This is a genomic window from Gelidimonas diazotrophica (assembly GCF_055694025.1).
Window position 1 is genome coordinate 1,668,999 of record NZ_CM146349.1, and the last position, 113,986, is coordinate 1,782,984.

At 53.0% G+C, this 113,986-nt stretch carries 116 protein-coding genes, 2 tRNA genes and 1 pseudogene (2 of these 119 only partly in view); 78 read left to right on the top strand and 41 right to left on the bottom strand.

Going from position 1 to position 113,986, the window contains the following annotated elements; genetic code table 11:
- On the top strand, positions 1-350 hold the 3' end of the coding sequence (locus KGFNPO_RS07675; RefSeq protein WP_472634131.1) for a thiamine pyrophosphate-binding protein. It extends 1,354 nt beyond the left edge of the window; the window shows 350 of its 1,704 coding nt (coding positions 1,355-1,704); its start codon lies beyond the left edge, outside the window; it ends in the stop codon at positions 348-350.
- 165 nt (positions 351-515) lie between these two features.
- Here the strand turns inward: KGFNPO_RS07675 and KGFNPO_RS07680 are convergent, their stop codons facing one another.
- The gene (locus tag KGFNPO_RS07680; RefSeq protein WP_472634133.1) at positions 516-1,736 is read right to left on the bottom strand and encodes an AI-2E family transporter; all 1,221 of its coding nucleotides are present in this window, start codon (positions 1,734-1,736) and stop codon (positions 516-518) included.
- Between the two features lie 231 nt (positions 1,737-1,967).
- Complete coding sequence (locus KGFNPO_RS07685; protein WP_472634135.1) at positions 1,968-2,279, bottom strand: BON domain-containing protein; 312 nt, start codon at positions 2,277-2,279, stop codon at positions 1,968-1,970.
- Positions 2,280-2,665: 386 nt separating this feature from the next.
- Between KGFNPO_RS07685 and KGFNPO_RS07690 the strand changes: the two genes are divergently transcribed.
- The 3 genes from KGFNPO_RS07690 to KGFNPO_RS07700 all read left to right on the top strand — a co-directional run bounded on the left by KGFNPO_RS07690 (position 2,666) and on the right by KGFNPO_RS07700 (position 5,056).
- Positions 2,666-2,926, top strand: a complete 261-nt coding sequence (locus KGFNPO_RS07690) for a CCGSCS motif protein (RefSeq protein ID WP_472634137.1) — start codon at positions 2,666-2,668, stop codon at positions 2,924-2,926.
- Between the two features lie 335 nt (positions 2,927-3,261).
- A complete protein-coding gene (locus tag KGFNPO_RS07695; protein ID WP_472634139.1) occupies positions 3,262-4,389 on the top strand; it encodes a methyl-accepting chemotaxis protein in 1,128 nt (375 codons plus the stop codon).
- A gap of 58 nt (positions 4,390-4,447) precedes the next feature.
- The gene (locus tag KGFNPO_RS07700) at positions 4,448-5,056 is read left to right on the top strand and encodes an FmdE family protein (protein ID WP_472634141.1); all 609 of its coding nucleotides are present in this window, start codon (positions 4,448-4,450) and stop codon (positions 5,054-5,056) included.
- A gap of 212 nt (positions 5,057-5,268) precedes the next feature.
- On the opposite strand, the gene KGFNPO_RS07705 is transcribed toward KGFNPO_RS07700, so the two are convergent.
- From KGFNPO_RS07705 to KGFNPO_RS07740, 8 genes are all read right to left on the bottom strand, one after another.
- Positions 5,269-5,589, bottom strand: coding sequence for a non-heme iron oxygenase ferredoxin subunit (locus KGFNPO_RS07705; RefSeq protein ID WP_472634143.1), 321 nt, complete (start codon positions 5,587-5,589; stop codon positions 5,269-5,271).
- Positions 5,590-5,701: 112 nt separating this feature from the next.
- Positions 5,702-6,058 (bottom strand): SUF system Fe-S cluster assembly protein, encoded by a 357-nt coding sequence (locus KGFNPO_RS07710; protein ID WP_472634145.1) that lies wholly within the window; start codon positions 6,056-6,058, stop codon positions 5,702-5,704.
- Positions 6,059-6,062: 4 nt separating this feature from the next.
- The gene (gene sufU / locus KGFNPO_RS07715) at positions 6,063-6,512 is read right to left on the bottom strand and encodes a Fe-S cluster assembly sulfur transfer protein SufU (RefSeq protein ID WP_472634147.1); all 450 of its coding nucleotides are present in this window, start codon (positions 6,510-6,512) and stop codon (positions 6,063-6,065) included.
- Positions 6,509-7,777 (bottom strand): SufS family cysteine desulfurase, encoded by a 1,269-nt coding sequence (locus KGFNPO_RS07720; protein ID WP_472634417.1) that lies wholly within the window; start codon positions 7,775-7,777, stop codon positions 6,509-6,511. The genes sufU and KGFNPO_RS07720 overlap by 4 nt, the downstream gene beginning before the upstream one ends.
- 2 nt (positions 7,778-7,779) lie before the next feature.
- Positions 7,780-9,129 (bottom strand): Fe-S cluster assembly protein SufD, encoded by a 1,350-nt coding sequence (sufD, locus tag KGFNPO_RS07725; RefSeq protein WP_472634148.1) that lies wholly within the window; start codon positions 9,127-9,129, stop codon positions 7,780-7,782.
- A gap of 1 nt (position 9,130) precedes the next feature.
- On the bottom strand, positions 9,131-9,922 hold the full coding sequence (gene sufC / locus KGFNPO_RS07730; protein WP_472634149.1) for a Fe-S cluster assembly ATPase SufC: 792 nt from the start codon (positions 9,920-9,922) through the stop codon (positions 9,131-9,133).
- A gap of 90 nt (positions 9,923-10,012) precedes the next feature.
- Positions 10,013-11,479 carry a Fe-S cluster assembly protein SufB gene (gene sufB, locus KGFNPO_RS07735; RefSeq protein WP_472634151.1) on the bottom strand — a complete coding sequence of 489 codons (1,467 nt, stop codon included), beginning with the start codon at positions 11,477-11,479 and terminating at the stop codon, positions 10,013-10,015.
- Complete coding sequence (locus tag KGFNPO_RS07740; RefSeq protein WP_472634153.1) at positions 11,476-11,988, bottom strand: SUF system Fe-S cluster assembly regulator; 513 nt, start codon at positions 11,986-11,988, stop codon at positions 11,476-11,478. The genes sufB and KGFNPO_RS07740 overlap by 4 nt, the downstream gene beginning before the upstream one ends.
- Positions 11,989-12,333: 345 nt before the next feature.
- Between KGFNPO_RS07740 and KGFNPO_RS07745 the strand changes: the two genes are divergently transcribed.
- The 10 genes from KGFNPO_RS07745 (at position 12,334) to KGFNPO_RS07790 (ending at position 20,163) form a co-directional block, all read left to right on the top strand.
- Positions 12,334-13,365 carry an IS5 family transposase gene (locus KGFNPO_RS07745; RefSeq protein WP_472634155.1) on the top strand — a complete coding sequence of 344 codons (1,032 nt, stop codon included), beginning with the start codon at positions 12,334-12,336 and terminating at the stop codon, positions 13,363-13,365.
- 191 nt (positions 13,366-13,556) lie between these two features.
- Positions 13,557-15,170 (top strand): nif-specific transcriptional activator NifA, encoded by a 1,614-nt coding sequence (nifA, locus tag KGFNPO_RS07750; RefSeq protein ID WP_472634157.1) that lies wholly within the window; start codon positions 13,557-13,559, stop codon positions 15,168-15,170.
- 810 nt (positions 15,171-15,980) lie between these two features.
- Positions 15,981-17,540 carry a nitrogenase cofactor biosynthesis protein NifB gene (gene nifB, locus KGFNPO_RS07755; protein ID WP_472634159.1) on the top strand — a complete coding sequence of 520 codons (1,560 nt, stop codon included), beginning with the start codon at positions 15,981-15,983 and terminating at the stop codon, positions 17,538-17,540.
- A gap of 32 nt (positions 17,541-17,572) precedes the next feature.
- Positions 17,573-17,794 carry a 4Fe-4S dicluster domain-containing protein gene (locus tag KGFNPO_RS07760; RefSeq protein ID WP_472634161.1) on the top strand — a complete coding sequence of 74 codons (222 nt, stop codon included), beginning with the start codon at positions 17,573-17,575 and terminating at the stop codon, positions 17,792-17,794.
- Positions 17,795-18,172: a HesB/IscA family protein gene (locus KGFNPO_RS07765; RefSeq protein WP_472634163.1), complete on the top strand. Its 378-nt coding sequence runs from the start codon at positions 17,795-17,797 to the stop codon at positions 18,170-18,172.
- Between the two features lie 13 nt (positions 18,173-18,185).
- The gene (locus tag KGFNPO_RS07770; RefSeq protein ID WP_472634165.1) at positions 18,186-18,491 is read left to right on the top strand and encodes a nitrogen fixation protein NifZ; all 306 of its coding nucleotides are present in this window, start codon (positions 18,186-18,188) and stop codon (positions 18,489-18,491) included.
- Positions 18,488-18,739 (top strand): nitrogen fixation protein NifZ, encoded by a 252-nt coding sequence (locus KGFNPO_RS07775; protein ID WP_472634167.1) that lies wholly within the window; start codon positions 18,488-18,490, stop codon positions 18,737-18,739. The genes KGFNPO_RS07770 and KGFNPO_RS07775 overlap by 4 nt, the downstream gene beginning before the upstream one ends.
- Positions 18,740-18,750: 11 nt before the next feature.
- Positions 18,751-19,071, top strand: a complete 321-nt coding sequence (locus tag KGFNPO_RS07780) for a DUF3024 domain-containing protein (protein WP_472634169.1) — start codon at positions 18,751-18,753, stop codon at positions 19,069-19,071.
- Positions 19,072-19,118: 47 nt separating this feature from the next.
- Positions 19,119-19,328, top strand: a complete 210-nt coding sequence (gene nifT, locus KGFNPO_RS07785; RefSeq protein WP_472634171.1) for a putative nitrogen fixation protein NifT — start codon at positions 19,119-19,121, stop codon at positions 19,326-19,328.
- Position 19,329: 1 nt separating this feature from the next.
- Positions 19,330-20,163, top strand: a complete 834-nt coding sequence (locus KGFNPO_RS07790) for an SIR2 family NAD-dependent protein deacylase (protein ID WP_472634173.1) — start codon at positions 19,330-19,332, stop codon at positions 20,161-20,163.
- Between the two features lie 276 nt (positions 20,164-20,439).
- On the opposite strand, the gene KGFNPO_RS07795 is transcribed toward KGFNPO_RS07790, so the two are convergent.
- Positions 20,440-21,027 (bottom strand): hypothetical protein, encoded by a 588-nt coding sequence (locus KGFNPO_RS07795; protein ID WP_472634175.1) that lies wholly within the window; start codon positions 21,025-21,027, stop codon positions 20,440-20,442.
- A gap of 433 nt (positions 21,028-21,460) precedes the next feature.
- On the opposite strand from KGFNPO_RS07795, the gene nifH reads away from it, so the two are divergent.
- From nifH to modA, 11 genes are all read left to right on the top strand, one after another.
- Positions 21,461-22,342 carry a nitrogenase iron protein gene (nifH, locus tag KGFNPO_RS07800; protein ID WP_472634177.1) on the top strand — a complete coding sequence of 294 codons (882 nt, stop codon included), beginning with the start codon at positions 21,461-21,463 and terminating at the stop codon, positions 22,340-22,342.
- Between the two features lie 129 nt (positions 22,343-22,471).
- Positions 22,472-23,926 carry a nitrogenase molybdenum-iron protein alpha chain gene (nifD, locus tag KGFNPO_RS07805; RefSeq protein ID WP_472634179.1) on the top strand — a complete coding sequence of 485 codons (1,455 nt, stop codon included), beginning with the start codon at positions 22,472-22,474 and terminating at the stop codon, positions 23,924-23,926.
- Between the two features lie 150 nt (positions 23,927-24,076).
- Positions 24,077-25,636 carry a nitrogenase molybdenum-iron protein subunit beta gene (nifK, locus tag KGFNPO_RS07810; protein ID WP_472634181.1) on the top strand — a complete coding sequence of 520 codons (1,560 nt, stop codon included), beginning with the start codon at positions 24,077-24,079 and terminating at the stop codon, positions 25,634-25,636.
- A 157-nt stretch (positions 25,637-25,793) separates the two neighbouring features.
- On the top strand, positions 25,794-27,179 hold the full coding sequence (gene nifE, locus KGFNPO_RS07815) for a nitrogenase iron-molybdenum cofactor biosynthesis protein NifE (protein WP_472634183.1): 1,386 nt from the start codon (positions 25,794-25,796) through the stop codon (positions 27,177-27,179).
- Between the two features lies 1 nt (position 27,180).
- Positions 27,181-28,548, top strand: coding sequence for a nitrogenase iron-molybdenum cofactor biosynthesis protein NifN (gene nifN, locus KGFNPO_RS07820; RefSeq protein WP_472634185.1), 1,368 nt, complete (start codon positions 27,181-27,183; stop codon positions 28,546-28,548).
- A gap of 11 nt (positions 28,549-28,559) precedes the next feature.
- Positions 28,560-28,970, top strand: coding sequence for a nitrogen fixation protein NifX (gene nifX, locus KGFNPO_RS07825; RefSeq protein WP_472634187.1), 411 nt, complete (start codon positions 28,560-28,562; stop codon positions 28,968-28,970).
- Positions 28,963-29,442, top strand: a complete 480-nt coding sequence (locus KGFNPO_RS07830) for a NifX-associated nitrogen fixation protein (protein WP_472634189.1) — start codon at positions 28,963-28,965, stop codon at positions 29,440-29,442. The genes nifX and KGFNPO_RS07830 overlap by 8 nt, the downstream gene beginning before the upstream one ends.
- A gap of 12 nt (positions 29,443-29,454) precedes the next feature.
- Positions 29,455-29,670: a CCE_0567 family metalloprotein gene (locus tag KGFNPO_RS07835; protein WP_472634191.1), complete on the top strand. Its 216-nt coding sequence runs from the start codon at positions 29,455-29,457 to the stop codon at positions 29,668-29,670.
- Positions 29,671-29,687: 17 nt separating this feature from the next.
- Positions 29,688-30,002 carry a ferredoxin III, nif-specific gene (fdxB, locus tag KGFNPO_RS07840; RefSeq protein ID WP_472634193.1) on the top strand — a complete coding sequence of 105 codons (315 nt, stop codon included), beginning with the start codon at positions 29,688-29,690 and terminating at the stop codon, positions 30,000-30,002.
- 11 nt (positions 30,003-30,013) lie between these two features.
- Complete coding sequence (locus tag KGFNPO_RS07845; protein WP_472634195.1) at positions 30,014-30,619, top strand: nitrogen fixation protein NifQ; 606 nt, start codon at positions 30,014-30,016, stop codon at positions 30,617-30,619.
- A gap of 151 nt (positions 30,620-30,770) precedes the next feature.
- Positions 30,771-31,526 (top strand): molybdate ABC transporter substrate-binding protein, encoded by a 756-nt coding sequence (modA, locus tag KGFNPO_RS07850; RefSeq protein WP_472634197.1) that lies wholly within the window; start codon positions 30,771-30,773, stop codon positions 31,524-31,526.
- Positions 31,527-31,539: 13 nt separating this feature from the next.
- On the opposite strand, the gene KGFNPO_RS07855 is transcribed toward modA, so the two are convergent.
- On the bottom strand, positions 31,540-32,595 hold the full coding sequence (locus KGFNPO_RS07855) for an RNA-guided endonuclease InsQ/TnpB family protein (RefSeq protein WP_472634199.1): 1,056 nt from the start codon (positions 32,593-32,595) through the stop codon (positions 31,540-31,542).
- A 174-nt stretch (positions 32,596-32,769) separates the two neighbouring features.
- Between KGFNPO_RS07855 and modB the strand changes: the two genes are divergently transcribed.
- The 8 genes from modB (at position 32,770) to KGFNPO_RS07895 (ending at position 39,616) form a co-directional block, all read left to right on the top strand.
- Complete coding sequence (modB, locus tag KGFNPO_RS07860) at positions 32,770-33,447, top strand: molybdate ABC transporter permease subunit (RefSeq protein WP_472634201.1); 678 nt, start codon at positions 32,770-32,772, stop codon at positions 33,445-33,447.
- On the top strand, positions 33,444-34,523 hold the full coding sequence (gene modC, locus KGFNPO_RS07865) for a molybdenum ABC transporter ATP-binding protein (protein ID WP_472634203.1): 1,080 nt from the start codon (positions 33,444-33,446) through the stop codon (positions 34,521-34,523). Before modB ends, modC begins: the two co-directional genes overlap by 4 nt.
- Before the next feature lie 475 nt (positions 34,524-34,998).
- Positions 34,999-35,376: a hypothetical protein gene (locus KGFNPO_RS07870; RefSeq protein ID WP_472634205.1), complete on the top strand. Its 378-nt coding sequence runs from the start codon at positions 34,999-35,001 to the stop codon at positions 35,374-35,376.
- 222 nt (positions 35,377-35,598) lie between these two features.
- On the top strand, positions 35,599-35,757 hold the full coding sequence (locus tag KGFNPO_RS07875; RefSeq protein WP_472634207.1) for a hypothetical protein: 159 nt from the start codon (positions 35,599-35,601) through the stop codon (positions 35,755-35,757).
- 111 nt (positions 35,758-35,868) lie between these two features.
- Complete coding sequence (locus KGFNPO_RS07880) at positions 35,869-35,994, top strand: hypothetical protein (protein WP_472634208.1); 126 nt, start codon at positions 35,869-35,871, stop codon at positions 35,992-35,994.
- A gap of 213 nt (positions 35,995-36,207) precedes the next feature.
- Positions 36,208-37,380, top strand: coding sequence for a dsDNA nuclease domain-containing protein (locus tag KGFNPO_RS07885; RefSeq protein ID WP_472634209.1), 1,173 nt, complete (start codon positions 36,208-36,210; stop codon positions 37,378-37,380).
- On the top strand, positions 37,377-37,856 hold the full coding sequence (locus KGFNPO_RS07890; RefSeq protein ID WP_472634210.1) for a hypothetical protein: 480 nt from the start codon (positions 37,377-37,379) through the stop codon (positions 37,854-37,856). The genes KGFNPO_RS07885 and KGFNPO_RS07890 overlap by 4 nt, the downstream gene beginning before the upstream one ends.
- The gene (locus tag KGFNPO_RS07895; RefSeq protein ID WP_472634211.1) at positions 37,853-39,616 is read left to right on the top strand and encodes a hypothetical protein; all 1,764 of its coding nucleotides are present in this window, start codon (positions 37,853-37,855) and stop codon (positions 39,614-39,616) included. Before KGFNPO_RS07890 ends, KGFNPO_RS07895 begins: the two co-directional genes overlap by 4 nt.
- A 6-nt stretch (positions 39,617-39,622) precedes the next feature.
- Here the strand turns inward: KGFNPO_RS07895 and KGFNPO_RS07900 are convergent, their stop codons facing one another.
- Positions 39,623-39,925: a DCL family protein gene (locus KGFNPO_RS07900; RefSeq protein ID WP_472634212.1), complete on the bottom strand. Its 303-nt coding sequence runs from the start codon at positions 39,923-39,925 to the stop codon at positions 39,623-39,625.
- Between the two features lie 299 nt (positions 39,926-40,224).
- Between KGFNPO_RS07900 and KGFNPO_RS07905 the strand changes: the two are divergent.
- Positions 40,225-40,726 (top strand): annotated as a pseudogene (locus tag KGFNPO_RS07905) (DUF1016 N-terminal domain-containing protein); the annotation flags it as partial.
- Between the two features lie 273 nt (positions 40,727-40,999).
- Here KGFNPO_RS07905 and KGFNPO_RS07910 read toward each other — a convergent pair.
- The 13 genes from KGFNPO_RS07910 to KGFNPO_RS07970 all read right to left on the bottom strand — a co-directional run bounded on the left by KGFNPO_RS07910 (position 41,000) and on the right by KGFNPO_RS07970 (position 52,407).
- Positions 41,000-41,293 carry a ferredoxin family protein gene (locus KGFNPO_RS07910; protein ID WP_472634213.1) on the bottom strand — a complete coding sequence of 98 codons (294 nt, stop codon included), beginning with the start codon at positions 41,291-41,293 and terminating at the stop codon, positions 41,000-41,002.
- Complete coding sequence (locus KGFNPO_RS07915; RefSeq protein ID WP_472634214.1) at positions 41,290-42,588, bottom strand: FAD-dependent oxidoreductase; 1,299 nt, start codon at positions 42,586-42,588, stop codon at positions 41,290-41,292. Before KGFNPO_RS07915 ends, KGFNPO_RS07910 begins: the two co-directional genes overlap by 4 nt.
- Before the next feature lie 22 nt (positions 42,589-42,610).
- Positions 42,611-43,702: an electron transfer flavoprotein subunit alpha/FixB family protein gene (locus tag KGFNPO_RS07920; protein ID WP_472634215.1), complete on the bottom strand. Its 1,092-nt coding sequence runs from the start codon at positions 43,700-43,702 to the stop codon at positions 42,611-42,613.
- 56 nt (positions 43,703-43,758) lie between these two features.
- On the bottom strand, positions 43,759-44,604 hold the full coding sequence (locus KGFNPO_RS07925) for an electron transfer flavoprotein subunit beta/FixA family protein (protein WP_472634216.1): 846 nt from the start codon (positions 44,602-44,604) through the stop codon (positions 43,759-43,761).
- A gap of 125 nt (positions 44,605-44,729) precedes the next feature.
- Positions 44,730-45,059 (bottom strand): nitrogenase stabilizing/protective protein NifW, encoded by a 330-nt coding sequence (gene nifW / locus KGFNPO_RS07930; protein ID WP_472634217.1) that lies wholly within the window; start codon positions 45,057-45,059, stop codon positions 44,730-44,732.
- A 40-nt stretch (positions 45,060-45,099) separates the two neighbouring features.
- The gene (gene nifV, locus KGFNPO_RS07935; protein ID WP_472634218.1) at positions 45,100-46,230 is read right to left on the bottom strand and encodes a homocitrate synthase; all 1,131 of its coding nucleotides are present in this window, start codon (positions 46,228-46,230) and stop codon (positions 45,100-45,102) included.
- 421 nt (positions 46,231-46,651) lie between these two features.
- A complete protein-coding gene (gene fdx / locus KGFNPO_RS07940) occupies positions 46,652-46,990 on the bottom strand; it encodes an ISC system 2Fe-2S type ferredoxin (RefSeq protein WP_472634219.1) in 339 nt (112 codons plus the stop codon).
- A gap of 6 nt (positions 46,991-46,996) precedes the next feature.
- Positions 46,997-48,922, bottom strand: a complete 1,926-nt coding sequence (gene hscA, locus KGFNPO_RS07945) for a Fe-S protein assembly chaperone HscA (protein WP_472634418.1) — start codon at positions 48,920-48,922, stop codon at positions 46,997-46,999.
- 257 nt (positions 48,923-49,179) lie between these two features.
- On the bottom strand, positions 49,180-49,500 hold the full coding sequence (gene iscA, locus KGFNPO_RS07950; protein WP_472634220.1) for an iron-sulfur cluster assembly protein IscA: 321 nt from the start codon (positions 49,498-49,500) through the stop codon (positions 49,180-49,182).
- A gap of 22 nt (positions 49,501-49,522) precedes the next feature.
- Positions 49,523-49,879 (bottom strand): iron-sulfur cluster insertion protein ErpA, encoded by a 357-nt coding sequence (gene erpA, locus KGFNPO_RS07955; RefSeq protein ID WP_472634221.1) that lies wholly within the window; start codon positions 49,877-49,879, stop codon positions 49,523-49,525.
- Positions 49,880-50,311: a Fe-S cluster assembly scaffold IscU gene (gene iscU / locus KGFNPO_RS07960; RefSeq protein WP_472634222.1), complete on the bottom strand. Its 432-nt coding sequence runs from the start codon at positions 50,309-50,311 to the stop codon at positions 49,880-49,882.
- A gap of 49 nt (positions 50,312-50,360) precedes the next feature.
- Complete coding sequence (locus KGFNPO_RS07965; RefSeq protein WP_472634419.1) at positions 50,361-51,572, bottom strand: IscS subfamily cysteine desulfurase; 1,212 nt, start codon at positions 51,570-51,572, stop codon at positions 50,361-50,363.
- A 400-nt stretch (positions 51,573-51,972) separates the two neighbouring features.
- Entirely contained in the window at positions 51,973-52,407 is a 435-nt protein-coding gene (locus KGFNPO_RS07970) for a MarR family winged helix-turn-helix transcriptional regulator (RefSeq protein ID WP_472634223.1), read from the bottom strand.
- A 446-nt stretch (positions 52,408-52,853) separates the two neighbouring features.
- Here KGFNPO_RS07970 and KGFNPO_RS07975 point away from each other — a divergent pair, with 446 nt between their 5' ends.
- From KGFNPO_RS07975 to KGFNPO_RS08005, 7 genes are all read left to right on the top strand, one after another.
- Complete coding sequence (locus KGFNPO_RS07975) at positions 52,854-53,474, top strand: Yip1 family protein (RefSeq protein ID WP_472634224.1); 621 nt, start codon at positions 52,854-52,856, stop codon at positions 53,472-53,474.
- Positions 53,475-53,703: 229 nt separating this feature from the next.
- Positions 53,704-55,374: a cbb3-type cytochrome c oxidase subunit I gene (locus KGFNPO_RS07980; RefSeq protein WP_472634225.1), complete on the top strand. Its 1,671-nt coding sequence runs from the start codon at positions 53,704-53,706 to the stop codon at positions 55,372-55,374.
- Between the two features lie 2 nt (positions 55,375-55,376).
- On the top strand, positions 55,377-55,970 hold the full coding sequence (locus KGFNPO_RS07985) for a cbb3-type cytochrome c oxidase subunit II (protein ID WP_472634226.1): 594 nt from the start codon (positions 55,377-55,379) through the stop codon (positions 55,968-55,970).
- 70 nt (positions 55,971-56,040) lie between these two features.
- Complete coding sequence (locus KGFNPO_RS07990) at positions 56,041-56,637, top strand: c-type cytochrome (RefSeq protein ID WP_472634227.1); 597 nt, start codon at positions 56,041-56,043, stop codon at positions 56,635-56,637.
- Between the two features lie 17 nt (positions 56,638-56,654).
- Complete coding sequence (locus KGFNPO_RS07995; protein ID WP_472634420.1) at positions 56,655-57,302, top strand: SCO family protein; 648 nt, start codon at positions 56,655-56,657, stop codon at positions 57,300-57,302.
- Positions 57,299-57,931: a hypothetical protein gene (locus KGFNPO_RS08000; protein WP_472634228.1), complete on the top strand. Its 633-nt coding sequence runs from the start codon at positions 57,299-57,301 to the stop codon at positions 57,929-57,931. Before KGFNPO_RS07995 ends, KGFNPO_RS08000 begins: the two co-directional genes overlap by 4 nt.
- A 105-nt stretch (positions 57,932-58,036) precedes the next feature.
- Positions 58,037-58,798, top strand: coding sequence for a metallophosphoesterase family protein (locus tag KGFNPO_RS08005; RefSeq protein ID WP_472634229.1), 762 nt, complete (start codon positions 58,037-58,039; stop codon positions 58,796-58,798).
- A 173-nt stretch (positions 58,799-58,971) separates the two neighbouring features.
- On the opposite strand, the gene KGFNPO_RS08010 is transcribed toward KGFNPO_RS08005, so the two are convergent.
- The 9 genes from KGFNPO_RS08010 to KGFNPO_RS08050 form a co-directional block, all read right to left on the bottom strand.
- Positions 58,972-59,178, bottom strand: a complete 207-nt coding sequence (locus KGFNPO_RS08010) for a YgaP family membrane protein (RefSeq protein ID WP_472634230.1) — start codon at positions 59,176-59,178, stop codon at positions 58,972-58,974.
- A 26-nt stretch (positions 59,179-59,204) separates the two neighbouring features.
- The gene (locus tag KGFNPO_RS08015; RefSeq protein ID WP_472634231.1) at positions 59,205-62,426 is read right to left on the bottom strand and encodes an efflux RND transporter permease subunit; all 3,222 of its coding nucleotides are present in this window, start codon (positions 62,424-62,426) and stop codon (positions 59,205-59,207) included.
- Positions 62,416-63,522, bottom strand: coding sequence for an efflux RND transporter periplasmic adaptor subunit (locus tag KGFNPO_RS08020; RefSeq protein ID WP_472634232.1), 1,107 nt, complete (start codon positions 63,520-63,522; stop codon positions 62,416-62,418). Before KGFNPO_RS08020 ends, KGFNPO_RS08015 begins: the two co-directional genes overlap by 11 nt.
- On the bottom strand, positions 63,522-63,722 hold the full coding sequence (locus tag KGFNPO_RS08025) for a YgaP family membrane protein (RefSeq protein WP_472634233.1): 201 nt from the start codon (positions 63,720-63,722) through the stop codon (positions 63,522-63,524). Before KGFNPO_RS08025 ends, KGFNPO_RS08020 begins: the two co-directional genes overlap by 1 nt.
- Before the next feature lie 182 nt (positions 63,723-63,904).
- Positions 63,905-64,219 carry a metalloregulator ArsR/SmtB family transcription factor gene (locus tag KGFNPO_RS08030; RefSeq protein WP_472634234.1) on the bottom strand — a complete coding sequence of 105 codons (315 nt, stop codon included), beginning with the start codon at positions 64,217-64,219 and terminating at the stop codon, positions 63,905-63,907.
- A gap of 223 nt (positions 64,220-64,442) precedes the next feature.
- Positions 64,443-65,165, bottom strand: coding sequence for an ABC transporter ATP-binding protein (locus KGFNPO_RS08035; protein ID WP_472634235.1), 723 nt, complete (start codon positions 65,163-65,165; stop codon positions 64,443-64,445).
- A 2-nt stretch (positions 65,166-65,167) separates the two neighbouring features.
- The gene (locus KGFNPO_RS08040) at positions 65,168-66,370 is read right to left on the bottom strand and encodes an ABC transporter permease (protein WP_472634236.1); all 1,203 of its coding nucleotides are present in this window, start codon (positions 66,368-66,370) and stop codon (positions 65,168-65,170) included.
- The gene (locus KGFNPO_RS08045) at positions 66,367-67,554 is read right to left on the bottom strand and encodes an efflux RND transporter periplasmic adaptor subunit (RefSeq protein WP_472634237.1); all 1,188 of its coding nucleotides are present in this window, start codon (positions 67,552-67,554) and stop codon (positions 66,367-66,369) included. Before KGFNPO_RS08045 ends, KGFNPO_RS08040 begins: the two co-directional genes overlap by 4 nt.
- On the bottom strand, positions 67,551-68,198 hold the full coding sequence (locus KGFNPO_RS08050; RefSeq protein WP_472634238.1) for a TetR/AcrR family transcriptional regulator: 648 nt from the start codon (positions 68,196-68,198) through the stop codon (positions 67,551-67,553). Before KGFNPO_RS08050 ends, KGFNPO_RS08045 begins: the two co-directional genes overlap by 4 nt.
- Positions 68,199-68,305: 107 nt before the next feature.
- Between KGFNPO_RS08050 and KGFNPO_RS08055 the strand changes: the two genes are divergently transcribed.
- From KGFNPO_RS08055 to KGFNPO_RS08180, 26 genes are all read left to right on the top strand, one after another.
- Entirely contained in the window at positions 68,306-68,749 is a 444-nt protein-coding gene (locus tag KGFNPO_RS08055; RefSeq protein ID WP_472634239.1) for an OsmC family protein, read from the top strand.
- Positions 68,750-69,105: 356 nt separating this feature from the next.
- Positions 69,106-71,037, top strand: coding sequence for a TAT-dependent nitrous-oxide reductase (nosZ, locus tag KGFNPO_RS08060; RefSeq protein ID WP_472634240.1), 1,932 nt, complete (start codon positions 69,106-69,108; stop codon positions 71,035-71,037).
- Positions 71,038-71,518: 481 nt separating this feature from the next.
- Positions 71,519-73,738 carry a 4Fe-4S binding protein gene (locus tag KGFNPO_RS08065; RefSeq protein WP_472634421.1) on the top strand — a complete coding sequence of 740 codons (2,220 nt, stop codon included), beginning with the start codon at positions 71,519-71,521 and terminating at the stop codon, positions 73,736-73,738.
- A 47-nt stretch (positions 73,739-73,785) separates the two neighbouring features.
- A complete protein-coding gene (locus KGFNPO_RS08070; RefSeq protein ID WP_472631360.1) occupies positions 73,786-75,039 on the top strand; it encodes a nitrous oxide reductase family maturation protein NosD in 1,254 nt (417 codons plus the stop codon).
- Entirely contained in the window at positions 75,011-75,949 is a 939-nt protein-coding gene (locus tag KGFNPO_RS08075) for an ABC transporter ATP-binding protein (protein WP_472631359.1), read from the top strand. Before KGFNPO_RS08070 ends, KGFNPO_RS08075 begins: the two co-directional genes overlap by 29 nt.
- The gene (locus KGFNPO_RS08080) at positions 75,933-76,757 is read left to right on the top strand and encodes an ABC transporter permease (RefSeq protein ID WP_472631358.1); all 825 of its coding nucleotides are present in this window, start codon (positions 75,933-75,935) and stop codon (positions 76,755-76,757) included. The genes KGFNPO_RS08075 and KGFNPO_RS08080 overlap by 17 nt, the downstream gene beginning before the upstream one ends.
- Complete coding sequence (locus tag KGFNPO_RS08085; RefSeq protein ID WP_472631357.1) at positions 76,754-77,296, top strand: nitrous oxide reductase accessory protein NosL; 543 nt, start codon at positions 76,754-76,756, stop codon at positions 77,294-77,296. The genes KGFNPO_RS08080 and KGFNPO_RS08085 overlap by 4 nt, the downstream gene beginning before the upstream one ends.
- Positions 77,297-77,322: 26 nt before the next feature.
- The gene (locus KGFNPO_RS08090; protein WP_472634241.1) at positions 77,323-77,973 is read left to right on the top strand and encodes a hypothetical protein; all 651 of its coding nucleotides are present in this window, start codon (positions 77,323-77,325) and stop codon (positions 77,971-77,973) included.
- Between the two features lie 98 nt (positions 77,974-78,071).
- Positions 78,072-78,527, top strand: a complete 456-nt coding sequence (locus KGFNPO_RS08095; RefSeq protein ID WP_472634242.1) for a c-type cytochrome — start codon at positions 78,072-78,074, stop codon at positions 78,525-78,527.
- A gap of 235 nt (positions 78,528-78,762) precedes the next feature.
- Positions 78,763-79,662 carry an FAD:protein FMN transferase gene (locus KGFNPO_RS08100; protein ID WP_472634243.1) on the top strand — a complete coding sequence of 300 codons (900 nt, stop codon included), beginning with the start codon at positions 78,763-78,765 and terminating at the stop codon, positions 79,660-79,662.
- 438 nt (positions 79,663-80,100) lie between these two features.
- A complete protein-coding gene (gene ndk / locus KGFNPO_RS08105) occupies positions 80,101-80,526 on the top strand; it encodes a nucleoside-diphosphate kinase (RefSeq protein WP_472615546.1) in 426 nt (141 codons plus the stop codon).
- Between the two features lie 60 nt (positions 80,527-80,586).
- Positions 80,587-81,756 (top strand): dual-specificity RNA methyltransferase RlmN, encoded by a 1,170-nt coding sequence (rlmN, locus tag KGFNPO_RS08110; RefSeq protein WP_472634244.1) that lies wholly within the window; start codon positions 80,587-80,589, stop codon positions 81,754-81,756.
- A gap of 47 nt (positions 81,757-81,803) precedes the next feature.
- The gene (gene pilW, locus KGFNPO_RS08115) at positions 81,804-82,553 is read left to right on the top strand and encodes a type IV pilus biogenesis/stability protein PilW (RefSeq protein WP_472634422.1); all 750 of its coding nucleotides are present in this window, start codon (positions 81,804-81,806) and stop codon (positions 82,551-82,553) included.
- A complete protein-coding gene (locus KGFNPO_RS08120; protein ID WP_472634245.1) occupies positions 82,546-83,472 on the top strand; it encodes a helix-turn-helix domain-containing protein in 927 nt (308 codons plus the stop codon). Before pilW ends, KGFNPO_RS08120 begins: the two co-directional genes overlap by 8 nt.
- Before the next feature lie 6 nt (positions 83,473-83,478).
- Positions 83,479-84,747, top strand: a complete 1,269-nt coding sequence (ispG, locus tag KGFNPO_RS08125) for a flavodoxin-dependent (E)-4-hydroxy-3-methylbut-2-enyl-diphosphate synthase (RefSeq protein ID WP_472634246.1) — start codon at positions 83,479-83,481, stop codon at positions 84,745-84,747.
- A gap of 48 nt (positions 84,748-84,795) precedes the next feature.
- Positions 84,796-86,142: a histidine--tRNA ligase gene (hisS, locus tag KGFNPO_RS08130; RefSeq protein WP_472634247.1), complete on the top strand. Its 1,347-nt coding sequence runs from the start codon at positions 84,796-84,798 to the stop codon at positions 86,140-86,142.
- 20 nt (positions 86,143-86,162) lie between these two features.
- Positions 86,163-86,813, top strand: a complete 651-nt coding sequence (locus KGFNPO_RS08135) for a tetratricopeptide repeat protein (RefSeq protein WP_472634248.1) — start codon at positions 86,163-86,165, stop codon at positions 86,811-86,813.
- Positions 86,814-86,830: 17 nt separating this feature from the next.
- Entirely contained in the window at positions 86,831-87,979 is a 1,149-nt protein-coding gene (gene bamB / locus KGFNPO_RS08140; RefSeq protein WP_472634249.1) for an outer membrane protein assembly factor BamB, read from the top strand.
- A 7-nt stretch (positions 87,980-87,986) separates the two neighbouring features.
- Complete coding sequence (der, locus tag KGFNPO_RS08145; RefSeq protein WP_472634250.1) at positions 87,987-89,324, top strand: ribosome biogenesis GTPase Der; 1,338 nt, start codon at positions 87,987-87,989, stop codon at positions 89,322-89,324.
- 124 nt (positions 89,325-89,448) lie between these two features.
- Positions 89,449-89,685, top strand: coding sequence for an RNA chaperone Hfq (gene hfq, locus KGFNPO_RS08150; protein WP_025916438.1), 237 nt, complete (start codon positions 89,449-89,451; stop codon positions 89,683-89,685).
- A gap of 38 nt (positions 89,686-89,723) precedes the next feature.
- On the top strand, positions 89,724-90,848 hold the full coding sequence (gene hflX / locus KGFNPO_RS08155) for a GTPase HflX (RefSeq protein ID WP_472634251.1): 1,125 nt from the start codon (positions 89,724-89,726) through the stop codon (positions 90,846-90,848).
- 47 nt (positions 90,849-90,895) lie between these two features.
- On the top strand, positions 90,896-92,191 hold the full coding sequence (hflK, locus tag KGFNPO_RS08160) for an FtsH protease activity modulator HflK (RefSeq protein WP_472634252.1): 1,296 nt from the start codon (positions 90,896-90,898) through the stop codon (positions 92,189-92,191).
- The gene (gene hflC, locus KGFNPO_RS08165) at positions 92,191-93,081 is read left to right on the top strand and encodes a protease modulator HflC (RefSeq protein ID WP_472615556.1); all 891 of its coding nucleotides are present in this window, start codon (positions 92,191-92,193) and stop codon (positions 93,079-93,081) included. The genes hflK and hflC overlap by 1 nt, the downstream gene beginning before the upstream one ends.
- A 145-nt stretch (positions 93,082-93,226) precedes the next feature.
- Positions 93,227-94,378 carry an ATP phosphoribosyltransferase regulatory subunit gene (locus KGFNPO_RS08170; protein ID WP_472634253.1) on the top strand — a complete coding sequence of 384 codons (1,152 nt, stop codon included), beginning with the start codon at positions 93,227-93,229 and terminating at the stop codon, positions 94,376-94,378.
- 3 nt (positions 94,379-94,381) lie between these two features.
- On the top strand, positions 94,382-95,698 hold the full coding sequence (locus KGFNPO_RS08175; protein WP_472634254.1) for an adenylosuccinate synthase: 1,317 nt from the start codon (positions 94,382-94,384) through the stop codon (positions 95,696-95,698).
- A 16-nt stretch (positions 95,699-95,714) separates the two neighbouring features.
- Positions 95,715-96,251: a phosphoribosyltransferase gene (locus KGFNPO_RS08180; protein ID WP_472634255.1), complete on the top strand. Its 537-nt coding sequence runs from the start codon at positions 95,715-95,717 to the stop codon at positions 96,249-96,251.
- Positions 96,252-96,505: 254 nt separating this feature from the next.
- Here KGFNPO_RS08180 and KGFNPO_RS08185 read toward each other — a convergent pair.
- Positions 96,506-96,590, bottom strand: a tRNA-Leu gene (locus KGFNPO_RS08185).
- Between the two features lie 287 nt (positions 96,591-96,877).
- On the opposite strand from KGFNPO_RS08185, the gene rnr reads away from it, so the two are divergent.
- The 4 genes from rnr to KGFNPO_RS08205 all read left to right on the top strand — a co-directional run bounded on the left by rnr (position 96,878) and on the right by KGFNPO_RS08205 (position 101,672).
- A complete protein-coding gene (gene rnr, locus KGFNPO_RS08190) occupies positions 96,878-99,310 on the top strand; it encodes a ribonuclease R (protein WP_472634256.1) in 2,433 nt (810 codons plus the stop codon).
- A 2-nt stretch (positions 99,311-99,312) separates the two neighbouring features.
- Positions 99,313-100,053, top strand: a complete 741-nt coding sequence (gene rlmB / locus KGFNPO_RS08195) for a 23S rRNA (guanosine(2251)-2'-O)-methyltransferase RlmB (RefSeq protein ID WP_472634257.1) — start codon at positions 99,313-99,315, stop codon at positions 100,051-100,053.
- Positions 100,054-100,198: 145 nt separating this feature from the next.
- Positions 100,199-100,948, top strand: a complete 750-nt coding sequence (cysE, locus tag KGFNPO_RS08200) for a serine O-acetyltransferase (RefSeq protein ID WP_472634258.1) — start codon at positions 100,199-100,201, stop codon at positions 100,946-100,948.
- 10 nt (positions 100,949-100,958) lie between these two features.
- Positions 100,959-101,672, top strand: coding sequence for a YceH family protein (locus tag KGFNPO_RS08205; protein ID WP_472634259.1), 714 nt, complete (start codon positions 100,959-100,961; stop codon positions 101,670-101,672).
- Between the two features lie 141 nt (positions 101,673-101,813).
- Here KGFNPO_RS08205 and KGFNPO_RS08210 read toward each other — a convergent pair whose 3' ends face one another.
- The 3 genes from KGFNPO_RS08210 to KGFNPO_RS08220 are packed head-to-tail and all read right to left on the bottom strand — an operon-like array spanning position 101,814 to position 103,764.
- The gene (locus KGFNPO_RS08210) at positions 101,814-102,602 is read right to left on the bottom strand and encodes a UDP-2,3-diacylglucosamine diphosphatase (RefSeq protein ID WP_472634260.1); all 789 of its coding nucleotides are present in this window, start codon (positions 102,600-102,602) and stop codon (positions 101,814-101,816) included.
- 39 nt (positions 102,603-102,641) lie between these two features.
- Positions 102,642-103,133 (bottom strand): peptidylprolyl isomerase, encoded by a 492-nt coding sequence (locus tag KGFNPO_RS08215; protein ID WP_472634261.1) that lies wholly within the window; start codon positions 103,131-103,133, stop codon positions 102,642-102,644.
- A 52-nt stretch (positions 103,134-103,185) separates the two neighbouring features.
- On the bottom strand, positions 103,186-103,764 hold the full coding sequence (locus KGFNPO_RS08220) for a peptidylprolyl isomerase (protein WP_472634262.1): 579 nt from the start codon (positions 103,762-103,764) through the stop codon (positions 103,186-103,188).
- A 481-nt stretch (positions 103,765-104,245) separates the two neighbouring features.
- Between KGFNPO_RS08220 and cysS the strand changes: the two genes are divergently transcribed.
- From cysS to KGFNPO_RS08250, 6 genes are all read left to right on the top strand, one after another.
- Positions 104,246-105,661, top strand: a complete 1,416-nt coding sequence (cysS, locus tag KGFNPO_RS08225; protein ID WP_472634263.1) for a cysteine--tRNA ligase — start codon at positions 104,246-104,248, stop codon at positions 105,659-105,661.
- Positions 105,658-106,305, top strand: coding sequence for a DNA-3-methyladenine glycosylase family protein (locus tag KGFNPO_RS08230; protein WP_472634264.1), 648 nt, complete (start codon positions 105,658-105,660; stop codon positions 106,303-106,305). The genes cysS and KGFNPO_RS08230 overlap by 4 nt, the downstream gene beginning before the upstream one ends.
- Before the next feature lie 31 nt (positions 106,306-106,336).
- Positions 106,337-107,311: an acetyl-CoA carboxylase carboxyltransferase subunit alpha gene (locus KGFNPO_RS08235; protein ID WP_472615568.1), complete on the top strand. Its 975-nt coding sequence runs from the start codon at positions 106,337-106,339 to the stop codon at positions 107,309-107,311.
- Positions 107,312-107,315: 4 nt separating this feature from the next.
- Positions 107,316-108,779, top strand: a complete 1,464-nt coding sequence (gene tilS / locus KGFNPO_RS08240) for a tRNA lysidine(34) synthetase TilS (protein ID WP_472634265.1) — start codon at positions 107,316-107,318, stop codon at positions 108,777-108,779.
- Positions 108,780-108,913: 134 nt separating this feature from the next.
- The gene (locus tag KGFNPO_RS08245) at positions 108,914-110,164 is read left to right on the top strand and encodes an aspartate kinase (protein WP_472615570.1); all 1,251 of its coding nucleotides are present in this window, start codon (positions 108,914-108,916) and stop codon (positions 110,162-110,164) included.
- A 107-nt stretch (positions 110,165-110,271) separates the two neighbouring features.
- Positions 110,272-110,365 (top strand) — tRNA-Ser (locus tag KGFNPO_RS08250).
- A gap of 456 nt (positions 110,366-110,821) precedes the next feature.
- On the opposite strand, the gene KGFNPO_RS08255 is transcribed toward KGFNPO_RS08250, so the two are convergent.
- Positions 110,822-111,799, bottom strand: coding sequence for a bile acid:sodium symporter family protein (locus KGFNPO_RS08255; RefSeq protein WP_472634266.1), 978 nt, complete (start codon positions 111,797-111,799; stop codon positions 110,822-110,824).
- A 626-nt stretch (positions 111,800-112,425) separates the two neighbouring features.
- On the opposite strand from KGFNPO_RS08255, the gene KGFNPO_RS08260 reads away from it, so the two are divergent.
- Positions 112,426-112,983 (top strand): DUF1415 domain-containing protein, encoded by a 558-nt coding sequence (locus KGFNPO_RS08260; RefSeq protein WP_472634267.1) that lies wholly within the window; start codon positions 112,426-112,428, stop codon positions 112,981-112,983.
- A gap of 17 nt (positions 112,984-113,000) precedes the next feature.
- Here the strand turns inward: KGFNPO_RS08260 and KGFNPO_RS08265 are convergent, their stop codons facing one another.
- On the bottom strand, positions 113,001-113,986 hold the 3' portion of the coding sequence (locus tag KGFNPO_RS08265) for an MFS transporter (RefSeq protein WP_472634268.1). 211 nt of this gene lie beyond the right edge of the window; 986 of the gene's 1,197 nt are visible here — the last part of the coding sequence; the start codon falls outside the window, past its right edge; the stop codon is at positions 113,001-113,003.

Here is a 113,986-nt window from a genome sequence, read left to right on the forward strand (position 1 = left end):
TGATGAGCAGTTCAGAACTGGCCACCGCGATGCAATACCAGTTGCCGGTGATTTTCATCGTCGTCAATAACGGCATCTACGGCACCATCCGGATGCATCAGGAGCGTGAATATCCGGCCCGCGTGCATGGCACCACCCTGACCAATCCGGATTTCGCTGCTTTCGCCCGCTCTTTCGGGGCCTTTGGTGCGGTGGTTGAAAAAACTGCCGACTTCATGCCCGCATTCGAACAGGCGCAGACCAGCGGCTTGCCGGCAGTGATAGAAATTCGCCTGTCGCCGGAAGTGATTACCCCGACGCTGACGCTGTCCACCATTCGGGCGCAGGCACAGAAGGCAGGTCATGAATAAGGGTTGGAAATCATCGGGAAGCTGATGTTGCTGTTCACGAAAGACACAAAAAGCACGAAAATCATGAAAAGGATTCACAACATGATTTTTAGTTGTTTTTTCGTGTCTTTCGTGCTTTTCGTGGACCGATTTTTCTTGTGAAAACAGCAAATTTAAACAGAAAATTCACTCTCCCAGCAATTCTGCAACCGGCTGCAATCCTTCAATATGCTCGGAGATGACTTTTACTATAACGATGATCGGGATGCCGAGCAGCATGCCCCAAATACCCCACAGCCAACCCCAGAACAGCAGTCCGATAAAGACTGCGGCGGTATTCATTTTCGCGATTCTCCCAGTCATCCAGGTCGTCACGAAAGTGCCGACAACGGTGGCAATTGCCAGCGATGTGCCCGAGACCAGCAGCACCATCGAGAACGATGCAAATTGCATGAATGCGCTCACTCCGGTCGCGACCGTAATCAGCAATGGGCCAAAATACGGGATGATGTGCAGAAAACCTGCAGCAACTGCCCATGCACCCGCATTTTCAAGGCCGATCCAGCGCAATGCAATCCACGTAACTACTCCCAATAGCACATTGGTTACCAACAGCATCGACATGTAGTTTTGAACCGAGGTATTGATGTTGTCCAGTATGTGTACCGCGATCTTTTTCCGGGCCATCGATGGCCCGGATAACTTGACCAGCTTGCGTTTAAAAGTGTCGCCGGACAATAGAAGAAAAAATACCAGAAAAATGACGATTGCGGCCTGACCGACGAACTCGGCAGCACTCAGCGAACCCGCCCAGAGCCAGTCGCTTACCTTGAATGCCGGTTGCTCGGGGCCAGCCATTTTTTTGGCAGCGGATCGCGTGTCGGTTGCCTGACCGGTGGCCTTTTGAAACTCGATTGCCGCTGCCTGCATTTGTTGCATCGTGCTGGGCCGGCTGCCTTGTATTTTTTTCAGTGCCCGCGATATTTTTTGCGTTGACGCTGGCAATTCATTCAATATCGATTGGAATTCTTCTTGCAATGTATTGGTCGCTATGGCAGCTCCGCTCAGTATCGTGAGCATTACGATGCAGGTGCCAAAGAAGCGGGGAATTTTCAGCCGGGATAACCAGCTGACAAATGGATTGAGTGTGTACGCAATAAAGATGCCGAACAGCAAAGGAATAAAAAATTTCTGTGCCCACTGCAGGGTAAACACAAACGCCAACGTTGCTAGAATAACAATGGAAAGTCCACGCGCATCTAGATGATTGGATAGGCGAGGGTAATCGGAAGGGGCTTCTATTGCTTTTTTTGCTGCATCTTCGGGGATGGGGCTTTCAGTTATTGTCAGATCAGCGGGATCATTAAGATCAACGGGTACTGCCAATTTAGTATCTATTGGATTCATTGCATAACGGTTTCATCTGGATAGGGTGTAAATCTGAAAAATTACATGAGGCAAAAAAACGCGAGAAGAGTTCCAATTTATATATTCGAGTGTTTTAAAACTGAAAACAGTTAATGGTAATTAAACCAAAATCGATAATTAAACCAAAATCGGGTACTCAAACCAAAACCGGGCCGGCATTGATTTTGTACTACAAAGCAATGCCGGCCCGGTTAATCGGCTATCAGATTGTTACTTAATACGCATATCATTTTTAACCGATCTGACACCTTTCACACCCCGTGTAATTTGGGCCGCTTTGTTGATGTCTGCCTGCGAAGTAACAAAGCCGCCCAACTGAACTACGCCCTTGAAAGTCTCGACATTGATTTCTGCCGATTTCAAGGTGGGCTCGTTGAAAATCGCCGCTTTTACTTTAGTCGTGATGACGGTGTCATCCACATATTCGCCAGTTCCTTCCTGTTTTGCCGTTGATGCGCAGCCTGCCAGGGCAACCAGTGTAAAAGCAAGCAGGTAAGTTGGGATGCGTTGGGATATTTTCATGATCAAGTTTCCTTTCGAGAATAAATAATAGATGCTTTTTAATCGACATCGAGATTTATTGCTACTTCCATGCTCTACCACTTCGGCCTGCTTAACTGCATTCACTGTGTGACGATTTTCATAAGCCTTGAACTATTTCACGGCCATTTATTTACTACACTGTTGAGCAACATTACTATCGGAAAAAAATATAGTTTTGCGCGCTAGCAAACATAGATTAGCTTATTTGCCATGCGCTTGTAAATTAACAGAATTCGTAATCGAATTTTTGCAGCATGGTGCAATTTAAAGATGTATTTAATATGATTGTTATGTCACAATAACGCTGAAGAAATTAGAGAATATGTTTTTCTCATTGTTCTATCACACCTATAAAAGGAAATATGATGCGATCCGAAACCCTGAAACTTGCCGGAACGACAACCCAAGATTGCGCTGACAGCGTGATCCGTAAACTGCAGAGCGTCAAAGGCGTAAGCGGCGTAGTAGTGGTACTCGAAAACAGCGAAGTCAACGTTCAATTTGACGAAGAAGTCACTTCTTCGCAAGAGTTGCAAAATGTATTGACACAAGCTGGTTATGCACTCAGCACCAAAAAATCAGCGCACGGCGAAAACGGCAGTTGCTGCGGCAGTTGCGGCGGTTAAGCCTGGTGCAGCGGTTGCCTGCCGGAATTGACTGGCAAAGCAGCATGACTGGATAAACTGGCCAAATCCATTCTGACGACCAAAAAGAGCGAGTCGCCGCGGCACTCGCTCTTTTGGTTTTTAGCGCAATTTTCCATCGTCGCCTGCGCCGCCTATCTGTTATTACTTTTCGTTTTCGCGTTGAACACCATTGTCTATTAATGTATCCAGGCAATACACAATGTTGTCTGGCGACATAATTTTAATAATTAGCACCATATCAGTTCCATATAAAAACCACTGGCAGGTAATTATCCTGTAAGCAGTTACTTGCGGAAGAAAAAAGGCTCACCACCATGTTTGACGGAAAGATAAAACGCGCATTGTCTGATGCGCTGTTGCAAAACAAAACGTTGATTGCGCAGAACCAACTGTTGCAGACGCAGCTGGAACAAGCCAAAGCCCGGCAGAACGTGGCAGAGGGCGTATTTTCCAGCTTGTCGAATTTTGGCGTATCGCTACAGGGGATTCGTCAATCGTTCCAGGGCTTGGCACTGACCTTGAACGAAGAAAAACAATCGGCCTTGCAAGCGGCATCGGAGTCGGATTCGAATCGCCAGGCATTGCAAAAAATTTCCGGAAATCTATCCCAAATGTTTGATCGTATCAACGATGCATCGGTCAATGTGGATGGCTTGAATTTGCGCGCCGGGCAAATCAGCGGGATTGTTCAGACCATCCGCGAAATCGCAGCTCAGACCAATTTACTGGCAATCAATGCCGCGATTGAAGCGGTGCGGGCAGGCGAGCATGGTAGGGGTTTTGCGGTGGTGGCCGACGAAGTGCGCAAACTGGCGGGGCGCACCACAATAGCCACCGCGGAAATTTCCACGCTGGTGGGCACCATTCAGGATGAATCCAGCGCGGCGAAAACCGTGATGGAAGCCGGTGCCCAAGACGCCAGCCGCTTTAGCAGCGAAAGCGAGGCCGCCATGCATGGCATGCAGCGCCTGCTGGAACTGTCGCACAAGATGGAAATCGCGATTGAATCCTCGGCCGTACTCAGCAATATCGAACTGGCCAACATAGAAGAACTGACCATCAAGCTGGAAGTCTATAAGGTCTTCATGGGCTTGTCGCAAGTCGCGCCGGAAGATTTGCCGGGTCACACCGAGTGCCGCCTCGGTACCTGGTACGCAGGAGAAGGTAAATCGCAATTTTCCAAAAATGCCGGCTATCGCCAAATCGAGGCACCACACAAGGCAGTCCATGAACAGGCACGGCGCGCGGTGACCTGCTATTACGCCGGCGATTTCGCGCAAGCGCTGGATGCTCTTGCTGCGATGGAAACCGCTAATTTGGCAGTGATGTCGGGTTTGCAACAGATCGTTCAGCACAGTCCGGCGCATCCTGCTCAGTTGCCTCAGTTGCCTCAGTTGCATATGCCAACTCGGCCGCTGGCGCGCTTGCAGCGTGTTGCGTGACAAGTGCCAATCATTAATATTTCAAGATGCATAAAAATTGTATATTCAGGAGCACTCCATGCACTATCCAGCCTTTTTTGATGAAGCCAGAAAAATCACCGTATACGATCCGCTTTCCGAATTGCTCGGGGCGGCCGAAGACGGCGTGATCGAATATTCCTACGCCGATGCGGTCAAGCTGGCCGGCCATTCCTGTCCTACGGTGGCGGGTGCCTATTTGATGACGTTAAAGGCACTTGCCCATTTGTATGACGATAAGCTGCCGCAACGGGGCGGCATCAGGGTCGATTTCCGCAATGCGCTTCAGAGCGGCGTGACGGGCGTAATGGCGAATGTGGTTGGCCTGATTACCGGAGCCACCAGCGATAGCGGTTTCAAGGGTATTGCAGGACGATTCGACCGCCGCGATCTGCTCTTTTTCGATGTTGCACTGGACGGCGAAATACGATTCCAGAGAACCGATACCGGCGCCAGCGTCACGGTCAGTTATCACCCCGAAATCGTGGCATCAAAGCCTGCGGTGATGCGGCTGATGCAAAAGGTGCTGGGCGGCGCAGCCGAAGAGCAGGAACAGCGCGAATTTGCAAACCTGTGGCAAGAGCGGGTGCGGCACATCCTGGAAATGATCGACGATCCTCGGCTGGTGACGTTTAGCGCTGCCGTTTAATGGCAGTGCAACTGTTCAGCCGGCATACCAATCAAGAGCGAAGTGGTCCGCTCCTACAGGAACTACTTCGTTTTTACGTTTTTTGTAGGGGTATGCATTAAAACAATGCAATTGCCGCATATATACATTGCGGTATACAAAAATACATAACCATGTATATTAAATAGACAGAAACTTGTTGCCAACGCGGTTTCCGCCCGAAAATAACCGCATCAATCCCAACGTATATCCCGCACTTGCACCATGCCGGACTCTACTTGCACGGGAAATCGGCTGACATCTTCATACGCCGGTGGCGACAAAACCTTGCCGGTTTTGATCGAAAAGCGAGCGCCGTGGCGCGGGCAGACAATTTCCTCGCCTTCCACAGTGCCGCCGGTCAGGATGCCGCCGTCGTGGGTGCAGACATCTTCGATCGCGTAATACTCGCCATTAAGGTTGAATACGGCAACCTGGGTACCATCGAGATCAATTGAACGCCAGTCTCCCGCCGGGAATTCGCTTGCGGGTGCGACATCAAACCAGTTCGACATGACAGTTCCTTTGAGTGAAAAGGCGTTATCCACGAAAAACACGAAAGACACGAAAAAAGATCAAGTGCATTTTCGTGCTTTTCGTGACTTTCGTGGACAGTGGATTTTTAACTTAAAACAAACCTAATTCCAGCTTCACTTCGTCGCTCATCGAATCCATGTTCCAGGCCGGTTCCCACACCAGTTCTACGTGCACGCCGTTTACGCCCGGCACTTCGGACAGGCGCTCCTCGACGGTGGCAGGGAAAGTGCCGGCTACCGGGCAGGCCGGCGCGGTGAGCGTCATTTCGATTTCAACTTCACCATCGGGCGCGATTTCGATGTTGTAAATCAGCCCCAGATCGTAAATATTGACGGGGATTTCAGGGTCGTAAATGGTGCGCAGCATGGTGATCAGATTTTCTCTTAGCGCATCGCTGGCAAGGTTGGGGTCGTTGTCAGCTGCCAGGAATGATGTGTCGGGATTCATTTTCTTACTCCGTTTTAGCTGGTGTTGCCTGATTTTTCAACGCGGCTTGCAGCGTGTGCCAGGCCAGCGTTGCGCATTTCACGCGGGCTGGAAATTCATGCACGCCAGCCAGCGCTTCGAGCTTGCCCAGATCAGGGCGTGGTACCGATTCGTCAGACGCCGTGACCATCTGGTGAAAATCGTTGAACAGGTGCTCGACTTCGGCGATTTTCTTGCCCTTCAACGCTTCCGTCATCAAGGACGCGGAAGCGGTAGAAATCGCGCAGCCGGTGCCTTTGAAGCTGAGCTCTTCAATCACGCCGTTTTCCACTTTCAGATAGACCGTTACCTGATCGCCGCACAGCGGGTTATAGCCGTCAGCCTGGTGACTGGCGCAGTCCAAGACGCCGCAGTTGCGCGGCTTGCGGTAGTGATCGAAGATCACTTCCTGGTACAACTCTCGCAGGTCGTTCATGGTTGAAACATCTCCTGTACCTTGTGCAGCGATGCCACTAACGCATCGACTTCCTGGCGCGTGTTGTAGAACGCAAACGAAGCGCGTGCGGTGCCGGCAAGGCCGAAACGCTGCATGACCGGCATCGCGCAATGGTGACCGGCGCGAATCGCAACACCGTCGTGATCCAGAATGGTGCCGATGTCGTGCGGATGTATGCCTTCCATCGTGAAGGACAGAATGCTGGCTTTTTGCTGCGCGGTGCCGATGATGCGCAGGCCCGGTATTTTGGACACCAGGCCGGTTGCGTATTCGAGCAAATCGTGTTCGTGCTGCGCGATGGCGTCGATGCCGATGGCCGATACATAATCGAGCGCCGCACCAAGTCCGATGGCGCCGGCGATATTCGGTGTGCCGGCTTCGAATTTGTAAGGCAGGTCGTTGTACTCAGTCTTGCCGAATGTGACCGAACGGATCATGTCGCCGCCGCCCTGGTATGGCGGCATCGCTTCCAGCAGCGCTTCTTTGCCGTACAGCGCACCGATGCCGGTTGGCCCGAAAATCTTATGTCCGGAAAAAGCATAAAAATCGCAATCCAGCGCCGCCACATCGACTCCGATATGCGACACCGCTTGCGCGCCGTCCAGCAACACCGGCACGCCATGCGAATGTGCAAGATCGATGATCCGCTTGACTGGCGGTATGCTGCCCAGCGCGTTCGACAGATGGGTGATGGCGACTAGCTTGGTGCCGGGTCCGATCAGCTTGGCAAAGACATCGAATTCGAATTCGCCGGCATCGTTGACCGGCACCACTCTGAGTTCCGCGCCGGTCTGGGCGCACACCATTTGCCACGGCACGATGTTGGAGTGGTGTTCCATCGCGCTGATGATGATGTTGTCGTCTTTGGTCAAAAGCGGCCGGGCGTAACTCTGCGCCACCAGATTGATGGCTTCGGTGGTGCCGCGTACGTAGACGATTTCCTTGCTGCTGGCGGCGTTGATGAAATGCCGCACCTTGTCGCGCCCCGCTTCATAGTCGTCGGTGGCACGCTGACTGAGGGTATGCACGCCGCGATGCACATTGGCGTTGCTGCGGCTGTAAAAAGCGACTTCGGCATCGATTACCGATTGCGGCTTTTGGGTGGTGGCGGCATTGTCCAGATAGACCAGCGGCTTGCCGGCTAGGGTGCTTTGCAGGATGGGGAAATCCTGGCGCCAGTCAGCCACGCTGCGCTGTGCTATGGCTGGATGCGATGTTGGTTGCGAGAGCACTTCAGTGTCCATTTTCATGTCAGTTCCTTGATGCGATCACCCTGCGGCAATCGGGTGAGCAGGATTTGTTCGATCCGGGTGCGCAGCGATGCGACCCGGATGCGTTCGATCACGTCATGGGCGAACGCGTGGATCAGCAAGCCTCTTGCCATCGCTTCTTCCACCCCGCGCGAACGCAAATAAAAGAGCTGCGTTTCGTCAATCTGGCCAATGGTTGCGCCGTGCGTACATTGGACGTCGTCGGCATAGATTTCCAGCTGCGGTTTGGTATCGATTTCCGCATCTCTGGACAGCAACAGATTGTGGTTGGTCTGGTGCGCGTTGGTCTTTTGCGCTCCGGGATGGACGATTACCTTGCCATTGAACACCGCACGCGCACGACCATCCAGCACGCCGCGATAATATTCATGGCTTGTGCAACCCGGTTCGAGATGATCGATGCGGGTGTGGTTATCCACATGCTGCTTGCCGCCGACCAGATACAGGCCGTTGAGCGTAGCTTCGCTGCCCGGCGCATTGAATGCCGTCGTAATGTCGTTGCGTGCCAGTGCCGCGCCGAGCGTGATCGAGTGCGACGCCAGCCGGCTGTTGCGCTGTTGCGCTGCGTGAATGCCGGCGACATGGAACGCTTGCGCAGCTTCCTGTTGCAGTTTGTAGTGCTCGATTGCGGCATTTTCTGCAGTAAAAATTTGCGTCACGGCATTGGTGAAATACACCACGCCATCCGGCCCGGCATAGTGTTCGATCACCGTCGCTTGCGCGCCTGCTTCGGCCACGATCAGGTTGCGCGGATGGATTGAAAACGGCACTGCAGTGCCCGATTCGGTTGTGATGAAAAGTAGATGCACCGGCTGTTCGAGTACCACGCCGCGCGCCAGATGCAGATAAGCGCCATCGGCCATAAAGGCGGTATTGAGCGCGCCAAATACGGTTTGACGCTCGTTATTGCTCAGATACGGTTCAAGTGCGTCCGGCGTTTTTTCAAGTGCATCGGCCAGACTGCCCAGTGTTACGCCCGCAGGCAGTTGGCCCGGTGCCGACAGGGCAGGTGCATGGCGGCCATTATGAAAAACCAACAAGTGGCCGGTGCCGCTGTCCAGTACCAAGCTTTCGACTAATGCGGCTGTCGCGTTATTGGGTTTGCCGCCGTCCGGCAAGGCTAGGAAAGCATGTTTTTCGATGGCAGCGACACTGGTGTATTTCCATTCTTCGTCGTGGAGGGTGGGAAAGCCGTTTTGCGCAAAACGCTCCAATGCTGCGCTGCGTATCTTCGTCAACCACGGCGCTTGTGCGCCCGGTAGAACGGCTGCGATACGTTTGAAATCGGCGAGAGTGTGTTCTCTGGCTGGGCTATTGCTATTCATATCATGCCACCGCGCTATTCTCGGATGCTGCGGCAGTTACCGCAGCTGTTGCCGCTTCTTCCAGCCATCCATAACCGCGCTGCTCCAGTTCGAGCGCCAGTTCCTTGCCGCCGGTCTTGACGATGATTCCTTGCGACAAAACATGCACAAAGTCGGGCACCACGTAATCCAGCAGACGCTGGTAATGGGTCACCATGATCATCGCGCGTTCAGGGCTGCGCAAGGCATTGATGCCACGTGCCACGATTTGCAGCGCATCGATGTCGAGCCCGGAATCGGTCTCGTCAAGAATCGCCAGTTTCGGTTCCAGCAATGCCATTTGCAGGATTTCGTTGCGTTTTTTCTCACCGCCGGAAAAGCCTTCATTGACTGAGCGATACAGTAATTCCTTGCTCATATCCATCTGCGCCATTTTCTCCTTGATCAAGACAAGGAATTCCATGGCGTCGAGTTCAGGCAAGTCGCGATGCTTGCGGATATTGTTGAGCGCAGCTTTCAGCAGATAGACATTGCTCACGCCGGGAATTTCCACCGGATACTGGAACGCCAGGAAGACGCCTTCCCGCGCCCGCTCTTCGGGTGCCAGCGCCAGCAAATCGTGGCCTTGATAGAGCACTTCGCCACCGGTGACCTTATAGTTGTCGTGTCCCGCCAGCACTTGCGCCAGCGTACTTTTGCCGGAACCATTCGGCCCCATGATGGCATGCACTTCGCCGGCTTTCACGGTCAGATTGAGGCCGCGCAGGATCGGTTTGTTGTCAACGCTTGCTTGTAGATTTCTAATTTCCAACATGGTGTTTTCCTTTTTAAAGTCGCATAGCGGCTCATTTTCCTCCCCTCTCCCGCAAGCGGGAGAGGGGCCGGGGGAGAGGGAGGGCCGTTATTAACCGACACAGCCTTCAAGGCTTACGCTCATCAATTTTTGTGCTTCCACTGCGAATTCCATCGGCAGCTCCTTGAACACTTCCTTGCAAAAACCGTTGACGATCATCGACACCGCGTCTTCGGCCGAAATGCCGCGTTGCTTGCAATAAAACAACTGGTCTTCTCCGATGCGCGAGGTGGACGCTTCGTGTTCGACGCGTGCAGTCGGGTTTTTAACCTCGATGTACGGGAAGGTGTGCGCACCGCATTTGTCGCCCAGCAACAGCGAGTCGCACTGGGTATAGTTGCGCGCGCCTTCGGCCGATTTCAGAATTTTCACCAGCCCGCGATACGCGTTTTGTCCGCGTCCGGCGGAAATTCCTTTGGAAATGATCGTGCTGTGCGTATTGCGGCCGATATGGATCATCTTGGAACCGGTATCGGCTTGCTGATAATTGTTGGTCAACGCCACCGAATAAAATTCGCCAATCGAATTGTCGCCGCGCAGGATGCAGCTCGGATATTTCCAGGTGATGGCTGAACCGGTTTCGACCTGGGTCCACGAAATATGCGAATTGGCGCCGCGGCAGTCGCCGCGCTTGGTCACGAAGTTATAGATGCCGCCCTTGCCGTTTTTGTCGCCTGGATACCAGTTTTGTACCGTCGAGTATTTGATGCGTGCGTCATCCATCGCCACCAGTTCCACTACTGCAGCATGCAACTGATTTTCGTCGCGCATCGGCGCGGTGCAGCCCTCCAGATAACTGACGTAAGCGCCTGCATCGGCAATGATCAGCGTGCGTTCGAACTGACCGGTATCTTTGGCATTGATGCGAAAGTACGTCGACAATTCCATCGGACAGCGCACGCCGGGTGGGATGTAACAGAACGAGCCGTCGGAAAACACTGCTGCATTGAGCGCCGCAAAATAATTGTCGGTGTACGGCACTACCGAGCCCAGGTATTGCTGCACTAAATCAGGATGTTCGCGCACCGCATCCGAGAAAGAGCCGAAGACGATGCCGAGTTCACCCAGTTTGTCCTTGAAAGTGGTGCCGACCGATATGCTGTCAAACACCGCATCGACTGCGACTCCGGCCAGCATTTCGCGCTCCTTCAGCGGCACGCCCAGCTTTTCGTACGTCTTGAGCAATTCCGGATCGACGTCGGCCAGACTCTGCGGCCGGTCCAGCATGGATTTCGGAGCCGAATAGTAGATGATGTCCTGATAATCGATGGCCGGATAGCGCGCGGTAGACCAGTTCGGTTCAGTCATAGTCAGCCAGTGCCTAAATGCTTTCAGACGCCATTCCAGCATGAACTCCGGCTCATTCTTGCGCGCCGAGATCAGACGAATCGTATCTTCGGTCAAGCCGCGCGGTACGGTGTCGGTTTCCAGGTCAGTCACGAAACCGTGCTGGTATTCGCTGCTGATTAATGCTTCCAAACTGGTTTCCAGACTGCTTGTCGCTGTTGCTTCGGTCATACTTGCTCTCCATTCATTCTGTGATTTTTGGCTGGCGCTGATTTTGGCGCCGGCACCGGCAAGATCCTTCTCAGCGCACTGATATCGACCCTCTCGACCGTTTCAGTCACCGGCTGAATCATCTGATCCAGCGTGATCTGATCCAGCGCATTGAGCACGACCCGATTGACCCGTTGCCAGTTCAGGCGTACCGGACAACCTGACTCCTGAGCGCACAGGCCCGGCGTGATGCTGCATTCGGTCAGGCCGATCGGGCCGTCCATCGCATTAATGATGTGAGAAAGGGTGATTTGCGTTGGCGCTCGGGAAAGCAGGTAACCACCCTTGGCCCCACGCAGCGATACCACCAAGCCTTCGCGGGTCAGTATCTTGAGAATCTTGCTGACAGTCGGCACCGGCACCCGAATCATGGCCGCTATGCCTGCCGCGCTTTGTATGCGTTCCGGTCCAGTCACCATGGTGGTCAGGATCAGGGTGCCGTAATCCGCCATTTTGCTCATTCGTAGCATTTTATATCCCTGAAATTCAATGAGTACTAATATAGTCCTGTTTGTGTGCAAGCGCAACTCTCCGTTGAGAGTATTGCGGGCAATCATCACCATCCTGAAAGCCATTGCGGTGTGTTGAGTGCTTCTCAAACTCTTGTTGCTCTCGGCATGGACTTTGCTTGAATGCACTGGTAAAGCATTACTTACTCGACATCTGGATTGCCGGGAAACGGGATAAGCGATGCAGCTTAACAGCCGATTTAAAAATACCGCATTCCACTTAAGGGCATCTCTAATAACCGCCCCCAAATTCTGAGCGATTGCGTAAAATTTCAGTATTCCCAAGATACAGCGCGAGTTTTCTCAATGATGCTACCCAAATCCAGTTTGTTTGCCGAAGAGGAACGCGGGAACCGTCGTGAGAAACTGGGTGATCCCCTAGTTGGCCTTGCCAAACATGTGGACTTCACTGCGCTGGCCGCTGGCATCGATACTGCGTTGCCACGTCCGTCGCGCGCCAAGGGTGGTCGGCCACCGTATCCGACTACGCTGATGATCAAGATTCTGGTGCTGCAGCAACTCTACAACCTGGCCGACGACGCGCTCGAATATCAGTTGCTTGACCGCCGCAGCTTCCTGTCGTATCTGGGCCTGACCGACAGCAGTGCAATTCCCGACGCAAAGACGATATGGCTGTTTCGAGACCGCCTGGCGCAGGCAGGCTTGGGCGCCCAGTTGTTTGGGCAGGTGCAGCAGCAGCTTCTCGCTCATGGTTATCTGGCACGTTGCGGCCAGATAATCGACGCCTCCTTGGTGCAAGCGCCGGTGCAGCGCAACAAGCGCGAAGAGGCGGAAATCGTCAAACAAAGCATCATGCCGACCACATGGAAAGCACACAAGCGCGCGCAAAAAGATGTCGATGCCAAGTGGACCAAGAAGCATGGCAAGAACCATTTCGGCTACAAGCTGCATGCGAGCGTAGACAAGCGCTACAAAGTGATTCGCAAGATTATCATCACGAACGCCGCTGTCGCCGATACCACCGTCTTTGAAGACCTGCTGGATGCCAATAACACCAGCCGGGACGTGTATGCCGATCGCGGTTACCCCAGCGCGCAGCGCGAAGCCGGATTGAACAAAGCTGGCTGGCGCGTCCATATCCAGAGAAAAGGCACTGCCACGAAAGCCATCTCGGGGACGCAAAAGAAGCGCAACCGCCGCATCGCCACACCCCGCGCCAGAGTTGAACATGTGTTTGGCGCGCTGGCGCAGATGGGCGGCAAACTGGTGCGTTGCATGGGGATCGTACGCACGACATTCGCGCTGAACCTCAAGGCGGCTAGTTACAACCTGAAGCGGATGGTGTTCTTGAAAGAAAAAGGTCTTGCGGCATTCTAAAACGGCAAAACTGCCGACTGAAAGCAGATAAAAATCGGTAGCCTCACCCGAAATTCAACGAAAACTTCGAATCAACTCGCTGCTTTCAACAGGTTTCAGAAAAAATTTGCACTTGGCTCCTCGGATGAAGTCGTCTTCTCTATCAAGTGATCAAAAACGCGGTTATTCGAGGTGCCCTTAAGGAGAGTTCAATGGCTAATATGGCTGAGCGAAATGAGGTGGTAGAGCTTATTACGATGTATGAAATCAGCAAGATACTGGGCTCGTCTCTGGACCTGTCGAAGACCCTGCGCGAGGTCATGAATATCCTCGGAATTCAAATGGATACCCGGCGCGGCATGATCAGTTTGATGCACGAATCCGGTGAGCTGCACCTGGTTGGTGCAAGCGGGATGTCGAGCGAGGAATTCCGCCGCGGCCGCTTCCGTGTCGGCGAAGGCATCACCGGGCGGATTTACCAGACCGGCATGCCCAGCGTGATAGCCGATATCTCGAAAGAACCGCTGTTCCTCAATCGCACCGCCGCAGCGGAACTGATACCGGGCAAGGCGATAGCCTTCATCGGCGTGCCGATCAAGGCCGCCCACGAAATCCTCGGCGTGTTGTCGATCGACCGGGTTCTGGATTATCAGGATCACCGCCAGCACAGTTTCGATCGCGATGTGCGCTTCCTGACCATGATCGCCAATCTGGTCGGACAGACAGTGCGGCTGCACCGCGCGGTTACCGCTGAGCGCACCCAGCTGATCGAGGAAAAGCGCCGCCTGAAAAAGGAACTGCAGGGCAAGTACAGCCTCGACAACGTGATCGGAATTTCCAAGGCGATGCAGGAAGTGTTCGCTGAAGTGCATCAGTCCGCGCCGTCGCGCTCGACCATGCTGCTGCGCGGCGAGAGCGGTACCGGCAAGGAAGTGATCGCGCACGCAATCCATTATTTGAGCCCGCGCAAGGACGGGCCGTTCATCAAGGTCAATTGCGCGGCGCTGTCGGAAACGCTGCTGGAGTCGGAATTGTTCGGCCACGAAAAAGGCGCATTCACCGGCGCCCAGACCGAACGCAAGGGACGCTTTGAACTGGCCAACGGCGGCACGCTGTTTCTCGACGAGATCGGCGACATCTCGCCGGCATTCCAAGCCAAGCTGCTGCGCGTGCTGCAGGAGCGCGAGTTCGAGCGGGTCGGCGGTTCGCGTTCGATCAAGGTCGATGTGCGGCTGATCACCGCCACCAACCGCGACCTGGAACAGGCGGTAGCGAACGGCGACTTTCGCGCCGATCTGTATTACCGGATCAACGTGGTGTCGATCTTCATCCCGCCGTTGCGCGAGCGGCGCGAGGACATTCCGTACCTGGTCGAATTTTTCATCGACAAATTCAGACGCGAAAACCAGCGCGAAGTGGTTCTGACGCCGGAAGCGATCAACTCGATGATGAATTGCTATTGGCCGGGCAACGTGCGCCAGCTGGAGAACTGCGTCGAACGCACTGCGACCATGGCGCGTGGGAATCTGATCAGCGAGTTGAATCTGTCCTGTACGCAGAACAAATGTCTGACGCAATTGCTACATGAACCGGACACTGGCGCGCATGTGCCGGGTGGCGCGGAAAAGAGGGTGACGATTCCGATCCGGGATGGCACTGCAGCAGTGCATTCGGAACAGCCGCCGACGTCGGAGCGCGAACGGCTGCTGTGGGCGCTGGAACAATGCGGCTGGGTGCAGGCGAAAGCGGCGCGGCTGCTGAATATTTCGGCGCGGCAAATGGGGTATGCATTGCAGAAGCACGGCATCGAAGTGAAGAAGTTCTGACCCATCTGCCACGTAACTATTCAGCCCGCTATGAATACCCCCTCGCCCGCTTGCGGGAGAGGGCTGGGGAGAGGGCGACTGTAAAGTTGACGACTTAATTAATCGCTTTGCCCTTCGTGGATGCTTTGTCGGGGGTAGCCCGACGGCTACTTACTTTTCTTTGCTTCGCCAAAGAAAAGTAAGCAAAAGAAAGGCGACCGCAGACTTGCCCTTCGGGTACCCGTTTGTGTGCTGCAAAAAATGGGAAATGAAGGAACTCGCTTCGCTCAAACAGCCTTCATTTCTGATCCATTTTCTGCAGCACACAAACGGCTGCGTCCCAAGCGGCCTAACATCAAAAACAGCGTCAATAAACCGTCAACAACATAAAGCTGTCACTTGGATATCAACCTCATAGTGGGCTGAACAGTTACTCTGCCACACGCTATGATCTGAGTATATTTGTATGTCGCAATGAATATAAGCGGCAATGGCATAGTTTTTAACCATACTCCATAATAAATATGATTGTCTTGTAGGCGCGCACCCGGGCGCGACAACGGCTGCAGTCTGGCGACTGCTTTCGCGCCCGGATGCGCTCCTACAAAATCGTACTATTTCGCTCTGCTCGCCTGGCCCACATCAGACCAGTGTCGGGTTTGCAGTGTCAGGTTTGCGACAAGCGCGTGGCGAATGTCGCGATTGTCACCGGATTCATCTGTCGTATATCATGTATCTCATTGATTTTTAACGATAAATTGCTTCTGGCACAGTTCTGGCTATTACCCTTGAAAGAGACGCACCTGCGTCGTTTTCTCAAAGGGGCAATTCATGCGATCTACCGCGTATATCGGGATTAAGGAGATCAAGCCGCTCGCAGCGCGCACTGCCGCTGTCGCTGCAGCGCCGCAGGCCGGCTGCGGCAGCACCGGCGGCGACGGCAAATTCGGTTGCGGCTCCGCATCAGGCCCATCGGACATCGCCCCCGAGGTCTGGGAAAAGGTCAAGAACCATCCGTGCTACAGCGAAGAAGCGCACCACCATTTTGCGCGGATGCACATCGCCGTCGCGCCGGCCTGCAACATCCAGTGCAATTATTGCAACCGCAAATACGATTGTTCGAACGAATCGCGGCCCGGCGTCGTCAGCGAAACGCTGTCGCCGGAACTGGCGGCTAAAAAAGTGCTGGCGGTAGCGTCGGCGATTCCGCAGATGACGGTGGTCGGCATCGCCGGCCCCGGCGACGCGCTGGCCAATCCAGCTAGGACCTTCAAGGCATTTGAGCTGATTGCCAGAACCGCACCCGACATCAAGCTGTGCCTGTCGACCAACGGCCTGGCGCTGCCGGATCACGTGGACGCCATCCATGCTCTGAAGGTCGACCATGTGACCATCACGATCAACATGATCGATCCCGAAATCGGCCAGCATATCTACCCATGGATCTACTACCGGAACAAGCGCTGGACCGGCATCGAAGCGGCCCGGATTCTGAGCGAACGGCAGTTGCTGGGTCTGGAGATGCTGACTGCGCGCGGCATCCTGTGCAAGGTCAATTCGGTAATGATCCCCGGCATCAACGATCACCATCTGGCTGCGGTCAATAAGGCCGTCAAATCGCGTGGCGCGTTTTTGCACAACATCATGCCGCTGATTTCGGCGCCCGAACACGGCACCGTGTTCGGCTTGCGCGGCCAGCGTGGCCCAACCGCGCAAGAGTTGAAAGCGTTGCAGGACAGTTGCGAAGGCGAGATGAACATGATGCGCCATTGCCGCCAGTGCCGGGCCGACGCCGTCGGTTTGCTGGGCGAGGATCGCAGCGCCGAGTTCACCAACGAAAAAGTGGCAGCGATGGAGGTCAGCTACGACCTTGACGCGCGCCAGGCCTACCAGGCGGGCGTGGAAAAACAGCGCCAGGCCAAGGTTGCGGCCAGGGATGCCGCGCTCGATACGCTGACGCGAAAAACCAGCGATATCAAGCTGCTGGTCGCGGTCGCCACCAAGGGCGACGGCAAGATCAACCAGCACTTCGGCCACGCCGGCGAATTCCAGATCTACGAGGTTTCCGCGACAGGCGCGAAGTTTACCGGCCACCGCCGCGTCGATCTGTACTGTCAGGGCGGTTACGACAACGAGGATGCGCTGCCCGGCGTGATCCGCGCGATCAACGACTGCCACGCGGTGTTCGTAGCCAAGATCGGCGGCTGCCCGCGCTCGGAACTGAAACAGGCCGGCATCGACCCGGTCGAGCAGTACGCCCATCAGTTCATCGAGCAATCGGTGATCCTGTATTTCAACAACTATCTGGAGCAAGTCGAGTCGGGCCGGATAGTGCACCAGCAGCGCGGCGACGCCGACATCCGGCAGGGCGCCTACATCGCCGCCGCGTAAGCAATAGTCAATCACTCAACCAAGGAAAAATCATGGCATACAAAATCGTCGCTTCCCAATGCTCCGGCTGCTCCGCTTGCGAGCCTGAATGTCCGAACGTCGCCATCCGCGAAAAGAACGGGGTCTACCTCATCGATGCCAAGAAATGTACCGAATGTCTCGGCCATTTCGACGAAGCGCAATGTCTGGCGGTTTGCCCGGTGGACAAAACCGTCATCATCGACAACGCGTATCCACGTTATCAGGCGGCTTAAATGAATATCGTTGTCACTCCGGCAGCCGAGGCCTATATGCGCCGCATGGTGCGTTTCAATGACGGCGTCCAGCACGCAGGTTTTCGTCTGACGGTGAGTGCTGGCGGATGCAGCGGTTTTGCGACGCAGTTCAGCATCGAAGCGGCGCCGCAGCCGGACGATGCAACGCTCGATGTCAATGGTTTGAAGGTATTCCTGCCGCCCGCAACCAGCGCTCTGCTTGATGGAGCAACCATTGATTGCCGCGACAGCGCGATGGCCACTGGTCTCTCGATCATCAATCCGAATGTAAGCGACTGCGGCTGCGACAGCAGCGGAGCCGGGCGCGGCGGCAGACATGCGACAGTCAGCGTGTCGGCCATCGGGCGCAAAACCTGAACCAGGAGGGCGCATGAATATCGATCGCGAAGAGGGACGGGTCGAGCTCAACGATCCACCGGTTTTTAACTACGGCGAAAAGGTGCGCAGCCGCAAGACGGTGCGCAACGACGGCACCTTCCCCGGCAAGGATATCGGCGACGTGCTGGTCAAAAAAGGCGATGTCGGTTATGTCACCAGCATTGGCACTTTCGTCCAGCAGTTCTATATCTATGGCATCGAGTTCATCGTGCACGGTTACCGCGTCGGCATGAAGGGACGCGAACTGGAGTCGCTCGATGCGGTGGTGAAACCAAGCGGACAACAGGTATGCCGATGAACGAGCAAAAAACCCACAAATACGATTGGGGCCAGCGCGTGATGGCCGATATTGACTTGCGAAACGACGGCTCGTATCCGGACCGAGCGATCGATGCACTGCTGGTGGCGCGCGGCACGCAGGGCGAAGTGGTGCAGGTCGGCATGCAGGTGGAAACCGACACGCCGGTGTACATGGTGGAATTTGCCGGCGGCTGCGTGGTCGGCTGCGTGGTCGGCTGCATGGAACAGGAAATCGCGTTGGCCTGAGGGGGGAGTCGATGACTACCGCGCATCCGAACGAGCTTGATCTGCGGCGCATTGCACGACTACTGAAAAAGCGCGCGCGCTATCACTATGTTTCGCCTTCGGTGGAAGCTGTCCCCGGCGGCTACCGGATCGTCAGTCCATGCTGTTCGCGCAACATCGACCATTCCGGCGGACAAATCGAGATTGCCCGCATCGAATGGGCAGCCGGCGTGTGGACGCTTTACAGCCGTGACCATGCGCATACGCAGTGGCTGATGCACGCGCAGGCCGGCCGCCTCGACCGGTTGATGGAATGTCTGAACCAAGACAGCCAGCGCGTGTTCTGGCAATGATTTAACTTTGGAGTTAACGCTACAAAAGAACGCTACGAAAGAACGCTATGAAAGTCATGATCCGCAAGAATTCCGCCGGCGCGCTGACCGCCTATGTGGCCAAGAAAGACCTGGAAGAGGCCGTCGTTTCGATGGAAAAACCGGAAATGTGGGGCGGCATAGTCACGCTCTCCAACGGCTGGCAACTCGAACTGCCGCCAATGGCAGCGACAACCGTCCTGCCATTGACGGTCGAGGCGCGCAAGGTCGGTGGCTGACATGGCACACTCGTACAAAGCGATAGAAGAAATACGCTCCGCTCTGGCGGCGGGAACGCTGATACCCTATCTCGGACCCGGCATGCTGGAGCGGGTGCCAGATTGTCCGGTGCCCGATACGCCGGAACAGCTGGCGGCGCAGATCACCGCGAAAGTGCCGGTGCCGCACAAGATCCGCAACCGGCTGACCGCAGCCGCCCAGTTCATCGAAAATTTCAAGCACCGCAAGACGCTGATCGGCCTGATGCATCAAGCCTTTTGCGCCGGCGCAGCGCCGTCCGCGCTGCATCGCTATTTCGCCGCGCAGCCCGGGCTGCCGCTGATCGTCGACGCCTGGTATGACGACGCGATGAAAAATGCGCTGCTATCCCACCAGCGCAGCGCCTGGGGCCAGGCGCAGGGGCTGTCGCAAGCCGAACATTTCGGCAGCTGGACCGGCTGGTATGAGGCCGACGGCAAGCCGTCGGGCGACGACGCGGCGCTGGGCTGGGACACGCTGCTTTACAAGCCGCTGGGCGGCGTTTCGCCGGCGGACAACTTCATCGTCTCGGATTCGGACTACGTCGAGGTGCTGACCGAGATCGACATTCAGACCCCGATACCGGAACGGGTACAGGAATTGCGCGAAGGCCGCAGTTTCCTGTTCCTCGGCTGCCGTTTCAACGACCAGTTGCAGCGCAGCTTCGCGCGCCAGATCATGAAACGCTCATCAAGCCGGCATTGGGCGGTGCTGCCAGGCGAACCGACGCGTAACGAGCAGCGTTTTCTGGACCAGCAGCAGATCGAATGCATCGGCATCACGCTGGCCGAGTTCGAGGCGATGCTGACCAGCTGAACAGTCCTGCCGCGTGCCTATCGTAGGGCGGAAAAGCCGTAGGGCGGAAAAGCGCAGCGTCTTCCGCCGAACGTAGACAAACGGCGGAAGACGCTGCGCTTTTCCGCCCTACGATAATTTCATTGTTTTAGGGAGTATCTGCTTTATTTGTGGCATTGCCGCATGTATTCATTGGGCTTTAAAATATACGCTTAGCAGTATATTTTCATCCGGAAAGCCGCGGTGGGCACGATCTCATCGTGCCCACGTCACCCATACTTTCTACGTCACGCGCGTTTACACCGGCCGGTTTTCACGGACCTTGATCGGCCCCATGATCTGCAAGCCTTCGTCGAAGCTGATTTCCTTGAACTTGCCGTTGAATTTGTCGGCGCCGGCGGCGACTGCGGTCAGCTTGCCGGCGGTGTCGAGCTTTTTCAGATCAAAGCGCTCGATGCAGAACAATTCAAGCAATTCGTTGTAGACGGTGGCCTCTTCCAGCGGCAGCACCCAGAAAGTGGCACCGCCGTAGGCGATCTGGAAGCGCTGCGAGATGTCGAGGTTGCCGGCGAAGAAAAAGTATTTGCCGGCCGGCGACAGCTTGTCGCCGAGGATTTCGCACAACAGTTTCAAGTGCTCAAGCGATGGCGCGACACCGGCCAGGAAGGAAATGGTCGGCGCTCCGGCGTCGGCCACCGCCATCACCTGGTCGAACTTGAGTTCCGGCGGACGCTTTTCGTCGGCCATCGCGAGCTGGAACTTGAGCGCGATTTCGCCGCGAAAGCCGAAGCGCCCCGGCTTGCTCAACGGACCCTTGTATACCGGGCTTAACAACCTGCCATCGGCATCGAGATCGGCGAATGGTGTTTCAATGATGCTGGTCATGGCAACTCCCTTATCAGTTAAAAAATAGCAGTCCGAAAGAAGTGCATAGCAACTTTTGTACCCGCCATTTCGCAGCATGGCAGCACATCAAAAGAGGTGCCGTTATCACTGCAGGAAACCGACATTTAGTAGCGTCGCGCCCAGCCCCCGCCGCTTGTATCGTTCCCTACATTCAGTGTCGTTTGTGCGGTTTGTGACAGCCCTGTACGGATTGCAAATTTTCTCCATTATTTATGAAATTATCTATGTAATCAATGACTTGGATATGCGTTTAAGAGGTGGCACAGCAATTGCTAATATCGATGTGCACCGAAAATGTTTTGCCAAGCGCGTGACTTGAGACGAAGAGCTATATGAGTTTCGAAGCAGCTTCAGACCGGATGCAAACGTCACTCGTCAACCTGCTTACACATCGATATAAGGAGAGATTCAAATGGCTAAACTTAGACAAATTGCCTTTTACGGAAAAGGTGGTATCGGCAAATCCACCACGTCTCAAAATACCCTCGCCGCACTGGCCGAAATGGGACAGAAAATCCTGATCGTCGGTTGCGATCCGAAGGCCGATTCGACCCGCCTGATCCTGCACGCCAAGGCGCAGGACACGATACTCAGCCTGGCGGCGGAAGCCGGCTCGGTCGAGGACCTGGAGCTCGAAGATGTGATGAAGGTCGGTTACAAGGATATCCGCTGCGTTGAAGCCGGTGGCCCTGAGCCTGGAGTCGGTTGCGCCGGCCGTGGCGTGATCACTGCGATCAACTTCCTCGAAGAAAACGGCGCTTACGACGGTGCCGATTATGTGTCTTACGACGTGCTGGGCGACGTCGTGTGCGGCGGCTTCGCGATGCCGATTCGTGAGAACAAGGCGCAGGAAATCTACATCGTGATGTCCGGTGAAATGATGGCCATGTACGCCGCCAACAACATCGCCAAGGGCATTTTGAAATATGCCCACTCCGGCGGCGTGCGCCTGGGCGGCTTGATCTGCAACGAGCGCCAGACCGACAAGGAACTGGAACTGGCCGAAGCGCTGGCGCTGAAGCTGAATACCACGCTGATCCATTTCATCCCGCGCGCCAACATCGTCCAGCATGCGGAATTGCGCCGCATGACCTGCATCGAATATGCGCCGGACTCGCAACAGGCCCAGGAATACCGGACCCTGGCGCAGAAGATCCACGCGAACGCCGGCAAGGGCACCATCCCGACCCCGATCACGATGGATGAGCTGGAAGACTTGTTGATGGAACACGGCTTGATGCCGGTAATCGATGAGTCGCAGGTCGGCAAAGCGTCCGAACTGGCAGCCGCGTAATGCATGCCTCCCCTCTGCCGCAGACGAATCGCATCGCGATTCGGGAAATACATGCCAGCAGAGGGGAGCGATCAGCTCCTTGCAAGAGGATGGAACACTGATAAGCGATCACGCTTTATTGGAGAGAATATGAGCCTCACTGTTGAAGAAACCAAAACTCGCAACCAGGAATTGATCGGTGAGGTCTTAAAAGCCTATCCGGAAAAGACCGCGAAAAAACGTGTCAAGCACTTGAATGTGTTTGACGAGGGCAAGACCGATTGCGGCGTCAAGTCCAACATCAAGTCTATCCCTGGCGTGATGACCATCCGCGGCTGCGCCTATGCCGGCTCCAAAGGCGTGGTGTGGGGACCGATCAAGGATATGGTCCACATCAGCCACGGTCCGGTTGGTTGCGGCCAGTATTCATGGGGCTCGCGCCGCAACTACTACATCGGCAACACCGGTATCGACAGTTTCGGCACGATGCAATTCACCTCTGATTTCCAGGAAAAAGACATCGTCTTCGGCGGCGACAAGAAATTGGAAAAAGTCATGGACGAGATCCAGGACTTGTTCCCGCTGAACAAAGGTATCTCGGTGCAGTCGGAATGCCCGATCGGCTTGATCGGCGACGACATCGAAGCGGTATCGAAGAAGAAAACCAAGGAATTCAACGGCCACACCATCGTGCCGGTGCGCTGCGAAGGCTTCCGCGGTGTCTCGCAATCGCTCGGTCATCACATCGCCAACGATGCGATCCGCGAATGGGTGTTCGACAAGGCCGACGGCAAGCATCCTGAATTTCAGGGCACGCCCTACGATGTCGCGATTATCGGCGACTACAACATCGGCGGCGATGCCTGGGCTTCACGCATCTTGCTCGAAGAAATGGGACTACGCGTGATTGCGCAGTGGTCCGGCGACGGGACGCTGGCTGAAATGGAGAACACGCCGAAGGCCAAGCTGAACCTGCTGCACTGCTACCGCTCGATGAACTACATCTCGCGCCACATGGAAGAAAAGTTCGGCATTCCGTGGGTCGAGTACAACTTCTTCGGACCGTCCAAGATCGAGGCCAGCCTGCGCGAAATCGCTTCGCACTTCGACGACACGATCAAGGAAGGCGCGGAACGTGTGATCGCCAAGTACAAGGCGCTGACCGATGCGGTGATCGCCAAATACCGTCCGCGGCTGGAAGGCAAGTCGGTAATGCTGTTCATCGGCGGCCTGCGCCCGCGCCACGTGATCGGCGCTTACGAAGACCTCGGCATGAACGTGATCGGCACCGGTTACGAGTTCGGCCACGGCGACGACTACCAGCGCACCACGCATGACATCAAGGACGGTACGCTGATTTACGACGATGTGACCGGCTTCGAGTTCGAGAAGTTCGTCGAGAAATTGCGGCCCGACATGGTCGGTTCCGGCGTCAAGGAAAAGTACGTGTTCCAGAAAATGGGCGTGCCATTCCGCCAGATGCATTCATGGGATTACTCGGGTCCGTATCACGGCTACGACGGCTTCGCCATCTTCGCGCGCGACATGGATATGGCGATCAACAGTCCGGTATGGGGCCTGGTCAAGGCACCGTGGAAAAGCTAACGATATATCGGGCGTCTCATGGTGGATGACAGACCGAAGGTCTTGCAATCACCCTCACCCCGAGCCCTCTCCCGCTTGCGGGAGAGGGAGAGGACGGCCGTAATTCGCGCCAGCGAATTACGGAAGAATTAATAGATAAGGAGTTTCATCATGCCTCAAAGCGCCGACAAGATCCTCGATCACGAGAAGCTGTTCCGCGAGCCGGAATACGTCATTTCGCTTGACAAAAAGAAGCAAGACTTTGAATTTGGCCACACCGCCGACAAGGTGCAGCATGTGTGCGAATGGACCAAAAGCCTGGACTACCAGGACAAGAACTTTGCCCGCGAAGCACTGACGGTCAATCCGGCCAAGGCTTGCCAGCCGCTGGGTGCGGTGTTCGCCGCCGTCGGTTTCCAGAAGACCTTGCCGTTCGTGCACGGCTCGCAAGGTTGTGTCGCCTACTACCGTTCGCATTTTTCGCGCCATTTCAAGGAGCCGACTTCGGCCGTGTCCTCGTCGATGACCGAAGATGCGGCGGTGTTCGGCGGCCTGAACAACCTGATCGATGGCATGGCCAATGCCTATAGCCTGTACAAGCCGGAGATGATCGCCGTCAGCACCACCTGCATGGCGGAAGTGATCGGCGACGATCTCGATTCGTTCATCAAGGGCGCCCGGGAAAAGGGCAGCATCCCGCAGAATTTCGACGTCCCGTTCGCCCATACGCCGGCCTTCGTCGGCAGCCACATCACCGGTTACGACAATTCGCTGAAAAGCGTGCTGACCTATTTCTGGGACGGCAAGGCTAATGCGGTACCGGCGCTGGAGCGGGTGCCGAACCAGTCGATCAACTTCATCGGCGGCTTCGACGGCTTCGTGGTCGGCAATATTCCGGAGGTGCGGCGCATGTTCGCATCGATGGAGGTCGACCACACCGTGCTGTGCGATCCGTCCGACGCCTGGAATACGCCGACCGATGGCGAGTTCCGCATGTTTGACGGCGGCACCAGCAAGGAAGAAGTCGAGCGCGCGCTGAATGCCAAGGCGACCGTGGTGTTCCAGGAATTCAGCGCCGAGAAGACTGGCAAGTACATTGCCACCAAAGGGCAGGAAGTGGTGATGCTGAATCACCCGATGGGCGTCGGCGGCACCGACAAGTTCCTGATGGAAGTGTCGCGCCTGAGCGGCAAGCCGATATCAAAGGAACTGGAATTGGAGCGCGGCCGGCTGCTCGACGCGATTGCCGATTCGCAGGCGTATTTGCACGGCAAGAAATTCGCGCTGTACGGCGACCCTGACTTCCTGCTCGGCATGACTGCGTTCCTGCTCGAACTCGGCTGCGAACCGGTGCATGTGCTGTCGACCAATGGCGACAAGGATTGGGCGAAAAAGGTGCAGGCGCTGTTCGATGCGTCACCGTTCGGCAAGGATTGCAAGGTGTATCCGAAGCGCGACCTGTGGCACCTGCGTTCGCTGCTGTTCACTGAACCGGTGGATTTCCTGATCGGCAACAGCTACGGCAAATACCTGGAGCGCGATTGCAAGGTGCCGCTGATCCGCCTGGTGTTCCCGGTCACCGACCGGCATCACCATCATCGCTTCCCAACCTGGGGTTATGCAGGCGGGCTGCGGGTGCTGGTGACGATCCTCGACGAGTATTTCGAGGCGCTCGATCTGAGCACCGGGGATGTCGGGAAGACCGATTACAGCTTCGATCTGGTCCGATAGCAGGGTGAAACAGAGTCGTAGGGCGGAAAAGCGAAGCGCCTTCCGCCGCATGGCTACGTTCGGCGGAAGGCGCTTCGCTTTTCCGCCCTACACCCCACTCAACAATCCTCAGCTTGCAGGGGATGCGTGTTAATCACGCCGCATCGGGAGGCATTCCATGAGCACTTTGAAAGTCAAAATCCGGGAAATTTTCGACGAGCCCGCATGTGACCATAACGCGGAAAAATCGGACAAGCAGCGCAAACAAGGTTGTTCTAGCCAGTTGAAGCCGGGCGCAGCCGCCGGCGGCTGCGCCTTCGACGGCGCCAAGATCGCGTTGCAGCCGATCGTCGATGTCGCGCACCTGGTGCATGGCCCGATCGCCTGTGAAGGCAGTTCATGGGACAACCGCAGCGCGCTGTCGTCCGGGCCGCAAATCTACCGTACCGGTTTCACCACCGACATCAGCGAACTCGAAGTGATCCACGGCGGCGAAAAGCGCCTGTACCGGGCGATCCGCGAAATCATCGAAAAATACAACCCGCCGGCGGTGTTCGTCTATCAAACCTGCGTGACCGCGCTGATCGGCGACGATATCGAGGCGGTGTGCAAGGCTGCCAGCGCCAAATTCGGCAAACCGGTGATTCCGGTCAACGTGCCCGGTTTCGCTGGCGTCAAGAACCTCGGCAACAAGCTGGCCGGCGAAGCGCTGCTCGATTACGTGATCGGCACCGCCGAGCCGGAATTCACGACCCCATACGATATCAACATCATCGCCGAATACAACCTGTCGGGCGAGTTGTGGCAGGTCAAGCCGCTGCTCGAGCATCTCGGCATCCGCGTGCTGTCCTCGCTGTGCGGCGATGCGCGCTACCAGGAAGTGGCAAGTTCGCATCGCGCCAAGGCCGCGATCATGCTGTGCTCGAAGGCGATGATCAATGTCGCGCGCAAGATGGAGGAGCGCTATGGCATCCCGTACTTCGAAGGCTCGTTCTACGGCATCGGCGACATGTCGGACGCGCTGCGCCAGATTGCCGGCTTGCTGGTGCGCCAGGGCGCACCGGACGAATTGCTGGCGCGCACCGAAGCGCTGATTGCAGTCGAGGAAGCGCGCGCTTTGGCCCGGCTGGAGCCGTACAAGGAACGCCTGAAGGGCAAGCGGGTGTTGCTGATAACCGGCGGCGTCAAATCTTGGTCGGTGGTGGCTGCATTGCAGGAAGTCGGGATGGAAATCGTCGGCACCAGCGTCAAGAAATCGACCAAGGAAGACAAGGTGCGGGTGGCCGAGATCATGGGCACCGACGCCCACATGATAGACAACATGGCGCCGCGCGAAATGTACGCGATGCTGAAAGAGGCGCGCGCCGACATCATGCTGTCGGGCGGGCGTTCCCAGTTTGTCGCGCTGAAGGCCAGGATGCCGTGGCTCGACATCAACCAGGAGCGCCACCACGGCTATGCCGGCTATGAAGGCATCGTCACGCTGGTGCACGAGATCGACAAGACATTAAACAACCCGGTGTGGCAGCAGGTGCGCCAGCCCGCGCCTTGGGAAGGGGAATAGCATGGCAATCGTCAAGAAATCGACCAAGGCGGCAACCGTCAATCCGCTGAAGATGAGTCAGCCGCTGGGCGCCAGTTATGCATTCCTCGGCATGAACCGCTGCATGCCGGTGATGCACGGCTCGCAGGGCTGCACTTCGTTCGGACTGGTGCTGCTGGTGCGCCATTTCCGCGAAGCGATTCCATTGCAGACCACCGCGATGAATGAAGTGACCAGCATCCTCGGCGGCATCGATAACGTCGAAAAGGCGATCCTGAATATCCGCGAACGCGCGAAGCCGGATCTGATCGCGATCTGTTCGACCGGCCTGACCGAAACCAAGGGCGACGACGTCAATGGCTACCTGCAACTGATCCGCCAGCGTCATCCGGAACTGGCCGACACCGCGATCGTGTACGTGTCTACGCCCGACTACAGCGATGCGTTCCAGGATGGCTGGGCCAAGGCGGTGCTGGCCATGATCAAGGCGCTGGTGCCGCCAGGGGTGAAGACAGCAGCAGCGAAGAATCCGCAGCAGGTCAATCTGCTGGCCGGCTGTCACCTGACCCCGGCCGACCTCGAAGAACTGCGTGAAATCGTCGAGTCGTTCGGCTTGTCGGCAATCGTGCTGCCCGACGTCTCCGGTTCGCTCGACGGCCACATGCCGGACGGATTCAGCCCGACCACGATCGGCGGCACCACGCAAGCCGAGATGCGGGTTATGGGTGCATCGGTGGCGACGTTGGTGGTCGGCGAGCAGATGCGCGCCTGCGCCGACGCGCTGGAGCGGATCACCGGCGTGTCGAGCGTGCACTTCGACCGCCTGATCGGGCTGGCCGCCAACGACCGTTTTCTCGCCACGCTGGCACAGATCTCAGGCGTTGCGGTGCCGGCCAAATACCGCCGCCAGCGCAGCCAGTTGCAGGATGCGATGCTGGACGGCCACTTCTTCTTCGGCGGCAAAAAGGTTGCGCTGGCGGCCGAACCCGACCTGCTGTACGCGCTGGCGATGTGGCTGGCCGAGATGGGTTGCGAGATAGTCACTGCCATCACGACCACCGCTTCGCCGCTGCTGGAACGGCTGCCGACAGCCGAAGTGCTGTTCGGCGACCTCGAAGATCTGGAGCAGGGCGCGCAGGGCTGCGACCTGATGATCACCCATTCGCATGGACGGCAGGCGGCAGCGCGCCTGCAAATACCGTTTCACCGCGCCGGTTTGCCGATGTTCGACCGCTTGGGGGCAGCGCACCAGCTGTCAGTCGGCTACCGCGGCACGCGCGGACTGATATTCGAGATTGGCAACCTGTTTCTCGCCAATCCACATCAGGTTCACCCCGAGCATTGGAAGTTGCCTGAAGCAAGCTTGCGCACATTGGCGCAGATGACATAAAGGAATTCATGATGAAAATTGCATTTGCCACACAGGACCTGGCACGGGTCGATGCCCACTTCGGCTGGGCCAGTAACATCATGGTCTACGAGCTGAAGCCGGACGGCCATACCTTTGTAGAAACCTTCACGTTTGGCGGCGACCTGCAGGAGGACGGCAACGAAGACAAACTGTCGCCGAAGATCGAGTCGATCAAGGATTGCGCGGTGCTGTACGTCGCCGCGATCGGCGGTTCTGCTGCGGCGCGGATTGTCGCCAACAAGATCCATCCGGTAAAGCTGAAAGACCCGGAGACTATCCTGGAAGTCCTGGAAAAAATGCGCGTGGTGCTGAACGGCACGCCGCCGCCATGGCTGCGCAAGGCGCTGCTGAAAGGCCAGGAGCGTCAGTTCGATTTCGATGAGGAGACGCACCATGCTTGAGTCCGCGATGAGCCAATTGCCGGCTGCCGAGAATGCACTCGAAACGCCGTTCGTCCAGGAGTTGATCAAGCAGTGGCGCGCCCAGGACACGCACGGCACCTGGGATGGCAAGAGTGACGAGGAACTGCTGGCACCGTATATCGTCACGCGCGAGCAGCGGCGCCAGATGCCTATCATCGGCGACCCTGACCCGGAACTGTTGTGGCGGTTGGAGCTGTTCTATAACGCGGTCGGCCTGGCGATCGAGCGCCGCACCGGCAGCGTCGCGATGCCGATGATGAAGATGCATCACGAGGGTTTCGGCCGGATGATACTGATGGCCGGACGCCTGATCGTGGTCAACAAGCACCTGCGCGATGTGCACCGTTTCAGCTTCGAAAGCATGGACATGCTGGCATCGGAAGGCGAAAAGCTGGTCAGCGACGGCATCGCGATGATTCAAGCTTATCCAGACGTGGTCAATTACGGCTAAAGAGAGAACGCGATGGAACCGAACGACGCGGAAGAAGCGCTGAAGGCGCAGGTAAAAAAGCTCAACCAGCAGGCCACCGCGCTGAAGCTCGATCTGCACGACCTGGCCGAGGATTTGCCGACCGGCTGGGAAAAAATTCCGGCTCTTGCCGAAAAGACTTACAACGCCCATGCCGCGCTGATCGCGGCGCGTAACGCACTTGCCGCACTTGCCGCCGCTGGCGGCTGAACTTTGGAGACGATTTTATGACTGATTTCACTGTCACCCTGCCCAGCGGCGAATTGTGGGTGCCGCAATTCGTCACCGCGATCAACCCGGAAAAGTGCATCGGCTGCGGTCGCTGCTTCAAGGTCTGCGCGCGCGCTGTGCTGGCCCTGGTCGGCATCAATGAAGACGGCGAGTACGTGGGGGTAGGGGTTGATGCCGACGACGAGGATGAGGACGAGGAATACGAAAAAAAGGTGATGACGCTCGCGCATCCTGAGAACTGCATCGGCTGCGAGGCATGTTCGAAGATATGCCCGAAAAAGTGCTACACCCATAACGCGGCAGCAATATAGAGGGAAACCCTATGAATCGGCACAGGCATGAATATCCTGCATTGATGGCGGCTGCGCGTAACCCGGACCATCCTGTAACGCTCGCTTTCGCCGGTGTCATCGCGCTGGCGCCGCAGCGCCGCGCACCTTACGACGTGCTGATCGCCGGTCTGGATGGCGCCGCGCTGGCGGCATTGGAAGCGCGCATCTTCCCCGCTCTGCCGGCGCCCCTGCTGTTCGAAGCACCGGCAATGACGGCGCAGTCGCAGTTTGACGAGTTTGATGAGTTCAGCGACCTGGTTTGCCTGCTGCTCGATCACCGCAGTTGCCTGGACAATGAATCGGATTGGCTGGCGCACGCGATCGCCACCGCCGCCATGGCGGACAACCATTTGTGGCAAGACCTGGGCTTGCCCAGCCGCGACGAATTGTCATCGCTAATGGAGTCGCACTTCACCAGCCTGGCGCTGCGCAACAGCGGCGACATGAAATGGAAAAAGTTTTTCTACCGCCAGTTGTGTGAGCGCGCCGGGCTCGCCGTATGCCGCTCGCCGAGTTGCGGTGTATGCAGTGATTACCCGCAGTGCTTTGGTCCGGAAGAAGCAGCGCCGCTGTTTGCTATTGCGGCACATGGCTAGCACGCGCGCGGATTGATGGATGGTGCGGATGATGCAGATGATGCAGGAATCGTAACTATTGCCGTGCGGCCTGGTAGCAAGCAGCGCGGGATAATATGCAATACTTCGGCCGTCATTCTTTGCCTTTACGCCTGATTCAAGGAGAACTCGCATGTCCCGCCTCACCGTCCTGCTTTCCGCGCTATTTTCCTTGCTGCTGCTCGCGGTTGCTGCCCATGCCGACGAAGTGCAGGTCGCCGTCGCAGCCAATTTCACCGCGCCAATGCAGCAGATTGCCGCCGAGTTCGAACAGGACACCGGCCATAAGGCGCTGCTGGCGTTTGGCGCCACCGGCAAGTTCTACGCCCAAATCAGCAACGGCGCGCCGTTCGAGGTCTTGCTGTCAGCCGATGACGCAACTCCGGCGAAACTGGAAAAGGAAGCACTGTCCGTTCCCGGCACCCGCAGCACCTACGCGATCGGCAAGCTGGTGCTGTGGTCGGCGAAAGAAGGCTATGTCGACGGCAAGGGCGATATCCTGAAAAACGGTGAATTCAAGCATCTGGCGCTGGCCAACCCGAAGACCGCGCCTTACGGCGCCGCTGCCATCGAGACCATGAAGAAGCTCGGCGTGCTGGAGCGCATCCGGCCCCGGCTGGCCCAGGGCGAGAATATTGCCCAAGCCTACCAGTTCGCCGCCACCGGCAATGCCGAACTCGGCTTCGTCGCGCTGTCGCAGGTGTTCAAGGATGGCAAAGTCAGTTCCGGCTCGGCCTGGATCGTGCCGGGCAAGCTCTACACCCCGATCCGCCAGGATGCGGTGCTGCTCGCCAAAGGCCGCAACAAGCCGGCCGCCAGCGCGCTGCTGGACTACCTGAAGACCGACAAGGCGCGTGCGATCATCAAGTCGTACGGCTACCAGCTTTGACGTCCTCCCCGCCCTAAAAGACGGAGATTCCTACAGCTAGCGTCGCACGTCCGCGACGGAGAATATTCAACGCAGAATTTTGGTCACGATCATGCACACAACCGCAATCACTGCAAATCCATTCCCTTATTCCAAGCCCTGCGATACCTTTCGGCCGCGAGTCGGGCAAAGTGCCGCAACTCGAACAGGTTTGGGTGGTAAAACTTTCGTTCACTTCTTCGTACCAGGCTCCTGTCGCAATCGACTTATATTTGAGCATGTTTCGGAAGGACGACCAGCTTGCATCCAGAACGGACTTCGCCATGCTGGTCCTGGCGAGTCCGGCGGCATGCACGTTGCCTACCGCAATATAGTCAAACTCTCGGACGATGCGCGCCGAAAGTTTGTGGTGAAAATCATTTCTGCGGTTCGCGATCCGCGCGTGGATCGCGTTCGCACGGCGCTTTTTGTGGGCGCGCTGCGCCACGGCCAGCGCTTGTTCGGTGCCGCGATAGATGCGCTGCGCCTCGATCTTTTCGCCATTGGACAGCGTGGCGAAGTCTTTCAGCCCAAGGTCGATGCCAACACCGCGCACCGGCTGACGAACCCTGGCAGCGGCGATATCAACATCAATGACGATGTTCAGAAACCAGTTGCCCTTGCGGTCCCTGGCAAAGTTGGTGCCATCCTTGATCTTGCCTTCGGGCAGGGCGCGACTGTTGAACACGCGAAACGTGTTTCCGGCAAAGCGAAACGCATCGCCCTCGCGCTTCAACTCGCGGCCCTTTATCGGGACCCAGCCCAGCGATTTCTTGGCGCTGCGATAGCGCAGATACGGGCGCTTTTTCTGGGATCGGGACTTGGCGTATTGCTCGCACACCGCATTGACCGTGCCGGAATGCAAGCCCAGTTCACGGCTAGAACCAGCCGTGAGCTTGTTCAGGTCGAACCCGGTATGCCAACGCCGACCAAAACGCAGCGCATCCTTTTGCCTGTCGTTACAGAAATTCCAGACGAAATTGCAGGCCCGGCTTTGCTGGAGCAACAAGCCGTTCAACGATTTTACCCGGTAGCGATAGACAAGAATCATAGTAATCAGCATGCACTTTTCAGTCCCGCAGCATTTGCGGTATCTCAACCGATGGTAGCGACCGCGATGCGGTTGGCTCCTTTCATTCCCCGGCCTGAAGGTCGAGGTTTCTCGGAGCAAATCTGATGAAAAACACCTTCAACAATCTTCGCCCGGTTATTTCACGGCACTGACATGGAAAACGCCGCTCTAAGTGCAGTCTGGCTAACCCTCAAGCTGGCCAGCGTGGTGACGCTGCTGCTGCTTCTGATCGGCACCCCGATCGCCTGGTGGCTGGCGCGCACGCGTTCGGGCCTGAAGGGTGTCATCGGCGCCGTAGTTGCACTGCCGCTGGTGCTGCCGCCTACCGTGCTCGGCTTTTACCTGCTGGTCGCGCTGGGGCCGAACGGGCCGGGCGGGCGATTCACCGAGGCGCTCGGCTTGGGCCTGCTGCCGTTCACTTTTCCCGGCCTGGTCATCGGCTCGGTGTTTTATTCGTTGCCGTTCATGGTGCAGCCGCTGCAGAACGCGTTCGAGGCCATCGGCGAGCGCCCGCTCGAAGTCGCCGCCACCCTGCGCGCCGGCCCCTGGGATGCGTTCTGGTCGGTGGCGGTGCCGCTGGCGCGGCCGGGATTCGTGTCCGGCACCATCCTCGCGTTCGCCCATACGGTCGGGGAATTCGGCGTGGTGCTGATGATCGGCGGCAACATCCCGGGCAAGACCCGGGTCGTTTCGGTGCAGATCTACGACCACGTCGAGGCAATGGAATACGCACAGGCCCACTGGCTGGCCGGCGGCATGCTGGTCTTCAGCTTCCTGGTCCTGCTAACGCTGTATACCTGTAATCCACGTGTGGGGAGGGTAGGGCAATGAGCCAGAACATCCATGCCCGCTTCCGCCTCGATCGTGGCGACTTCAGCTTCGACATCGATCTGATCCTGCCCGGCCGCGGCATCACCGCACTGTTCGGCCCTTCCGGCTCGGGCAAAACTACTTGTCTGCGTGCGATGGCCGGACTGGAGCGCGCCCCGGGCGGCCTGTTCACTATCGATGGCGAAGTCTGGCAGGACGAGCAGAACGGCGTTTTTGTGCCGACCCATCGCCGGGCGCTGGGCTACGTGTTTCAGGAGGCCAGCCTGTTTCCCCACCTGTCGGTACGGCGCAACATGGAATTCGGGCAAAAACGCGTAGCGGCCGTCGAACAGCGTTTCGACCTAGCCGCTGTCGCCGACCTGCTGGGCCTCGGCGGCCTGCTCGAACGCATGCCGGCCAGTCTTTCCGGCGGCGAGCGTCAGCGCGTTGCGATCGCCCGCGCGCTGCTGGCGGCGCCGCGCCTGCTGCTGATGGACGAGCCGTTGGCGGCGCTCGACCAGAAGCGCAAGCTGGAAATTCTGCCCTACCTGGAACGTCTGCACGACGCGCTTTCGATTCCGGTGATCTATGTCAGCCATTCCCCGGACGAAGTTGCACGCTTGGCCGACCACCTGGTCCTGCTCGACGGCGGCCGGGTGGCGGCAAGCGGACCGCTGGCCGAGACACTGGCCCGAGCCGATCTGCCGCCGGTCTTCACCGATGACGCCGGCGTGGTGCTCGAAACCACGCTTTCCGGGCACGAGGCCGACAACCTGTCGCAACTCGATTTCGCCGATGGCTGCATCCATGTCGGCCGCCGCCCGGAAGCGCTGGGCAGCCGGCTGCGCTTGCGCATTCACGCCCGCGACGTTAGCCTGGCGCTGGAGCGGCCACGGGCTTCGAGCATTCTCAACATTTTGTCCGCCACGATCACCGCCGTCGTTGCCACCGACACGCCGGGCCACGTACTGGTGCAGATGCGGGTTGGCGCCACTCCTTTGCTGGCCCGCATCACCGAGCGCTCGCGCCGTGAGCTGGACATCACGCCCGGCCAGCCGGTCTGGGCGCAGATCAAAGCCGTCGCTTTGCTTGCCTGAAAAGAAGACGTTGAAATGCCCGGCTCGCGCCGCCCGGGTTACGACCAGGAATTCCACGAAGCCTTCATCTACCGCGAGGAGGTTCATGCTTAGCACCTGCGCTACGAACGCTGGCTGATCTGACGAATCGTGCGCCAGCATAGCGAATGTCATGGCAACCGGGGCGCCTATCGCTTTTCCGCGCGCATGCTGCGATGCGCCCTTTCTCTTTCCCTATTTCCTGTTGGACAGCCTGTTGCAGGACGATATTCTCTATGGCGATGCCACAACGTGAGAGTGGGGAAACGGCGACACACGCGCCAGGAACACAGTATGCCGCTCACCCAGCGGCGGTGTTGCAGTGCTCCGGCCCGGAAGGAGAGGCGTGCGCAAACATCATTCCCGTATACTCCGGATTGCGTTACATTCCACCCCGGCTATGGTGGCTGGCAGCAGCCATTTCCCAGCCGACCGTCAACCATCCACAGGAGTTTTCATGAAAATTTTATCCATCGCGTTCGTTGGGCTTATTAGCACCCTCGGGCTGGCTTCGTTCAGTGCATCCGCAGCAGAACCCAAACTAAAGACCGTCGCTGCCCTGAACCAGAACAAGGCGACCCTCGCCGGCCAGACAATCAAAGCCCAGGGCAAGGTGGTGAAGGTCAACAACGGCATCATGGGACGCAACTTTGTTCATGTGCAGGATGGCACCGGCGATGCCAGCAGCAACAACCTGATCGTCACCAGCAAGCAAACCGCCAATGTCGGTGACCAGGTCACAATTTCCGGCGTGGTGGCAGTGAATCGGGACTTTGGCAGCGGCTACAGCTACCCGCTGCTGATTGAAGAAGCCAGCATCGCTGCCAAGAAGTAAGGGTATGCGGTTGGCGATTTGCCGTTGATTGGGGCGGCGATCGATTAAAGTTTGTGCGCGCGACAGGCTGGCATCCTGCCGTAGCGTTCACTTTCGATTGATAAATGGAATCAGCTTTCATATCATTAAACATACTGATAATTGTATTTTTAAAGATTGATGAATATATTGCGGAATCCTTGCCGTTTTATCGCATACCCCTGCATTTTTATCGAATGCAGAGTGGTCAATGCGGATCTAAAATGGGGCCGGCTCTGGGCATTGTTCGCTGTGTTGCTGCTGCTTGAGACTGCCCTGCGGGCAACCGGCGATCGCATGACCCTGGGTGTCGACGGACTCGGCGTCCAGACCCAAGCCTGCCGCGCCTGGAGTACCGATTAGGCCCGACGGCCAAAGGGCAGTTCTAAGAATCCGTATTTCATCCTAACCACTGCGTTGGGGGGATTCCGGACGTCCGGCATCTGGTGTTGATGTTGGGTAATAATTTTTTAAATGGAAATTCGTATTCGTGTTGGCGATTCGAACGTCGGCTTCAGACTGACAGCTGTCATTCAGGTTGAAGTGGTGACTGCCAGCAATCGCTATACCGACTGGTCGAAGATCGACCTTAAGTTCTGAAGCTGCCTCCGCACTGTTGCTAAGCGAATATTTATCACATACACTGAAAAAATTGCCCTGCGGTTATGTTGTAAGCCTGCTATTTTTGTTACTGACGCATAAGTCAGCCAAGATTTGATGAGTCGGCGAACCTTACGGTCCACCGGGCAGAATGTAAGCTGTGCTTACTGATTCCTTTCTCGCCCCGGCGGCTAAATTCCAAGAAAAATAAATATGACAAACCTTGGCGATGTTCTAACAAGAGAGAATGCTGGTCGGCAAACGATCAGCCGTTTTCAAATGCAATTTCGCGCGGCAAGCTATGCATGTTTGCAGATTTTAGAAAACAAAGAAATCGACAGGGTTTATTGCGATTATCATGACGATTTCGTTGTTCGCCATAAGTCAGGTGAAAAATTTCACTTCCATTTTTACCAAGTTAAAACACACGGTAAAGCTAATCATCTTTGGAGCGTACTAGAAGTACTCGGCATAAAGAAAACTAAATTTAAAATTGACGCGGTTGCTTTAAAAAAAATTAAAGATAGTTTTCTTGGTAAAATGTTTTTACACACAATCAATTTCAAAGACTCGTGCCAAGCAATAACATTTTTGACGAACGTCCAAATCAATGATGACATCGTGGACCTGTTGGATGATAGGCCATCTGAAACATATAAAAATAAATACCTTACCTTGCTGTTTGAAAACTTCAGAGAAGTATTTGAATTGGACTCGTGCTATACAGACTCAAACATTAAGGAAAACATCCGTAAACTCAAATTTGAGCCCGGAATAAGATACCTCAATCCGGAGGGCAATGAGTTTTTTACAAAGGCTCGAGAAGCAATTTATAACTACAGCGAAATAGATATCATCCACACTGAGATGGAAGAAATTATAGAGAGCTTAGTTACATTGATTGAGAAAAAATCGTTCGTACGGATTAGCGGAAAAATATCTGCTCAGGAACTGGATGAAAAAGCCGGTGTGGGAATCGATAATCTGCTGGACATACTCGCAATATCAAAAAGCGGATACTTCATTTTGATAAATGGCGGCGATAAGAAAGCGCTGAAAAGCGCATCTATTATTCAGCGCCGACTTATAGAAGCCGGCGCCACATCTGAAATGATCGAATACGCAACCCGTCAAAAAGTTGAATGGGATATTTGGCTTCGAGAAAAACGGCACACCATTCCAGAATTTGATATAAATTTTTTGTTGCAGGCACTTCTCAACATTCAAATCAGATGGACGAAAACAAACGGTTCATTTGAAAGCTTGTATACTGAAATATCCGAGTATTTATCTAACCTAAAAGAAACCATACTTAAAGAAAATCTTACAAAAGATTTGCTTCTCGGTGGAGTACTTTCTTTGCTTGTTTTGAGCGGAGCCTTATGAATTTCGATGATTTTTTCCGTAAGGCGAATGAGCTAGATGTAAAAGTTAAGTTCAATGATGGAGAAAATAAAATACAGCCATTGTTAAGTAATGAAGCACTTTTTCATCTACCTTTTTTAGCTATGACTGTCCTGTTACTATCCAAAGGAAAACGCAAACCTATATCTAGTGAACTTGGGCAAATAGTTGGTGAGTGTCTTGAAAAAACTCTTAGCGGCTTTAAAGGGTCCTCTCAACATTTGGAATGGTCTGCAAATTTAAGAATTAGAACTATTAGAGCTCTTACTTACTTGGAGATGGCTCATCTCGTTTTGGTAGACAAAAATACGAAAATTATTTCTGCCACTATGCTGGGTAAGCAGGTAATCGAAAAAGCCACAAATAGTACTAGCAATTTATCTGTGACATTAAGCTATATCGAACGAAATTTTCGTAATTTTTGTACTGAGAAACAAATCTTAATGGAGTTAAGGTGAAGCTTATATCGCTACAATTTTTAGCCCGCGGAACTAATGGTTGGGAATCGCCGGTCTTAATATTTGGAGATGATGTTACATCGCTGTTTGCCTTGAATGGAAGTGGAAAATCTCCTTTGATTCAAGGTCTCGCTTTTTGTTTAGGATTTCCAATTACGTTTAGACAAGACATAGCCGGAAAATGTGAATCCATCGATCTAAAAATCCAAAGCAATGGAGTAACACTTACTCTAAATAGAGAAATTTCTAAACAAATACTTGTTACCGTCAAAACAGAAAACGCAAAGGAAATTAAATTTGTTAACGAACTAGATTATTCAAATTTTCTGTTTGAAAAATTCGATCTAAATGCTGCCAGCCTTGTGGGCTTAAACAAGCTGCCGACTCAGCCATACATGGCAAGTATTCTTCCGATTTTTTACTTAGTTCAAGATCACGGCTATTCCGATCTTTACAGGCCTAAACAAAGCTTTATACAAGATCAATTTTGCGAGATGGTTCGCTTCATTTTTTCACTAACCCCTAAAAATTCGTACGATCAAAAAAAAGAATTGCTACGATTAAAGCAACTGTTGGACTCCAAGGACTTACGAATAGTTGCGTTACAAAAATTAATTTCAGATACGCAAGATCAAGTTCTACAGAAAGACAAAATTCCAAGCATGTTTGTTAGCGAAATCGATTCGCGTAAACTTAAATTGCAAGAGCTAAAAAGCAGCAACAACTATCAGGGCTACGTTCGATCGGCTATTGATGATCTTATTCTACAGAAGGAAGAAGATAGCAAAAATCTTACAAAGGAAATTTTGGAGCTTAGGACTCGCATCAATGGCATCGAAAGGATTAAAAGCGAGATTGAGACAGAAATTGACACTATGGGTTTGAATGAAGAATCCAAACGTATTTTTGATTCATTTAGCGATATATGCCGCAATACTGATTGCGGGCTGTTTGCAGGAAGTTCAGTAAGCTATGCTAAAAATTTACTTTACCTTCGGGATCAAATTAAAGATTTAGATAGAAATGGGCAATCTGCGATTGTTCGAGTCGCGGAGCTCGTGAGATCAGTAAGCGAAAAAAATCTGGAAGTTAAAGAGTTACTTGCACGGCTTGAACATAACTCAAAGTCAAATGACATAGGAGGTTTGGTAGATATCATTGGGCGCTTGACGCAGGAAATATTTGATCTTGAGAGAGATCGTAAGCTGGCAGAGATTTTAGCTATACAAAAAAGTGCTTATTTCGATTCAATGACTGAAAGATCTAGTATTCAAGATGCGATCAGCGTATTAGGCTCTTCATCTCAAACAGATATATCTTTCATGCTGTTGCGTCAAAATCTCAAAAAACTTGTGGTGAAGTGGCTTGAAATATTAAAGACCAATAACGTTTCGATGAATATTGAGATTGATTCAAATATGAAATTTTTATTTGGAGGTGAGGCTTTTGACGCTATTACTGGTAGTACTAAAATCAGATTGATACTAGGAATCCACGCCGCTTTATTTGAACTATACCTTGCAGAACCAAAGCGTCCTTTTCGTTTCTTCATTTTAGACACTCCGAAACAACAGGAATTGCATATGGTTGATCTGATTCCATACATTGCAGAATTAAAACGCATTTCGCACCGTGATGACGGTCAAATTTTATTTTCTTCTACAGAGTACCGATATCCGACTGATTCAGATGATGCGGAGTGGCTCCCGCAATATGACGGTCCAGATCATTCCATGTATCTGGGTGCTTTATCTTCATAGGCAACATCAATTCGCTGCATTTAGACATTTAACCCAACTTATATCAATATCAGTCCCATCAATGCGATGCAAATACAGACATTTATTCCTAAATTCGTCTAAGCGAACTTGAATGGAATGAATGCCAACACCATATTTTTCATCATAGCTCGGATGATATTTAAAGAGTTCTCGACATAGATTTTCATCCACACCATTCAAAAATGACTCTACTGCGTATGTGGAAATAAGTTGCCGGACTCTTTCTATAGCAGCCTTTTTTGTGGCAAATTTTTCTGTTCCCAATGTCAAAGGAATTGATTTCGCCATGATGCATGTCTCCAAGGTAAAAAGTGTCTGAGTTTTGAAATTTATTCCAAGATAAACGCCATTTTATCGCAGCCTTTCGTAATTAAGTATTCGCATTAAAGTTGCTACTATTCTTCGAAGAATAATCGGGGACAGACCACGGTTTTTATCTCCTTATAACAATTCTTCCGTCATCGACTCGGTCGGCTTTCGCGCTCGGCCGAATTTTACTGGAATTACCCGCAACCGATGGTAAGAGCGCCGTAGATACTCTTCGAGCCGCAAGCCGTGGACGTGGTGCGCATTGCCGAGGACCGAGAATGAGCGAGAAACCAAACATCCCAGCAGCACTAATCGAGCCCCCGAACGGCTACGTCGTTTGGCTGGCCGAGCTGAAAACCCGTATCCACACCGCGCAGCGCTGCGGTGAACCGCGAGCTGGTGTTGCTGTACTGGCAGATCGGGCGCGACATTTTGGACAGGCAAGCCAAACAGGGTTGGGGCGCCAAAGTGATCGAGCGGCTGGCGCATGACCTGCGCACGGCCTTCCCGGACATGAAGGGATTTTTCCGTGCCAACCTGATGTATATGCGCGCCTTTGCCGGGGCTTGGCCCGATTCTGAAATTGTCCAACAGGCTGTTGGACAATTGCCATGGGGTCATAATCTGGTGCTGCTCACCCGACTGAAAGACCGGGCAAGGCGCCTGGCCTATGCGCAACGCGCGATCCAGCATGGCTGGTCGCGCAATGTGCTGAATATCCATATTGAAACCCGGCTGCTGGAACGGGAAGGCAAGGCCGTCACCAACTTTGAAGCACGTAGGGCGGATGAGTGAAGCGTTATCCACCGCAGGATAGCGCGCGATAGGCCTGCGGCCCGGCGGTCACATTCACTTTTGATTGATAAATGGTATCAACGGGAATCGGCGCTTTCATCCCGTGCTATCACAAAATATACTGATAATTGTATTTTTAAATATCAAGAAAAATAATGCGTATTACCCCTTGTTTTTATGCATACCCCTGCATTTTTTATGGAATGCAGGGTTGTTCATCGAACCTATGCGATTGCCAAATCAAGCGAACCTGCCAAATCAGCCAAACTTGAACAGGATGCCGTACCCGCCACGCGGATATTCCCAGGCCACGTTGCGATGCTCATCGCAAATGATCCGGCAAGTCCCGCACTCCATGCATCCATCCGAAATCAGCACCACGCGGCCGTTACCTTCGACCGTGTAGCAGCCTGCCGGGCAGCACACCGTGCATTGCTGGTCTGCGCATTCGTTGGTGCAGACATCGGCGTTCTTGATCTCGATATGCGGGTGCCCGGTATCGACGCGGTAGCGGTTCTGGAACAGCTTTTCTTCGACTTTAACGGTGCTCATTCGAACGCCCTCCATAGTTTGTACGCATCGCCCATCAGCCCGAACAGCGAACGCTTGCGGGCGAAATTGCTGCGAATCATTTTTTCCTTGGTCTTCTTGTCGACCCCGTCGACCTTGATCAGCTCGTGCACCGCCTGGTTGAGCAGCTCCGGATAGGTATTGAAAAAGTACGGATTCGAATGGAATACGCTCGACAGGTTCTTGTATTTCTTCAAGTCCTTCAGGACGAACGATTGGTCCAGATTCTTGCGGTATTGCGCCAGATGCTTGTCATCCAGCGGCTTGCCGGCCGCCTTCAGTTCGATCACCATTTCCGCCGCCATGCGGCCGGTTGTCATCGCCAGATTCGAGCCTTCGCGATGCACCGCGTTGACGAACATGCCGGAGTCGCCGACGATCATCCAGCCGTCGCCGTAGATTTTCGGCACCGCGTTGTAGCCGCCTTCGGGGATCAGATGCGCGCTGTATTCCTTCATTTCGCCGCCGTCGATCAGCGGCTTGATCGACGGATGCTGCTTCATCTGCTCGAGCAACTGGAACGGCGTGATTTTTTGCTTCTTGAAATCCGACAGCATGCAGCCGACGCCGATGGTCAGCGATTCCTTGTTGGTGTACAGGAAGCCGGTGCCCATCATGCCCTTGGTGATCTTGCCCGCCAATTCGATCACGACGCCGGACTCGCCGGAGACGTTGAAGCGGCTCTCGATGGTTTCCTGCGGCATGAAGTGGATTTCCTTGACCGCCAGCGCGACGTTTTTTGGCGTGATTTCAGGGTGGAATCCGGCCCTGGTCGCCAGCAGCGAATTGACGCCGTCGGCCAGGATCACGATGTCGGCGTAGACTTCGCCGCCTTCGCGGTCGGTCCGTACGCCGATCACGCGCTGGCCGTCCATCAGCAATTCCGACACCGTGGTTTCGCAAATCAGCAGCGCGCCGGCTTCCTGCACCTTTTGCGAAAACCACTTGTCGAACTGGGCGCGGATGATGGTGTAGCGGTTGTACGGCGGCTTGTTGAATTCGTCCGAGCGGTAATGGGTGCCGACGAAGGATTCATCATCCAGCACCCACATCCGCTGTTCGATCAGGTGCCGCTCCAGCGGCGCGTCGTCGCGGAAGTCTGGGATGATGCGCTCCAGCGCATCCGAGTACAGGATCGCGCCTTGCACATTCTTGGAGCCGGGCGATTCGCCGCGCTCCAGTTGCAGCACTTTCAAGCCGGCCTTGGCCAGCGTATAGGCGCAAGCGTTGCCGGCAGCGCCGGCACCGACGACGATCGCATCGAATTGTTCTTTCATGGTATCAATCTCCTGAAATTGCTTATCCAGCTTTGCGCGCCACCGCCAATTGCTGGCGGAATCCTTCGGTCAGCGCCGGCAGGATCGTCATTGCGTTGCCGACGATGCCGAAACTGGCGAACTGGAAGATCGGTGCGTTCGGATCGCTGTTGATGGCGATGATCACATCGGCGTCTTCCATGCCGACCCGGTGCTGGATCGCGCCCGAGATGCCGGCCGCGATGTACAGCTTCGGGCGTACCGTCTTGCCGCTTTGTCCGACCTGCCGCTCCGCCTCGATCCAGCCGGCCTGCACCACCGGGCGCGAGCCGCCGACCTCGGCGCCCAGTACCTTTGCCAGGTCCCATATCAGCTGGAAGTTCTCCATTTTTTTCATCCCGCGCCCGCCCGCCACGATGATGTCGGCAAACGGCAATTGCGGCTTGTCCTGGCGCGCGTCGGGAATGAATTCGAGCACCTTGGTGATGATGTCGGTTTCGATCATGCCCAGCGGATGCTCGACGATGCGACCGTTGCGCATCAAATCCTGCTCAGGCAAGGCCATCACGCGCGGCCGTACGGTCGCCATCTGCGGCCGGAAGTTCTTGGTGACGATGGTGCACAACAGGCTGCCGCCGAAAGTCGGCCGGGTCGCGGCCAGGCCATGGTTGTCCATGTCGATGTTCAGTTCGGTGCAGTCGGCGGTGAGCCCGGTCTGCAGCGTGGTGGCGACGCTGCCGGCCAGGTCGCGTCCCTGCACGGTGGCGCCCAGCAGCACGATCTCCGGCTGATAGGTGTTGACCAGATCGGTCAGGCCCCTGGTGAACGGGTCGTTGCGGTAACTGGCGAGGATAGGGTCGGCCATCAGGTAGCACAGGTCGGCGCCGTGGTGGAACGCCTGCTGGCAGAAGCCGCGGCTGGCTTCCCCGGGCGGGCCCAGCACGACGCCGGCAACTTCGACGCCGAGCGTGTCGGCCAGCTTGCGCGCCTCGCCCATCAGTTCCCACGACACCGGGTGGACTTCGCCCTGTTCGTGCTCGACGAAGACCCAGATGCCCTTGTAGGCTTTGAGCCGGTCGTCCAGCTCGTACTTGCCGCGGCCGGCGGGTTTTTTTGCGGGAGTTGCTTCGCTCATCGGATACCTCGCTTATTGAAAATTACGGAATTCACGACAGCGAATTCTGTCAGTTATTACATTGCCTGGTGCGCGATGCTGTCGCACAGTTTCGGATGCTGGGTATTCAGTTTTCCGAGCAGCGTGATGACGATGTCGCGCGGCGTGCTGCTTTGGGTTTCGATCATTTCAGCTGGTTTCGTATTCGGTTGCGGCGCGAACACCTTGCTGACCAGGGTCGGCGATCCCTTCAGTCCGATCTTATTGATGTCTTCGATGCCGGCGGCTTCCCGGCTCCAGATATTCAGCGGATAGCGGGCCGCGCGGAACATGTTTTCCATGGTGGCGAAACGCATTTCATTGGTGCCTTCGAGCATCGTCACCAGACACGGCAGCTTGGTTATCAGCAACTGAACTCCACCTTCGGCGCGCCGCTGCGCCTTGATGGTGCGCTGCTGCAGGTCGACTGCATCGACCGTCGATACATAGGTCAGCAACTGCATGCTCAGACGTTTGGCGATGCCGGGGCCGACTTGCGCGGTGTCGCCGTCGATGGTCTGCTTGCCGGCGAACACCAGGTCGACTTTCATGTCAGAGTCGATCTTGCGGATCGCCGCCGCCAGCGCGTACGAGGTGGCCAGCGTGTCGGCGCCGGCAAACGCGCGGTCGGTGACCAGAATCGCATCGTCGGCGCCAAACGAGATGCATTTGCGCAGTGCGGCTTCGGCCTGCGGCGGTCCCATCGACAGCACCGTTACCCGCCCGTGGTGCAAGTCTTTCAGGCGCAGCGCTTCCTCCAGCGAGAACAGGTCATACGGATTGACGATGGCCGGCACGCCCTGGCGCATGATGGTGTTGGTGACCGGGTGCACGCGGATTTGCGCGCTGTCCGGGACTTGCTTGATGCAGACGACGATGTGCATGGAATCCTCCTTAACCATCTCTAAATCAACCGTGCACTTTGTCGGCTTCGCTTGCCGTACTTGCGTACTGTCTGCGCTCGATGGACTATCTGCGCTTCGCGTTCACGATTGATGTAGAAATGGAATTAACGTGTTGTGCGCAATGAACTGCGCAAAGAATCGAGCGAAACGCTTTTGCTGTCGGCGTTCTGCAACACCTTGAACACCTTTTCCCTGGCAGGCGTGGAGCGCACGAAGTCGCCGTACGCTTGTGTCAGCAGTGCGCGCAAGCGCTTGAACATCTCAAGCTCGTCCAGCACCTCGAGTCCTTGTTCCTGGCGCATGTATTGATAGAAGCGTTTCAGAATATGCAGGCGGCTGACGTTGAGCACCGATTGCTCGTACGGTATGCCGAAGAAATCGAGGAACTCTTCGGCCGCTGAAAGTTGCGTGAGTCGTTGGACCAGGGTGTTCATTTTGTCTGACCTCCATGGATGGATATGTTGTGTTCAGGCTTCATGCCGGTAACGCCGGGCAGGCTGCGGTTTCGAGATAAAAGAAAGTCAGCTCGTCGGCGCCGGGCGCGCGTTTGGCGAACATCGCGTGGTTCCGGATCTTGTCGAGCATCCGAATGGCATCGCCGTTCGACAGCACGATGCCGAGCCTGGCGTACGCATCCTTGACCGCATGCGAACCCGAATGCTTGCCCAGCACGGTGCGGTGGGCGCGCCCCAGTTCGGACGGGCTGAAGCTTTCGTAGTTGGCCGGGTTTTTCAGCAGCCCGTCGACGTGAATCCCGGACTCGTGCGTAAACACCGCCTCGCCGACGATGCTCTTGTTGGCCGCCACCGGGCGGCCCGATGCCCTGGCCACCAGTTGCGATATCTGTTGCAGGCGGCGGGTGTCGATCGCCGTTTCGATCCCGTGCAGATGGCGCAGCGCCATCACCACTTCTTCCAGCGGCGCGTTGCCGGCGCGCTCGCCGAGTCCGTTGACGGTGGTGTTGGCGTGGGTGGCTCCGGCGCTGATGGCGGCCAGCGTGTTGGCGGTGGCCAGCCCGAGGTCGTTGTGGGTGTGAATTTCGATTTCGATATCGACCGCGCTGCGCAGTGCGCGGATGCGGTCGAAGGTGGTGAAAGGATCGAGCAGGCCCAGGGTGTCGGCGAAGCGGAAGCGGCGCGCGCCGGCCTGTTGCGCGGTTTCCACCACGCGCAGCAGGAAATCCATGTCGGCGCGCGAAGCATCTTCGCCGCCGAGGGCAACCTCCATGCCGAGGTCGAGCGCGCGCGGCACCATGGTGCGGATTTGCTCCAGTATCCAGTCGCGGTCGCGGCGCAGCTTGCACTCGATCTGGATATCGGACACCGGCAGTGACAGATTGGCGATGTCGATGTCGCAGCGTGCCGCAGCATCGATGTCGGATGCGCACATGCGGCCCCAGACCATCAGGGTGGTGTTCATCCCGAGTCCGGCGATCGCGCGGATCACGTCGATTTCCGCAGCACCCATCGCCGGCACGCCGATTTCCAGTTCCGGCACGCCGATGCGGTGCAGCGCCTGGGCGATGGCGATTTTTTCGTCGCTGGTGAAAGCAACTCCGGCGGTTTGCTCGCCATCGCGCAGTGTAGTGTCGTTGATCGTGACCATGGTGTCCGCCTGGCTGGTTGATCGAAATAATCCTGATAACCATGTTTAGCAAGTGATGTGCCAGCGCGCGGTGCATATGAAAATTTCTTTGTTTTCAATGGCTTATTGAATGTGTGCCGGGCTGTTGCGGGGCTTGTGCATGTGTCGGGTTTGTCGGATTTGCCACAATCTCATTCCGGTTTTGGCTGGAATGGTGGGTCCGGCACCAGAACGAGCGCTGGCTGGACGCGATCCGGCCGCGCCACTCTGCAACGTGAAAAATATGAGGGGTATGGCAAAAAATATATGCTTTACCGCATATATTAATTGCCATTTTATAAATACGGTATGGAGTACCGTAGATTGGGCTAACGCTTCATCAGACCAACATTCCGCGCACTGGGCTAAAAAATCTGGCCCCAGCTCCAACACTGCAGTCGGATCAGCCGTGTTCGCGCGCCAGATTGACCGTATACCGCGGCAGCGCAAGCACCAGGTCTTGGTCGCGCACCAGCACCTGGCAGGCCAGACGCGAGTGTGGCTCTGCGCCCCATGCACGGTCGAGCTGGTCTTCCTCGTCATCGCTGGCGGGCGGGAGCGCATCGAAGCCCTGTCGCACGATGACGTGGCAGGTCGCACAGGCGCAGGATTTTTCGCACGCATGCTCGAGCGCGATGCCGTTGCGCAGCAGCGCGTCGCACAGGAAGGTGCCGCTGCGCGCTTCAAACACCGCGCCGTCTGCGCACAGTTCGGGATGCGGTTGAATGGTGATTTTCGGCATGGTGATTTAGGTTGTCGAGATGCGATCTTCGAGCAGATCGACGCGTTGCCCGGTAAATGCACGGCGCACGCTGGCATCCATGCGCCGCGCGGCGAATTCCGCGGTTGCCGCATTGAGGGCATTGGTGGCCGTCTTCAGCGCCTTGATGCCGCCGTCGGCTGCATCAAAGCCAGTTTCGATGATGTCCGCAACCGTATAAATGCCGTGCGCAATGGCGGCCCGTTCGGGCGGCGACAGCAAGGCCTTGCCATCTTCGGCCAGCGCCGCTTCGGTGGCGTCGATCAGGCGCCGCGCATCCACCTGCGCTTCGCGCAGCATGCGCATCTGCATGTCGGTGTCGGCGCGCTCATAAGACTCCTTCAGCATCGCGGTAATGCGGGTATCGTCCAGCCCATACGATGGCTTGACCATCACCTGCGCCAGCACGCCGGTACTCTGCTCGCGCGCCGAAACGCTGAGCAGTCCGTCGGCGTCGATCTGGAAGGTCACGCGGATGCGCGCGGCGCCGGCCACCATCGGCGGAATGCCGCGCAACTCGAAGCGCGCCAGCGAGCGGCAGTCGGACACCAGTTCGCGTTCTCCTTGCAGCACGTGGACGCTCATCGCGGTCTGGCCGTCCTTGAAGGTGGTGAAATCCTGGGCGCGGGCGGACGGAATCGTGGCGTTGCGCGGGATGATCTTTTCTACCAGCCCGCCGATGGTTTCCAGTCCTAGCGACAGCGGACAGACGTCGAGCAGCAGCCAGCCGTCGTCCTTGCGGTTGCCGGCCAGTGCGTTGGCCTGCATCGCCGCGCCGAGCGCTACCACCTGGTCGGGATCGAGATCGGTCAATGGTTCCCGTTTGAAATAGTCGGCAACTGCAGTGCGCACCTGCGGCATCCGGGTCGAGCCGCCAACCAGCACCACGCCTTGCATTTCCTCGACCGACAAGCCGGCATCGCGCAGCGCGATGCGCATCGGCTTGAACGTGCGTGCGACCAGGTCGGCTGTCAAAGTGTCGAATATCGCGCGCGTCAGCGTCAGGTCGACCGCGCGGCCGTCGCTGAGAATGGCGGAGATCGGCGTCGAGGACGCTGCGCTCAGCTGCTGCTTCGCTGCGCGCGCCAGCGTGCGCAAGCTGCGCGCATCGTGTGCGCCAAGTGCGGATGGCAGTTTGGCGTTCTCGATGATCCAGGTATACACGCGCTGATCGAAGTCGTCGCCGCCGAGCGCAGAGTCGCCATTGGTCGCCAGTACTTCGAAGATGCCGCGTGACAGTTTCAAAATCGAGATGTCGAAGGTGCCGCCGCCGAGGTCGTAGATCGCGAAGATGCCTTCGGCCGCTTTGTCCAGCCCGTAGGCGATGGCGGCGGCGGTGGGTTCGTTCAGCAGGCGCAGCACATTTAGGCCGGCCAGTCGCGCCGCGTCCTTGGTGGCCTGGCGCTGGGCGTCGTCGAAATAGGCGGGTACGGTAATCACGGCGCCGGTCAGTTCGCCGCCGAGCGCGGCTTCGGCGCGGACGCGCAACGCGCGCAGGATGTCGGCCGAGACCTCGACCGGGCTCTTGATGCCGGCCGCAGTATCGATGTGCACCATGCCCTTTGTCTCGACCAGCGCGTAGGGCAGGCTGCCCATTGCGCTCATTGCTTTAATGTCGGCCAGGCTGCGGCCCATCATGCGCTTGACCGACGACAGCGTGTTGTGCGGGTCACTGCTCTGGCGGGCCTGCGCATCGTGGCCGACGATAGTCCCGCTGCCGGAGTCTGCTGACTTCAGATAGCGCACCACCGAAGGCAGCAGTGCGCGTTGCTCGGCGTCGCGAATCACAGCGGCAGTTCCGCTCAATACGCTCGCTACCAGCGAGTTGGTGGTGCCCAGGTCGATGCCCACAGCCAGCCGGTGCTGGTGCGGGGCGCTGCTCATGCCGGGTTCGGCGATTTGCAATAGCATGATCCTAGATTCCTTAGTTGACCGCTTGTTGATTTCGATAAGTTCATGAATTAATTGAAATTTCTTATGGTCAAATAGTTCACCGTTCGGGTGAGAGCGCTACAGGCGCGATTGCACGTTTTTCCGGCTCCCTGGCTTCGTTGTTCCTCCTGGCAGAATGCAGTCTGCGTCGTCGTCACGCCTAGCCAGAAAGCCGGAAAAACGCACACTCACACCTGTCCAACTGAGGAATCCAGGATGATGTTTTCCTCGAGGTTGCTCTAGATAGCGAAGCTCTCGCCGCAGCCGCACTGGTTCTTGACGTTTGGGTTGGTGAACTTGAAACCTTCATTCAAGCCTTCGCGCACGAAATCGACTTCGGTGCCGTCCAGGTAAACCAGGCTCTTGGGATCGACCAGCAGCGTGATGCCGTGGCTTTCAAAGCGCAGGTCGTCCTGGTCGGCGCTATCGGCAAATTCGATTGCGTACGCCATGCCGGAGCAGCCGCTGGTTTTGACGGCCAGGCGCAGTCCGATGCAGTCGCGCTTGGCGAGGAACGCATGCACGCGCTTGGCGGCATTTTCGGTGAGGGTGACATTCATTGCTCTCTCCTGCAGAAACGATTTACACGGAAAACGAGCTGCCGCAACCGCAGGTCGAGCTCGCACTGATGTTCTTGATCAGGAAGCGCGCGCCCTCCAGACTTTCTTCGTAATCGATCTCGGCACCGGCCAGGTATTGCATGCTGATGGCGTCGATCAGCACCGAAACGCCGTTCTTGTCGATCCGGAAATCGTCTTCGGCGACTGTCTCATCGAATGAAAAATCGTATTTGAAGCCGCTGCAGCCGCCGCCGCTGACCGCGATGCGCAGCTTCAGTGCGGCATTGCCGTCTTCGGCGATCAGTTGCGCGACCTTGGCAACGGCGATGTCGGAAAATGCTAGAGGTGTGGTGGATTCGGACATGGCGCGGTTCTCCATTTAGTGGGTAGACGACGGTGAAGGTACACAGACCGGGTACTCGGAGTCGGTGGCGGTGTGCTTGCTGCGGTAATCGGCGACCGCGGCCTTGATTGCATCCTCGGCCAGGATCGAGCAGTGAATTTTCACCGGCGGCAACGCCAGTTCTTCGGCAATCGCCGCATTGTCGATGGCCAGCGCCTGGTCCAGCGTCCTGCCCTTCAGCCATTCGGTGACCAGCGACGAGGACGCGATTGCCGAACCGCAGCCGTAGGTCTTGAACTTGGCATCCTCGATGACGCCGTCGCGGCCAACCTTGATCTGCAGTTTCATCACGTCGCCGCAAGCCGGCGCGCCGACCATGCCGGTCGCTACGCTGTCGTCGTCCTTCGGAAAGGTGCCGACGTTGCGCGGATTCTCGTAGTGGTCCAACAGTTTGTCGCTATATGCCATGCTGATCTCCATGCCCGTTGTCGGGCTTCCGGTTTGATAAAAGAACGCGTCAATGCGCGGCCCATTGCAGCGTGCTCAAGTCGATGCCTTCCTGGTACATGTCCCACAACGGCGACAGATCGCGCAGCTTGCCGACCTTTTGCTTGATCAGGTCGACGGTGAAATCGATTTCCAGGGCCGTGGTGTAGCGGCCCAGCGTAAAGCGGATCGAGCTGTGCGCCAGTTCGTCGGACCGCCCCAGCGCGCGCAGCACGTAAGACGGTTCCAGACTGGCCGAGGTGCAGGCCGAACCGCTCGATACCGCGATTTCCTTGATCGCCATCAGCAGCGATTCGCCTTCGACATAGTTGAAGCTGAGGTTCAGGTTGTGCGGCACGCGCTGTTCCAGGTCGCCGTTGACGAACACTTCCTCCAGATCAGAAAAACCGGCGTGCAGGCGGTCGCGCAGCATGCGGATGCGAGCGTTTTCGGCGCCCAAGCCGGTGCGCGCGAGTTCGAACGCTGCACCCATGCCGACGATCTGGTGCGTGGCCAGCGTGCCCGAGCGCAGACCCCGTTCATGGCCGCCGCCGTGCATCTGCGCCTCCAGCCGCACCCGTGGCTTGCGGCGCACATACAGCGCGCCGATGCCTTTCGGGCCATAGGTCTTGTGCGCTGAAAATGACATCAGGTCCACCGAGAGCCTGGCAAGGTCGATTTCCACCTTGCCGGTGGCCTGGGCTGCGTCCACGTGCAGCAGCACGCCGCGCGCGCGGCAGATGTCGCCGAGCGCCGCAATGTCCTGGATCACGCCGATCTCGTTGTTGACGAGCATGACGGAAGCCAGGATCGTGTCGGGCCGCAGCGCGGCTGTGAAGCGGTCGAGATTAAGCAAGCCGTTCGGCTCGACATCCAGATAGGTTACGGAGAAGCCTTGCCGCTCCAGCTCGCGCATGGTGTCCAGCACCGACTTGTGCTCGGTCTTGACCGTCACCAGGTGCTTACCTTTGCCCTGGTTGAAATAGGCGGCGCCCTTGAGCGCCAGATTGTTCGATTCGGTGGCGCCCGAGGTCCAGATGATTTCCTTCGGATCGGCATTCACAAGTGCCGCCACTTGCTCGCGCGCGACTTGCACCGCTTGCTCTGCATCCCAGCCGAATGAATGCGAGCGGCTGGCCGGATTGCCAAAGCACTGCGTCAGGTACGGAATCATTTTTGCGGCGACATGCGGGTCCACCGGTGTGGTAGCGGAGTAGTCCAGGTAGATCGGGAACGTGTGCATTGATGGCTCCGGCAGGCGAAAGGCGTTAGTGGATGGGAACGTCGCTTGATCGATATTCAGCAAGTTGCGTGCCAATCTGCCGGAGTGCGCGTAAGTCCTTGTATTGCCGGAGGAAAACCGCATGTCGCTGCGGTTGGCATGTAGAGGTCTTGTCGGGTTTGTATGTTTTCATACAAGCTCATGCGTCATATATCTACTTCACAGTTGCAAAGTCAAAAAGCAGACCGCCCCCGGGTAAATATTTGATCGGCGGGATGACTCAATATGCCATCGGCGCCAAAAAACGGAGTGAAAAATATCGCGTTTGCACGAAGTGCAGGCCCGTCTATGGCATTGCTAGCCGTAAGTGATTGCGATCGCCTGGATAATCGGTCTGGCGCAGCGTCAGTCGGACCGATTCCTAGCTGAATCGCTTCAGGATATTCTCGCTCGGAATTTTCAGCATGTGCTGCAGATCGACCAGTTGATCCCGGTGCAGCACGGCCAGTTGCCGCAATAGTTCTTCGCCCTTCGGCAGCAGATAGACCTCGACGCAGCGCCCATCATCACGGCCCGGACGGCGCGCTACCAGTGCCGCTTTTTCACAACGCGACGTTAGTGCGACGACACCGTGATGATGCGATTGCAGGCGCTCGGCCAGTTCGGCGATGGTTGCCCATTCTCGTCCCGGGTAACCCTTGACCTGCAATAACAGCAAATATTGAAGTGGAGTGATTCCACGGGTTTGCGAGATTTCTTCGCTGAAGCGTAGAAATCGTCGGAGTTGATATCGAAAATCCGCCAGCAATTCGTAATCCAGCTTGGAAAGAGCGTCGATAGGTAGGGGATTGGTCATCACGTGTTGGAAAGATGAATGAGATCAGAGTCGATCATAACCTTGGAAATCCGGATTGGCTTGCTTCTGTATCAACTTGACAATAGATGGATTGATCCGTCCACGACGAGAGAATTTTGAAATTTATATCACAACATGATATTATCATTGGTGCGGATAGGGTGTAAATAACGTTGCAAAGATGCTGTTTCACCAAGTGTGTGTGATTTGCGCTTATCACAATCCAACTATTCCTACAGGAAGAATGCACTGTCGGAATTTTGGTTGCGGTATTTTCCAATGAGGTGGCGTGGGTGTGGGTTACCAAGCAGAACCCAAAAATATAGATTAGACTTCGCTGCGTTTGTATCATACATTGATATAAATACCAGGTGCCTTGATCCGAATCATTTAAATTAATCAGAGCAATAAAAATTTTTATCAAAAATTTTTCGTGGTAGTGACGGTTGGTAAAGCGTAATCGAAGACTTTGTACGATAACCAAGGAGATTCTTAAAATGAGCCAGTCAAATTATTCAAAAATGCCATTTTCTTTCAATGATGGCTGGGACAAAGTCGGTGCCGTGCATCCTTCGGTGCTCAAAACTTTTTTACTACTGGTTTTACCTTTTTCGCTGATTCCGCCAGCGATGCTGCTGTATGCCGGTAGCCATCATGCGTCGGTATATTTAATGGATGCGGCGTTTTCGCGTTGGCAGGATGTAGCGCTGGTGTTCCTGATAGCAGAGTTATTTACGGTTCCGCTCATGGGTTGGATCATCAAGAACATAGCGTCAGTGCATAAATTGTCGGTTGATTTCAAGGATGCTTTCTTGCTTGCCGCGATTACCGGCGTGCCGATGTGGCTCTCCAGTTTAGGGTTGGCGATACCCAATTTGTGGGCAATGATCAGTGTCGTTATTCTCGGATTTTTGGCTGCAGTCAGCATGCTGTATTACGGCACCTTTAGAATTTTTAAAATGGACGAGCAGATCGAGGCGCAATCGATGAGCTTTGCAGCATTTGCCGTAGGCGGCATTGTGTGGGTATTGTTGTGCGCCTTTGTGGTGTTGCCGCTCATGAATTAAGAATGTTCCAGCGGTTGCGCAGTATTTAGTAGGAATACGCGTTTCCACCGTTGGTGGCATTATTCGCCGAACCAGGTCCCATTCACGCACTGCCATTACCTATAGTGCTTTCAGGATGGTCGGCCCGGTTCGGTTTTAACTTTATTTCTTGCATTAAATAAATCGCCAAAATCAGCATGGCGATGCTGTTTTCTTTTTTTTAATTTGTACATATTTCTTATTAAGTGCCATGGAAACAATAACAATATTGCTATTTTCTTTTGTTCTATCTGTAACCGGATTGTTTGTATTTATTTGGTCGTTGCGAAAAAAATTATTTGACGACAATCCGGCTGCCGCCAATGTGATTTTTTCAGAAGGAGAAATCGGCCAGGTTGAAGAGCCTGCGGCGACTTCGGAACAACGCGCCGGTTTACAGAAAACGGTCGACAGCACGCATCTGCCGCTGCCTGATTCTGGGCAAGCTGCAACGCTGAAACAAGAGTTGGAAGAACGGGTTCAGGCCGATCGATCGACGGCGTTCGTGACCTTTGTGTTCCTGTCATGCGCTGTGGTATGGCTGGTTTTGGCTTCAGTCGCCGGCTTGACCAGTTCGATAAAATTGCATGAGCCGGATTGGCTCACTGCGCAAGCCTGGCTCACCTTTGGCCGTCTGCGCACCATCCATCTGAACGCGGTTGCCTATGGCTGGGCGCCAATGGCGGGATTGGGTATTGCAATCTGGTTGTTGCCGCGGCTGCTGAAAACCAAGCTGATGGGCGGGCGCTTTGCGATGCTGGGCGTCATGCTCTGGAATACTGGCCTGATTGCCGGCCTGGGTTGTATCGCGGTGGGCTTGAATGATGGCCTGGAGTGGCTCGAAATTCCGTGGCAAGTCGATATTCTGCTGGTCATGGGCGGAGCGCTGGTTGCATTGCCACTGGTTTTTACCTTGCAAAATCGACGCGTAAAGCATCTCTATGTATCCGTCTGGTACATGGGCGCAGCATTGTTCTGGTTTCCCACTTTATTTTTGATCGGGAATATACCGGGCGTGCATTTCGGCGTGGAACAGGCGACCATGAACTGGTGGTTCGGTCATAACGTTCTGGGATTGTTTTACACTCCGCTGGCGCTGGCTTCTGTGTATTATTTCTTGCCAAAAATTATCGGTCGTCCAATACAGTCGTACAACTTGTCGCTGCTGGGTTTCTGGGCGCTGGCATTTTTTTACGGTCAGGTAGGCGGGCATCATTTGGTCGGCGGCCCGGTGCCCGGCTGGCTGATTACGCTATCGATTGTGCAAAGCATGATGATGATAGTGCCGGTCGTTTCGTTTTCAATCAACCAGCATCTGACCATGCGCGGTCATTTCAAAACGCTGATTTATTCGCCGACGCTACGCTTCATTGTGCTGGGCGGCATGATGTATACGCTGAGTTCGCTGCAAGGTTCGATAGAGGCGTTGCGCAGTGTCAGTACCGTTGCCCATTTCACCCATTTCACCGTGGCACATGCGCATCTGGGCTTGTATGGTTTCTTTTCGATGGTCATGTTTGGCGCAATTTATTTCGTAATGCCGCGCGTCATGTCGTGGGAGTGGCCATACCCGAAACTGATTTCACTGCATTTCTGGCTGGTCGTGGTCGGATTTGCGATTTACTTCGTCGGCCTGTCGATTGGCGGCTGGCTACAAGGATTGGCCATGCTGGACGCATCCAAGCCATTCATGGAGTCGGTGCGCGTGACGATCCCGTATTTGCAAAGTCGCTCGGTGGGCGGCGCGATCATGACGCTGGGGCATCTGGTGTTTGCATTCCATTTCGCGACCATGGCGCTACGTCATGGCCCGCAGCGCACCGGTGCTGCGCTGTTTCATAAACCGGCTGCAATGCCTGCTTCAACATTAGCCGGAGTCTGATCATGGAAAACGAAGTCAAACTCTTGAGCGGTGCAATGATAACGCTGGCATTGGCAACCACGACGCTGGTGGTGCTTCCCTTTTTACAACTATCGGATCTGAAACCTCTTGCCGGCCTGAATCCTTATACCTCGGCACAATTGCGCGGCCGCGATCAGTACATCAAGAACGGTTGCATTTATTGCCATTCGCAACAGCCGCGCGATAAATCCCAGGCACCGGATGCCCTGCGCGGCTGGGGCCGGGCGTCAGTTGCTGCCGATTATTACTACGACGCTCCGCATTTGCTCGGCACTGCGCGCACCGGCCCGGATCTGCTCAACATCGGCGCCCGGCAGCCGAGCGTGGATTGGCATCTTGGTCACCTGTATCAACCGCGCGCTTATGCAGAGGGCAGCATCATGCCGTCTTATCCTTATATGTTCGAGATCAAGGACAAGGCCGGAGCGGGCGAGAAGGTGGTGACATTGCCGCCTGCTTATGCGCCTCCGGGCAAGGTGGTTGTGGCCAGGCCGGAGGCACTGGATCTGGTGCAATATCTGATCGGTTTGGATCATACGTATCCGGTCTTCCCGGCTCCCGCCGGCAAGAAATAAAATAATATAAAAGCAAAAAGCAGGGCATAACAGCGATGCCTGTGAGTGGACTACATTTTGGAGTTTTAGCATGACAGACCGCGAGAAGAGAATTGAAGCGCAGCAAAGAGAGCAGCCTGATCCGTATGAAGGCAATCACCCGATTCCGCGCTTTATCATCGTAATGATTGCGCTCGTATTTAGCTGGGGTATTTATTATCTTGCGACTTCCAATTTGAGTGACCCGCCTGAGTTGGGCGATAACCGCACCATAGCCGATCTCACCGCGCAGACCGGAGCCAAAACTGGCCCCGTCGATGGAGCGCAGATTTACGCCGCGCAATGCGTTGCATGCCATCAGGCTAGCGGGACCGGCTTGCCCGGCGTCTTTCCGCCATTGGCCGCATCCGAATGGGTCGCTGGCAAGGAATCGGTAGCAGCGCAAATCCTGTTGCATGGCATATCCGGCAGCCTGACGGTCAAGGGTGCTGTCTACAACGGCCAAATGCCGGCCTTTCAGGATAAATTGAACGATGCAGAGATCGCTGCGGTATTGACCCACGTCCGTTCCAATTTCGGCAATGCCGCCGGCAAGGTGGATGCGGCGCTAGTGAAGACCGAGCGCGAAGCCGGTAAGGATCGCAAACAACCGTGGAATGGCGATGATGAATTGGGCAAGCTAAAGTAGTGCGTAGCGTGTACAAAATGCTGGCTGCGCTACTGTTGGTATTGGGCCTCGGGATCGGGGCTTTTTACCAGGTGACGGATGGATTTCGCGTCGTCACCAGTGAGCAGTCACGCCGGCTTTCCATTGCCGAGCGGCCAAGGCGCATTCCGGATGCCGCGATCCGGTTTGAAACCGGCGCTGCGGCATCGTTGGCACAGGCGCTGCGTTCGGATGGACGCACCGCCATCGTCAATTTTATTTATACCCGTTGCAATACAGTGTGTTCAGCCATGGGGACTGAATTTCAGCAATTGCAGCAAACCATCCATGCGAATGGGCTGGAGCATCGGATTCGATTATTGAGTATCAGTTTCGACCCACGCGATACGCCTGAACAACTGGCCCGCTATGCCCAGCGCATGCACGCGCAAGCCGATGTATGGCAATTTGCCAGCGTGCCCGATACCCGGCAGCGTCAGGCTTTGCTAGATGCTTTTGGCATCATGGTCATCCCTGCGCCTTGGGATGAATTTGAGCACAATGCGGCTTACCATGTGGTGACGCCCCATGCGCAGCTGTCGCAAATAATCGATATCGGCCAACCGGACGCCTTGTTGGCACAGATAGCGCTGCCGCCGCAGTTACCACCTTTAGTGCAGTTGCATGGTATCGATCAGGGGCGATGAAACAATCTAACCAAGGACTTTTAGCCGCGTTATTGGGCGCGTTGCTGCTGACGATTGCGGCCGCGTTCAGATTTACGCTGGAACGCTCAATGGCTTTGCATATGCTGGTGCAAATGCCCATGCTGCTGGGCGCGGGTGTTGCGTGTGCGTTCGCTCTACGCAACGCATGCAGCGCACAAAACACCCCGATCAGACTGCAACGCGGCATCGCTCGCCTGGCCGCTTATCGGCTCTGGAAAATGGACGAATACGGGATTGTCGCGCTATCCTTTTTTTTACTGCTGAGCGCGTATTGGATGATCCCCAAGGCGCTCGATGATGTGCTGCTGTCGCCCGCAGCAGAAATCCTGAAGTTCGCCACATTCTTCATCGCCGGCCTGGCGCTGCCCGGCACTTTGCTGCGCGCGAATCGGGTTACCCAGCTTTTCTTTCTTGGAAATTTTGCCTGGATGATGGCAATTGTCGGCATGCTGTATCAAGACACCACGGTCAGGCTGTGCAATGCTTATTTGTTGGATGATCAGCTTATAGCGGGCAGGGGCCTGGTTGTCTTGTCGATAGCGATCCCGGTGCTCTGGTTTATACATACGGCCCGAACCGGAGGTAAAAAAGAGTGGGGTATTTTTTAAACTGCTCTAAAGTAATGCGTAAAAACATAATATTTACATGGTACCCATGTAAGTATTACATTCCAAAAATCTTTGGCCGAGTTTGCTTGATGAGCGAAAAATATTATGCGCCTGGCTATTCTTTCTGATCTGCACCTGACGGTCGCCGCAATGCCGGTGCCGGAGTCTGATTGCGATCTGGTGATTCTGGCCGGCGATGTGGCGCGGCCGCAGCAGGCGATAGACTGGGCCCGGCAATTTGCGGTGCCGGTGATTTACGTTCCCGGTAATCACGAATTCTACGGCGCCAGTTTGAGCGGCGTCCTGTCCGCATTACGGCAGAGTTCCCATGGCAGCAACATTCATGTGCTGGATCGGGATGAAATCCGCATCGGCGGCGTGCGCTTTCTTGGGTGTACGTTGTGGACCGATTTCCGCCTGTTCCCGACCGCAGAGATGCGCGCCGCCTCGGTTGCCGAAGCCAGCCAGTCGATCAGGGATTTCAGCCGGATCACGGTAGGCGATGCTGCCGATACGCTGTTCAGTCCTGCCATTTCGCGCGGGATCTTCGATCAGTCGGTCAGCTGGCTGGAGACGAAATTTGCCGAGCCTTTTAACGGCAGCACCGTCGTGGTCACGCATCACGCGCCTTCCCGCGGTAGCATCAATCCGAAATACGCCGGTTCCTTGTTGAACGCCTGTTTTGTATCCGATCTCGACGCGCACATCGCACGCTGGAAGCCGGCGTTGTGGGTGCATGGCCATACCCATGACAGTTATGACTACCAGGTTGCAAACACCCGCATCGTTTGCAATCCGCGCGGCTATGCGCGTGACGGCATCGCCGAGAACGCCGCGTTCGACCCCGCACTGGTAATTCAAGTGTAAGCAATGCTGCTGCAGCCCATTGCTCCAGCAGCGCATCCAAGCGCTCTGTTGGATTAATTTTTAGGTAAATTGGCCTGGGTATTTTTTGAGTGGCAATATAATTATGCGGATTTGGCATGGTTTTATCGCATACCGATATGAGTACATGCAGGATGCGCGACCTGCGTTGGGCGTCAGACTTGCCGCACGCCGAGCTTTTTCAGGAAAATCTCCAGCGGGCAAAACTGGGTGAATCCGCTTTGCAGCAGATTGGCGCCGACAAAAACAGTGAACCACAAAAAGGTTTTGCTGACGAAAAGTGGGCTCTCCGGCACGCCCAGTGCCAATGAAGCCAGGATGAAAATCCCGGCGAAAATGCGCACCATACGGTTGGTATTCATGGCAAACCTTCCTCAAATAATATGAATCAAGCAAACTTGTTCCGGTTGGCCGTGTAATACAGCACCGGAATCACCACCAGCGTGAGCAGGGTGGAAACAAAAATCCCGAAAATCAGCGATATTGCCAAGCCATTGAAAATCGGGTCATCCAGAATGAACAGCGCGCCGATAATCGCGGCCAAGCCGGTCAGCACAATCGGTTTGGCGCGCGCCGCGGTTGCATGGACGATGGCGTCGACAAACGCAATGCCTTGGGCCACCTGAAGATTAATGAAATCGACCAGCAGAATCGAGTTGCGCACGATAATTCCGGCCAGCGCGATCATGCCGATCATCGAGGTGGCGGTGTATTGCGCGCCGAGCAGCGCATGGCCCGGCATCACGCCGATGATCGTCAGCGGAATCGGCGCCATGATGATCAGCGGCGTCAGGTACGAGCCGAACTGCGCCACCACTAGGATGTACACCAGCACCAGACCGACCGCATAGGCCAGGCCCATGTCGCGGAAGGTTTCATAGGTGATCTGCCACTCGCCATCCCATTTCAGCGCGAACTGGCGATACGGGTCGGACGGTTGCCTGATGAAATATTCGCCCAGCGGCGCACCTTGTGCGGCAGTCAGACTACCGAGCTTGCCACGTACTGCAAACATGCCATACAGCGGGCTATCGAGTTTGCCCGCCATGTCGCCCATCACGTAGGTCACCGGCAGCAAATCCTTGTGATATATGGTTTTTTCGCGCGTGGTCGGCTGTACTTTGACCAGTTCGGACAGCGGCACGTTGTCGCCGTTGGCGGACTTCACCGTCATCGTCAGCAGAGTGGCCAGCCGGGCCTGTTTTTCCGGCGGCAGGTTCAGCCGCACCGGCACGCTGTACTTGGATTGCCCGTCGTGCAGCGCCGTAATGTCTTCGCCGTCCAGCCCAACCCGCACCGTTTGCACCACGTCGGCGGCAGCGATGCCCAGCAGCGCCGCCTTGCGCTGATCGACCCGCAACACGACTTTGGGTGCGTTGTCCTCGATCGAATCGTCGATGCCGATGATGTCGGCAGTCTGGCTGAATGCCTGTCGCACCTGTTTCGCCAGCGCATGGCGGCCGGCCTCGTCGGGGCCGTAGATTTCAGCCACCAGCGGCGACATCACGGGCGGGCCGGGCGGAACTTCGACTACCTTCACTTTTGCGCCATGCCGGGCGGCAATCTGCTCCAACGGGACGCGCACCGCGCCGGCGATTTCGTGACTCTTGCGATCACGCTGGTGCTTATCGACCAAGTTGACTTGCACATCGCCGAATTCAGGAGCCTGGCGCAAATAATATTGCCGCACCAATCCATTGAAATTGATCGGCGCAGCAGTGCCGGCATACGCCTGCACGTCGGTGACTTCGGCTACCGTTGACAGGTACGCGCCCATTTCGTGCAGTACGGCGGCGGTATTTTCGACCGGTGTGCCGACCGGCATATCGACCACGACCTGAAATTCCGACTTGTTATCGAACGGCAGCATCTTCAGCACCACCAACTGCACTGCAGCCAAACTGACCGAAATCAGGATCGCCAGCAACACGCCAGCCCATAACAGACGCCGGTTGCGCGTCGCTTTTTTGGCTGCCAGAAACGGCAGCAACAAGATGCTGAACCAGCGCTGCAACTTGCTGTCGGTATTGGAAGAATGGGCGGCAGTGGCAAGGTTCTGGTGGGAAAGCCGGTGCGCCAGCCAAGGGGTGACGGTGAACGCAATCGCCAGCGAGATCAGCATGCCCATGCTGGCATTGATCGGGATCGGGCTCATGTACGGCCCCATCAGGCCGGTGACGAAAGCCATCGGCAGCAACGCTGCAATCACGGTAAAGGTGGCAAGTATGGTCGGCCCGCCGACTTCATCGACTGCTGCCGGAATGATCTCGGCCAACGATTTATCCGGGTAAAGCTGGCGGTGCCGGTGAATGTTTTCAACCACCACAATCGCATCATCGACCAGAATCCCGATGGAAAAAATCAGTGCAAACAGCGATACCCGGTTCAGGGTAAAACCCCAGGCCCAGGAGGCGAACAAGGTTGCTGCCAGGGTCAGGACGACGGCAATGCCGACAATCGCCGCTTCGCGCATGCCCAGCGCGAAAAACACCAACACCACTACCGCAGAGGTAGCAAAAATCAGCTTCTGAATCAGCTTCATCGCCTTGTCGTTGGCAGTTTCGCCGTAGTTGCGCGTGATGCTGACTTCAACTCCGGCCGGAATCACGGTATTGCGCAGTTCAGCCACGCGCTGAACCACTTGCTGCGCCACCTGCACCGCGTTTTGGCCCGGCTTTTTGGTGATCGTCATCGTCACTGCCGGGAATTCGCTACCCGTTTTAATATTTTTGCTGGCGGTTGCTTTGCCCACCCCAAACCAGACATATTTAGACGGTGGTGCCGGCCCATCGACAATTTGCGCCACATCCGACAGCGAGACTGGATTGCCGGCGGTGACGCCGACGATCAACGCACCGACTTCTTTGGCATTGGCGAGGAAATTGCCGGTCTGGATTTCCAGCGTGGCGTTGTCTGATATCAGCTGACCGGACGGCAATGCGGCATTGACGCCCAGCAGCGCTTGCCGGATGTCGCCCACGGCCAGATGATAGGCATTGAGCCGGTCGATGTCGAGCAGAACGCGCACTACGCGCCCCGGGCCGCCGATGGTGCTGACTTCACGCGTGCCCGGCACCCGTTTCAATTCAACTTCCATCGCGTGCGCCACACGTTCCAGCGCATACGCGCCGCGCTCGGCATCCTTGGTCCAGAGCGTCAGCGACAGCACCGGAACATCGTCGATACCCATCGGTTTGACCAGCGGTTCGCCGACGTTGAGTTCGCGCGGCAGCCAGTCGCGATGCGAGTGGATGGTGTCGTACAGCCGCACCAGCGCTTCGGTGCGCGGAATGCCGACCTTGAACTGGGCGGTGATGATCGCCATGCCGGGTTTGGAGACGGAAAATACATGCTCCAAGTCCTGAATTTGCGAAATCACCTGCTCGGCAGGAGTCGCCACCAGGGCTTCGACGTCTTTGGCTGAGGCACCGGGAAACGGGATCAGCACATTCGCCATCGTTACATTGATTTGCGGCTCTTCTTCGCGCGGCGTGACCAGCACCGCGAACAAGCCGAGCAGCAGCGCCACCAACGCAATGAGCGGCGTCAGTTGCGAATGCAGGAAGAATTTGGAAAGACGACCGGCAATACCCATATTCTTATTTATCATCGAGTTGTGCCGTGGCGCTAGCGCTGGAAATCAAGCCCGCCTTGATCGGGTCCTGGGCGATACGTTCGCCAGCGCGCAAGCCGGCCAATACTTCGATAAAACCGTTGGCAGACGTTTCGCCAACGCGAATCTGGCGCAGTTGCGGCTGCGTGCTACCCAGAACATAAACCGCAGTCACTTCACTTCTGCGCAGTACCGCTTGCGCCGGCACGACCAGCTTGCGCACCATGCCGGTGACAAAATAGGCGCGGGCAAACTGCCCTGGAAGCAATCCCGCCACTTGACCCAGATCCAGCCGCAGCTTGGCGGTATGGGTGCGGCTGTCCGCCAGCGGAATCAGCGTGATTTGCCTGGCGGTGACGGATTGTTTCAGGGCAGGGAACTCGACGCGGGCCGGCATTTGCAGCTTGATGTCGCGCAGACTCGATTGCGACAGCGTCGCAGTCACGCGCATCGCGGCCGGATCGAACAACGTCACCAGCGGCAAACCGGGCGTGGCCATGTCGCCTACTTCAACCGAAGTGGCGCCGACTACGCCCGCATACGGCGCGGTAATAACGGTGAATGTTTTGGCGGTGGAGGCCTGACCTGCGCCAGCTTGCAACGCAGCAACGCGGGCTTGCGCCACGTTGTAATCAGCCTGGGCCTGATCCAGCCCGGCTTGGCTGATGAATTTCTGTGCAAACAGTTTTTTGCTGCGCTCGAAGCTGCGCATTGCATTATTCAAGCCTGCCTGCGCTTCTGCGACCTGACTCTGGCTGCCCGACAGTGCTTGTTGTGCGGCGCGCGGGTCGATGCGCACCAGAATTTGTCCGGCCTTGACGCTGTCGCCGGGATTGACTCTGAGTTCGACGATTTGGCCGGAGATTTGCGCTGCCAGCGTTGATTGACGCACCGCTTCGACAACGCCCTCGGCGCTGATCGTTTCCGGGACATCGCGATAGGCGACACTATAAGAAGCTGTAGCCGGCTGCGCTGCAGCGGCAGTTGCAGTTGGCCCGAATACCGCACCCAGAAAAAACATCGCTGCAACCATGCCCCAAGTCTGGGTTGCCAACGCGATCCGCTTAGGGGATTGCTTGCAGCGATTTTGCATCAGTCTCTCCGCATCTTGCAGGTGCGGATGCCAAATGGCAGATAAGCCGGACACCATCCGATAAAACCGGTCAGCAACGGAACGAAGCCGAGCAGCGCCCACCAGCGTGTGTTTTCGCCCAGCACAAAGAACAAACTCAAAATGACCAGCCCAGCGATGATGCGAATACTGCGGTCGATGCCACCTACGTTGTGTTTCATTGCAGACTCCCGGTTGTTGTAAAAATAAAATGACTTACGGAACAGCGATAATGCGCTGCATTGCTTTGAGTATTAGATACTCCCATGTTGTTTTTAAATAACATCTATTTGCCGCATATAAACAATGCGGTAAGTAAAAATACCTTATCTAGTATGCTGATTTTCTATCACAACGAGCCACTTCACTCAATCGGGCAATACAAGCCGTACAGCGTGTTGAGCAAGGTCAGCGCGGGTCCTTCATCCAGTTGATAAAAAATCTTTTTACCCTCGCGCCGGGTCGAAACAATGCCTTCATTGCGCAACACGCTTAATTGTTGCGATAACGTCGGTTGGCGAATCCCCAGCAATTCCTCAAGCTCACTCACGCACGCTTCGCCCTGTGTCAGTTGGCACAGCAGCAGCAGGCGATCTTCGTTTGCCAGCACCCGCAGCATCGTCGTGGCTTGCCCGGCGGCTTCGCGCATTTGCGCAATGTTCAGTGTGGTTGTTTTCATGAATTTCTTTAATTTGATACCCAAATTCAGTACGCTTTATTTTAAAACATATTATAAAAAAACGATATATTAATTTGTATAATTTAAATGCCGAGAATGACGGAATTTAAGTAGTCGAGGCCGCCGTGCCTACCGCCAGGCGCAGGCACGAAGGCCTGCACTACCGGTTAATCAATAATCTTTTTACGTATCTAAATGCGTATCTAAAGATTAAAAATAAAGATTAAAAATCTCGCCCTTCGCCAGCCTCTTCATAGGTTTTGCCATCACGTATGTGGTAAATCCGCTTGAAAGTGGGAATGATTTTTTCGTCATGTGTGACCACCACGATGGCGGTCTGATATTTCTGCGCCATGTCATTGAGGATGCGCATGACGCCCAGCGCGCGTTCGCTATCGAGCGGCGCGGTGGGTTCATCCGCCAGAATGACCGGAGGGCGGTTGGCTAGGGCGCGGGCAATCGCCACGCGCTGTTGCTCGCCGCCGGAAAGCTCGGACGGACTGGCTTTAATGCGGTGCGCAACATCCAGCGCTTGCAGCAGTTCCAGCGCCCGGGCGCGGGCGACGCCATTGGGTTTGCCCGCCAACATCGGCAACAGGGCCACGTTGTCGGTGACATCGAGAAACGGAATCAGGTAGGGCGCCTGGAATACAAAGCCGATGCTGTCGCGCCGCAGCGCACGCAAGTCCTTGATGCACCATCTATTCTGGTCAAAGATCGTTTTCCCGTTGAGCAGCATGGTGCCGCCGGTGGGCTCGATCACTGCGCCCAGGCATTTGAGCAGGGTGCTCTTGCCCGATCCGCTGGGACCGATCAGCCCCACCACTTCACCCGGATATACGGTCATGTCGACACCTTTGAGTGCCTCGAAAGCGGTGTCGCCTTCGCCGTAGCGTTTGCGTAGCCCGCGTAATTCGATTGCCGGAGTGCGTATTTGATTATCCAATCTCATCCTCCAATCGCGGTTGCAGGATCGACCTTGAGCGCGGCACGAATCGCCATGATGCTGGCCAGCGCGCACACCGCCATCACGGCCAGGAAACCCAAAATGGCGTCTGAACTCAACAGCAGCACATATTTGGGAAAGAACGGCGTCCACAAGGTGGCTACGATTTTGCCGATGACAAAGCCGATAACGCCCAAGCCCAGCGATTCCTGCAAAATCATGCCGGCGATGGTGCGATTGGTGGTGCCAATAAGCTTGAGCACCGCGAGTTCCCGAATTTTGCCCATCGTCATGGTGTAAATGATGAAGGACACGATGGCGGCGCTGACCACGGCCAGAATGACCAGAAACAAGCCGATCTGTTTGGCTGAAGTGGCAATCAGTTTGGCTACCAGAATTTCCTTCATCTGGAGCAGGGTATATGCCTGCAGATGCTTCCAGCGCCGTATATTCTCTGCGACTTCAGTTGGATTCCAGCCGTCTTTGACGCGCACCAGAATCGCATTGACGCTATGACTGGTGGTCTGCAACCCTTGGACGGCTTCCAGCAAACCTGGTGCTCCGGGCCGGTTGAACGCCGGATTGGCGGCGCTGCGCGCGCGTTCGTTCAAGATGGCGTCGTTATCCTTTTGAAATTGCGCTTCCTGCGCATCTTTTAGCGCAATGAATAGCATCGGATCGCCGCCCGACGAGACCATGCGTTGGGTCAGCCCGACCACGGTGTATTCGTGCCGTCGAATTTTGATGCGGTCGCCGAGCTTGAAGCCGGTTTTACTATCGGCTACGGCTTCATAGTGACTGCGGGTAATAAATCGGCCCTGGCTGAGATACAGCGGTTGCCCCGGTTGATCAGGCTCGAAGCCGACTGCCATCACGCGCACATCATGCGCATCTTGTCCCGTCTGCTGTACCTGCATGGTCAGGTAGGTGACGTTGGCTGCCTGGGCAACGCCGGGCAAGCCTGAAATTGTCCGATAGATATCGTCGCGCAGGCTGGAAGGCTCCGCATACGGGCCCAGCGTATCCTGCTGCACTACCCAGATATCGGCACCGCTATTTCTTAATAGAACGTGCGCATCATCCACCATGCCGCGGTAGATTCCTGCCATGGAGAGTGTCACGCCGATCAATAAGCCCAATCCAATCCCGGTATACACGTACTTGGCCCAGGAGTGCAGGATGTCGCGTCCGGCCAAGCTGATCATTTAACGCCCTTTGCGAGGGATTTCACGATGCGGACTTTGTCGCCTTCATGCAATTCACGCTCGCTATGCACGATCAGCTGGTCGCCCTTTGTCAGTCCTGACAATACTTGCACCTTGCCATCCAGTGCGCGCTTGCCAATACGGATCGGCTGGAACTTGAGTTGCCCGTCACGCAATTGCCAAACGCCGTCCACGCCGCCGATTTGGCGCAGTGCCGCATTGGGAATGGTCAGAGCTGAGGCAATGACCGGCAACGTAATCGTGATTTCGGACAGTTCGCCCAGTGTGATTGCCTGCGGGATCTGGTTGAAAGTAACGCTTGCCAAACGCTCCTCCGTCAAACTGTCGCTATTAGGTTCAATACGCGCAATTTTTCCGTCAAAGGCGTCGTGCGGGTGCGAACGCAATAGCACGCTGGCAGGCAAGCCAGTTTGCAGTCCGCCAGAGCGCGCCTGGTCGATCCGTGTTTTAACCCAAATACTGGCGGGATCGATCATCCGTACCACGCTTTGTCCAGCCACCAAAGTGGTGCCCGGTTCTGCGTCGCGCGCTGTCACGATGCCGGCAACCGGCGCTTTGAGCAAAAGATTGCTGCGCTGCTTGCTTACTGCCGCCTGTTCTGCGTCCAGACGGCCGATTTCCTGTCTGGCTGCATCCCATGCGGCGCGGGCAGTGGCAACCCCTGCTTGCGTCGACATCGCCTCTTGCTGCTTGGCCTCGACCGCAGAAGGGCTGAGGAATGCCTGTTTGCCCAATGCTACATAACGTGCGGCATTGCTGGCGGCAACCTTGTGACGTGCTTCGGTGTCACGAATCTGCGCCGCAGCGCCCTCGACTGCATAGCGCGCTCTTTGCAGCGCAGATTGGGCCGCTGTGGCGCGTTCATCAAGGTCGACCGGGTCCATTTCAGCGACCAATTGTCCCGCTTGCACTGCGTCGCCTACATCCACCAACACGCGTTTGACTCTGCTGGCAGCGGTGGGGCCAATGGCATAACTGCGTTGTGCCTCGACGGTGCCGATGCCAAAAATAGAAGTGTGCAAGTCGGCGATTTCTGCGGTGGCAGCGGTTACCCGGTTTGGCGCCATTGGCCCGTATTGCAGCACCAGCCAACCCAGCCCGATCACGATTAAGGCAGCCAGCCCGGCTAGTACAAATTTTTTCGGAAAAAGAGAGCGCGTCATGATTTCTCTCTTTTTTCTATACCAGTTAAAAAAACCTCCAGTACGCCTTCGGATAGTTTGCCCATATCTGCCGTTGCGCCGGATGCCATTGATTGCATTACGAGCCCCTGGATCGCGCCTAAAAATAGCGCGCTTGCGCATTCGATCTGAAGCTCGGCTGCGACTTGTCCTTGCAGTTTTGCTTGTTGCAAAAGGCCCATTACAGTTTTCCTATGACCTTGCAGGATGACCTGAACCCGTTGCTTGAGTGGCGAGTCGCCCGGCTGTTGCAACGTATGAAAGATGATGCGCGGAACCCCTGGATACGCTTCAACGAACCGTACATGTGCTCTGAAAACGGCCCGCAAGGCCTGTAGCGGATCGGGCGTTGATTGGGCCGCTTCTCCAATCTTGCCCAGCAAGCTTTGCTGCACCCAGTCCAGCACGGAAAGCCAGATAGCTTCCTTGGTTGGGAAATGGCGAAATACCGCCCCTTGCGTAAGGCCAATCGCTTTTGCAATGTCCATGGTGGTGATATCGGCGGGGCTGCGATGCGCTGCCAGCGTTAATAAAATTTGAACAATATCGGCTTGGCGTGCTTCAGACGACAGCCTGGATTTTGGGCGCTCTGTATTTGGCATTTTTATTTTTAAGTAAGTAATCAATTACTATCTTATTGTAAAAAGGAGTAATATTCAAGTCGTTTCAACGGCCAGGAATGGCGCTGCGAATGCAAGTTCGGCCGGCAATAATCCAACAAAGGAAAAGCAAAATGATTGAAACAGTAAGCATCACCATCACGCAGAAAGAAAATTATCAATTCCTGGTGGATTTCGGCGATGCGGTTCCGGATTTGCTAGTGGATGAGCCGGCACCGATGGGCGAGGGGAATGGCCCGGCGCCGGCGCACATGTTGTTGACTGCAGCTGCCAATTGTCTATCGGCGAGCTTGCTATTTTCGCTGAAAAAATACGGGCAGGATGCGGGCGGTATCACAACCAAGGCGACTTGCACTATCGACCGTAACGCCAACAATCGACTGCGCGTGTTGCAGATCGACGTCATGATTCAGTTCGCTCAGGATGGCGCGAGTATTAAGCATCTTGATCGCGTGCTGGGGCAGTTTGAAGAATTTTGTACCGTTTCCCAAAGCATTCAGGCAGGAATTCCGATCAAGGTAAGCGTAACGGATGGAAACGGTGTTTGCTTGAAGTAGCTTTAGTGGCGCGAGTTATATTTTCTGACGAAGGTTAGATGTGCTTTTAACTGCAATTGCTAAGGCAGTCGAAATGGCACTGTAAGGGCAAGAATATAAATATATTTCGAACAAGTTTATTGATGGTAATTCTTTTATATCAATATGTTACGAAAAATTACAATTCTGTCTCCGCGCCTTTTCTTTGAGTGTATATTGCACAAACTTGAATTGATAAATGGGATTTCCATATTGATATGGATCATGTTTTTTATCGTTTCTAAAGTTGATAATGCGTAGGGTGGCATTTGAGAAGCAAATAATATGCTCAGCCCGAAGTTCAACTAACTAATAGCAAGCACAAAGGAAAAGCTCAGATGGATAACGTTGAGAAGAAGATGGTGGTTGAAGATGCACCGAAGCTCGGAAATCGGCGCAGTTTTCTGGGACGCAGTGCGTTGCTAGGATTGGCTGGTGCAGGTGTATCGCTTGGTTTGAGCGGCTGTAAGGAAGAAGTCGCTACGAAGAAACCTGTGAGCGCGGCTAAACCCGTTTCCGGTGGTGGTATTGAAATTGCTCCTGGTCAACTGGATGAATACTATTCTTTTACCAGCGCAGGACATGGCGGAGAAATGCGGATATTGGGCATGCCTTCCGGTCGTACCTTAAAGCGGATTCCAGTATTCAATACCGATTGCATGTTGGGCTGGGGCATTACCAATGAATCAAGAGCGATCATGGGCACCAAGCCCGATGGCACCCTCCTGTACACAACTGGCGATACGCATCATGTACACGGCAGCTACAAAGATGGCACCTATGATGGTCGGTGGCTGTTTGTCAACGACAAGATTCATTCTCGATTAGCACGCGTTCGCATGGATACGATGGAGTGCGACAAGATTGTCCAACTCCCTAACGTGATGGGTTTCCACGGCAATTTTCCGGACAAGCGCGATCCTGTTGATGCGGCAATCAATTACACAACCCGAGTTTTCTGTGGTTCCGAATTCCATATCCCGCTGCCTAACGATGGCCGCGATCTGGATGATCCGAGCAAATGGGGCTGCATGCTCACCTGTGTGGATGCCAGCACGATGGAAGTGCGCTGGCAGTGTCGCGTCGACGGCAATTTGGATCTGGTGGCTACGTCCTACGATGGCAAATTCGCTGCCGCGAATCAGTACAACACAGAAAACGGCGCAACCTTGACCGAAATGATGGCGGCCGAACGCGATGCCTGCGTATTTTTTGATGTGGCGCGCGTCGAAAAGCTGGTCAAGGATGGCAAGTTCACCATGATCGGTTCGTCCAAAGTGCCGGTGGTCGATGGCCGCAAAGCTGCCAACCCGGACCCGAAAACATCAATAACTTGTTATGTCCCAGTCGGAAAAAATCCGCATGGCGTCAATGCCAGCCCGGACGGAAAGTACTTCGTTTGTTCCGGCAAGCTGTCGCCAACTGCCACAGTAATTGACCAATCTCTGGTGGCTAAATGGTTTGCTGGCGAACTGAAAACTGAACGTGATGCAGTCGTGGCAGAGCCTGAGGTCGGCCTCGGTCCACTCCATACCTGCTTCGATGGTAAAGGCAATGCATACACTTCGCTGTTTCTGGATAGCCAGACTACAAAGTGGAATGTTGACAAAGCGATTGCACAGTTCAAAGGGGATAAATCGGTAAATCCCATCATCGAAAAAATAGACGTGCATTACCAGCCCGGCCATCTCTATTCGTCGATGGGTGAAACTAAAGAATGCGATGGGAAGTACATGAATTCGGGGAATAAATTTTCCAAGGATCGTTTTCTGCCAGTCGGACCTTTGCATCCTGAGACAGAGCAGCTGTTTGACATCAGCGGCGAGAAAATCAAGCACCTTGCAGATCATTCCGCGTATTCAGAGCCGCATGACGGCATCATCGTGCGACGCGACCTCGTCAAAACGCGACAGATATACAACTTGGAAGATTTTCCAAATGTGGTCAAGCCGGAGACCGCCGGTATCGAACGCAAGGGCAACAAGGTTCATGTGCGGCTGATGTCGCAGGCGCCAAACTACAGTATGCCTATCATCAAGGTAAAAAAAGGTGATGAAGTCACCATCACTTTGACCAACTACGACAAGGTTGAAGATTTGACGCATGGTTTCGCACTTCCAACCTATAACATTTGCTTTGTTGTAAATCCGCAGCAAACTCAATCGGTCACTTTCAAGGCCGATCATGTTGGCGCTTTCTGGATTTATTGCACCCACTTCTGCCACGCATTGCATCTCGAAATGCGTAGTCGGTTCCTGGTAGAAGCGTAAAGTTGTAATGCCGCGCGCTGGTAACGGCGTGCGGCACCTGTCGGTTGTATATTTGGCTGTTGTCACACCTTACATTTGTTCCATATTGTTTTACTCAGTGAAAATACGGCGGTAACGCCTATAAATTTTGCTGAGATGGTATTCCACCTCAGCAAATCTCTGCCGATCAGATCGGTCACAGCATGAAATAATGCGGATACAAGTCAAATCATGCTCTTGGCAAATTCTTTACTATTGCGTGTATGCATTAAAATGCTGTGTTATCCGCACGTATTCATTGTCTAATTAAAAATACTCCATGCTTTATGGCTGTGATGTGGATTTGCAAGGGATTTGTTGTTGCGGCAGAACGAGCTAAAGCTCGCGGATACTTTTTTTGTATCGTCGCTCACAGAATGACGTGTGCCATCAGTGCGCGCGTCACTCAATTTATAAAAGTTCGGTAAATTTTATGAAACATATTTTTGATCGTAGCTACTTGCTGCGCGTGGTTTTTAAGACTGCCCTCGCATTGTTAGTGGGATTTGCAGGCTTGCTACTCGCGACTCACGCCCGCGCCTCCATCTACGACGCCGAACTATCGGCGGAACTCATGACCGGTCCGGATCTTTGTGCCTCTGCGCCATGCCGTGACGTGATGCCATCGGCCACGCAATTCTCCAAGCGCAAGGGACGGCCCAGCTACGTCGAGGCTTACGCGGAAAGTAAGGGTGAATCAGGGAATAAGGGCGAACAGAAGCAATTAGTCGGTTATGTGTTCTTGTCGACCGATGTGGTGGATATTCCGGCCTACTCCGGCAAGCCGATCGTGACCCTGATCGGCATGGATACGAAGGGCATCATTACCGGCGTGCGGGTGCTGAAACACTCGGAACCGATCTTGCTGGCAGGTATTCCTGAATCGGTATTGCTCAAATTTATTAAGCAATATATCGGCAAATCAGCCGACGCCAAGCTGGTCATTGGCCAGGGCCAGAATGACAATGGTGCGCAGAGCCTGGACGCCATCAGTGGCGCGACTGTTACCGCCATTGCCGAAAATCAGGTAATTTCCCGCAGCGCCTATGCCATTGGCCGGCAAGTAGGGCTCATCAAAAGCGTACCCAGGCCGCCGGCCAAATTTACCGCATTCAATGCCAAATTGAATTGGGAAGATTTACTGAAGGAAGGCAGCGTCCAGCACATGCTGGTGTCGGCCGAAGATGTAGGCGCAACTAATCTTGACCAGCCCTATATGGATTTGTATTTCGGCTACCTGAATGCGCCGGCGATCGGCACCAGCCTGCTCGGGGAACATGGCTATAAACGCCTGATGGCAGATTTGAAGCCGGACGAGCACGCCATTTTCATTATCGCCAACGGCCAGAGCTCATTCAAGGGTTCAGGCTATGTGCGCGGCGGGATTTATGACCGGATTCAGGTGCGTCAGGACCCGGAGACTTTCACCTTCCGCGATACCGATTACCAGAATCTCTACCACTTGCAGCCAGCCGATGTGCCGGGTTTCAAGGAATCCGCCATCTTCATTATTCGTTCCGCCAACTTTAACCCGGCCTGGCCGTGGCAGTTGACATTCCTGGCCAACAAGACCGACGCCCAAAGCGGCAGCAAGACATTCATCCATTTCGATCAGGAACTGTGGTTGCCGGCCCAATATCTGGAAGGCGGCCGCCCCAAGATTGAACGCCCGCAAGCCGTATGGGAAGGGATTTGGCTAGGTCGGAAACTGGAAATAGCGTTGTTCGTGCTGATTCTGGGATTTACCGCACTGATGTATTCGCAACGCGACAAGCTGGTGCGCATATCCAGCCGCAAGCATAAGCCGTGGATTTCCCGGCCGCGCCATCTGTTGTGGATCGCCAGTGTTGTCTTCCTGGGCTTTTATCTGAAAGCTCAGCCCAGCATCACACAAGTGCTGACCTGGTTCCATTCGCTGATTCACCAGTGGAAGTGGGAATTGTTCCTGTCAGACCCGTTTATTTTCATCTTCTGGTGGTTCATCATCATCACCGTACTGCTGTGGGGCCGTGGCGTGTTTTGCGGCTGGTTGTGCCCGTTCGGCTCGCTGCAGCAACTGGCGTTCAGCGCCGGCAAGATGCTGGGCCTGAAAAAATTCCAGCAACTGTTGCCAAAACGATTGCACGACAAACTCAAATGGATCAAGTACGGCGTCTTTTTCGTGCTGCTGGGAGTGTCGTTCTATTCGATGGAAACGGCCGAGCATCTGGCCGAAATCGAACCGTTCAAGACTACCTTTTTAGTCGGCGTGTGGAACCGTACCTGGCCATTCTGGCTGTTTATCGGCGGCATTCTCGGCTTGTCTTTCCTGAGCGAGCGGCCGTATTGCAAATATATTTGTCCGCTCGGCGCCGGTCTGGCGATTCCCAGCAAATTGCGCCTGTTCGGCTTGAAGCGCAAGACCGAATGCCAAACCTGCCATGCCTGCGCTACCGGTTGCGGTTCTCACGCGATTGACGCGGCCGGCAAGATCGATCAGACCGAATGCATGCAATGTCTCGACTGCATGGTGTTGTATTACGACGATCATGCATGTCCGCCACTGGCGAAAGAGCGCAAAACGCGCGAGAAGCTGAGCTTGCCGCTGACCCCTATCGATGCCAAGGGTTACTTTATTCCACTGGACAGCGTACGTCGCAATCTGTCTGAAAAAACCGCACAAATGGCGGCCAAAAATCCGTGACCCGACAAACAACAAGCGGTTCACTAAAACGGTTGGGTAGTATCGCAATGCTGGCAGCCTGGCTTGGCCTGGCTGGCGGTACTGCCTGGGGCGCTGTGCTCCAGGTGCAGGCAGGTCAGTCGATCGCTGCGGCGCTAGCTGCGGCCAAATCAGGTGACACCGTGCAGGTGGCGCAGGGCGACTACCACGAACATCTGGTGATCGATAAACCGCTTACCTTGCAGGGCATCGGCCGGCCGACCATTAGTGGCGGAAATACCGGCGACGTCATCCGCGTGCGTGCCTCGGACGTGACAATCAAAGGCTTGATCGTGCGCGACAGTGGCATAGACCTGACTGCGCAGAACGCCGGCATCTACATCCAGCCCGGTTCAGACCGTGCCACGGTGCAGGATTGCGATCTGGTCTATAACTTGTTTGGCATCTGGCTGGAAAAATCTACAGACTCGCGCATTGAACACAACGTGATTACCGGCAAACGCGATTTGCAGTCGGTACTAAGGGGTAATGGCATTCAGGTATACAACACTATCAGAGCCAAAATCATCGACAACAACATCAGTTACAGTCGCGATGGTCTCTATGTGGATGTTTCGAAGGATGCACTGTTTCGCGGCAATAAAATTCATCACCTGCGTTATGGTAGCCACTTCATGACGACCGACGACAGCGTCTGGGAAAACAACGAGTCCTATCTCAATCAAGGGGGCTTGGCGCTGATGGAAGTGCGTCGATTGACGGTGCGCCACAATATTACCTGGGGTAATACCGACCACGGCATCATGCTGCGCACGATTCAGGATTCCGTGATTGAAAATAACATCGTGGCAGGCAATGGACGCGGCTTTTTTATCTATGACGCCGAGTACAACACGCTGGAAAAAAACCTGGTGATCGGTAACCGGATCGGCGTGCATTTGTCGGCCGGTTCCTACAACAATAAGGTCAATGGCAATGACTTCATCGACAATCAGTCGCAGATCAAGTACGTTGCCGCGCGCGATGTCGAATGGGGCCTGACACAGGGTAATTACTGGAGCAATTACAGCGGCTGGGATCAAGATGGCGATGGCATGGGTGATGTTACCTACGAAGCCAACGACGTGGTGGACCGGCTCAACTGGCAATACCCATTGATCAAACTACTGTTGTCGAGCCCGTCGATGCAGACATTGCGTTTTGTGGCCCGACAGTTCCCTGTGCTGCGCGCTCCCAGCATCGTGGACAAGCATCCGCGTATGCGCCCTTTGAATCAGGATTGGAGACGGTGGAGTGACAAACAACCCCCTGCAACTGAATAACGTCACCAAACATTTTGGTGATGTGCATGCTGTCAACGGCATTAGCCTGTCGGTTGCGAAAGGCGAAATGTTCGGTCTGATCGGCCACAATGGCGCCGGCAAGAGCACACTTTTCAAACTGATGTTGGGACTAATCCCAGCCACCAGCGGTGAAATCCGAATTCACGATGCATTGATCAGCGGCCGTGATTTCAGGCAGATGCGGCGCCGTATCGGCTACTTGCCCGAGAGTTTCGTGACCTACGACAATCTGACCGGCTTGGAAGTGTTGCGCCTGTTCGCCGATTTGAAGCAGGTGCCGCGCAATACCTGCGATGCAATCCTGGCGCGCGTTGGACTGGCAGATGCGGCCGGGCGGCGGGTACGCGGTTATTCCAAAGGCATGCGGCAGCGACTGGGTTTTGCCCAGGTGCTGCTGGGTAACCCGGATCTGATTTTTCTCGATGAGCCGACCAATGGGCTCGACCCGGAAGGGATTCACGAGTTTTACCGCATTTTGCGCGATGTGCAGTCACAAGGAGCGACCATTATCATTACCTCGCACATACTGGCGGAGATTCAAGGCCGCGTCGATCGCCTGGTGATTTTGAACTCCGGTCAAATCGTCGCACAGGGAACGCTGACGCAATTGCGCTCCCACATGGTGCTGCCTTCTGTCATCGAGGTCACGCTGCGCGCCGGCCACGAGACGCAGATGCGCACCGCCCTGGACGAGTTGGCTGGGCTGGCAGGGTTGGAGTGGCAGTTCGATAACGAGTGCGTGCGAATTTCCTGCCCGGCGGCAAGCAAGGTAAGCGTACTCGCCAAGATCATGGCGTTGTCCGATGCCGTACGCGATATCGTGGTGCATGAACCGTCGCTGGAAGACCTGTTTCTCGGTTATGGAGAGCGCAATGTCCAAGCGCATTGAGTGGGCGCAGGTGCGCGTCATTGCCACCAAGGAGTTTCGGGACCGGCTGCGCAACTTGTGGGTGGTAGCGGTTGCCGTGATATTCGCCCTGTTTGCACTGGCAATTGCCTATCTCGGCTCAGCGCAACTGGGCTCGGTCGGCTTTCGCGGCATCGATGTCACGATTGCCAGCCTGGTCAGCCTGGTCATTTATCTGGTGCCGCTGATTGCATTGATTATGGGTTACGACACCATCGTCGGCGAGAAAGAACGCGGCTCGCTGGAGTTGCTGTTGTCGATGCCGATTACCCGTTTTGAGATATTGCTAGGGAAATATCTGGGTCTGTCAGGTGCACTGGCCAGCGCCACTGTGATCGGGTTCGGTGCCGGTTTGCTGCCGCTGGCTTCCCAACTGGGAGTGAACGACCTGTATCACTATACCGGCTTCGTATTGAGCGCGATTCTGATGGGCATGGCTTTCTTGAGCCTGTCGTTATTGGTGTCGGTAATCGCCCAGGATCGGATGCGCGCCAGCGGTGCGGCCATCATGCTGTGGTTCTTTTTCGTGCTGATCTTTGATCTGCTGCTGATGGGTGCATTGGTCGTCAGCCAGGGAAAACTGGACAGTGCGGTTTTTGCCGGATTACTGATGCTTAATCCCGCCGATGTCTTCCGTTTGCTGAATATTTTCAGTTCCGATCAGGTGCAAAGCATGTATGGCCTGGCAACCGTGATGCCGGAGAGTCTGACCAATCCCGCAATATTGGTCAGCATTATGTTGGGCTGGATCGTGCTGCCATTCATATTTACGCATTGGAGATTCAAATGAAATCGAAAATAATCGGCTGGCAAAAATCTCTGCCGGCGCCGCACAAATTGGCAAGCAGTCTGGTGCTCTGCATCTTGCTGGCTGCCTGCAATCAGGCTACGCCCAAAGTGGTAGCGCTGGAGCCGACCAGCGAGACAGCTTGTGAACTCGACGGCATGATACTCAAGGATTATCCGGGGCCCAAGGCGCAGATCCATTACGCGCAAGGCAAGCCTGAATTTTTCTGCGATCTGATGGAGCTGTTCTCGATGTTGCTGGTGCCTGAACAAAAGCGTTCGGTTACCGGCGTGTTTGTGCAAGATATGGGCAAGACGGCATGGGAACATCCCGACGGAAACTGGATCGATGCCAAGAGCGCCATCTATGTGGCAGGAAGCAAAAAAACGGGCTCGATGGGACCTACCTTGGGGGCGTTTTCCAGCATGCAGGATGCCGAGGCTTTCGTCAAAAAAGAGGGCGGAAAAATAGTGCGCTATGCGCAGATGACGCCGGATATGCTCAATAAGAGTGGCGATGCAACGCACGATACAGCGATGTAACATTAAAAGCTAATTAAGGATAAATGATGGAACAGGACGCTTTGATGGACCCCGTGAATGCAGAATCGCTGCAGGCACTGTATGCAAAAACAGCCTATATGCTGCGCGAATCGCGCAAGGAAGTTTTGCGGCGATATGCGGTTGATAGTGAAGCGGACTTGTTGGAGAAAATAAAAAATGGTGAGCTCAGCGAGCACCCTGCATACGATCATTATCTGAGCGCCTTGATTCTCGATCAAACCCGCATGCAGGTACGCGCAGAGATGATGGAGCAGTTTGGTGATACGCCTGCCGGGACTGCTGAGCCTGCGGTATGCCTGCATCTGATATTCAAAGAGCAGCTTGAAGAACATTACGCCGAGCGCCTGGTCGAACCGGTGCGTCTGGCGCAGGATGCCCTGACGCTTTCCTTTGATACCGGTTTGATGATCGAACTGCGTTATTTCAGCAGCGAAGAATATTCCATAAACTGGAGTTGGGGCGAAGCAGAACTACGCATGGATACGGCCCCCGTGCATGTGACTTGCACCACGTTTCCGCTGCATGTGCATGATGAAAACGGTGTAGTAAGGGCTGGTCCAAGTGTTGACCCTAGTCTGGATAGTTGGCACAATTTTTCCGGGTTATTGGATACTTTGTTGTTGGACCCGCTGCTGGAACGTATTGAATCTTTGTAGCAGGAGTTGTGCGCTGCCAGAGATACATTGGTATGATTCAGCGCGTGATGCATTGCATTGCATCGGAAAATTTTTAATTCATATTGGAGAATAGACACATGAAAACACTTAAATTCTTGCCGCTCGCCATTGCTCTTGTCATAGCGGGCTGTGGTGAAAAAACACCGCCAGTAGCGGAAACGATGCCAGCGGCCCCGGCTCCTGAAGTGGCAACTGCTCCTGCCGCTCCTGCACCAGTTGCACCCGTTGAACCAGCAGCACCTGCCGCTTCTACCGGGTCAGCCCCAGTTGCGAGCGCAGCAACAGGCGATTTAGTCAAGGGCGAACAAGTTTATACCGCCACTTGCTTGGCATGTCATGGAGCCGGAGTACTGGGCGCGCCGAAATTTGGCGACAAGGCAATGTGGGGTCCACGCATTGCACAGGGCATTGATACGCTGCACACCAATTCAATCAATGGCATCAGAATGATGCCGCCTAAAGGTGGCAATGCCACCCTGAAGGATGAAGACGTTAAGGCTGCAGTCGATTACATGGTCAGCAAGGCTAGCTGATGATTCAAGGACGCGAACGACTGCACGAAACAGATGCACCGTTCGTGTCCTTGCACGATTAGCCTCGCACTGATGCAGGCGTATTTTGTAAAACCCCCCGGAATCAGGCGTTATGATCAAGCGTAATTTTTACCACACTCTGTTCAGTACATTGTTATTGGTGCTACTGAGTGGATGTACCAACAAAACTGTTGAAACTACTTACAGTACCCAAGGCAATGTGTTTGGCACTTTGGTGAAGATAAGTATTTACGGCGAACCGGAAGCGCGCGCGAACCTGCTTGGTGCGCAAGTATTGCGTGAATTCGACCGGCTGCACCACAAATTCCACGCCTGGCAGCCGAGTGCGCTGACAGCGCTCAATGACAGCATTGCCCGCGGCGAATCCTATCAAGCTGACGCTGAAATGGTGGACATGCTCAAGGCAGCCACCAGCCTGGCTGAACATTCGGATAATCTGTTTAATCCTGCCATTGGCGGCTTGATTCGGCTCTGGGGATTTCAGAGTAGTGATATCACGCCGCATGGGCCGTCATCTGCCGCAATTAAACGTTGGGTCGATGCCAAGCCACGCATGACCGATCTGAGCTATGACGGCACTATTATTTCCAGCAGCAACAGGTCCGTAATGCTGGACTTGGGCGGGTATGCGAAAGGGTATGCGCTTGATCAGGCCGCCAAAATTCTGCGCGCCGAGCACGTCAAGGCGGCACTCATCAATGTAGGCGGCAACGTCCTGGCAATAGGGCAGCCCGGAGCCCATCCTTGGAAAGTCGGCATCCAGAATCCACGTGGAGAAGGTACGGTAGCGATCGTGGAGTTGCATGACAATGAAGCGATAGGCACCAGCGGCGATTATCAGCGGTATTTTATGCAGGACGGCAAGCGTCGTCCCCACATCATCGATCCAAGGACAGGAGAAACTACCGATCTGGTAGCGTCGGTCACGATCATCACTTCTGGCGGCAATGATGCCGGTACTCGTTCTGATGGAAATTCCAAGCCGCTATTTATTGCTGGCCCGCTGCACTGGAGGGCGTTCGCAGAGCGCTTGAACTTGAAGGAAGTCATGCTGATCGACACTAACAAAAATGTGGAAATGACGCCAGCCATGCGCAAACGCCTTATGCCATAAAGCTACAGTACTGGGTTTTTCGCATCTATTTCTTAAGCCAACAGTCATCTGGAGTACATGCATGACTGCTCTGAGCATCATATCCAAGGAAAGTTCTGTCGACAGCTTGTGATTGGCTGGTTTGTGCGATCATTTTTACACAAAAACAGAAACCGAATTCGATCGGCCATATATATAGCCTCAAAGGCATACATGGTTGTGTATTATTTTTGTTGCCATAGTTCTATGCGGAAAATATAGTTTTTTATAAAAAATGGCGGGAGTATGTAGAATTTCACATTAAATATTTTGAATGTTAATGATTTTTCATAAATCCTGATGAAGTCCGGGAGCCACGAAAGTCGTGTTTTTATTCGATAATGCTTTATGTTAAAATCCGCAACTGGCTGGAACTGCAGCTACTATCTTAACCCGTTATTTTTATTGGAGTTTTTACAGATGGCAATCGAACGCACCCTGTCAATTATCAAGCCCGACGCAGTTGCAAAAAATGTTATTGGTCAGATTTATTCGCGTTTCGAAGGCGCTGGTCTGAAAATTATTGCTGCTCGCATGATGCAATTGTCGCGCGCAGAAGCGGAAGGCTTTTACGCAGTGCATCGCGAGCGTCCTTTTTTCAACGCGCTAGTCGATTTCATGATTTCCGGCCCTGTAATCGTTCAGGCTCTTGAAGGCGAAAACGCCATCTTGACGCATCGTGACCTGATGGGTGCAACCGACCCTAAAAAAGCTGACAAAGGCACGATCCGGGCTGATTTTGCAGATTCGATTGATGCTAATGCAGTGCACGGTTCTGATGCAGCTGAAACCGCAGCTGTGGAAATCGCTTATTACTTTCCTGCACTGAATGTGTATTCACGTTAATTGATGTGTTTTCTCGTGTGAAGCTGTTTTCACGCGAAGATAACTTGATGGAATGATGTTATGACGCAACTCACCAATTTGCTGGACCTGGATCCTGCGCAACTTATCGCTTATTGCGGTGAGTTGGGTGAGAAGCCGTTTCGCGCCAAACAATTGCAGCGCTGGATTCATCAATTTGGCGTTGGCAATTTTGATGCGATGACCGATTTGGCGAAATCGCTGCGGGATAAATTATCCACGCGCGCGATGGTTGCTGCGCCGGCAGTAATTAGCGATCACACATCAATTGATGGGACTCGGAAGTGGTTAATTGATGTGGGAAAAGGCAATGCAGTCGAGACCGTATTTATTCCAGAAGAAAATCGCGGGACCTTATGCATCTCGACACAGGCAGGCTGTGCGGTCAATTGCCGTTTTTGTTCTACCGGGAAACAAGGATTCAGCCGTAATCTTACGGTCGGTGAAATCATTGGGCAACTGTGGATGGCAGAGTTTGAATTGCGACGCACTAAAGGTATTGAGCCCGGTCCGAAAGGCGAGCGTCAGATCACAAACGTCGTAATGATGGGAATGGGCGAGCCGCTATTAAATTATGAGCCGACAGTGACAGCGTTAAAGTTAATGCTGGATGATAATGGATATGGACTGTCACGGCGGCGAGTGACATTGTCAACGTCTGGCGTAGTACCAATGATTGATCGTCTTGCGCAGGATTGTCCAGTTGCGTTGGCTGTTTCTTTGCATGCTTCAAATGATGTCTTGCGAGATGGCCTTGTACCGTTAAATAAAAAATATCCACTGCATGAGTTGATGGCCGCTTGCAGGCGCTATCTTGATTATGCGCCACGTGATTTCGTCACTTTTGAGTATTGCATGCTCGATGGCGTGAATGACTCCGATGCGCATGCACGGGAACTGGTTGCTTTAGTGCAAAATGGTGTGGACCCGGTATCTTGCAAATTCAATTTGATACCGTTTAATCCTTTTCCAGAATCTGGATTGATTCGTTCAAAGAACCCACGAATCAAGGCGTTTGCGCAAATCTTGATGGATGCAGGTCTTGTGACGACCATTCGCAAAACCCGGGGTGATGATATTGATGCCGCCTGCGGTCAATTGGCAGGAGAGGTACAGGATCGTACTCGTGTCCATGAACGCATGGAAAATATTGCGCATTATAAGCAAAAATTTGGTAAGAATTTTGGCCGTTTAGTGGAGGTCATTGAGTGAACCTGGCTTTGCATAGATTGCTTAGAATATTTTTTTTGCTGGTTGTCATGTCTTTGTTCGGTTGCGCATCAGGCCCATCAGGTGGATCGCTGGCAGAGTTGCCCACTAGCTCGGATCAAACCGATAATCAGAAAAGAGCTAATATCAGATTGCAATTGGCTGTTGGTTATTATCAACAGCGCCAGTTGGAAGTTGCACTGGATGAGATTAAGCAGGCACTTGCAGCTGATCCCAATTTTGCTGAGGCATACAGCATGCGTGCGTTGATCTATATGGAAATGGATCAAATGCCTCTAGCCGAAGAAAATTTTTTGAGAGCAATTAAACTTGCTCCGAACAATCCTGATTTTAGTAATAACTATGGATGGTTTTTGTGCCAAAGAGGGCGCGAAAATCAGTCTATTTCTTATTTCGAAGCTGCGCTCAGGAATCGTTCTTATCAATCTCCGGCAAAAGCTTTGCATAATGCAGGAGTGTGCAGCCTTAAACTGAAAGAGCAAAATGCTGCGGAGAAATATTTTATGCAAGCATTTAAGATTGAGCCGGATAATCCCAGCGTCACTATTAATTTAGCAAACATCTACTTTAATCGCAGGGATTATGAACGTGCCCATTTTTATATTACACGCGCCATTAAAGCAGACCTGCTGACATCTGAAGTTCTGTGGCTGGCGATAAAAGTGGAGCATAAATTGGAAGATCGTGCTGCAGAAAGCAGTCTTGTGACACAGTTGCGTCGTCGCTATGTTGATTCAGCCGAATATGCTGCTTATAAACGCGGGGCATATGATGAGTGAACAATTTAAAGACATTATTGAAGAGTCGGCTCAGAGCCAGTCGCAGGAGTATTCAATTGATTCACCCGGAGCTTGTTTGTTAGGCAGGCGTCAAGATTTGGGTTGGTCCATACAACAAGTTGCTGATCAGATTAAACTTTCCCCGCGTCAAATTCTTGCTATTGAAAGCAATGATTACGCAGCATTGCCTATGGTTGTGACGCGTGGGTTTATTCGTGCCTATGCAAAATGCTTGACAATGGATGTGACTCCACTATTGGAAATGCTCAAGTCAGAGGATGTTCCAAAATTAGATGCGCCGTTATTACGTCGTGCAATTCCCATGAACTTTTCTGAGAGCCGATTTCCTTTAATGGGAAAAAGGAATGGCATCTTATCCAAATGGAGCGTAGGCGTCGTTTTTTTGATCCTGCTGCTTTTGTCAACCGTATTAGCCCAAAAAATGGGATGGTTGCCGGACTTGTCTACAGTGACAGTTGCTTCATCAATTAATCGAGATGTTTTGATGCCAGGGAAAATTTCAACTCTTCCGAAGAGCGATGTGAATACACTTCCTCTGCAACTGAGCAAAGCTGACGCGGCAGTTACCTCCGTTTTGACAACAGCACCAATTTCGGAGCCTAAAGTGGTATCCGATGTTCCTATTATCGTAGCTCCGACAGCACCTTCTGCTGCCGCAGAAGAAAATCAACTTGTATTACAAGCCCATGAAGATTCCTGGATTGAGATCAAGAGAGCAAATAAGAGCATTGCAGTCTCCCGAATTCTAAAGGCCGGTGAGGTCGAAAAATTTGAAATAAGCGAACCAGCTTTATTGACAATCGGTAACGTTGCCGGCGTGAGCGTCACTTTGCGTGGTGAGTCGTTCAATGCTAAGGCGGGCGTCAATGGCAATGTTGCCAGGATCAATTTGAAATAATCAGGCATGTTAAAAAATACGCCCACAGCATCAGGCCCAGTTTCTCGACGTAACACTAAAACGACGGTCATCCGTTATGGGGTGCGTGAAGTTTTCGTCGGCGGAGGATTCCCTGTAGTGGTTCAGTCAATGACTAATACTGATTCCGCAGATGTAATCGGGACGGCAATTCAGATCAAGGATTTGGCCCGCGCCGGTTCGGAGATAGTGCGAATCACTGTTAATAATCCAGAAGCAGCAGCAGCTGTACCGGCAATTCGCGAGCAGTTGGATAAAATGGGTATTGACGTGCCATTGGTGGGGGATTTCCACTATAACGGTCATACGCTGTTAAACGATTATCCTGATTGTGCGCGGGCACTTTCAAAATATCGCATCAACCCTGGAAATGTAGGGCAGGGCGCCAAACGCGATACACAGTTTGCGCAAATGATTGAAGTTGCCTGCAAATATGACAAACCGGTACGTATCGGAGTCAATTGGGGAAGTCTGGATCAGTCATTGTTGGCGCGGATCATGGACGAGAATGCTAAAAGACCAGAACCTTGGTCTGCCAGCGGTGTCATGTATGAGGCGTTGGTTACTTCTGCCATAGATAACGCGCAACGGGCAGAAACGCTGGGGTTGCCAGGCAATCAGATTATCCTGTCGTGTAAAGTTTCAGGTGTGCAGGATCTGATTGCAGTCTATCGTGAGCTTGCCCGTCGTTGCGATTATCCCCTTCATTTGGGCCTTACTGAAGCGGGTATGGGCAGTAAAGGCATTGTTGCCTCTACTGCCGCGCTGTCAGTATTGCTACAAGAGGGGATAGGCGACACTATTCGTATCTCTCTAACGCCAGAACCAGGCGGAGACCGCACAAAAGAAGTAGTAGTGGCGCAGGAAATTTTGCAGACAATGGGGATGCGAAAATTTACGCCTATGGTGATTGCATGTCCTGGATGTGGTCGTACAACTTCGACGGTTTTTCAGAATTTGGCCGATGGAATCCAAACGTATTTGCGTGATCAGATGCCAGTCTGGAAGAAAGAATATCCTGGGGTTGAGGGCATGAATGTCGCTGTTATGGGATGTATCGTAAATGGTCCTGGTGAATCCAAGCATGCAAATATAGGCATTAGCTTGCCAGGAACGGGAGAATCATCTGCTGCCCCTGTATTCGTAGACGGCGAAAAGAGTGTGACTCTGCGTGGTGATCACATTGCCGAGGAATTTCAGGCGATCGTACTGGATTATGTCAAAACACACTATGGCAACACTACTATTGCCGTTTGAATGTGATTATTCGAGCTGCTATTCACCGTTAATAAATGTATAAATAGAATGTCTGAAAATAAAAAAATCGAAAAAATTGTTGGTGTGAAAGGTATGAATGACATCCTTCCGATCGACGCCCCGCTCTGGGAATTGTTTGAAAATACGGTGCAGTCCGTATTGAAGAGTTATGGCTTTCAACAGATTCGCACTCCAATCGTTGAGCCTACCGCTTTGTTTTCTCGCGGATTGGGTGATGTGACTGACATAGTCGAGAAAGAAATGTATTCCTTTACTGACTCGATGAATGGTGACCAACTGACGCTGCGTCCCGAATGTACTGCAAGTGTGGTTCGCGCAGCGTTGGAGCATAACCTGACGTACGATGGTCCGAAACGCTTGTGGTATGCCGGTCCGATGTTTCGCCATGAGAGGCCGCAACGTGGACGCTATCGCCAGTTTCATCAGATTGGTGCAGAAGCTCTCGGATTTGTTGGCCCCGACATCGATGCAGAACTCATCATGCTGTGTCAACGCCTTTGGGATGACCTCGGGTTACAGGGTATAAGGTTGGAACTGAATTCGATCGGGAACGCGGATGAACGTAATAAACATCGGGTTGACCTTGTAACTTATTTCGAAAAGAATGCGAACTTGCTTGATACTGATGCGCAAAGACGTTTGCATTCAAATCCGTTAAGAATACTCGATACAAAGAATCCTGCGATGCAAGCCTTGGTGAATGCAGCTCCAAAATTGCTGGATTATCTGGAAGATGATTCGCGCGCTCATTTCGAGGGTGTGCAAAAGATACTCCGTCATAACAGTATTCCGTTCACCATTAACACGCGATTAGTGCGCGGCATGGACTACTATAATCGTACCGTGTTTGAGTGGGTGACTGACCAGCTTGGGGCGCAAGGTACGGTCTGTGGCGGTGGTCGATATGATCCTCTGGTTGAGATATTCGGGGGTAAATCGACACCTGCGTGTGGCTTTGCAATAGGTGTTGAACGCATTCTGGAACTTATGAAGGCAAGCGGAGAACTGTTACCACCAAACCACTGCGATGTTTATATTCTCCACCAAGGCGACGATGCACAGCTACAGGCGTTCGTTCTATCCGAACGGATTCGTGATGCCGGCCTGGATGTTGTGTTACATTGCGCGTCTGCCAATTCTGCGAGTAGTTTTAAATCGCAAATGAAACGTGCTGACGCAAGCGGAGCGGCTTTCGCAGTCATTATTGGCAAAGATGAGATTGATGGCGGGGTAGCTGCAATCAAGGCGCTCCGTGTAGTCGAAACGGATCAACAGCAGGTTAGAGTCGCATTCGATGCGGTAGTGGATTATCTGGTTGATCAAGTCGTTGGCGAAGATGAGCACGATCACGAGCATATTCACTACCATCACTAATACCACTAACATTACATTACATGGCATACGATCACGAAGAAGAAGAGCAACTAGCCTCAATCAAGGCTTGGTGGAATCAATATGGTAACCTGCTGACTTGGCTGCTCATTTTTGTTATGGCTATTTATGCGGGCTGGTCTGGATGGAATTACTATCAGCGTAAGCAGTCGGTACAAGCATCTCTACTCTATGACGAGTTGGAAAAATCGATTGTAGCTAAGGATAATGTAAAGATTCTGCGTGCAGCAGAAGACTTGCAAACGAAGTTCGGCAAGACTCCCTATGCACAAATGAGCGCACTTGCTGCGGCTAAAAGCGCATTTGATGCCAATGACATGAAAGTTGCGAACGCCCAATTGGTATGGGCAATCGACCATGGCAATGATGAAGAATACAAAGCTATCGCCAAGCTTCGACTTTCTGGTCTTTTGTTAGATACCAAATCATATGAGGAAGCATTAAAGCTATTAGAGACAAGCTTCCCTGCACAGTTTTCTGGTTTGGTCGCCGATCGCAAGGGAGATATTCTTGTTTCGCAAAATAAAAATGATATGGCGCGCTCCTCCTATGAATTGGCACTGAAAAAAATAGAGAAAAATAGCCCGATACGCCCCTTAATTCAAATGAAGCTGGATGCGTTGGGTAATTCGTCAGTTAAGGATGCAGGTTAAAAAAACTAGGGGAAATAATGCGAATTGCAGTTAAGCTTGCGTTTGTCAGCATAGTCGCTGTGTTGTCTGGATGCTCTTCGTTAAACCCCTTCTCCAGCAAGGTGGAGCCAAGAAATCAACCAGCAGCGTTAGTGAATTTTCAGCCAACATTATCGATTCACTCGGCTTGGTCTGCGGCAATAGGTAGCGCTGGAGCGTTTGATTTCTCCCCTGCTGTTATAGGTAATGATGTTTTCGTCGCTGCAGCAGATGGATCAATTGCACGTATGGATGCGGCCACAGGCAATCTAGTTTGGCGCATTAAAGCAGGGATGTCATTAACTGCTGGTGTTGGCAGCGACGGTAATACAGTCGTGGTAGCAGGCGAAAAAGGTGCAATTTTAGCATTTGATTCCAACGGAAAATTGCGTTGGAAAGCTCAAACTTCCAGTGAAGTACTCTCCGTGCCCGCAGTAGGTCAGAAACTTGTAATCGTCCGCAGTCACGATAATCGGATTATCGCATTGGATGTGGAAACTGGATTGCGTCGCTGGGTTGCACAACGAGCGGTTCCTTCTTTGACTCTACATACAGCGCCGGGGATAATTATTGACGGATCGAGTGTTTTCGTTGGCATGCCCGGCGGCAAGCTGTTAGCTTTGGAGTTGAATAACGGCGGCGCGCGCTGGGAGGCTACAGTGGGAGACCCACGCGGCACGACAGAACTTGAACGCATAGCGGATATTTCCGGCGCGCCAGTTATAGCCGGCGAAGATGTCTGTGCGGTTGCTTACCAAGGTAAGGTAGCGTGTTTTAATAAGTCGACAGGTTCTGCGCGTTGGGCTAGGACGCTATCGAGTGATGTCGGGATAGGAATAGATGAGCGCTTTGTTTTTGCTGCCGATGAGCGTGGAGCGGTGACGGCGTATACACGTGATGCTGGATTGAATATGTGGCGTAACGATAAACTAGCGAATCGCCGTCTTTCCACCCCAACATCATTTGGACGTGCTGTGGTCGTAGGAGACAGTCAAGGTTATGTACATTTCCTTTCTCGTGAAAATGGCGCGTTTTTAGGTCGTGTTGGCACTGACGGGAGTGCGATACTATCCGCCCCGGTTGTTGCTGGCGTGAATTTGATTTTTCAAACCCAATCAGGGGCAGTGGTCGCTTTGGCGACCGAGTAACAATTTGATGAAGCCGGTAATTGCATTAGTAGGCCGACCTAACGTCGGCAAATCCACGCTGTTCAACCGTCTTACACGATCGCGAGATGCACTGGTAGCTGACTTGCCTGGCCTCACCCGAGATCGCCATTATGGTGAAGGGCGCTTGGGAGAACGGCCATTCTTGGTGATTGACACAGGAGGATTTGAGCCTGTAGCCAAAGAGGGCATTATGCACCAGATGGCCAAACAGACTAAACAGGCAGTAGCGGAAGCCGATATCATTATTTTTATTGTTGATGGTCGCCAAGGGCTTACTCCGCATGACAAGACCATAACGGATTTTTTACGAAAATCCGGTAGATCAGTCATGTTGGTTGTGAATAAATCTGAGGGTATGAAGTACACCTCCGTTGCCGCTGAGTTCTATGAGCTTGGATTGGGCGATCCTTATGTTATTTCAGCAGCACACGGTGATGGTGTGATGGATTTGGTAGATGAATCATTGAACCTGGCATTTGCACAGCGCCCTAGTGAGAAGGATGAACAGGATACCTCTCAGAGGGGCGTTAAAATTGCAATTGTTGGCCGCCCAAACGTGGGTAAGTCAACTTTAGTAAATACCGTGTTGGGTGAAGATCGTGTTATAGCTTTTGATATGCCTGGAACTACGCGGGATTCTATCGAAATTCCGTTTGAACGAGAAGGCAAACATTACACATTAATTGATACTGCTGGAATACGGCGACGTGGAAAAGTTTTCGAGGCAATTGAAAAATTTTCAGTTGTTAAAACATTGCAGTCAATTTCAGAGGCTAATGTGGTACTGCTGTTGCTCGATGCGCAACAGGATATATCTGAACAAGATGCCCATATAGCCGGCTTTGTGCTGGAAACCGGTCGAGCTTTAGTCGTTGGTGTTAACAAATGGGACGGTCTGACATCTGATAAACGTGATGAAATCAAGATGGATCTAGAGCGTAAATTGAGTTTTTTGTCTTTTGCTAAATTTCATTTTATTTCTGCTTTGAAATCGACTGGTATTAGTCCCTTGATGAAATCAATTGATGCGGCATATGTTGCAGCTATGGCCGATTTGACTACTCCTAAATTGACACGAGCATTAATAGAGGCTGTGGAGCATCAACAACCTCGTCGCAAAGGATCAATTCGGCCGAAATTAAGATATGCCCACCAAGGTGGTCAGAATCCACCCATTGTTATCATCCATGGAAATGCGCTCAATTTTGTTGAAGATAACTATAAACGTTATCTGGAAAAACATTTCAGAGAAACTTTCTCACTTACAGGAACCCCTTTACGTATTGAATTCCGGTCGAGTAAGAATCCATTTGCCAGAAATTAAAATTGCAGTATCTTTGAAAAAATAAACTTGCTAATGCGTTCAAACTGACAACTTTTAACCAGTATCGCTTGATAATTTTCAAGTCGTCACCAACTCTTAATTACAACAACAGAATGGAGCTGTCATGAGCAACAAAGGGCAACTGTTACAAGACCCCTTCCTCAATGCCTTGCGGAAAGAACATGTACCTGTTTCAATATATCTCGTCAATGGCATTAAATTACAGGGGCACATTGAGTCTTTTGATCAATACGTCGTTTTGCTGCGCAATACTGTTACACAAATGGTATACAAGCATGCAATCTCTACTGTTGTGCCGGCACGTGCAGTTAACTTAAATATTGAACAAGAAGAGCAATGATTCCTTCCCTCTCCACAACCTAACGCGAGACTCCTTCAATGCGTGCAGTGTTAGTTGGGATCGATTTTGGTAAAAGTGATTTTACTGAAGGTTTAGAAGAGCTATCTTTGCTGTCATCCTCTGCTGGAGCCGATCCTGTTGTTGTCATTACGGGAAAACGTTCACGTCCGGATGCATCCTTATTTATAGGCTCCGGTAAAGCAGAGGAAGTCGCATTTGCTGTGGCTGAAAATGAGATTGATATCGTTATTTTCAATCATATCCTGACGCCAGCTCAGCAACGCAATCTTGAAAAATTATTGAAAGTTCGTGTGGTTGATAGAACCACCCTGATTCTCGACATTTTTGCACAACGTGCCAAAAGTCACGAAGGAAAAGTGCAGGTCGAACTTGCTCAGTTGCAGCATTTGTCTACTCGTTTAATTCGCGGTTGGACACATCTGGAGCGCCAAAAAGGCGGTATAGGATTGCGGGGGCCTGGTGAAACGCAGCTGGAAACAGATCGTCGTTTGATAGGCGAGAGAGTTAAATCTCTTGGTGTGCGGCTCGAAAAATTACAGCGCCAGCGCGAAACACAGCGTCGCGCCCGAGGCAAAGGAAATACTTTCTCGATATCGTTAGTAGGATATACCAATGCGGGCAAGTCTACTTTATTCAACGCGCTAACCAATGCTGGCACCTATGTAGCGGATCAACTTTTTGCAACATTAGACACGACCTCGCGTCGAGTTTATCTTGGCGATACCGGCAATGCGGTACTTTCTGATACCGTTGGCTTCATCCGTGAGCTACCTCATCAATTAGTTGCAGCATTTAAGGCAACTTTGGAAGAGACAGTAAATGCAGATTTATTGTTGCATGTCGTCGATGCAGCAAGTCCAGTGAGAATGGATCAAATCGAGCAAGTCAATATGGTCCTTAAAGAAATCGGCGCAGATCATATTCCGCAGATATTGGTCTGGAACAAGATTGATATTATAGGCTTGCAGCAATCTGTGGAGTTGAATGAATATGGTAAAATCCAGAGGGTTTTTGTTAGCGCTAGGGCGGGTATTGGCCTCGATTTATTGCGGCATGCTCTTGGCGATTTTTCAAAGTCGCGTATGACTGTTCTGCAAGAATATTCGCCGATAAACCAATCAAGTGATATTCATGTCGAATAAAATCGAATAAGCGCCTTTACTCATTTATAACGCTGGATTTGGAAACAATGCCTGTATCTTTACTGAAAAAAATTGGTTTAAAATTTTCACTCAACGACCCTAAATGGGGTCGGAATTCTCGTAGCGATGAAAACAAAAATCATATGCAGAATGATAAAAATCCTAATAATGGACCTCCGGATTTAGACCAGTTGTGGCGTGATTTTAATCAACGATTAAACCGTTTTTTAGGCCGCAAAAATGGTGGAGGTGGTTCTAATGGTGACGGCTTCAAACCTGATGCCAAAGGTGCCGGCATTGGGGTAGGGGTAATTGCCGCTATTGCGATTTTTTTGTGGTTGGTGAGCGGGTTTTTTATTGTTCAGGAGGGTCAAACAGGCGTTGTGATGACTTTTGGGAAATACAATAACATGACTCCTGCTGGTTTCAATTGGCGCTGGCCGACTCCGATTCAAAGTCATGAAATAGTGAATGTGTCACAGGTGCGTACAATTGAAGTGGGATATAGATCCAGTGTTAGAAATAAACAGCCAAAAGAAGCGCTGATGTTAACTGAAGATGAAAATATTATTGATATCCAGTTCGCGGTGCAATATAGACTTAAGAACGCCTCCGATTGGATTTTTAATAATCGCGATAAGGAGGAATTAATCAGACAGGTTGCTGAAACTTCTATTCGTGAGATTGTCGGTAAAAGCAAGATGGATTTTGTCCTTTATGAAGGCCGAGAAAAAGTTGCATTTGACGTTGCTCAGCTAATGCAAAATATCGTTGATCGTTATAAGTCAGGGGCGCAGATTATAAATGTAACAATGCAGGGTGTGCAACCGCCGGAACAGGTGCAGGCTTCATTTGATGATGCTGTTAGGGCAGGTCAAGATCTTGTAAGGCAAAAAAATGAAGGGCAGGCCTATGCAAATGATGTTATTCCAAAGGCTCGTGGTGCTGTTTCACGTTTAATGGAAGAAGCTGAAGCATATAGGTCTAGGGTAGAGGCAAATGCCTTGGGTGATGCATCTCGTTTTAATCAGGTTTATGCAGAATATCAAAAAGCGCCAGCCGTTACACGAGACCGTATTTATCTAGATACCATGCAACAGATTTTTACTGGCACAACTAAGCTAATGGTAGACGTAAAAAATGGTAGTTCTTTGCTTTACTTACCGTTAGATAAATTAATTGGACAAACAAATGCGAGTGGACTTTCTGCCTCTAATCCAACTAGCGCTCCAAATACAGCGACTAGTCCCACTGTAGATTCTTTGCAATCTAGTGGAAACGCTCAACAGAAAGATTCTCGTAGCCGTGAATCACGTGATTCACGTACTCAGGAGACTCGATAATGAATCGCGTAATCTCTTATGTCTTTGTCGGGTTAATTTCTCTTTGGATTTTATCATCGACGCTGTTTGTCGTCGATCAGAGGCAATTCGCCATAGTGTTTGCTCTTGGAGAGGTTAAGCAGGTTATTAAAAAACCTGGACTATATTTCAAGTTGCCACCACCGTTTCAAAACATTTTATTCATGGACAACAGGATTCTGACACTCGATACTCCTGACGCAGATCGTTTCATAACAGCAGAAAAAAAGAATATTCTTGTGGATGCATTCGTAAAGTGGCGAATTATAGATCCAAGGTTGTATTTTATTAGCTTTGGAGGTGATGAGCGTAGTTTGCAAGACCGAATGTCACAGATTGTCAAGGCAGCATTAAATGAAGAAATCACAAAGCGCACTGTGCGAGAGGTTATATCAGGTGAGCGCGGCAAAGTTATGGATGCCATTCACAAAAAAGTAGGTAATGAAGCAAAAGAAATTGGAGTTGAAGTTGTAGATGTGCGATTAAAAAGAGTCGATTATGTAGAGCAAATTAGTAATTCAGTTTACGATCGAATGAAATCCGAACGTGCTCGGGTAGCTAATCAGTTGCGATCAACTGGAGCTGCTGAATCGGAAAAAATTCGTGCTGATGCAGACAGGCAACGTACGGTCCTTTTGGCGGAAGCTTATCGTGATGCAGAAAAGATCAAGGGTGCAGGCGACGCGAAAGCTTCACAAATCTATGCTCAGGCATTCGGTAAAAGTCCTGAATTTTATAAATTCTACCGTAGTCTTGAAGCATACCGTGCAAGCTTCAAAAGCCGTAGTGATGTAATGGTTGTGGATCCAAGTTCTGAGTTTTTTAAATATTTCAAGAATCCAAGTAGCTTAAGTTTTATGGGGCAAAAATAAAACCGAAACCATGATGCTGTTAGCCAAATCGGATTGCATCATGTTATTGTAAGCATACGATTCCATATATTTTGTTGGCTGATTGTTATTTTTGTGCGAGATATAAATAGTCTCGCGCATTTTCTTTTTTAAGTATCTTTCCTTTATGCCTAATTGGCTCCTTCCAGAATACATTGCTGATGTTTTACCATCAGAAGCACGCAAAATCGAAGAATTAAGGCGCTTGCTGCTTGACAATTTTCGTCTATACGGCTATGAGCTCGTCATGCCGCCCTTATTGGAATATATCGAATCTCTTTTGAGTGGAGCTGGTCAGGCGATGAATTTACGCACCTTCAAGTTGGTCGATCAGTTATCAGGTCGAACAATGGGCGTGCGTGCTGATATTACTACTCAAGTTGCACGCATAGATGCGCATTTACTGAATCGTGCCTCCGTCACTCGACTGTGTTATGCAGGAAGTGTGTTACATGCCCGCCCTTCTGGCCTGCATGCAACGCGCGAACCTTTGCAAATTGGTGCTGAGATATATGGGCATGCAGGACTTGAAGCCGATGCCGAAATTCAAAAATTAGTTTTAACATCCCTTGAATTAGCGGGAATTACACAAGTACGCCTTGATTTATGTCACGTTAATGTATTGCGTGCACTTTTAAAAAATGATAAGCGTGCTATCCAATATGAGGCAGAACTTTTTGCGCTGCTAGAGGCGAAGGATATGCCCGGATTAATGTCAATTTCAACAGAATTTTCTGCTGTGACGCGAAATGCCTTGCTGGCCTTGCCAACTCTTTATGGAGATATTTCAGTAATTAATCGGGCGCGCCGCGTTCTACCTAATTTGCCCAACATATCGCAAGCTCTGGACGAGCTTGATACTTTAATCGCGCTAGTAGGTGCTGCCAATATCACAATTGATTTAGCAGATTTACGCGGGTATCACTATCATAGTGGAATAATGTTTGCAGTTTACGTTCCCGGTTTGCCGAACGCAGTAGCACGTGGCGGTCGTTATGATCATGTTGGTGAAGCATTTGGGAGAGCACGGCCGGCCACGGGATTTTCAATGGATTTGCGAGAATTGGCTAGATTGTTACCGATGGCTAAACGAACACGGGCAATTCTTGCTCCTTGGAGTGGTGATTATTCATTGCAGGCAAAAATTAATGAATTGCGAAAGGCTGGAGAAATAGTCATTCAGACTCTGCCTGGACATGAGAGTGATCAAGGTGAATTTGATTGCGATCAGGCTGTTGTATTCGAAAACGGAAACTGGATTCTCAAAAAATTAGGTTAAGAGATGTTACAAAATAATAGTATTGCGAAAAATGTAGTCGTGGTAGGTACCCAGTGGGGTGACGAGGGTAAAGGTAAAATTGTCGATTGGCTGACAGATCACGCGCAAGGTGTGGTGCGGTTTCAAGGCGGACATAATGCGGGTCATACGCTGGTTATTAATGGAATAAAAACAGCTTTACAACTTATTCCTTCAGGGATAATGCGGGCAGGTGTTGCTTGTTATATTGGTAATGGAGTGGTGCTATCTGTCCCTGACTTATTGCGTGAAATTGATAAGTTACAAGTAGTTGGAGTAGAAGTCGCTTCGCGATTGAAGGTATCAGAAGCTTGCCCCATTATTCTGCCTTATCACACAGCCTTAGATGTAGCTCGTGAAATTTCTCGCGGAAATTTCAAAATTGGTACAACTGGCAAAGGTATCGGTCCGGCTTACGAAGATAAAGTCGCACGCAGAGCAATTCGCGTAGCTGATCTCATGAACGAAAACCGTTTTGCAGAAAAATTACGCGAAAACCTCGATTATCATAATTTTGTATTAACGCAGTATCTGAAAGCTGATTCAATTGATTTCCAGAAGACATTGCATGATGCACTCTCAACTGTGCCGCGTTTAGCTCCTATGGTTGCAGATGTATCAAGCGCGCTTCATGCAGCATATAAAGCTGGTGCAAATTTATTGTTCGAGGGAGCACAAGGTAGTTTGTTGGATGTCGATCATGGGACCTATCCTTTCGTTACATCAAGTAATTGTGTCGCCGGCAATGCAGCAGCAGGGGCAGGAGTAGGGCCCAATATGCTTCATTACATTCTTGGCATAACCAAGGCTTACACTACGCGTGTCGGCTCAGGGCCATTTCCTTCTGAGTTGCCGACTGACCAAGGTATCGGGGAGCATTTGTCGCGGATAGGGCATGAATTTGGAACGGTCACCGGGCGCGCGCGTCGGTGTGGTTGGTTTGATGCGGCATTATTGCGTCGTTCAATGCAAATCAATGGAATCTCTGGTATGTGTCTAACCAAGCTTGATGTTTTGGATGGTCTTGACGCCCTGAGATTATGCACAGGGTATCAGCTTGATGGGAGAATCATCGATATTTTCCCTGTCGGTGCAGAAGATGCTGCCCGCTGTGTGCCTATTTACGAAGAAATTCCAGGCTGGAAAGAATCGACGGTTGGCGCTACTTCTATAGACGCCTTGCCTGTAAACGCTCGTCGTTATATTAAAAGGATAGAAGAACTGGTTGGTGTTCCTATCGATATGGTATCTACAGGTCCAGACCGTGAAGAGACTATCGTACTCCGACACCCATTTAAATAATAAAAGGATGCGTAGTATGGCGCTTAATACTGAGACAGACCTTTGGGTGTCGTGGGAGGATTATCATCGTTCCATTTTAAAACTGGCACAGATCGTACACGAATCAGGCTGGAAATTTGATCAGGTACTTTGCTTGGCGCGCGGTGGATTGCGGCCTGGAGATATTTTCTCCCGCATTTTTGATGTTCCTTTGGCTATCCTTTCGACGAGTTCATATCGCGATGAATCTGGGACTCTGCGTGGAGAGTTAGATATTGCAAAATACATCACCATGGCAAAAGGTGCGCTTACTGGTAAGGTTTTGGTTGTTGATGATCTTGTGGATTCGGGCGTTACTCTTGAACGCGTTCAACACCACCTCCAGCAAAATTTATCTTCGGTTACAGAAGTTAAGTCAGCGGTAATTTGGTGTAAGGCATGCTCATCAATACGACCAGATTTTTATCTTGATTATCTAGAAACAAATCCCTGGATACATCAACCTTTTGAGGACTATGATGGTTTGCGACCTTATCAACTATCGGCCTGGTTAAAGAAAGGCGAGAGCAAGTGAGCGGCTCTTCTTGAAAAGTGTGATCACTAGTACAGAACCAATAAACCATCAGGTAACTGATGGTTTATTGGTTTGTGACATAGCAATTGTGTTTTCTGAAAATAATGATGGACGTAACAGACTTATAGATATCTCATAGCAAATATAGTCTTGCTTAGTATCTATTATTGAGATTGCAGAAACAGAAAATCTACAAAGACTTAATTATTTTAGGCGAAAAAAAACCATTGAATTCTCAATGGTTTTTAATCTTTTGGTGCCCACGGAGGGACTCGAACCCCCACACCCAAAGGCACATGGACCTGAACCATGCGCGTCTACCAATTCCGCCACGTGGGCACTGCAACCGTTACTATCTTGTTTAACGCAAGATAAAAAATATTATACTTTTGCTTCTCGCTCTATATAAATAAAACCTAATCTATATTAAGTTTCATCTGCTAGTATATGTACTTTACAGATATTCTTAATATTGACTTGCTGCGAAAGAATGAAATTATAAAGCAAAGAGGCCAAAAGTCAACATCTCAAATCATATAGTTTCTTCAGGCTTTCACTGGTTAGGACAATTTCCCTGCCTCCGTTACACTACTACATATTGTTACTAAAACTTACTTACAGATCCTTTGAGCCAATTCCCCTACATTATCCCTAGCCGAGAAGACATTCTCGGCGTTCTACGTTCAACCAGCGTACCCCTGGATGTGCAATCTATAGCGCTGTCGCTTAATGTTAAACCAGATGAAATTGATGGTTTGATTCGACGCTTGAAAGCGATGGATCGCGATGGTCAGATCAAACCCGACCAGAACGGTTGTTATCAATTGGCAAATCAAACCAGTTTTATTTTAGGTAGGGTCAGTGGTCATCGCGACGGCTATGGATTCTTGATTCCTGAAGATGGCAGTGCAGATATTTTTCTTTCTGAAAAAGAGATGCAGAAAGTGCTGAATGGTGATCGTGTTCAGGCAAGAGTTGTTGGCACCGATCGGCGCGGCCGTCCTGAGGGTAGTATCGTTGAGGTAGTTGAGCGCTCCAACAACTACGTCATCGGACGTTTATTGAATGAAAATGGTGTCTGGATTGTGGTGCCGGAAGACCAGCGTATCGGGCAGGATATTTTACTCACCGGTTCGTTAGGCAAGGCAAAATCCGGCCAAATTGTTAATGTGAAATTAACCGAACAGCCATCCCGTTATTCTCAGCCAGCAGGCAAGATAATGGAAGTATTGGGCGATATTGACGATCCAGGGATGGAAATCGAGATCGCCGTGCGAAAGTATGGTGTGCCGCATGTATTTTCTGAGGCGGCCTCCAAATTGGCAGCCAAACTTCCGGCTGAGGTGCTGGCAGTAGATTTTGCGGACCGAATAGATTTACGCGATATGCCATTGGTTACCATTGATGGCGAAGATGCACGGGATTTTGATGATGCCGTTTATTGTGAGCCTGTCAAGATAGGCCGCAGCAATGGCTTTCGTTTAATCGTTGCTATCGCCGATGTCAGTCATTACGTAAAACCAAATGATGCGCTGGATAAGGATGCATTGGAGCGTAGCACTTCAGTTTATTTTCCACGACGCGTCATACCGATGCTGCCTGAGAAATTATCGAATGGCCTTTGCTCACTGAATCCAGATGTAGATCGATTGACACTGGTGTGTGATCTAGTGGTCAGCGCGCAAGGTGAAATAAAGGCATATCAATTTTATCCTGCAGTCATACATTCCGCGGCGCGATTTACTTATACAGAAGTAGCCGAAATTCTTGCTGATAGCAATGGCTTGGCAGCTTCCAAGCGCCAGTCGTTGGTGCCGCACCTGTCGAACCTGAATGCCATTTATCACGCTTTATTGCAGGCGCGTAAAGCGCGTGGTGCCATCGACTTTGAAACTACTGAAACCTACATCGTATGTAACCCGGCCGGGAAAATTGAAAAAATCATTCCACGCACTAGGAATGATGCTCACAAGATCATTGAAGAATGTATGTTGGCAGCAAACGTTTGTGCTGCCGATTTATTGCAACGGCATAAACATGCTGGCACGTACCGTATTCATGCCGGACCCACAGAAGAAAAGCTGAATCAGCTTAGGACGTTTCTCAAACAGGCGGGTCTGTCCTTAGGCGGCGGTGACGGCCCTTCGTCCGGCGATTACTCTGATTTGATGAATAAGATCAAGCTACGCCCGGATGCTGCTTTGTTGCAAACAATGTTATTGCGTTCAATGCAACAAGCTGTCTATAGCCCTGACAATATCGGGCATTTTGGTTTGGCCTATGAAGCTTATGCTCACTTTACTAGTCCCATCCGTCGTTACCCGGATCTGTTGACGCATCGTGCGATCAAGGCAATCATTCAGGGCAAACGATATGAGCCTAAAGGAATTGATGCCAGTCTGCTGAACACGACCCTGTCTACATCCACCCGGCGCCAGCAGGTTAAGGATAAGGCACAGGGCAAAATGAAGCCGGAAGCCAATCTAACGATCTGGGATGCGCTGGGCGTTCATTGCTCCGCAAATGAACGTCGTGCAGATGAGGCGTCGCGTGATGTCGAAGCCTGGCTGAAATGCTATTTCATGCGGGATAAGTTAGGCGAAGAATTTACCGGCACAATTTCCGGGGTGACGACCTTTGGTATTTTTGTGCAGTTAGACTCACTTTTTATTGAAGGTTTGGTGCATATCACTGAGCTGGGTACGGATTACTTCAAATATGATGAGGCACGACACGAATTACGTGGCGAGCGTACCGGCAAGCGGTATCAATTAACCGATCGTGTAACCGTGCAGATCAGCCGTGTCGATATTGATGCACGTAAGATTGATTTGCGCCTTGTGAGTGAACTTGCTGCGGAAAATTCAGCCAAGGAACCTGCACGCCGCGCAATCGCAAAAGCGCCCACTGGCAAGAAAAATAAGACTAATTTAGACAAAAACAAGGCGCTTGCCGGACCAGAACAAACGCCTAAATCAAAATCCGTCAAGCATGCGGCAGCACCTATAAAGGCGCGCTCACCAAAAACAGCCCCTAAAGCAGCCAAAAAGAAACGATAACAATGAAGAGTAAAATTATTTTCGGCTTCCATGCCGTTACAGCACGTTTGCGGCATGATGCCTCCTCGGTTGAAGAAATTTATATTGACTCTGCTCGCCACGACAGGCGCATGCAGGAACTGATCCGCGCTGCTGAAGCTGTCAAGGTGCGCATTATTCAGGCCGATGATCAGCGTTTAAGCAACATCGTCGGTACGCGTCGGCACCAGGGTGTAGTGGCCAAGGCCGGGGAACTTTCCTTAGCGCGCAATCTGGATGAACTACTTGACGCAATCGTCGGGCCGCCTTTGCTCTTGATATTGGACGGTATTACTGATCCGCACAATCTGGGCGCTTGTTTGCGGGTGGCGGATGGCGCTGGTGCTCATGCAGTTATCGCGCCCAAGGACCGTGCGGTTGGGCTCAATGCTACCGCGGCCAAAGTGGCCAGCGGTGCGGCAGAAACGGTACCTTACATTACAGTGACCAATTTGGCCCGCACCATGCGGGATCTTAAAGAGCGCGATATTTGGCTAATCGGCACCACTGAGGATGCAGAAAAAACCATTTACCAGGGAGATTTCTCCGGTCCGGCCGCACTTGTGATGGGGTCAGAAGGAGAAGGCATGCGTCGCTTGACGCGCGAGACATGTGACGTGCTGGTGAGTGTGCCGATGTTTGGCTCCGTAGAGAGCCTGAATGTCTCGGTCGCTTCAGGCATTTGCCTTTACGAAGCGCGGCGCCAGCGAATCGCTACAGTCTAAGCTTCGAAACAGGGTCTGAATTCAATTCGGGTCTTGTTGAACCAGAGGCATTCAGCCTTGCGTTTGCGAACGCTCCATCTGACGGTTCGGCAAATCTTTCCCTTAAACGTTAACATCGCGTTTTAGCCTACTTATTCCTATTTTTATGTTTAGCAGCCTTCGAGAAGATATTCGCAATATCATTGCGCGCGACCCAGCGGCGCGCAATACATGGGAAGTTTTGACATGTTATCCGGGCCTGCATGCAATCGTCGCCCATGGCTGGGCGCGTTGGTGCTGGACGCATGATCTGAAATGGCTGGGACGCTTCATTTCGCATATCGCACGCATTCTGACCGGTATCGAAATTCACCCTGGCGCCATTATCGGGCGCCGGGTTTTCATCGATCACGGCTTTGGTGTGGTGATCGGTGAAACGGCCGAAATCGGTGACGATTGCACAATTTATCAAGGAGTAACGCTCGGCGGGACTTCGCTATACAAGGGCGTCAAGCGCCATCCGACGCTTGAACGGGGCGCCATTATTGGCGCCGGCGCGCAAGTCCTGGGCAATTTTACTGTGGGCGAGAATGCCAAGGTAGGTTCCAATGCCGTCGTAGTGAAAGCCGTACCGGCGGGTGCAACGGCGGTTGGCAACCCTGCGCGCATCATTCAAAAAAGCGCGCCGGAGTCCAGGGAAGAATCGGCAGCGCGCATGTTTGCGGCTTATGGCGTTACGCCGAATGGAGATGACCCTCTATCCAAGGCGCTGCATGGATTGATTAACAATGCAGCAGCGCAAGAGCACCAGATCGAGAAGATGATGGCAGCGCTGAAGTCCGCTGGAATCGCATGCGATAGTGCTCCCGATTCAGAAAAATTCAATCCTGACCAAATGAACAAACTTGTGGAATGAGGATGGCAAATTGGATACACAATTGAATACCGACGGTGCGGCCGAAAAAAATCCTGACACCCGCCATTTGCTGGATGTTTTCGAAATCAGAGTATTGGCTGTTCTGGCTGAAAAAGAGGCGCTGACGCCGGATAATTACCCGTTATCGCTCAATGCGCTAGTTAATGGCTGCAATCAACTCTCGAGCCGCGATCCGGTAATGTCGATTTCCGAGAGTACGGTGCAAGATATCCTGCAGCGCTTGATGCAAAGAAAATTTGTGGCAGAGGTACGCCAAGCCGGTGCGCGGGTGTCGAAGTATGAGCATCGCTTGCGCATGGTATGGCTGCTGGAACAGGACAAGCTGGCAATCCTTACGCAGCTGATGTTGCGCGGAATTCAAACCGCCGGTGAAATCCGCGCCCGCAGCGTGCGGCACCATGACTTTTCCTCGATTGCCGAAGTGGAGTCCGGATTGCAGTTCCTGATGGATAAGTACCCGCCCTTGGTCGCCTGTCTGCCTAAAGCGCCCGGCACCAAGGAATCCCGCTATGCACATTTGTTGTCTGGGGATGACGTATTGACGCGTCAGGAAACGGCAGCTGGTTTTGTCTCAGGCAGTACGATCATAGAGTCATCGCGGCATGACCGTGTTGGTCAGCTGGAGGAAGAGGTGGTAAGGCTGCGTCGTGAGGTCGACTGGCTGACCGAGCAGTTTGAAACTTTCAGGAAACAATTTGATTGATGCCGGATAGTTGGCATCGTATGCCGATAATTTTTGGTAATTTCTTATACATCACATAGTATTTTTTAAGCCCGATTTATGTATATGCGGAAATATAGGTATTTTTAGGCATACTCCATATTTTTTATATTATTATTGTGGCTATAATATTTCATGTCCAGCAATATTGCAGCGCTTGATTGCTCCGTTTGCATCGATGGCAATCCAGCCGCCGCGCGGCACCTTCGTATCAAGATCCCAATCGGGTAGCACATATCTGACGCGTTGCTTATCGCCATTGGCGGATTCGTGCCGGGCAGGGCGGTGCGTGTGGCCATGAATCATGATGGCTGTGCCGGTCGCATCAAACAAATCATCAATCGCCAAGGCGTTGACATCCATGATGTCATACGATTTTGTACTTTTGGCCTGGCGGCTATCATTGCGCAAACCGGCAACGATTGTCTTGCGTTGCGACAATGGTAACGACAGGAAAGTCGTTTGCCATTGCGCTTGCCTGACTTGCTCGCGGAATGCCATGTAGGCAGTGTCATCAGTACACTGCGCATCGCCATGGGTTAGCGTGATGCGATAGGTGCCGATGCTGGCAATAAACGGATCTGGCAGCAACCTCAAACCAGTCGCCTGTGCAAATGCTGTTCCGACCAGAAAATCACGATTGCCCGGAATCCAGAATATCTGGATTCCGGTGTCGCTGAGCGCGCGCAGCGCATCGATTACGCTTTTGTTATACGGATTACCCAAGTCATCATCGCCAGCCCAGTATTCAAACAAGTCTCCCAGTATGTATAGCTCTTGCGCCTGACTAGCCCGTTGCTGCAGGAAATCGAAAAATGCCTGGGTGGTACGAGGCTGCGACTCGCTTAGGTGCAAATCGGAAATAAAAAGCGCAACCGTTGCCGGTTGCGCTATTGAAGAGACTGTCGTCATAAAATTGGTTGCAGGTAAAAACCGGACGATATCAGGTGCTTAAACAATCTCTGCTTTTTCAATGATCACGTCTTCAACCGGGACGTCGGCATGTCCGCCTGCCGCACGGGTGGTTTTGACCGACTTGATCTTGTCTACCACATCCATGCCTTCGACTACCTTGCCGAATACGCAGTAACCCCATCCATCCTGCCCTGGACAGTCGAGAAAATCATTTGCCTTGAGGTTGATGAAAAATTGTGCCGATGCAGAGTGGGGGTCCGAGGTGCGTGCCATGGCAACACTGTATTGCGCATTCTTGAGGCCATTTTTGGCTTCATTCTCAACGCAATCGTTGGCAGGTTTTTGTTTCAGACCAGGCTCGAATCCACCGCCTTGAATCATGAAGCCATCAATTACACGATGGAAAATGGTGCCGTCGTAATGCCCGGAACGGACATAATTGAGGAAGTTCTCAACCGTTTTCGGTGCTTTTTCAGCATCCAGCTCAAGTTTGATATTGCCGTGGTTAGTGGTGAGAATGACTGCCATAAAAGTCCTTTTTATATGGGGTGGCGCGTGATTTTTTGCTGGCTTTTATAATTTAACGGATGAGCGTAGCCGACTCAATTATGACGGCCTTAACCGGTACATGTTGATGCATGCCCTGATCTGAAACAGAAACCGTTTTTATCTTGTCGACTATTTCGGTGCCTTTAATAACCTTGCCGAAGACAGCATAACCCCAGCCGTCCTGACTCGGATAATCCAGCGGCCGGTTATTGTTGGTGTTAATGAAAAACTGTGCGGTGGCAGAATGTGGTGCGCCGGTACGTGCCATTGCGATGCTGTAGGTCACGTTCTTGAGGCCATTTTTGGCTTCATTTTCTATCGGTGCGCCAGTGGGCTTCTGCTGCAACTTTTGATCAAAGCCACCACCCTGAATCATGAAATCTTCGATTACGCGATGAAAAATAGTGCCGTTATAGTGGCCGTTTTTGACATATTGCAAAAAATTGGCAACAGATTTCGGCGCTTTTTCCGGATAAAGTTCGAGTACGATTTCACCCATGCTGGTCTTCAGGGAAACCTGAGGCGCGTCGGCAGCATGTGCTGCGCCGAGTGCGCCGCAGAATGTTAATCCGGCAAGCAAGGAACAGAAATGACGTCGTGCATGTTGCATTATGGAATCCTTAAATGTTGGCTTCATAGATAATTTTCACTGATATTCTTACTTGGACCAGTATTGGCGTTTGCGAATGGATTTGCTTGCCTTGCCACAATCTGGATGTCTTGCGTGAATGTGCTCACGATTAATTCATCATCGACGAGATTCAGAATGGCCTTACGGCATCTGCATGCATCATCAGAAAATTGCCACGTATCAAGTTAATTAGAAGGACGGTATTAGTACTGCATGGAACGCGGCCAACAGACCAGACAGGGTAATAGTTCGACCAAAAACACGATTGGTGGACAGATTTACTGAATGAAGAGTGGCAAAAGGCATGGATTTATCAATGTTATACTTCGGCGAAAAAGTCATTCTATCAAATAAGCACAATTAAAAGGATTTCGGCGATCCTTATGGCAATGCCGTTACATGCGGTCAGCATGGACAGACATTGCAATGCATACACTTTCGACTGAAACACATATTCCACATGATCATCCAAAAGATTTACAACACGCTTGCGCGTGAAAAGCAGGCATTTACCCCTATCGTGCCTGGCAAGGTCAGCATCTATGTTTGCGGTATGACAGTCTATGACTATTGCCATCTGGGTCACGCGCGCGTGATGGTGGTATTTGATATGGTTCAGCGCTGGTTGCGTGCATCGGATTATGACGTTACATACGTGCGAAACATCACCGACATCGACGATAAAATTATTAAACGTGCGGTAGAAAACGGCGAAACCATTTCGCAATTGACCAATCGTTTTATCCAGGCAATGGATGAAGACGCCGCGGCGTTGGGAGTGCAAAAACCCGATCATGAACCGCGCGCCACGCACTATGTGCCCCAGATGCTGGGTATTATTGAAAAACTGGAAATGAATGGTTTGGCCTACCGGGCTACCGATGGGGATGTCAACTTCTCGGTGCGTGACTTTGCCGGCTATGGCAAGTTGTCCGGGAAGTCCTTGGCTGATCTGCGTGCCGGAGAGCGGGTTGAACTTAATGTCGGCAAACGCGACCCACTGGATTTCGTGCTTTGGAAAGCATCAAAAGAGTCCGAGCCGGATGAAGTCAAGTGGGATTCGCGCTGGGGCCAGGGAAGGCCGGGATGGCATATCGAATGTTCAGCCATGTCAGAGCAAATTCTGGGCGAGCATTTTGATATTCATGGTGGCGGCCAGGATCTGCAATTTCCCCACCACGAAAACGAGATTGCGCAATCCGAGGGCGCGCATCGGCATCAATTTGTCAACTATTGGATGCACAATGGATTTGTGCGGATCGACAATGAGAAAATGTCGAAGTCTCTCGGTAATTTCTTCACTATCCGCGAGGTGTTGAAGAAATATGATCCGGAAGTGATTCGTTTTTTTATTCTGCGCGCGCATTATCGTAGTCCGCTCAATTACTCGGATGTGCATCTCGATGATGCCAAAGGTGCTTTGACTCGTCTTTATACGGCCCTCAAGGGGGTTGCTTGCGATCAATTACCACTGGACTGGCAAGAACCGCATGCGATTCGCTTTGCCGAGGCGATGGCAGATGATTTCAATACGCCGCTGGCAATTGCAATCTTGTTCGAGTTGGCAAATGAACTCAACCGGACCCAAAACCCCATGGTGGCTCGTCAGTTGCTCGGCTTATCCAGTACGATTGGATTGCTGCAACGTGAAGCGGATGACTTCTTGAAGGGGCGTACCGCAGCAAACGACGTTGCGCAAGATTTAGATGCGTCCTCATTATCTGAAGATGAAATTGAATCGATGATCAATGCTCGTGCCGAGGCTAAAAAAAGCAGAAATTTCGTAGAAGCGGACCGCATTCGCGCAGCTTTATTAAATAGCAGGATCGTATTGGAAGACAAGGCTGGCGGCGCAACCGACTGGCGTCGTTCATGAATGATACAAACAGTATGACGATACAGGATGTCCCTGCTTATTGGCTTGAGGCTAAAGTGCAGTTAATGAAGCGCGATCGCATCATGAGCCGATTGATTCCGCAATTCGGTGATCTGCATTTGGTGGGCAGAGGTGAGCCGTTTACAACCTTGGCGCGTTCCATCATCGGGCAGCAAATATCAGTCAAATCAGCAGAAGTTGCTTGGCAAAGATTGTTGTTGGCAAGTCCAAAATGTACTCCTGCACAATTACTCAAGCTAGGGCAGGAGGGACTTTCTGGTTGTGGATTGTCTAAGCGTAAGACAGAATACATTTTCGATCTGGCAGAGCACTTCAAAGAAAAACGGGTGCATGCAGACAAATGGGTTGAAATGGATGATGAAGATGTCATCGAAGAGTTAATTCAGATCCGCGGTATTGGACGATGGACAGCAGAGATGTTTTTGATATTTAATCTGCTGCGTCCGAATATTTTGCCTTTGGATGATCTTGGATTGCTCAAAGGTATTAGCATGAATTATTTTTCAGGCGAACCGGTTTCTCGTAGCGTTGTTCGTGAAGTGGCTGCCAATTGGGAGCCTTGGCGTACCGTAGCTACGTGGTATTTGTGGCGTAGCCTGGACCCTGTCCCGGTAGAATATTGAATCCACTTCAGTTGAAGTGACAAGGAATACGATGACTAAAACAACATTTCTCAATTTTGAACAGCAGATCGCCGAACTTGAGACCAAAATTGAAGAATTGCGCTTTGTGCAAGATGACTCCGCGGTCGACATTTCCGAAGAAATTGATCGGTTGTCCAAAAAAAGTCAGCAACTGACCAAAGACATATATGCAAAGTTGACGCCTTGGCAGGTTTCGCAAATTGCACGGCACCCGCAGCGTCCATACACGATGGATTATGTAAACGAAATCTTCACTGATTTCCACGAATTGCATGGCGACCGCACTTATGCAGATGATTTATCCATTGTGGGCGGTTTAGCCAGATTCAATGGACAGTCCTGCATGGTGATCGGTCATCAAAAGGGCCGCGATACCAAGGAGCGCGCATTGCGCAATTTCGGCATGCCCAAGCCGGAAGGGTATCGCAAGGCAATGCGCCTAATGAAGCTGGCTGAAAAATTTGGCTTGCCGGTGTTTACCTTTGTCGATACGCCAGGTGCATTTCCTGGTATCGATGCCGAAGAGCGCGGGCAGTCCGAAGCAATAGGTCACAACTTATATGTAATGGCCGAACTCAAAGTGCCGCTGATTGCGACGATTATCGGTGAAGGCGGTTCCGGCGGTGCACTAGCTATTGCGGTCGGCGATGCGGTGCTGATGTTGCAATATGCGACGTATTCTGTAATTTCGCCCGAAGGATGTGCCTCCATTCTCTGGAAGACCTCTGAGCGTGCTTCCGATGCGGCCGAGGCATTGGGCTTGACAGCACATCGCCTCAAGGCAATGGGACTGATCGACAAGATCATTAACGAACCACTAGGTGGAGCCCACCGCGATCCGAAGCAAATGGCGTCGTTGCTCAAACGCGCATTAGCCGATACTTTGCGCCAGTTTCAAGGCGTGAAAACAAAGGATTTGATCGCAACACGTCATGAAAAACTGATGAGTTACGGTAAGTTCAAGGAAATTTCCCCTTCGGAGTAATCTTGTGAACAATAATCAGGCTGCGTTAGTCAACGACGCCTTCGAACGCGCGCTAAATACTATCCTGGCGCGCTTTTCTGCTTCTGGCAACATGCAAAACGGGCCATCGGTTGACGACGATGTGTCGGTTTTTCCAGGCTTGCATGAAACACCACCAAAATTAGCGATTGCTTACAGTGGTGGACTCGATTCATCAGTCTTGCTGCACATGGCGCATAAATTCTCGATCAAATATGGATTTGCCCTGTGCGCGTTCCATATTCATCATGGGATCAGCCGTAATGCAGACGACTGGTTGGCGCACTGTGACGCGCAATGCCAACAATTGGATGTTCAGTTTGATGCACAGAAAATCACAGTTGAAAAATCGACCAAGACTGGCATAGAAGAAGCTGCACGCATCGGACGCTATGCAGCACTGGGAGCGTTATGCCGCAAACATCATGTATCAATACTGCTGACTGCACATCACCAGGACGATCAGGCAGAGACTGTATTGCTGCAATTATTGCGTGGCTCTGGGGTAGCTGGACTATCCGGTATGGATATCCAGAATGCCGCTCCTGATTTGCTGGGGGATGCCAGTGTGCAGATGGCTCGTCCCCTGTTGACGGCATCTCGTGCAGAGTTGGCAGCGTTTGCAGCTAAAAATGACGTCAGTTTTGTAGAGGATGAGTCGAATTCCGATCTTCGTTATGCGCGTAATGCGTTACGGCATACAGTGATGCCGGCACTGGCGCAATCCTTTCCCGGTTTCCAGGAGCGCCTTGCCAGAACCGCACAGCATGCACAGTCGGCACAGCGCTTATTGATTGCATTGGCGGAACAGGATTTGCGAGATTGTCAGGACGGCGCTTGCCTGGACATCAGGCACCTCAGGCGCCTGAGTCCGGATCGAACCTATAATTTGCTGCGTTACTGGTTCGGTTCGCGCGGCGTACGAATGCCATCTACCGCTTGGTTAAGCGAAATGTTGGTGCAGTTACTGGAAGCGAAGGAGGATGCGCAACTGTGTGTAACGCACGCCGATTGTCATATTCGTCGTTATCACAATCGCATATTCATGACGCCCAAACTCGATGAGGCCGGATTATCTGTGGCGCCGGCACCTTTTCGCTGGATGGGGGAAAGGCAGATCGCTTTTCCAGCCTACAGCGGCATTATGTATTTTGATGTGTCGGAGCAGGGAATCGATGTGGATTGGTTGCTTAATGAGCCTCTGACGATTCGTCTGCGCTGTGGTGGTGAGCGAATGAAATTAGCGCTAAATCGCCCGACCAAAAATCTAAAGTCACATTATCAGGCCTGCAATGTTCCAGCCTGGGAGCGTACGCGTCTGCCTGTCATTACGGCGTGCGACGGTGCGGTTTTATTTGCGGCCGGTATCGGTATGGATTGTCATCGCCTTCACCTTCGGGATACGCCGGGGCAGAAAATTTCACTGCGCTGGCAAGCGGACGATTTTTAACTTGGGTTTATGTCTGCTGCTCTTTATCGCTGAATTTTCCAAGGCGGCCACTTGTTATTTTGCGTTGCAGCATGTAAAGTCAAAGATTGTTTTTTTACGTTTTTTCCATTTTCCAAGTCAACCTTTTAATTCCCATGGCCTTAATCGTTCATAAATATGGCGGCACATCAATGGGCTCAACTGAGCGCATCAAAAATGTAGCCCGGCGCGTTGCAAAGTGGCATGATGCCGGCCACCAAATTATAGTGGTTCCTTCCGCAATGTCTGGCGAGACCAATCGCTTGATAGGTCTCGCCAAAGAGCTAATGGATCAACCAGATCCGCGCGAGCTTGATATGATTGCCGCCACCGGCGAACAGGTATCCGTTGGCCTGCTATCAATGGCCCTGTTGGCGATCGGAAAAAAAGCTGTCTCTTATGCCGGCTGGCAAGTGCCGATCAAGACTGACTCTGCGTTTAACAAGGCGCGCATTCAATCTATTGATGACGTCAAAGTGCGTCGCGATCTGGATGCAGGGAAAATTGTTATCATTGCCGGTTTTCAAGGCGTGGATGAAGACGGCAATATTGCCACGCTGGGACGCGGCGGCTCAGATACATCAGCGGTTGCCGTAGCTGCTGCAATGCAGGCGTCAGAATGCATGATTTTTACGGATGTGGATGGTGTCTACACAACCGATCCTCGTGTGGTTCCCGAGGCACGACGACTGAAGACAGTTACGTTTGAAGAAATGCTGGAACTGGCTTCGCTGGGTTCAAAAGTTTTGCAAATTCGATCGGTTGAATTTGCGGGTAATTACAGAATGCCGACACGGGTGCTGTCGTCACTGACTGATCCGATGATACCGCTGGAAATAGAAGCTAATTCCGGCACACTGATTTCGTTTGAGGAAGATACACATATGGAGCAAGCCGTTATTTCCGGTATAGCATTTAGCCGCGATGAAGCCAAGATTACCGTACTGGGGGTGCCTGATAAGCCAGGAATTGCCTATCAGATTCTTGGCCCTATTGCGGATGCCAATATCGAAGTCGATATGATCATCCAGAATCAATCAGTCGAAGGCAAGACGGATTTTACTTTTACGGTGCTGCGCAATGAACATACCAAGGCAATGGATGTTTTGAACGAAAGCGTTAAGGCGCACATCGGTGCCGCCAGCATTGTCGGCGATACCAAGGTTTCGAAGGTATCTGTGGTCGGTGTCGGCATGCGCAGCCATGTAGGAATTGCTTCACAGATGTTCCGTACCTTGTCTGAAGAAGGTATTAACATTCAAATGATTTCTACTTCTGAAATCAAGATATCAGTTTTGATTGATGAGAAATATATGGAGTTGGCAGTGCGTGCCCTGCATAAGACCTTTAATTTGGAAAATGCATAAAAAGCGCGTCAAAATGCGTTTTAAGGCATAGATTTCTTGACCGATTGCATCTGAGAAGATATGATCCTTTTCTTTGTCGCAGCAGGTAATTATTCCCGCTAAGACGTGGAGACTTGGCCGAGTGGTCGAAGGCACTTCCCTGCTAAGGAAGCATATGGGCTTAAACCTGTATCGAGGGTTCGACTCCCTCAGTCTCCGCCAGTAATTTGCTTTAGAATCAAGGCCCTACGGGGCCTTTGGTTTTTTAAGCGACACCGTAACTGACACACTACGCACATGACACTTGATCACGTGCCATTTGTCCCTTCTTTCTTCCCTGTACGGAGCGCTTGGCTAATCGCCACCCGATTCCATCATCAGCCTGCTTAGTGGCATACGTGTGCAGCGTATTGTATGGATGCCGGTAACAAATTCCCAGTGTTTCTAGAGCCAGAGTCCAGTATCGCTTTCTTGCGTTCTGCTCTACATCCGGCTTGTTCCTGCCCGGACTGCGGATCAGCTTAATCGGGGTTTTGAATCATGATCCTGCGCTGCATTCTGTGCAGGATCACCCATAAGTCTCTTTTTAAACCTATCTTCAAGAAAATCCGATTTGTGTCCTGGTAGGCCGCGTTATCAAACGCGCGGCCTCAGAGATATTGCTCTATGGAAATGTTCTCAGAGTTTCTGCGCTGCATCCGTTTTTGGCGTCGAGGCAACCATCGGCTCCTCGTCCTTGAAACGCTGAAACAACGTCGCGACCAAGGGGCCGGAGATATTGTGCCAGACGCTGAAGATAGCGCTCGGCACGGCGGCCAGTGGCGAGAAATGCGCAGTAGCCAGCGCCACACCCAAGCCCGAGTTTTGCATACCTACTTCAATCGCAATGGCCTTGCGCTTGGCAACGCTTAATCCCGTTAGCTTGGCTAGCCAGTAGCCCAGCAGTAGCCCCAAGCCGTTATGCAGCACGACGACGACAAAGATCATCAGTCCGCTGGTGGCGATCTTGGCCTGGTTGCCGGCAACCACGGCTGCCACGATGGCTACAATCGCCACTACAGAAACCAGAGGCAGCACCTCCACACAGGTTTTGACTTTCTCACGGAGAAGGGATTGCGCTAGCACGCCCAGTGCGATGGGCAGGATCACCACCTGAACGATCGACCAGAACATGGCTGCGGCGCTGACTTCCAGCCACTGGCTCGCCAGCAGGTAAATCAGCGCAGGCGTCACCACGGGCGCCAGTAGGGTAGTGACTGATGTGATTGCCACCGATAGCGCGACATCGCCGCGTGCCAGGAAGGTCATCACGTTGGAGGCCGTGCCGCCAGGACAGCAACCCACCAGAATCACACCCACAGCGACCTCTGGTGGTAGTTGCAGCAGCGTGCAGAGCAGCCAGGCGAGGCTAGGCATGATGATGAACTGGCCGGCTACGCCAATGGCGACGTCACCAGGGCGTTTGAATACTTCGCGGAAGTCGTCCTTGGACAACGTCAGTCCCATGCCGAACATGATGATGCCCAGCAACGGCACGATATAAGGGCCGATCCAGCGGAACTGATTGGGAGTAAAGAAAGCGAGTACCGAAAATAGCAATACCCAAATGGCAAAAGTCTTGCCGACAAAGCGGCTTAGACGAGCAATGCTCTGCATGGTTAATATCCTTGAAATTATGGGGCGGCCGCATCCCACGACACACAAAATGCAACCAGAAAAAAGGAAAATGGGCGTGACTACCGCCAGAATGAAGCAGTGGTGTGGACCAACATGCACATGCCAGAGGCCGCAGGGTATGCGAGGCTGGCAACAGTTACGCAGATCATGCGCAGACAAAATAACACCAGCCCTGTTGGCTGGCGCTGCAACGGTAAGCGCCGATTATACTATTCAGGCACATACCGTTTCACACACGACGCAGATGCGACCGCAGCACAGTACTTTTGCTTTTGCCAACGGCAGCGCTGTCAATTCTCGAACATCCAAGAACTCCCTAACTCCGCATCTGTTTGTTTAAGCTCGGCTAGAAGATATTCTTGCGGTGGCATCCAATGTTCTCGGAAGCATCTGCAATGATTGGCGGCCGACCTCGGCCTTGCTCTGTACAAACTTACTCGGCGTGGCGTCGCTACGATTGTCCAAGGAAAGGTGCGTTATCAGTAGCGGCCGTAACTTTATGGCTCGATCCAAGTGGATCTGCAGATTAACGAGCGCCAGCCGTTATCGGCCCCGGTTTGATGTTATAAGCTCAGGTTCGAAACCCATAGCAGAAAAGGCAAACCATGACGAGCAGCGCGAATAACTCACAAAAAATTATCGCAGATACCCAGGCGTGGGTCGAAAAAGCCGTGATCGGCTTGAATCTGTGTCCGTTTGCCAAGGCTGTGCATGTCAAGAATCAGATTCGTTATGTGGTCAGCGCAGCGACAACGCCGGAAGCGTTACTGGCAGATTTGATGGATGAACTACAGGTGCTGGACGATTGTGCGGCAGAGCAGATTGAAACCACGCTTTTGATCCATCCGGGCACGTTGACCGATTTTCTGGATTACAACGACTTTCTGGATGTGGCCGATGCGGCGGTTGAGGATATGGAGCTGGGCGGCGTGTTGCAGGTAGCCAGCTTTCACCCGCAATACCAGTTCGAGGGCACGCGACTGGACGATATCGACAACTACACCAATCGCGCTCCTTACCCGACTTTGCACCTGCTGCGCGAGGAAAGTATCGACAAAGCGGTGGCCGCGTATCCAGAGGCAGAAGATATTTTCGAAAAAAATATCGAAACCTTGCACCGCCTGGGACATGACGGCTGGGCGCGCCTGTTCGCCACTGAATAAGCAATTTTTTGCGGGATTTATGTGGTTCCACGCTGTCTATTGGCAAACATCAGCAGCAGCGCAGCGACGCAAAAAACTGCACCGGCATAAAAAGTAAAAGATGCGCCGTAGCCATCCCACAGCCAGCCGGCCAGCGGACTGGCTACCAGCATCGCCAGCCCGCTGGCAAGATTGAAAAAGCCGAAGGCGGTTCCGCGCAAATCGACCGGCGCGGTAGCCGCCACCATAGCTGCCAGCAAGCCTTGCGTCATGCCCATATGCAAACCCCACAGCACCACACCCAGCAACACTACCGGCCATGTATTGCTGCTGGCTAATACGATATCGGCCGCAATCAGCACCAGCAATCCCGCTGCCAGCAAGCCGGTATGGCTGACGCCGTCGGACAGTTTGCCAAATGGATAGGCCGAGAACGCATACACCACGTTCATCGCCACCATAATCAGCGGCACCCAAGCCAGCGCCATGCCGCCTTGCTGCGCGCGCAGCAGCAAAAATGCTTCGCTAAAACGGGCAAGCGTAAATACCGCGCCGATAATCACCACCCACCAATAGTCGCGTCCCATGCGCTGGAGATTGTCCCAGCGGATCGGATTACTGCGTTTTTCCGTGATTTTGCGTTCGGGCTCTTGCACGCCGACAATCAACAACACGACTGCCAGCACCGCAGGGATGGTGGCCACCCAGAATATGGCTCTGAAATCATTGGCCCACAGCAGCATCAGCACTATTGCAGTCAGCGGGCCGAGAAACGCGCCCACCGTATCGAGCGACTGGCGCAGCCCGAACGCTGCGCCGCGCAAATGGGGCGGCGCCAAGTCGGCCACCAACGCATCGCGCGGCGCGCCCCGAATCCCTTTGCCGACCCGGTCCATCAGGCGCGCGCTCAAAATCCAGCCGATGCCAGACGCCAGCGCGAAGATCGGCTTGGTCAGCGCGGCCAAGCCGTAGCCGAACACTGCCAGCCCTTTGCGCTTGCCCAGATAGTCACTCAGTGCCCCTG

Bases quoted from the DNA above. Each gene is read 5' to 3' on its own strand.
- KGFNPO_RS07680 (WP_472634133.1), bottom strand. From the start codon at position 1,736: ATGAATCCAATAGATACTAAATTGGCAGTACCCGTTGATCTTAATGAT.
- KGFNPO_RS07685 (WP_472634135.1), bottom strand. From the start codon at position 2,279: ATGAAAATATCCCAACGCATCCCAACTTACCTGCTTGCTTTTACACTG.
- KGFNPO_RS07690 (WP_472634137.1), top strand. From the start codon at position 2,666: ATGCGATCCGAAACCCTGAAACTTGCCGGAACGACAACCCAAGATTGC.
- KGFNPO_RS07695 (WP_472634139.1), top strand. From the start codon at position 3,262: ATGTTTGACGGAAAGATAAAACGCGCATTGTCTGATGCGCTGTTGCAA.
- KGFNPO_RS07700 (WP_472634141.1), top strand. From the start codon at position 4,448: ATGCACTATCCAGCCTTTTTTGATGAAGCCAGAAAAATCACCGTATAC.
- KGFNPO_RS07705 (WP_472634143.1), bottom strand. From the start codon at position 5,589: ATGTCGAACTGGTTTGATGTCGCACCCGCAAGCGAATTCCCGGCGGGA.
- KGFNPO_RS07710 (WP_472634145.1), bottom strand. From the start codon at position 6,058: ATGAATCCCGACACATCATTCCTGGCAGCTGACAACGACCCCAACCTT.
- sufU (WP_472634147.1), bottom strand. From the start codon at position 6,512: ATGAACGACCTGCGAGAGTTGTACCAGGAAGTGATCTTCGATCACTAC.
- KGFNPO_RS07720 (WP_472634417.1), bottom strand. From the start codon at position 7,777: ATGGACACTGAAGTGCTCTCGCAACCAACATCGCATCCAGCCATAGCA.
- sufD (WP_472634148.1), bottom strand. From the start codon at position 9,129: ATGAATAGCAATAGCCCAGCCAGAGAACACACTCTCGCCGATTTCAAA.
- sufC (WP_472634149.1), bottom strand. From the start codon at position 9,922: ATGTTGGAAATTAGAAATCTACAAGCAAGCGTTGACAACAAACCGATC.
- sufB (WP_472634151.1), bottom strand. From the start codon at position 11,479: ATGACCGAAGCAACAGCGACAAGCAGTCTGGAAACCAGTTTGGAAGCA.
- KGFNPO_RS07740 (WP_472634153.1), bottom strand. From the start codon at position 11,988: ATGCTACGAATGAGCAAAATGGCGGATTACGGCACCCTGATCCTGACC.
- KGFNPO_RS07745 (WP_472634155.1), top strand. From the start codon at position 12,334: ATGATGCTACCCAAATCCAGTTTGTTTGCCGAAGAGGAACGCGGGAAC.
- nifA (WP_472634157.1), top strand. From the start codon at position 13,557: ATGGCTAATATGGCTGAGCGAAATGAGGTGGTAGAGCTTATTACGATG.
- nifB (WP_472634159.1), top strand. From the start codon at position 15,981: ATGCGATCTACCGCGTATATCGGGATTAAGGAGATCAAGCCGCTCGCA.
- KGFNPO_RS07760 (WP_472634161.1), top strand. From the start codon at position 17,573: ATGGCATACAAAATCGTCGCTTCCCAATGCTCCGGCTGCTCCGCTTGC.
- KGFNPO_RS07765 (WP_472634163.1), top strand. From the start codon at position 17,795: ATGAATATCGTTGTCACTCCGGCAGCCGAGGCCTATATGCGCCGCATG.
- KGFNPO_RS07770 (WP_472634165.1), top strand. From the start codon at position 18,186: ATGAATATCGATCGCGAAGAGGGACGGGTCGAGCTCAACGATCCACCG.
- KGFNPO_RS07775 (WP_472634167.1), top strand. From the start codon at position 18,488: ATGAACGAGCAAAAAACCCACAAATACGATTGGGGCCAGCGCGTGATG.
- KGFNPO_RS07780 (WP_472634169.1), top strand. From the start codon at position 18,751: ATGACTACCGCGCATCCGAACGAGCTTGATCTGCGGCGCATTGCACGA.
- nifT (WP_472634171.1), top strand. From the start codon at position 19,119: ATGAAAGTCATGATCCGCAAGAATTCCGCCGGCGCGCTGACCGCCTAT.
- KGFNPO_RS07790 (WP_472634173.1), top strand. From the start codon at position 19,330: ATGGCACACTCGTACAAAGCGATAGAAGAAATACGCTCCGCTCTGGCG.
- KGFNPO_RS07795 (WP_472634175.1), bottom strand. From the start codon at position 21,027: ATGACCAGCATCATTGAAACACCATTCGCCGATCTCGATGCCGATGGC.
- nifH (WP_472634177.1), top strand. From the start codon at position 21,461: ATGGCTAAACTTAGACAAATTGCCTTTTACGGAAAAGGTGGTATCGGC.
- nifD (WP_472634179.1), top strand. From the start codon at position 22,472: ATGAGCCTCACTGTTGAAGAAACCAAAACTCGCAACCAGGAATTGATC.
- nifK (WP_472634181.1), top strand. From the start codon at position 24,077: ATGCCTCAAAGCGCCGACAAGATCCTCGATCACGAGAAGCTGTTCCGC.
- nifE (WP_472634183.1), top strand. From the start codon at position 25,794: ATGAGCACTTTGAAAGTCAAAATCCGGGAAATTTTCGACGAGCCCGCA.
- nifN (WP_472634185.1), top strand. From the start codon at position 27,181: ATGGCAATCGTCAAGAAATCGACCAAGGCGGCAACCGTCAATCCGCTG.
- nifX (WP_472634187.1), top strand. From the start codon at position 28,560: ATGAAAATTGCATTTGCCACACAGGACCTGGCACGGGTCGATGCCCAC.
- KGFNPO_RS07830 (WP_472634189.1), top strand. From the start codon at position 28,963: ATGCTTGAGTCCGCGATGAGCCAATTGCCGGCTGCCGAGAATGCACTC.
- KGFNPO_RS07835 (WP_472634191.1), top strand. From the start codon at position 29,455: ATGGAACCGAACGACGCGGAAGAAGCGCTGAAGGCGCAGGTAAAAAAG.
- fdxB (WP_472634193.1), top strand. From the start codon at position 29,688: ATGACTGATTTCACTGTCACCCTGCCCAGCGGCGAATTGTGGGTGCCG.
- KGFNPO_RS07845 (WP_472634195.1), top strand. From the start codon at position 30,014: ATGAATCGGCACAGGCATGAATATCCTGCATTGATGGCGGCTGCGCGT.
- modA (WP_472634197.1), top strand. From the start codon at position 30,771: ATGTCCCGCCTCACCGTCCTGCTTTCCGCGCTATTTTCCTTGCTGCTG.
- KGFNPO_RS07855 (WP_472634199.1), bottom strand. From the start codon at position 32,595: ATGATTCTTGTCTATCGCTACCGGGTAAAATCGTTGAACGGCTTGTTG.
- modB (WP_472634201.1), top strand. From the start codon at position 32,770: ATGGAAAACGCCGCTCTAAGTGCAGTCTGGCTAACCCTCAAGCTGGCC.
- modC (WP_472634203.1), top strand. From the start codon at position 33,444: ATGAGCCAGAACATCCATGCCCGCTTCCGCCTCGATCGTGGCGACTTC.
- KGFNPO_RS07870 (WP_472634205.1), top strand. From the start codon at position 34,999: ATGAAAATTTTATCCATCGCGTTCGTTGGGCTTATTAGCACCCTCGGG.
- KGFNPO_RS07880 (WP_472634208.1), top strand. From the start codon at position 35,869: ATGGAAATTCGTATTCGTGTTGGCGATTCGAACGTCGGCTTCAGACTG.
- KGFNPO_RS07885 (WP_472634209.1), top strand. From the start codon at position 36,208: ATGACAAACCTTGGCGATGTTCTAACAAGAGAGAATGCTGGTCGGCAA.
- KGFNPO_RS07890 (WP_472634210.1), top strand. From the start codon at position 37,377: ATGAATTTCGATGATTTTTTCCGTAAGGCGAATGAGCTAGATGTAAAA.
- KGFNPO_RS07900 (WP_472634212.1), bottom strand. From the start codon at position 39,925: ATGGCGAAATCAATTCCTTTGACATTGGGAACAGAAAAATTTGCCACA.
- KGFNPO_RS07910 (WP_472634213.1), bottom strand. From the start codon at position 41,293: ATGAGCACCGTTAAAGTCGAAGAAAAGCTGTTCCAGAACCGCTACCGC.
- KGFNPO_RS07915 (WP_472634214.1), bottom strand. From the start codon at position 42,588: ATGAAAGAACAATTCGATGCGATCGTCGTCGGTGCCGGCGCTGCCGGC.
- KGFNPO_RS07920 (WP_472634215.1), bottom strand. From the start codon at position 43,702: ATGAGCGAAGCAACTCCCGCAAAAAAACCCGCCGGCCGCGGCAAGTAC.
- KGFNPO_RS07925 (WP_472634216.1), bottom strand. From the start codon at position 44,604: ATGCACATCGTCGTCTGCATCAAGCAAGTCCCGGACAGCGCGCAAATC.
- nifW (WP_472634217.1), bottom strand. From the start codon at position 45,059: ATGAACACCCTGGTCCAACGACTCACGCAACTTTCAGCGGCCGAAGAG.
- nifV (WP_472634218.1), bottom strand. From the start codon at position 46,230: ATGGTCACGATCAACGACACTACACTGCGCGATGGCGAGCAAACCGCC.
- fdx (WP_472634219.1), bottom strand. From the start codon at position 46,990: ATGCCGAAAATCACCATTCAACCGCATCCCGAACTGTGCGCAGACGGC.
- iscA (WP_472634220.1), bottom strand. From the start codon at position 49,500: ATGAATGTCACCCTCACCGAAAATGCCGCCAAGCGCGTGCATGCGTTC.
- erpA (WP_472634221.1), bottom strand. From the start codon at position 49,879: ATGGAGAACCGCGCCATGTCCGAATCCACCACACCTCTAGCATTTTCC.
- iscU (WP_472634222.1), bottom strand. From the start codon at position 50,311: ATGGCATATAGCGACAAACTGTTGGACCACTACGAGAATCCGCGCAAC.
- KGFNPO_RS07965 (WP_472634419.1), bottom strand. From the start codon at position 51,572: ATGCACACGTTCCCGATCTACCTGGACTACTCCGCTACCACACCGGTG.
- KGFNPO_RS07970 (WP_472634223.1), bottom strand. From the start codon at position 52,407: ATGACCAATCCCCTACCTATCGACGCTCTTTCCAAGCTGGATTACGAA.
- KGFNPO_RS07980 (WP_472634225.1), top strand. From the start codon at position 53,704: ATGGAAACAATAACAATATTGCTATTTTCTTTTGTTCTATCTGTAACC.
- KGFNPO_RS07985 (WP_472634226.1), top strand. From the start codon at position 55,377: ATGGAAAACGAAGTCAAACTCTTGAGCGGTGCAATGATAACGCTGGCA.
- KGFNPO_RS07990 (WP_472634227.1), top strand. From the start codon at position 56,041: ATGACAGACCGCGAGAAGAGAATTGAAGCGCAGCAAAGAGAGCAGCCT.
- KGFNPO_RS07995 (WP_472634420.1), top strand. From the start codon at position 56,655: ATGCTGGCTGCGCTACTGTTGGTATTGGGCCTCGGGATCGGGGCTTTT.
- KGFNPO_RS08000 (WP_472634228.1), top strand. From the start codon at position 57,299: ATGAAACAATCTAACCAAGGACTTTTAGCCGCGTTATTGGGCGCGTTG.
- KGFNPO_RS08005 (WP_472634229.1), top strand. From the start codon at position 58,037: ATGCGCCTGGCTATTCTTTCTGATCTGCACCTGACGGTCGCCGCAATG.
- KGFNPO_RS08010 (WP_472634230.1), bottom strand. From the start codon at position 59,178: ATGAATACCAACCGTATGGTGCGCATTTTCGCCGGGATTTTCATCCTG.
- KGFNPO_RS08015 (WP_472634231.1), bottom strand. From the start codon at position 62,426: ATGATAAATAAGAATATGGGTATTGCCGGTCGTCTTTCCAAATTCTTC.
- KGFNPO_RS08020 (WP_472634232.1), bottom strand. From the start codon at position 63,522: ATGCAAAATCGCTGCAAGCAATCCCCTAAGCGGATCGCGTTGGCAACC.
- KGFNPO_RS08025 (WP_472634233.1), bottom strand. From the start codon at position 63,722: ATGAAACACAACGTAGGTGGCATCGACCGCAGTATTCGCATCATCGCT.
- KGFNPO_RS08030 (WP_472634234.1), bottom strand. From the start codon at position 64,219: ATGAAAACAACCACACTGAACATTGCGCAAATGCGCGAAGCCGCCGGG.
- KGFNPO_RS08040 (WP_472634236.1), bottom strand. From the start codon at position 66,370: ATGATCAGCTTGGCCGGACGCGACATCCTGCACTCCTGGGCCAAGTAC.
- KGFNPO_RS08045 (WP_472634237.1), bottom strand. From the start codon at position 67,554: ATGACGCGCTCTCTTTTTCCGAAAAAATTTGTACTAGCCGGGCTGGCT.
- KGFNPO_RS08055 (WP_472634239.1), top strand. From the start codon at position 68,306: ATGATTGAAACAGTAAGCATCACCATCACGCAGAAAGAAAATTATCAA.
- nosZ (WP_472634240.1), top strand. From the start codon at position 69,106: ATGGATAACGTTGAGAAGAAGATGGTGGTTGAAGATGCACCGAAGCTC.
- KGFNPO_RS08070 (WP_472631360.1), top strand. From the start codon at position 73,786: ATGCTGGCAGCCTGGCTTGGCCTGGCTGGCGGTACTGCCTGGGGCGCT.
- KGFNPO_RS08080 (WP_472631358.1), top strand. From the start codon at position 75,933: ATGTCCAAGCGCATTGAGTGGGCGCAGGTGCGCGTCATTGCCACCAAG.
- KGFNPO_RS08085 (WP_472631357.1), top strand. From the start codon at position 76,754: ATGAAATCGAAAATAATCGGCTGGCAAAAATCTCTGCCGGCGCCGCAC.
- KGFNPO_RS08090 (WP_472634241.1), top strand. From the start codon at position 77,323: ATGGAACAGGACGCTTTGATGGACCCCGTGAATGCAGAATCGCTGCAG.
- KGFNPO_RS08095 (WP_472634242.1), top strand. From the start codon at position 78,072: ATGAAAACACTTAAATTCTTGCCGCTCGCCATTGCTCTTGTCATAGCG.
- ndk (WP_472615546.1), top strand. From the start codon at position 80,101: ATGGCAATCGAACGCACCCTGTCAATTATCAAGCCCGACGCAGTTGCA.
- rlmN (WP_472634244.1), top strand. From the start codon at position 80,587: ATGACGCAACTCACCAATTTGCTGGACCTGGATCCTGCGCAACTTATC.
- pilW (WP_472634422.1), top strand. From the start codon at position 81,804: ATGTCTTTGTTCGGTTGCGCATCAGGCCCATCAGGTGGATCGCTGGCA.
- KGFNPO_RS08120 (WP_472634245.1), top strand. From the start codon at position 82,546: ATGAGTGAACAATTTAAAGACATTATTGAAGAGTCGGCTCAGAGCCAG.
- ispG (WP_472634246.1), top strand. From the start codon at position 83,479: ATGTTAAAAAATACGCCCACAGCATCAGGCCCAGTTTCTCGACGTAAC.
- hisS (WP_472634247.1), top strand. From the start codon at position 84,796: ATGTCTGAAAATAAAAAAATCGAAAAAATTGTTGGTGTGAAAGGTATG.
- KGFNPO_RS08135 (WP_472634248.1), top strand. From the start codon at position 86,163: ATGGCATACGATCACGAAGAAGAAGAGCAACTAGCCTCAATCAAGGCT.
- bamB (WP_472634249.1), top strand. From the start codon at position 86,831: ATGCGAATTGCAGTTAAGCTTGCGTTTGTCAGCATAGTCGCTGTGTTG.
- der (WP_472634250.1), top strand. From the start codon at position 87,987: ATGAAGCCGGTAATTGCATTAGTAGGCCGACCTAACGTCGGCAAATCC.
- hfq (WP_025916438.1), top strand. From the start codon at position 89,449: ATGAGCAACAAAGGGCAACTGTTACAAGACCCCTTCCTCAATGCCTTG.
- hflX (WP_472634251.1), top strand. From the start codon at position 89,724: ATGCGTGCAGTGTTAGTTGGGATCGATTTTGGTAAAAGTGATTTTACT.
- hflK (WP_472634252.1), top strand. From the start codon at position 90,896: ATGCCTGTATCTTTACTGAAAAAAATTGGTTTAAAATTTTCACTCAAC.
- hflC (WP_472615556.1), top strand. From the start codon at position 92,191: ATGAATCGCGTAATCTCTTATGTCTTTGTCGGGTTAATTTCTCTTTGG.
- KGFNPO_RS08170 (WP_472634253.1), top strand. From the start codon at position 93,227: ATGCCTAATTGGCTCCTTCCAGAATACATTGCTGATGTTTTACCATCA.
- KGFNPO_RS08175 (WP_472634254.1), top strand. From the start codon at position 94,382: ATGTTACAAAATAATAGTATTGCGAAAAATGTAGTCGTGGTAGGTACC.
- KGFNPO_RS08180 (WP_472634255.1), top strand. From the start codon at position 95,715: ATGGCGCTTAATACTGAGACAGACCTTTGGGTGTCGTGGGAGGATTAT.
- rlmB (WP_472634257.1), top strand. From the start codon at position 99,313: ATGAAGAGTAAAATTATTTTCGGCTTCCATGCCGTTACAGCACGTTTG.
- cysE (WP_472634258.1), top strand. From the start codon at position 100,199: ATGTTTAGCAGCCTTCGAGAAGATATTCGCAATATCATTGCGCGCGAC.
- KGFNPO_RS08210 (WP_472634260.1), bottom strand. From the start codon at position 102,602: ATGACGACAGTCTCTTCAATAGCGCAACCGGCAACGGTTGCGCTTTTT.
- KGFNPO_RS08215 (WP_472634261.1), bottom strand. From the start codon at position 103,133: ATGGCAGTCATTCTCACCACTAACCACGGCAATATCAAACTTGAGCTG.
- KGFNPO_RS08220 (WP_472634262.1), bottom strand. From the start codon at position 103,764: ATGCAACATGCACGACGTCATTTCTGTTCCTTGCTTGCCGGATTAACA.
- cysS (WP_472634263.1), top strand. From the start codon at position 104,246: ATGATCATCCAAAAGATTTACAACACGCTTGCGCGTGAAAAGCAGGCA.
- KGFNPO_RS08230 (WP_472634264.1), top strand. From the start codon at position 105,658: ATGAATGATACAAACAGTATGACGATACAGGATGTCCCTGCTTATTGG.
- KGFNPO_RS08235 (WP_472615568.1), top strand. From the start codon at position 106,337: ATGACTAAAACAACATTTCTCAATTTTGAACAGCAGATCGCCGAACTT.
- KGFNPO_RS08245 (WP_472615570.1), top strand. From the start codon at position 108,914: ATGGCCTTAATCGTTCATAAATATGGCGGCACATCAATGGGCTCAACT.
- KGFNPO_RS08255 (WP_472634266.1), bottom strand. From the start codon at position 111,799: ATGCAGAGCATTGCTCGTCTAAGCCGCTTTGTCGGCAAGACTTTTGCC.
- KGFNPO_RS08260 (WP_472634267.1), top strand. From the start codon at position 112,426: ATGACGAGCAGCGCGAATAACTCACAAAAAATTATCGCAGATACCCAG.